The sequence below is a fragment of the Flavobacterium sp. K77 genome, from assembly GCF_021608205.1.
Classification (GTDB): domain Bacteria; phylum Bacteroidota; class Bacteroidia; order Flavobacteriales; family Flavobacteriaceae; genus Flavobacterium; species Flavobacterium turcicum.
This window is the reverse complement of record NZ_JAKIHO010000003.1, coordinates 1-115,343: the sequence shown is the minus strand read 5'-3', so window position 1 is coordinate 115,343 and position 115,343 is coordinate 1. Positions and strand designations below refer to the sequence as shown.

The window sequence follows — 115,343 nt, the reverse complement described above, 5'->3', positions numbered from 1 at the left end:
ATACTAGAAAATAACTTTTTGGCTGCTCGCACCTCTATAAAATCGATTAAAAGACATTTTTTATCGATTAAATGCGCTTTTTAATAGATTAAGTAAGAAATAAATGCTTTAAAATTTGGTTAGTAATAAAAGATAAATCATTTTTGTATTGTTTATATGCTACAATAAACAATTCGCTGAATTATAATTCATTAGCAACATTTAATACACTAAATTTACTATTAACAACATTAAACAACAAAAACTATGAAAATTAAAAAACTACTTTATTGTTACATATCGTTTTTGGGCGATAAGTCAATTACAAATCCCAAACGATTAACACCACGGCATTCACTAACCTGAAAAGAGGGTATTCCCTTACTTTCTGCAAAGGAACATTGTCAACCTCGCTTAAGATCCAATTAATAATCATTTATGTAAAAAACAACTAACATGAAATTTTTAAGATATTTATTAATTACTGTTGTACTCTGTAGTACCAATTTTGTGACTGGTCAAGGAATTAATTGGCAAAGTATCAATCAAGGTACTGATTTAAGTTACCAATCTGTAACATATGGTAACGGTCTTTACGTGGCTGTAGCTAATAATGGATTAGGTAAGCGCGTGGCTACTAGTCCTGATGGCGCTACCTGGACAATGCGCAATAGCGCAGCTGATAATGGTTGGACATCGGTAACCTTCGGAAATGGAGTTTTTGTGGCAGTGGCTAATTCTGGAACTGCAGGAAGCCGAGCAATGACCAGCCCTGATGGCATAAACTGGACCTTAAGAAACACAGCTGTCGATAACTCCTGGAATTCGGTTACCTATGGCAATGGACTATTTGTGGCAGTAGCAAGTTCAGGAACAGGTAATAGAGTCATGACCAGTCCTGATGGTATTACTTGGACTTCAAGTAACGCAGCAGTTGATAATAACTGGAGGTCTGTCACTTATGGTAACGGACTATTTGTGGCAGTTGCAACCTCTGGTATTAATAACCGAGTAATGACTAGCCCTGACGGTATTACTTGGACCAGCAGAACATCAGCAGCAGACAATTCATGGCAATCTGTTACCTATGGCAATGGGCTTTTTGTAGCTGTTGCAAATAGTGGTACAAATAACCTAGTAATGACGAGTACGGATGGAATCACTTGGACGTTACAGACACCTGCAACAAATACTGCATGGACTTCAGTTACTTACGGAAATGGTCTATTTGTGGCGGTAGCAAGAAATGGTACAAGCGATGGTGTGATGACCAGCCCTGACGGAATTACTTGGACCTCAAGAACGGCATTAACATTAAATTATTGGCGGTCTATTACTTACAGCAACGGTCGCTTTGTAGCATTTGGAGATATAGGTTTAGGTAATCGCATAATGAGTAGTACCGATGGGATTAACTGGATTGCAATAAACAATGCTTCAGATTTTTCGTGGCGTTCTGTAACTTATGGCAACGGACTGTTTGTAGCGGTGGCTTCAAATGGATCTAATAATCAAGTTATGACCAGCCCTGATGGCATTACTTGGACACCAAGGACAGCAGTAGCAAATAATCCATGGTATTCTGTAACCTATGGAAACGGGCTTTTTGTGGCAGTTGCAACTAGCGGTATAAACCAAGTTATGACAAGCCCCGATGGAATTAATTGGACTGCAAGAGTTGCAGCATCAACTAATTCATGGTTTTCTGTAACCTATGGGAATGGGATGTTTGTAGCAGTTTCAAGCAGTGGCATTAATAATCGCGTTATGACAAGTACCGATGGCATTACATGGACTAGTAGAACCGCTGCTGAAAATAATACATGGTATAATGTAACCTATGGCAATGGGCTTTTTGTAGCAGTGTCAGCTGATGGAACAAATAGGGTCATGACCAGCCCGGATGGTATCACATGGACCTCAAGAACTGCTGCGGTAAATAATCAATGGTTTTCGGTGACTCATGGTAATGGGCTTTTTGTAGCAGTGTCAGTTGATGGTACTAATAGAGTTATGACTAGTCCTGATAGTATTACCTGGACTTCAAGAACTGCAGCAGTAAACAATAACTGGTACGCAGTAACTTATGGTAATGGTCTATTTGTGGCCGTCAGTAATAATGGAACAGGCAATCGAGTTATGACCAGCCCTGATGGTATTACTTGGACCTCGAGAACTTCTGCCGCTGATAATAATTGGCAAGGTATAACCTTTGGTAATGGCAGGTTTGTTGCGGTTTCATCTAATGGTATCAATAACAGAGTCATGGTTTCTGGCTGTGCACAACCTGCTGTACCAACGGCAGCTACTCAATCCTTTTGTAGCAGTGCAAATCCTACTGTAACTAATTTGGTGGCCACGGGCCAAGATATTAAGTGGTACGCAACAGAGACTGGTACAACGGTGTTATCATCAAGCACTACTCTTAGCTCGGGTACTTATTATGCTACGCAAACGGTTGGCAATTGCGAAAGTCCTCGTACAGCAGTTGTAGTAACCGTCGCCAATTGCGCCGCCACTTGGACTGGTGCAGTAAATAACTCGTGGTCTACAGCAGGTAATTGGTCAAACAACCTTGTTCCAGACGGTAGTTTAGATATTGAAATTCCTTCAGGTAATCTTGTTTTAGATGTAGCGTATACCGTACCTGCAACAAAATCAGTAACAGTTTCGGGAACGGGAACTTTAACGATAGCCCCAACTGCAAGTATAACCGTTGAAGGTACATTAGCTTTAAACGATCGTCAAGTTACTTTAAAATCAGATGCGACAGGATCTGCTGTTATAGGTCAAGTAACTGGTTTAGTAACAGGGGCTACCAATGTTACAGTAGAACGCTATATTCCGCAAGGCAAAAGAGCTTTCCGTTTTTTAAGTCCTGGAGTAACAACTACCAACTTTATCAGCAACAACTGGCAATTGGGTACACACATTACAGGTTCTTCAACTGGAGCCAATGGTTTTGATGCCACTGCAACAGGAAGTACATCGCTGTTTACCTATAATAACAATCAAGCCACCGGAAGTGGTTGGAGCGCTGTAACCTCTACCAATGCGACTAATTTGCAAGCTGGACAAGGCTATCGCCTTTTGGTACGTGGAGACCGTAATGTAAACATCAACACCACCTCTGCTCCCACTATGAATGCAGCAGTAACATTGAGCGCAACAGGTACTTTAACTACAGGACCTGTAATTTTTGATAGTGTATCGGCCATTGCTTTAAATGCTACAAGTAATTTGGTAACAAACGGTTATAGCTTAATAGGTAACCCGTATGTAAATACCGTAGATTGGAATGCGTTGACTAAAGTAGGATTAACAGATTCTTATTACGTATGGGATCCTAATATGGGAACTGCTGCACAAAGAGGACGCTATGTGGTGTACAATAGTTTGAGTGGTTCTAGTAATAACGCCTCTAATGTTAACCAATACATCCAGCCTGGTCAAGCCTTTTTTGTACAAAACAGCATATTAGGAATTCCTGGAACACTTACTTTTCAAGAAATTAACAAAGTGGGTGCCGCTAACTTAACTCCTATTTTTAGAACGAAACAAAACCCAATAGCAAAACTGAACTTGAGCGTATACGAAACAAGTGAATTGACAGCAGGTGGATTCCCAATTGATGCAACTGTTGCAGTTTTTGATGCTTCTTTTAACAGTGCAATTGATAATGCTGATGTTACCAAACTAAGCACAGGAACTGAGAATATTTCAATTGCTAATAATAATAAAATGTGGGCTATAGACGCTCGTGGACCTGTTAGAGAGAAAGATGAAGTATTTTTGAATTTACAAGATTTTCAAGCGAATAAAAACTACAGTTTCCGCGCAAAGTTTTCAAATATTGAACCAACTGTAAGTCCGTTTTTGGTAGATACTTTTTTAGGAACTACAACTCCTCTAACAACGATTGCAACTACTGATATTAGTTTTGTTACTACTTCAAATGCAGCTTCATATAAGAGCGATCGTTTTAAAATCACATTCCAAAACAAAACATTGAGTAATGACGATTTTATTGCAGAGCAAGTTGTATTGTATCCAAACCCAGTTACAAATAATCAATTTAGCTTAACACTCCCTGCAATGATGCAAGGCGCGTTGCAAATCCAATTGATCAACGTAACAGGACAATTGGTATACCAACAAGAAACAGAAGCCAAACCTATGCTAAATGTATCGCTTAACAGAGAGCTTCCTCAAGGAGTTTATTTTGTAAAAATTAGCAATCAAGGAATGAACTTAACTAAAAAAATAACTATCAAATAAGGACTCTCTTATTTTAATTAAGACCCATCATGAAACTAAAAAGTCGTTTACATACATTAGCAACTGCGGCATTATTAATATGTCCTGCCTACACCCTACTTGCTCAAGAGGAATTTCCTGAGGATGTACAAGACGTGCCCGCTGCACCCATTGACAACTTGATTGTAATTGCACTAATTCTTGCAGTATGTTTTGCTTTTTATTATATCAAAAAAGCCAAGCAAATCAATCCTAAAATTAATTAATTTAGATTGCTAACATATTTATTTAAACGGCCCAAAATCAAATGATTTTGGGCCGTTTAAGTTTTATAAACTCACAACTAGTTGCGCATTTTAGTGATTTTATCAATATTGATAATTTTTAAAATACTTCCTTTTTTTTCAATTAAACCTTCGTTTTTAAACTCGGTTAAGGTACGACTTACTGTTTCGGTAGCGGTGGCGGTTAGTGCCGCTAGATCGTCTCTACTGATGCGAATGGTAGTATCGTGTTTAAACAAGTCTAAAATAGCTTCTGCAATTCGTTTTCTTACAGATTGATAGGCCAATTGTAGTAAAGAAGAATCTTTAGTAAGTATTTCATTGGATAAAATATTGAGAAACTTTTTGGACACGTCAGGATACAATCGTAGTAATTCATCAAACTGTTGCTTTGAAAAAAAACATAAATGACTCTCCTCTAAAGCCGTTGCAGTATCGTTATACAATTGATTGGACAGTACCGAATTGGCTCCTAAAAAATCATCTGGTCGATAAATAGCGGTTATTAACTCGCGTCCGTCTTCAGTCATTTTTGTGGTTTTTATTTTTCCTGACAGTACTAAATAAATTCCCAATGGACTATCCCCTTCATAATGAACTACTTGATTTTTTTTAAAAATTCTACTTTGACTTTTTGAAATCAATTTACTTAATTCAGCCAAACCACCATTTTTAGAGATACTAAAGGGAGCTTGTTCTAAGGATTGTAAATGCAAATGTTGCTCTTTATGTTTTTTATTCAATCTGATTTCAACAGCATTTAGCAATTCTAAGCGTCCAAAAGGTTTTACCAAATAATCATCGGCTCCCATTTCCATGCCTTTTCGTAAATCTGTTCTTTCAGACTTTGCAGTTATGAAAATAAAAGGAATTGACGAAGTTTTATCATTTTTTGCAAGTAAGTACAAAACTCCATATCCATCTAAATCAGGCATCATGATGTCGCACAAAATTAAATCGGGTATTTCAGCCATAACGATTTCTACGCCTTCGATTCCGTTTTTTGCCAAAATTACCTCATAGTTCGCCAATTCTAATATTTCAACTATACTGTCGCGTATGTCGTTATTGTCTTCTATTACTACTATTTTGCTCATAATTTTGAAAATGTTAGAGTGAATATTGCTCCTTTACCAGTAGCACTAGTGCAACTTACTTGCCCGCGCATTAAGGCGATGTATCGTGCTACAATGTTTAAGCCAAGACCAGTTCCGGGAATAGTTCCTGTATTATGGGCTCTAAAAAAAGGTTCAAACAAATGAGGTTGGTCCTCAATAGGAATTCCAATTCCGTTATCCTTTACTTTTATAATGCAATTTAGGGCGTTAATCTCAGTTGTAAATGCAATACAACTCGTGTCATTAGAATATTTTATCGCGTTTGAAATAAGGTTAATTAAACTGTTTTTTAGTAAGTTTTTATCTAAATTAATTTCTTGGTCTTCGCCAGAATGTGTATATATTATTTTTTGTTTTGACTTGGCTAATAATTGCATTTCTTCAGTTATTTCATTGGCCAATTGTACCAAATCGAAACAAGTTTCTCTGGGTACTACCTTCCCTATTTCCAACTGTTCTATGTAAAGAAAATCGTTTAACACTGTTGTTAAGTTAGTCACGGCATTGACTATTTTACCCACATGTTTCGTAATGTTGGCGTTACCGTAAGCTTCAGCATATTTTTCTATCAACGAGGCTGACAAATGCACGGTACTCAATGGAGTCCTAAATTCGTGCGAGGCCATCGATAAAAATCTGTTTTTTAAGTGACTAAGTGTTTTTTCTTTTTCTAAGGTTTGACGTACTTTTTCGCGCGATCTCTCCAATGCCTTGATTGTTTTATTGAGTGTTTTTGTGCGTTGCGCTACCAACTCTTCAAGATGCGAAGCGTATTCTTTTAAGCGTGCTTCATCTATTTTTTGCTGTGTTAGGTCGTGTATAAAGCCCACAAAAATTTTCTGATCGGCATAAATAACCTCGCTAACACCTAATTTAAATGGAAACAGTGTTCCGTTTTTAGTTTTTCCAATCAATTCTCTTCCAACTCCTATAATGTGAGCCTTACCAGTGTTTTTATATTGTTTCAAATAAAAATCATGTGATTCTTTTTCGGGTAAGGGCATTAGCATAGAAATGTTATTTCCTAGTACCTCAACCTCAGTGTAGCCAAATAACCTACAACCTGTTGGATTAATACATTCAACAATTCCATTTTCATCAATAGTGATGATTCCATCAATGGCGTTATGTATAAGAGCATGCATTAGCGAAGCTTTTTTCATAACTATTGGGTAACCAAAAAGTATCGATTATAAGTAAAGGTACGCCAATTAGTACGTTTATGGTTTAAAAAGTGATGCATGTCACATATAGTAGCGGTGTACATCATGTGTTGTCATTTTTTATTGATTGAATTTACATGTTCTTTATTAATGGATCACATAGCAATACCAAGGTTGATATAATAAACCTCAACATTTAATAATACTTTGAAACCTATACAAAACTAGCTACCTAAATAGATAATTCTACCGAGAGATTAGTACTCTGATTTTTTTATTTTAAAGTGTTTGGTATCACTTATAACAACGGGTCACATCATTTTATACTCACATAAAGAGCCTCAACTTTGCTTAAAGTAACAATCTAAAGTCTCTTAAGGTAAGCGACTTTTAGAAACGTAATTAAATATTTTTTCGATGAAAACAAATGAAGAATTACAAAAAGACGTTCAAGATGCCATTAAATTTCAACCCCTTTTGCAGGCAGCTGAAATAGGTGTCATTGTAAAAAACGGTATCGTAACGCTTACGGGTGTTGTTGATGGTTATTTTAAAAAGACCGAAGCTGAAAATGCTGCAAAAAATGTTGTAGGTGTTAAAGCTGTGGTCGAAAACATTACCATTAAGTACAATAATTATTCTAAAACTGACAGCGAAATTGCCGAAGAAGTCCTAAAGGCATTAAACGAAAGTTGGTCCGTTCCAAAGGATAAAGTACAGGTAAAGGTAGAAAATGGTTGGGTTACCCTTGAAGGAGAACTCCCTTGGAACTATCAAAGAGAAGCTGCAAAAAGTACGATCAATTACTTGCAAGGCGTAAAAGGTATTGCCAATCACATCAAAATCAAATCGGAGGTTCAAGATGCGATCGAGAAAAAAGATGTTGAAAAAGCCCTTGAACGTCACTGGTCTATCAATGCCGAAGACATTCATGTGAAAGCTGAAGGAAGTAAAATTATTTTAACTGGGAACGTTACTTCCTTATACCAAAAAGAGGAAGCAGGAAAAATTGCTTGGAACACACCAGGAGTTTGGACTGTTGATAACAAGCTTGAGGTAGAATACGACTATTCTTATATTGACTAAACCATAAATATCGGGGAGTTTAATGCTTCCCGATTTTTAACCAATAATTTAAATCATACTGCTATGAAAGTACTTTTTTATGCCATCATATTGACCTCAATGACAACCACAATTTTGATGAACACATTGGGGAAAAAAATTAAAAAACTAAAAGCTGCAAACAATCACTGTTCATGTCAAGACAAAAATTGTGAGTGCAATTAATAAATCATCATTGTTTAAAAAACTAGTAAACAAAAGTCTGTTAGTTCTCTAAAAATAAAATGTTTAGTTCCATTTTCATCGAAAAAAATCAATTATCAAAGGGAAGTGCCCTTTTTTACAAAGCAAATGATACAAGTCAAAAAAGAAGGGATCATATTAAATAAAACCTCATTGCCTTTTGAAAATGAAGGTGTGCTGAATCCCGCAGCAATTAGAGAAGGTAATTTTGTCCACCTATTTTATCGAGCCGTAAGAATTGGCAATCACTCCACTATTGGCTATTGTCAGCTTGAAGGTCCATTGTCAATGGTAAAAAGGAACAAAACTGCCTTGTTAATTCCCGAATTTGATTATGAAAGTCATGGATTAGAAGATCCTCGAATTGTAAAAATTGAAGATATTTATTATCTCACCTACACCGGTTTTGATGGTGTAAATGCATTAGGTTGTCTAGCGGTTTCTAAAGATCTAATTCATTTTGAAAAAAAAGGAGTCATTGTTCCGCAAATAACGTATGCCGAGTTCGATAAATTAGCAGAAAATACTAGTCCAATTAATACCAAATATTTTCGCTATAATGAGCATATCGGTATCTTAGAATCAGACAAGGAGAAATCACTAGTTTGGGACAAAAACGTTATTTTTTTTCCTAGAAAAATTGAGGGCAAGTTTTATTTCTTACACCGCATTAAACCTGATATACAAATTGTAGTTGGTGTTGATAATTTAGAACATTTAACAGCTACCTTTTATCAAGAATATTTAAAACATTTTAATGATTGTGTGGTGCTCAGTTCCAAATTTGACCACGAAGTTAGTTATGTAGGTGGTGGCTGTCCTCCTATTGAAACTCCTCAAGGCTGGCTGCTCATTTATCACGGAGTGAAAGATGGAATCAATGGATATATCTATTCGGCTTGTGCCGCATTACTTGATTTAGAGAATCCTAAAATCGAGCTTGCACGTTTGCCTTACCCTTTATTCTTCCCTCAGGTAGAATGGGAACTAAAAGGCGAAGTAAATAACGTTTGTTTCCCAACAGGAGCAGCAGTTTTTGATGACATTTTGTACATCTATTACGGAGCTGCTGATGAGCGTATTGCCTGCGCATCAGTATCATTATCAGGATTAATCAACGAACTATTACTTTATACCACTCAAGATGCTAAATAAAATTAAAACCAATCGTAACAATACCTATTCAGATAACAACAGAAAATCTTTTGGTTTAAAAGCAAAGCCAATTCTTGAAAAAAAGAAAATGCCAAAAGTTTTGTTTATCACCACTTATCCGCCACGCGAATGCGGTATAGCTACGTATTCCCAAGATTTAATTGGATCGATAAACAACAAATTCAAAAATACTTTCGATATTCAAATCGCAGCGCTTGAAACACAACATCACAAGCATGAATATCCTGCAGAGGTCAGCTATGTTTTAGATACCACTAATCCGATTTCTTACCAAAAACTAGCTCAAAATATAAACGAAAACAAAACTATAGAAGTAGTCATTGTGCAACATGAATTTGGCTTGTTTAAAAACAATGAAGCCGATTTCATCCAATTTTTGAAAACAATTCGCAAACCCATCATTTTAGTTTTTCATACCGTACTGCCCAATCCCGATGTGTTTTTGAAACAAAACATAGCCGAAATGGAGTCGCTAGTGCAATTTTTTATTGTAATGACAAATGCTTCGGCTGCATTGTTAGAAAACAATTACGGAATTGCGAAAAACAAAATTACGGTTATCCCGCACGGTACACACTTGGTAAAACATGCTGACAAAGAAATTTTGAAAGACAAATACAACTTGTCAGGCAGAAAAATAATTTCAACATTCGGCTTGTTGAGTTCCGGAAAATCAATTGAAACGACTTTAAATGCAATGCCATTTTTGGTAGAAAAAAATCCGACTCTACTTTTTCTTATTATAGGCAAAACACATCCAACAGTTGTAAAAGAAGAAGGTGAATCCTACCGCAAAAGTTTAGAACAAAAAATTGAAGATTTAGGAATACAAGCGCATGTAAAACTCATCAACAGCTACTTGCCTCTTGCCGAATTATTAGATTATTTGCAACTGACTGATATTTATTTATTTACTTCAAAAGATCCTAATCAAGCAGTGAGTGGCACGTTTTCGTATGCTATTAGTTGCGGCTGTCCTGTTATCTCCACACCAATTCCGCATGCGTTTGAACTGCTTCAAGATGGAGGGGGCATCATTATCGATTTTGAAAACTCAGCACAACTGCAAAAGCAGGCAGCTATTTTATTAGGTAATACGGCATTGCGAAGCGAAATTTCAAGCGCAGGCATTCACAAAATGGCACCAACTGCTTGGGAAAACGCTGCAATAGCGCATACTTTGTTGATTTCAAGATTGATTAATACCAAATCACGATTGCATTACAAAATTCCAGCCATCAATTTGGAACACCTGAAAAATATGACTACGCCTTTTGCAATGATTCAATTTTCAGTAATTAATAAACCTGATTTAAATAGCGGTTACACCTTAGATGACAATGCCAGAGCTTTAGTGGCTTTTTGCCAGCATTATCGATTAACAAAGGATGAAACCGACTTAAAGTACATCAGTCAATATTACCAATTCATAGATTTTTGTCAACAAAAAGACGGTACTTTTTTGAATTACGTAAATGAAAATAAAGAATTCACTACTCAAAACGATGAAAATTTAGAAGATTCAAACGGAAGAGCTATTTGGGCATTAGGATTTTTGATTTCAATGCAAGATTTGATACCAAATGCATTGCTTATTGAGGCCAAGAAAACCATGCAAAATGCTCTTAACGTTGCTACAAAAATACATTCTACTCGAGCAATGGCGTTCATCACTAAAGGCATTTATTACAGCACTAAAAATGAGATGAATTTTAAAAATACAGCAGTTTTAAAAGTGCTAGCTAACCGATTGGTTCAAATGTACAAACACGAATCAAAAGAAAATTGGTCTTGGTTCGAAAGCTACTTAACTTATGCCAACAGTATACTTCCTGAAGCATTACTTTGCGCTTACTTAGCAACTGGAGAACTAATTTATAAAGATATAGCCAAAAAATCTTTCGACTTTTTAGTATCAAAAACAATAACTAAAAATAGTATCAAAGTAATTTCTAATAAAGGTTGGCTACACAGCCACAAAGCAGAAAATACTGCTATTGGTGGTGAACAACCAATTGATGTGGCCTATACAATTTTAGCACTTGCTAAATTTTACGAAATATTTAAAAGTAACGACTATTTACAAAAAATGGAAACTGCTTTTAGTTGGTTTTTGGGGAACAATCATTTACACCAAATTATGTACAATCCTTGCACAGGCGGATGTTATGATGGTTTAGAAGAAGATTACATTAATTTGAATCAAGGTGCCGAATCAACTGTGAGTTACTTGATGGCACGACTCACCATAGCAACTTACAAAGAAGAAATCGAAAATAAAAAACACCTTGTAAACGTGACTAAAAGTAAAATTTTAAAAATTATTCATTAGCATCAAATTTTTAAAAAGTAATATCACTTAGGAAAAAAGCACACCAATAAATGAAAGATGAATTAATGCTATCGATGCGAACTCATAAAAATTAACTACAAAAAACAACAATCATGAAAACAAACTCAAAAAAAATGACAGCCGAAATCACATCGGCTTTGGCAGCAGCAACATTTGTAAATACTACTGCAAAAAAAATGATGAAAAAGATCGATGCTACTGCTAAAAAAATGGCTAAAACAATCACCAAAAAAATGGATGCTACTGCAAAAAAATCACAGAAGGACATTGTAAAAAAAGAGCAAAAGCAAACAACAACAGCTAAAAAAGCAGCACCTAAAAAACAAATAGCGTCTGCCGTTACTAGCAATTAACTAAAGATGGAACAACTTAGAAAAAAACAGTTCTGATTGAAAAATTAGAGGGTATAAAAATGTATTTCTCAAGAAATACTCATCTCTAATTGATTAGTAGCTGTGCTGACTTCCCGAAAATTTCTGGAATTTTTTCGGGGAGTTTTTTTTAATAAAAACATTAACTGAAACCAAACAATAAAACTGAGTCTATGTTTTTATACGCATTTGTGAGTTTCGGATTAAGCTTCATATTACTACTTTTTGGTGTTTTTTCTTTAAAAAAAGTAAAATATCAATCACAAGTATTATTTGCTACAATTCCCATAGTATTATGCATTCAGCAATTCTGCGAAGGAATTCTATGGTTGGCACTACCCTTTTCTAATTTACACTTGCTTCAAAAAAGCACTGTTTTTTTACATCTCAATTTTACTCAGCTTTTGTGGCCGTTGTACATTCCAATTGCTATTCTATTTTTAGAAAAACATAAGAGTCGAAAAATAATTCTAAGTATTCTTGTGGGAATTGGTTTGATAGTATCCTGCTTTTTAGCGTACTGTCTCTGTAATTACAGTGTTCATGCACAAATACACCAATCGACTATCCTTTATATTCAACCTTATCCTGAACAGTTCAGGCTTTTAGGATCAATTTTATACGGAATAGCTACAATTGCTCCTTGCTTTGTTTCACACATCAAACAAATGCGAATTTTGGGTGTATTGATCTTGTTTTCTTATGGAGTCGGTGCTGTTTTTTATCAAAGCTATCTTATCTCTGTTTGGTGTTATTTTACAATTCCCATAAGCTATTCGGTTTGGTTCGTAATGAAAAATACTGAATTGGTAAATGCAAAAGATGAAACCGTTTTACCTATTACAATTTAACATCTAATCAATTACAAAATGAAAATAGCGATCTACAGCACCAAATATTACGAACGTGAATATTTAGATTTATACAATAAAGCCGCCAAACACCAACTGACTTATTTTGAAATACCGCTCAATACAGAAACAGTTGCCACAGTGAAGGATTTTGATGCGGTGTGTATTCAATTAACAGATAAACTAGATACCAACGTAATTCATCAACTTGCTAAGGCGGGCGTAAAATATATTGCACTTCGTAGCGCAGGTTATGACAATGTAGATGTAGAAACGGCAGCAAAACACAAAATGAAAGTATTGCGCATACCTGCCTACTCTCCCGAAGCAATTGCAGAACATGCCGTTGCACTGATTTTAACATTAAATAGAAAAACGCACAAAGCTTACAACAGAGTGCGAGAAAACAACTTTTTGCTTCAAAATTTAATGGGTTTTAATCTATTTGGTAAAACAATTGGCGTCGTAGGAACAGGCAAAATAGGAACTGCGTTTTGTAACATAATGTTAGGCTTTGGCTGTAAAGTTATTGCCACTGACCTGATGGAATCTAAAGAGTTAAAAGACAAAGGTGTTCAGTATGTTTCGTTCGATACGCTTTTGGGACAATCGGATATTATTTCCGTTCATTGCCCTTTGAATAGTAAAACAAAGTATTTATTTAACTCGGCTGCTTTTTCAAAAGTAAAAAAAGGAGTAATGCTTATAAATACAAGTCGTGGCGCAATACTAAATACTGTCGATGTGATTCAAGCCTTAAAGAAAGCACAACTTGGATATTTAGGTATTGATGTGTACGAGGGCGAAGAGCAGCTTTTTTTTAAAGATTTATCGAATGTTGTGGTACCTGACGATCAAATAGAGCGATTAATGTCTTTTAATAATGTTTTAATTACGCCACATCAAGCATTTTTTACTAAAGAAGCCTTACATGCCATTGCGCGCATCACCATCGAAAATTTCAATTCATTTGAAGATTCGGAGGTTACCAAAAATCAGGTTGTAATTGTATTACCTAAATCTCTTTAAACAATAAAAAATGTAATGTAAATCATAGTTTTAGGTGTTTAAAGTCATTACCAGAATAATCCATTTACCCCACATTTGTTCTTTCATGAAATCATTAAAGTCGTTAACCAAAAATGGAAATAACTGAAGACAAAAAAGTCACGAATAGAGAAATTGTTGTTCATGAGTTAGCAACCATTTTAGAAGAAGAGAAAGCATTATACCATCAAAAGTCTAATGTACACAATTTAGATCCTTACAATATAGCACAGTGCAAATTATTTGAAGTGCAACTAGACGAACAAAACAGTATTGTTGATAGTATTGCAACTAGATTGCAAACCTACAGCCATTACAAGGACACCCGAACTATTTGGTAAAACACGCTGCCAGCGCATTAAAATATAAATTATGGAAAAAATAAACATGGACAGTTTGATTACCGTCTTGGCCGACATAGAAAAGTTAGGCTTTCGATCGCAATTTGAGGTAACTGGTAACAACTTAGTTTCATTAAAAACCAACACTCATTTTTTGCCTGAGGAAGTTACGATTAAACATTTTTATCGCTTTGAAGGCGAATCGAATCCTGATGATAGCTCCATTCTTTACGCTATCGAGGGCATTACTGGTGAAAAAGGGACTCTCGTTGATGGGTATGGTATATCGGCTGATGCAGATACTGCAAACTTTATGTTGCAGGTTTCGACTTCAAAAGCAAAAAATATTTAAATGAAAAACTCTCGTGTATCGTTGTATTTCGTTTTTGTTTTTTCAAGTACAATCGTATTGCTAAATCGGTATACAAATCTTCACATCACAGATTACCGGGTACACTACTTTTTTGATCTTATTTCAGCTTCATCATTCGTTTTTATCGTAGCTCATTTTTTTAACAAATTACAAACTAGCTGGTCTAAAATACTTACCTTTAAAGTAATAGCAATCGCAATTGCAACCAAAGCTTTTTTAACTTGGAGTGCCGACTGGAAAACACAAACCATATTGTTTCAAAATAAAAGTGATCAAAACAAAACTATCAATTTACAATTTCGTGCCGATCGTTTTTCGTTTAGTCACACAAAACGGGTTATACAAATACATTCTATTTTACCCTGCATAGAATGGACAACAGATATTGACACCCTAACCTTAGATCAATCAAAATGGCAGCAATTAAATAAAATCCATGATGATAATCTATAAAACAGCTATGGACTTCAATAATTGTGAAATCAAATTACAGTTGTACTAAAAAATAGTCCATCAATTCTGCGAATACAATAAATTTTACCTTATGCCAGCCAATAAATACAATAACATTGCAGGTTTATCTTCAGCACAAGTACACGCTGCAAGAGAAAAATATGGTCAGAACAAAACAACATTTAAAAAAGATAATCCTTTCTTAAAAGGCTTAATCCAAATTATTAAAGATCCGATGACGCTCTTGCTAATGGCAGCCTCGAGCATCTATTTTATTAGCGGAAAAATTTCAGATGGTATCTTTTTAGCTTCAGCTATTGTTTTAATTGCTGTTATCTCATCTTATCAAAAAGCGAGAAGTCACAACGCTTTAGAAAAATTGAAAGATTTTACAAAACCCAAATGCAAAGTCATTAGAAACAATAACGTCACCGAAATTAAAACAGAAGAACTAGTTATAGGTGACAGTTTGCTAATTGAAGAAGGAAACGCTATTGCAGCCGATGGAATAATCGAATATGCTGCTGATTTTTCTGTAAACGAATCGATCCTTACGGGGGAATCAATGGCGGTTAACAAAGATAATTCGACCAAAGACAAAACCGTTTATCAAGGAACAACAGTAGCAAGCGGGCTAGCAATAGCAACCATTACAGCCATTGGCGGTGAAACCAAATTAGGTAAAATAGGAAAAAGTTTAGAGCAAATTGAAGAAGAAAAAACACCCTTAGAAATTCAAATTGGCAATTTTGTAAAAAAAATGGCTATCGCAGGCGCTGCTATTTTTTTAATTGTCTGGATGATTAACTTTTACAATTCTAATAATATTTTAGATAGTTTACTCAAAGCATTAACGCTTGCAATGAGTGTTTTACCCGAAGAAATTCCCATTGCGTTTACCACATTTATGGCGCTAGGTGCATGGCGCATGATGGAACACGGAATTATCGTCAAACAAATGAAAACCGTTGAAACCTTAGGGAGTGCTACTGTAATTTGCATTGACAAAACAGGAACGATTACCGAAAATAAAATGAGTCTAGCAAAAATTTTTACGTTAAAATCTCAAAAGATTACTGATGTACTAAATGAATTATCCGATGATGAAAAAGAATTAATTTCGATCTCGATGTGGGCAAGTGAACCCGTTCCTTTTGACCCCATGGAAATTGCACTACACGAAAATTTTTCTAAAGTTGTTTCAAAAGATGAAAGACCTGATTTTAAATTGATTCATGAATATCCGTTGTCAGGCAAACCTCCTATGATGACTCATATATTTGAAAACAAAAGCGGAGAAAGAATTATTGCTGCCAAAGGCGCTTCGGAGGCAATCATGGCCATTTCAAAACTTTCAAAAGATGAAAAAGCGGTAATCTTAAATGCAATAAAGGAATTATCAATTGAAGGGTATCGGATTTTAGGCGTTGGAAAAGCAAATTTTAAAGGAAAAAATTATCCTAAAACCCAACAAGAATTTGAATTTGAGTTCGTGGGTTTAGTAGCTTTTTATGATCCGCCCAAGAAAAATAGCCATCTGGTTTTACAACATTTTTATAAAGCAGGAATTAAAGTAAAAATTATTACTGGTGACAACGCTGAAACTACCGCATCGATTGCCAAGCAAATTGGTTTTATCGGATATGAAAAAAGTATTTCGGGCGACGAGTTAATGCAATTGTCCACAAAAGAGCTCAAAAAACAAGTTTCCGAAATCAATTTGTTCACTCGAATGTTTCCCGAGGCCAAACTAAAAATCATCAACGCCCTTAAATTAAATAAAGAAATTGTAGCCATGACTGGTGACGGTGTCAACGACGGACCCGCCTTAAAAGCAGCTCATATCGGTATAGCAATGGGTAAAAAAGGTACCGAAATTGCCAAACAAGCCGCTTCACTTATTTTGATAAACGATGACTTAGGAAAAATGGTAGCTGCGATTGCAATGGGTAGAAAGATATTTGCCAACCTAAAAAAAGCAATACAGTTTATCATCTCCATTCATATTCCCATAATTCTAACTGTATTTATCCCTTTGGCATTCGGCTGGGTGTACCCTAATATTTTCTCTCCTATTCATATCATTTTTTTAGAATTAGTAATGGGACCAACTTGCTCTATCGTATATGAAAATGAACCCATGGAAAAGAATACGATGTCACAAAAACCGAGACCATTTACAACGACCTTCTTCAGCTGGAGAGAACTTTCTACCAGTATCGTACAGGGATTAATTATAACTGTAGGATCGTTATCAGTATATCAGTTTTCGGTATATCAATCTTTTAATGAAAACGTAACTCGAACAATGGTTTTCTTGGTTTTAATTACTTCAAATGTATTTTTAACTTTAATTAACCGCTCGTTTTATTATTCCATTTTTACGACCTTACGATATAAGAACAATTTGGTTTTCATCATTATCGGCGTTACCATTGCCATAACCTCTTTGATTCTTTATTTAAAACCACTTACCCAATTTTTTCAATTGGAACACCTTAATTTGAAACAACTATGCATTGCTTTTGGAGTTGGAGCTATTTCCGTTTTATGGTATGAATTGGTCAAAGTTTGGAAGCGACAATCAAATTGATATATGGAATTCCGAACAACTTAATTTTATTTAATGCTATCTTTGAAGTTACTAATTTTTACAAATAGCATTATATGGCAGCCGAATTGAAAGAAATGTTTAATCTAAAATTCTATCAACTTTTAGCAACCCAAATTAAAACGGTTCATCCACGATTTAATGAAAAGCAATTTTTAGCTGAAGTGACTGAGGGCATCGAAAGTAGATCTCTAAATCAACGCTTACGGCATACAACACGAGTCCTAAAAGGTCATCTCCCTTCTGAATTTAAAGAAGCCATAAGAATTTTAAATGAAGTAATCCCGAACATGCCTACTGGCTATACCACGCTAATTTTTCCAGATTATGTGGGACAATTTGGTCTGAATGATTTTGAAATTGCAATGGAAGCCTTGTCCTATTACACTCAGTTTGGATCGTCAGAATTTGCAATTCGTGAATTTTTAAATAATGATTTTGACAAAACTATCGCAATAATGCAGCAATGGTCTCAGTCATCAAACCACCATGTTAGGCGATTGGCTTCTGAGGGTTGTAGACCTCGACTACCTTGGGCAACTGCATTGCCAAAACTCAAGAAAAATCCTGAACCAATTCTACCAATTCTACATCAATTGAAAACAGATCCATCTGAATATGTCAGAAGAAGTGTTGCCAACAATCTAAATGATATTGCGAAAGATAATCCAGAAATTTGTATCGAAATTGCAAAAAACTGGAAAGGAATATCAAAAGAAACCGATGGAATAATTAAACATGGTTGCCGCACACTTTTAAAACAAGGAAATCAAGCCGTTTTAAAGCTTTTTGGTCTTGATGCATCACAAATATCAGTATCTGACTTTCGCATCCATAACCCAATTGTAGCCATAGGAAATTATTTAGAATTTTCATTTTCGGTTTGTAATCATAGTAATGATCCCCAAACAGTACGTTTAGAATACGCTATTTATTATTTGAGACAAAACCAGCAACTTTCAAAAAAGGTTTTTAAAATTACTGAACGAATCATTGAACCAAATCAAACAATGACAATTGTTCGCAAGCAAAGTTTTAAAATTATAACCACTCGAAAATTTTATCCGGGAACGCAAAAACTTTCAATGCAAATAAATGGCGAAGAAAAAATGACAAGTACATTTGAACTTATAACTGAGAAAAGAGCTCTTTTGAGCTCAATGTAATACTGTTTAATGGAACATAAACCGCTTAGCAAACAGTTACTATTGCTATTTAATTATTATTTTAAGGCCATAAAAGAACATTAAAAACAATAATTTCAATTCGATTCTAAGCTATACAAGGAAGATTAAGAATTTTTTAAATCACTAGTTTAAAAATGGTTATCGATTTCTAGTCATAAAATCTGATTTGTAAGAGTAACTTTAACAACATTTTATTTCTGACTACCGACTAAAATTCTATTTTTGCGACCTAATTTAATATAGTATTATTATGAAAGATTTAGTTGCAAAAATCAATGCTGAGTTCGAAACATTCAAAACAGAATCTGAATCACTAATTGAAAAAGGTATTAAAGCTGCGGGACCAAGAGCTCGTAAATCTACTTTAGAGCTAGAAAAACTTTTAAAAGAGTTTAGAAAAGTTTCTGTTGAAGAATCAAAAAAATAGTTTTTACGCCCTAAAAACAAACCTCGCTGTCTTTGATAAGCGAGGTTTTTTTATACCTAAAATTGTCGAAACTTATTTTTTATTAGAATAATTTTGAAGAGAAAATTTTCCCAAAAAAAAACCTCCAAAATCAATTGACTCTGAAGGTGTAATTTTTGTGGGCGATGAGGGGTTCGAACCCCCGACCCCCTCGGTGTAAACGAGGTGCTCTGAACCAGCTGAGCTAATCGCCCTATTTTACTAGGCTGCTATCATTACCTGATTGCGAGTGCAAATATACACCTAGATTCTGTATTTGCAAGTGTTTTTGTAAAATAAATTGATAAAAAATCACTCATTTACTCTACCTTATTCAATACGAACACTTTACAAACATAGGGATTTTGAACTATTTTTTTGAATTGCATTCTTATAGTCATACATTTGTAACATAAACAAAAAATAATGGCTCGATTCAAAGAAAACGATTTACCAAAATCAAAAATTACAGCTACTTCACTCCAAAAAGCAACCGTTATATTTCAATTTGCAGGCAATCATCGATGGAAATTTTACGTTGGCCTTGTATTCCTACTTTTCACAGGAGCTACTGCCCTAGCCTTTCCTAAGTTAATGGGAATGTTAATAGATTGCGTAAAAAATAAAGACAATTCGCAAGCTAACTATATTGCAGGTGGATTGGTTTTAATTCTTTTTTTACAATCGATCTGTTCTTTTTTCAGATTATACCTTTTCGTGAATTTTACAGAGAACACATTGGCTAATCTCCGACTTTCATTGTATTCTAACTTGGTAAAATTACCCATGTCGTTTTTCTCGCAAAAACGCGTTGGAGAGTTGAACAGTCGCATCAGCTCAGACATCACTCAAATTCAAGATACACTAACATCAACTATTGCAGAATTTTTAAGACAATTCATCTTAATTATTGGAGGTGTTTTACTTTTGGCAAACGAAAGTATCAAACTCACTTTATTAATGTTATCTGTTGTGCCTTTAGTAGCTGTCGCGGCTGTTATATTTGGTCGTTTTATTCGAAAATACTCGAAAAACGTGCAAGATAAAGTAGCCGAGAGCCAAGTAGTGGTTGAGGAAACCATGCAAGGAATTTCAATAGTTAAAGCTTTTGCAAACGAATGGTACGAAATAGCGCGTTACAATGGTAAAATTAAGGAAGTTGTAAGCATTGCCATCAAAGGCGGAAAATACCGCGGTTACTTTGCCTCATTTATCATTTTTTGTTTGTTTGGAGCAATCGTAGCAGTAGTTTGGTACGGCGTACAATTGAGTATTAGTGGCGAAATGAGCGTTGGTCAATTAATATCGTTTGTGTTGTATTCCACATTTGTAGGTGCTTCATTTGGCGGAATTGCTGAGTTGTATGCACAAATTCAAAAGGCAATTGGCGCTACAGAACGTGTTTTCGAATTACTTGATGAAACACCCGAGAAAATTAATGCTAATGGCACAACATTACCACTAGAAAAAATACAAGGCAATGTAAGCTTCAAAAATGTTGCTTTTAGTTACCCATCCCGAAAAGAGATTCAGGTTTTAAAAGATGTCAGTTTCACGGCTAATTTTGGTCAAAAAATTGCAATTGTTGGGCCAAGTGGTACCGGAAAATCAACAATTGCTTCGCTCCTACTTCGTTTTTACAATATTGATGCAGGAGAAATTCAAATTGATGGTAAAAACATTTACGACTTTGATTTAGAAAATCTTAGAGGAAATATGAGTATCGTTCCTCAAGATGTGATTCTTTTTGGCGGAACAATTAAAGAAAATATTGCCTACGGAAAACCAAATGCTACAGATGAAGAAATTCTACTCGCATCCAAGCAAGCTAATGCGTATCACTTTATCGAAAGTTTCCCTGAAAAATTCGAAACCGTGGTTGGAGAACGTGGTATTAAATTATCAGGCGGACAAAGACAACGTATTGCCATTGCACGTGCTTTGCTTAAAAATCCTAGTATTTTAATTTTAGACGAAGCCACATCTTCGTTAGATAGCGAAAGTGAAAAATTAGTACAAGAAGCACTAGAAATTTTAATGGAAGGCCGCACCAGCATAATCATTGCACACCGTTTGTCAACCATTCGAAGTGCTGATCAAATTTTGGTTTTAGACAATGGTAGAATTGCTGAACAGGGAACACACCAAGATTTAATTGAACTAGAAAATGGGATTTATAAAAACCTAAGTAATTTGCAGTTTAGCAATTCTTAGAGTCAATAAAAATATTAAAAATATCAACAAAAAAGCTCCAATAAAATTTTATTGGAGCTTTTTTATAGTTGTTAAACCTATTTGAAATAAAATCATTTCCCTTTTCTGCGATTTCTTTCCGCTTTTATCATAGAAAGCTCACGACTAGTTTGACCTGCTACTGAAGTGTTTTCTTCAGCACGACGAATCAAATACGGCATCACATCTTTCACTGGTCCAAATGGCAAATATTTAGACACATTGTACCCTTCATTTGCTAGATTGTAACTAATGTTGTCACTCATTCCGTACAATTGCCCGAACCAAATGCGATTATCAGTAGTAGCCATACCGTTTTGTTGCATTAAGTCCATCAAAGTATATGTACTTAATTCGTTGTGAGTTCCTGCAAAAATAGCCATTGTATCAATATGTTCAACCATATAAGAAACAGCTGCATCGTAATTAATATCGGTAGCTTCTTTTGATGCACAAATCGGGCTTGGATATCCTTTTTCTTCGGCACGTGTATTTTCTTTTTCCATATACGCACCACGAACAATTTTCATTCCGATATAAAATCCCTCTGCTTTGGCTTGCTCATGTAATTTTTTCAAGTAATCCAATCGATCCCAACGATACATTTGTAGCGTATTAAAAACGATAGCTTTCTCCTTATTATATTTTCGCATCATAGAAGCAACCAAATCATCGGCTGCATCTTGCATCCAACTCTCTTCACCATCAATAAGTAAGGCTACATTTTTTTGGTGCGCTTCTTTACAAACAATGTCAAAACGTTCCACTACTCGATCCCATTCTATTTGTTCAGCAGCAGTCAAGGTTTGTTTTTCTCCTAGTTTTTCATACAATTCAAAACGTCCAAAACCGGTTGGTTTAAAAACGGCAAAAGGAATTGCCATACGTTCTTTAGCAAATTCAATAGTTTTTAAAGTCATTTGCAAAGCAGCATCAAATTGATCTTCTTCTTCTTTTCCTTCCACAGAATAATCCAAAACCGAAGAAACTCCTTTAGTATACATTTTATCAACCACAGACAAGCAATCATCCTCATTGACACCACCACAAAAATGATCAAAAACAGTTGCTCGAATTAATCCTTCGACCGGTAAATTGGCTTTTAAAGCAAAATTTGTAACCGCAGTACCAATTCGCACTAAAGGCTGATTAGCTATCATTTTAAAAAGAAAATAAGCGCGATCAAGTTCGGTATCGCTTTTTAAAGCAAAAGCAACTTGTGTGTTGTCAAATATTTTTTTCATTATCTGTTTAAATTTTATACAAATATAGATAGACTTTGAATATTTAACTAAATACAATGGTTAAAAAACAGAAAAATGCAATGACTGTGAATTTTCTCGCTGTTTGACCACAAAAGATTTGATTAATTGATACATTTGACGTTGATTAAATCCAAGATCAACTTATCAAATACAAGTACAACAATGCAGACCATACAAGCTAACAATTACCCTATTCATTTCAACGAAGAAGCCTATCAAGCGCTAAACATTCACCTACAAAACAACAGTTATTCTTCTATTTTCATTATTGTTGATAACAATACAAACGAGTTTTGCTTGCCAAATTTTTTACCATTATTAGAAACAGAAGTAGCAATTGAAATTATAGAATTTGAGGCCGGCGAAGAAAATAAAAATATTGAAACCTGTGTACAAATTTGGAATGTACTAACTGAACTTGGAGCCGATAGAAAAAGTTTGGTTATCAATTTGGGCGGCGGTGTTGTGACTGATTTGGGCGGATTTGTAGCCAGTACCTTCAAAAGAGGAATCGATTTTATTCATATTCCTACAACCTTATTATCAATGGTTGACGCCTCTGTGGGTGGTAAAAATGGTGTTGATTTAGGTAATTTAAAAAACCAAATTGGAGTGATTAACGTTCCATTAATGGTTCTAATTGACACGCAATATCTTGAAACAGTGCCGCAAACTGAAATGCGATCTGGTTTGGCTGAAATGCTCAAGCACGGTTTAATTTATGATAGAACATACTGGAATCAATTTTTAGACCTTGCTGCAATAGATTACGCTGATTTTGACGCACTGATTTACAGATCGGTAGAAATAAAAAATAAAATTGTAAAACAAGATCCAACCGAAAAAAACATCCGAAAAGCTCTTAATTTTGGGCACACACTCGGGCATGCTATTGAAAGTTACTTTTTAGAAACCTCTGAAAAAACTACACTTTTACATGGTGAAGCTATAGCTGTTGGTATGATTTTAGAAAGTTTCATTGCTATGGAAAAGGGACTTTTAACCCAAGCAGATTATATCGAAATCAAAAACTGTATTCAATCTATTTATGAAACTATTGTTTTTGATGAAAAAGATATCGATCCAATCTTGGCTTTACTGATTCATGACAAAAAAAATGAATACGGAACCATTCAGTTTGCCTTAATTGAAGGCATTGGCGGAATAAAAATAAATCAAGCAGTTGAAAATGAATTAATTCTTAAAGCGTTTGAAGATTACAAATCTTAATATTTTTTTCTAAAAAAGCATTGCATTGCGTGGATAATATTTTTTACATTTGCACCGATGAAAAAAACACACAGTAAGTCACGCTCTGGTTCCAATAAAACCCGCAAAACCATGTCCTTTTTAAGGATATTGAAGCGCTTTTATTCTATTAAAGGCAACTTTACTTTCGATGTTTTTCAATACCTAAAAGCCGATAACGAAAAGCTACAGATTGTATATGCTAATATTCGGGTTTGAATGATAGATTCATCTATGTTTTAAAACACTATTTAATCTATTAAACCTGCTTCAATGAATACAAAATATTCGGACTTAATCAATCAAACATATTATTTTCCACAAGAAGAATTTACGCTAAACAAAGACCACTTACTTTTTCATAATATTGATTTAATGAAATTAGTTGAGCAATACGGTACGCCTTTAAAGTTTACTTATTTGCCGCAAATTTCAAATAACATCAACAGAGCAAAAAGTTGGTTTCGTAAATCGATGGAGAAAAACAAATACGAAGCCAAATACTACTATTGCTATTGCACTAAAAGCTCTCATTTTGAATACATTATGAACGAAGCTTTCAAGAATAACATTCATATCGAAACCTCTTCGGCTTTTGACATAAATATTGTTGAAAATCTTTTAGCAAATGGTAAAATAAACAAGAGCACATATGTTATTTGTAATGGTTTCAAACGCGATCAATACATTGAAAATATTGCTCGTTTAATCAATAACGGACACAAAAATACCATTCCGATTATTGATAATTATGAAGAATTAGATTTGCTACAAGGCCAAATCAAAAACAAATTCAAAATTGGAATTAGAATTGCAGCTGAAGAGGAGCCAAAATTTGAATTCTATACCTCAAGATTGGGAATTGGTTACAAGAATATTGTTTCATTTTACAAAAAACAAATTCAGGATAATGATAAATTAGAGCTTAAAATGCTTCACTTTTTTATCAATACTGGTATCAATGATACGGCGTATTATTGGAACGAGTTGGTAAAATGTATCAAAGTATACATAGCACTAAAAAAAGAATGTCCTACACTTGACGGCTTGAATATTGGTGGAGGTTTCCCTATCAAAAATTCATTGGCTTTTGAATATGATTACCAATACATGATTGATGAAATTATCAATCAAATTAAAATCGCTTGTGACGAGGCTGAAGTGGATGTACCAAACATTTTTACAGAGTTCGGATCGTATACTGTAGGCGAAAGTGGTGGTGCTATTTATCAAATTTTGTATCAAAAACAACAAAATGATAGAGAGAAATGGAACATGATTGACTCTTCTTTCATCACAACTTTACCAGATACTTGGGCTATCAACAAGCGTTTTATCATGTTGGCTGTAAACCGTTGGAACGATACTTATGAACGTGTTTTATTAGGAGGAATGACGTGCGACAGCGATGATTACTACAACTCAGAGCAAAACATGAACGCCATTTACTTACCTAAGTACAATAAAGAAAAACCTTTGTATATTGGTTTTTTTAACACAGGCGCATACCAAGAAACTATTGGAGGCTACGGAGGATTACACCACTGTTTGATTCCACAACCAAAACACATTTTGATCGATCGTGATGAAAATGGAATTTTGGCAACCGAAGTATTTTCAGAGCAACAAACCTCTGAAGACGTTTTGAAAATTTTAGGTTACGACCGCAAATAATAATCGCATTTATTTCTTTAAATTCAAAAAATCGTTACATTTGAAACAGTCGTGACGAAAATAATAGCAGTTAAAAATTAAAATAAAAATGAGTAAAGGACCAATCAGTCAGTTTATAGAAAAGCATTATTTGCATTTCAATTCTGCAGCTTTAGTTGACGCAGCTAAAGCATACGAAGAACAATTAGCAAAAGGCGCAAAAATGATGGTGAGTATGGCAGGTGCAATGAGTACTGCCGAGATTGGAAAAATATTTTCTGACATTATTCGTCAAGACAAAGTACATATTATTTCTTGTACGGGAGCCAACCTTGAAGAAGATATTATGAACTTAGTGGCTCACTCTCATTACGAAAGAGTGCCTAACTACCGTGATTTGACTCCTCAAGACGAATGGGATTTATTGGAGCGTGGTTTAAACCGTGTAACTGATACTTGTATTCCAGAGCACGAAGCTTTCCGTCGTTTACAAAAGCACATTTACAAAATTTGGAAAGATGCAGATGATAAAGGAGAACGTTATTTTCCGCATGAATTCATGTATAAAATGTTATTATCAGGTGTTCTTGAAGAATACTACGAAATTGATTTAAAAGACAGTTGGATGTACGCTGCAGCGGAGAAAAATTTACCAATTGTTGTTCCAGGTTGGGAAGACAGCACCATGGGTAATATTTTTGCTTCTTACGTAATCAAAGGAGAATTGAAAGCTTCTACCATGAAATCTGGAATTGAATACATGACTTTCCTTGCTGATTGGTACCCAAAAAATAGTAGCAACGGAATTGGATTTTTCCAAATTGGCGGTGGTATCGCAGGTGATTTCCCAATTTGTGTGGTACCTATGTTGTACCAAGATATGGAAATGCATGATGTTCCATTCTGGAGCTATTTCTGTCAAATATCTGATTCAACAACAAGTTATGGTTCGTATTCAGGAGCTGTTCCAAATGAAAAAATCACTTGGGGTAAACTAGATATGAATACACCTAAATTTATCATAGAATCTGATGCTACCATTGTAGCGCCATTAATTTTCGCTTATTTATTAGATTTATAGAATATTTATGAAAAGAGTAATAGTTGACTACGCAAAACTTACCAATGAAATTTTAAACCTTTTGGTTGATAAATTTCCAGATGGTTATGATGATTCAAACATTATTAGTTTTAGAAACGCTAAAAACGAATTGGTAGAAGCAGTAGAAGTACGTACTGAAGATACTATCTATTTAGTAAAAGTGAGTACAAAACTTGCAGACAGAATCGAAAATTACGACGAAGATGATGAAATAATGATTGATGATGTAGTAGAACCAATCAAAGGCTTAGATCTTGATGACGACATTGATGATGATGACGAAGACGAAGTCATTGACAAGCCTGATACTGACGGTGAGGATGATGACGATGATATCGACACAAAAGACTACGCTGACGAAGAAGATGATGAAGACGAAGACTAATTAGGTCTCGATTTTTATAAAATTGTATTAAAGGAACTCTTTTTCGGAGTTCCTTTTTTTATCTAAAGTGCGCTCACAAATTCATAAATGACCCATCCAATCTTACACACTACTTTAAAAGAAAATTTTGGTTTTGATAAATTCAGACCACAGCAAGCTGAAATCATTAGTGATGTGCTCGCAGGGCTTGATACGCTTGCAATAATGCCAACGGGTGGAGGAAAATCAATTTGCTTTCAATTACCAGCTCTTTTATTACCAGGGATCACAATTGTATTATCACCTTTGATTGCTTTGATGAAAGACCAAGTTGACAGCTTAAAGGCAAACGGTATTGCAGCTTGTTACCTAAATAGTAGTCAGACAGACGAAGAGCGAACCATTTTAATTGATAAAATTCAAGCTCAAACTATTAAATTAGTTTACGTTGCGCCAGAGAGTTTAACTATCCTAGATCCTTTATTCAGTTCCTTAAATGTAAGTCTTATTGCAATTGATGAAGCGCATTGCATTTCCTCATGGGGACATGATTTTAGGCCCGCCTACACAAATTTAGGCTACCTCAAAAATAGATTGCCAAGCGTTCCTATTCTTGCACTAACTGCAACTGCAGACAAAGCAACCCGCAGGGATATTGCCAAACAACTCAATCTCAAACAACCAAAAGTATACATTTCTTCTTTTGACCGTAAAAATTTAAGTCTTGAGGTAAGACCTGCTTTAGACCGGGTAAAACAAATTATTGAATTTATAAAAGACAAACCTGACGAGTCTGGAATTATTTATTGTTTAAGTCGCAAAACTACTGAAGAACTAGCCGAAAAATTACAACAACTTGGCATTGCTGCAAAAGCTTACCATGCAGGCTTAGATGCTGATTTGCGTTCTCAAACTCAAGATGAATTTATCAACGATGAATGCCAAATTGTGTGCGCCACGATAGCTTTTGGAATGGGAATTGACAAATCGAATGTGCGTTGGGTTATTCATTATAATTTGCCCAAAAATATTGAGGGCTATTACCAAGAGATAGGTCGTGCAGGTCGCGACGGACTTCCCTCTGAAACTATTTTGTTCGAAAGCTATGGCGATTTAATACAGCTGCAAAAATTTGCATCTCAAGGATTGAATGCCGAATTGCAGTTGGCTAAATTGGATCGGATGAAACAATATGCTGATGCTTTAAGTTGTCGAAGAAAGATTTTACTGTCCTACTTTGGTGAATTAGTTACATCCAATTGTGGCAACTGCGATATTTGTAAAAATCCACCCTCGTTTTTTGATGGAACTATAATTGCTCAAAAAGCACTCTCAGCCATAAAAAGATTGAAAGAAAGCGAGCCACTTCCGGTAATCATTGATTTTTTGCGAGGTTCTAAAAACGCTTATATTTTTGAAAAAGAATATCAAAATTTAAAGACTTATGGTGTGGGCAACTCCATTTCGTGGTACGATTGGAATCAATACCTAATTCAATTGATCAATTTGGGCTATTGTGAAATCGCTTTTCATCAACAAAACAAAATAAGACTCACTAGTTTAGCTACTAAAGTTTTATTTGAGAACGAAAAAGTTCAACTGACTGCTGTTCAAAGACCAAAAACCGAAACAGCTCCTACGGTTAGCACGAAAAATAAAGTAAGCAAAGGAAATGGACTTTTTGAAGCCTTGCGAAACCTACGTTATCAGATTGCAAAAGAGGAAGAAGTTCCCGCTTATGTCATTTTTAGTGATGCAGCTTTACGCCAAATGGAAACTGAAAGACCAATGAGCGAAAACGAATTACTATCTATTGATGGTGTGGGGCGAACGAAACTCGAAAAATATGGAACCGCCTTTATTGAAGTTATTATCGCGCATCACAAAGAAAAATCCGTTCGCAAAAAGAAAGAAGCTACAACTTATAAAGAAACACTTAAACTCTATCAAGAAGGATTAAGCGTAAGCGAAATAGCTACTAAACGAAAAATTGGTGAAAGTACCGTTTTTTCGCATTTGGCAAAATTATATACCGATGGCGAAGAAATTGATTTAGAATCGTTTGTATCAGAAAATGATATCCTTAAAGTAGCCGAAGCCAAAGAGCAATTAGAAGCTCCGCAAGCCTTGAAACCTTATTTTGATTATTTAGAAGAACAAATTGATTATGGTAAAATTCGGCTGGCCTTAGCCATTCTGGAAAAAGAAAATGCTGAAAGTTAAAATGATTCATTCTTTTTCACCGATAATAAACTCAAAAACAAAACTGTTGATTCTTGGATCGATGCCAGGGAATATTTCTTTGCAACAGCAGGAATATTATGGAAATACACGCAATCAGTTCTGGAAAATCATGCAAGAAATCCTTGCTCAAAGCGATATTCTACCCGATTATCAAAGTAAAATTCAATTACTGCAGAACCATCACATCGGACTTTGGGATGTTTTAGCTGCATGTGAGCGTGAAGGAAGTCTCGATTTGAATATTAAAAATCCTTTGGTAAATGACTTTGTTTCTTTTTTAAAACAATATCCAACCATTACAACCATATTATTTAATGGCAAAGCTAGTTATTTACTATTTTTTAAAAAATTCGGACAAATAAAAGGCATCACGTATCATGTGATGCCTTCTACAAGTCCTGCAAATACCATGTCGTTTGATAATAAACTTACAATTTGGTCGACAGGTTTTTAAAATGTTATAAATATCTTTCCTCAAAAACTTTTTGATGGTGCTTTTGATGACCAATCATAATAAAACCGATTGCTCTAACTGATATTGCTGCATTGGATGCTGTTCCAATTCTTTGAAATTGATCTGAACTTAAGCTTTTAAAAAACAATAAATTGGAATGGCGAACAGCAGATAATTCTGTTAGTAATTCTTGAATACTTCTTTTACTAGCCTCAGTATTGACAACAAAGGCGTTTTCATCAAAACCAGGTAAAGGCGTTTGATCGTTTCTAGAAATTCGTAAAGCTCGGTAAGCAAAAATGCGTTCCGTATCAATTACATGCTGAATAATTTCCTTGATATCCCATTTTCCTTCAGCATACCTGTAGTCAAACTTATCCATCGGAATGTTTTGCACAAATTTAATAAAGGCATGTAATGAAATTTCTAATTCTTCAATAAGATCTACCTCTCCTAAGGCTTGTATATATGGAGCATAAAAGGCTGCATATTCATTAACTGGTAACTGGATTGATTTCATATTTGTATTTATTTTTAAGCCGAGTTTCTACTTGCATTGGTATTGCCGAATAGTGAACGGGTCACAATTTTTTCATAGACCTTGATTAAAGCCTCGTCTGGGTTTTCTTCTTTATTCAATTCATTTATTCTTAACAACGCATATTGCTGTATTGTTAACAATGGCAATACAATTCGCTCTCTTATTTGAATAGAAGCTTTACCATCAGGGTAATTCTCCATTAGTTCAGTATGACCTGCAATTTTCAGCAACAAACGTTTGGTTTCTAAAAATTCGTCGTAAATAATTTGCCAGAAATCACCAAATTTAGGATCCTTACGCATGTAAGCTGTTAATGGGAAAAAGGATTTTGCTAACGACATCATACTGTTTTCCAACAAGGTTTTAAAGAACAAAGAATGATTGTACAAGTCTTGAACTTTATCCCATTGCCCACTAGTTTCAAAATGTTTTAAGGCCGTTCCTACACCAAAAAAACCAGGTACATTTTGTTTCAATTGACTCCATGAACCTACAAAAGGAATAGCTCTTAAATCAGCAAAATCCAATTGCTCCGACTTACTTCTTTTTGATGGTCGGCTACCAATATTGGTTTTTGCGTAATATTTCAGCGTACTCATTTGTTCAAGGTACGGTATAAATTGCGGATGATTTTTAAAACTCAAATATTTATCATATCCTAAGTTGGCTAACTGATCTAAAATTTCTTGCTCAGCTGCTGATAAAGCATTACTTCCTTTCCCAAAAACCTGATTGGTTACACCTGCACTTAATAAATTTTCCAAATTGTAACGACAGGAATCTAAAGTTCCAAAATTAGAGCTAATCGTTTGTCCTTGAACAGTTACTTGAATTTCATTATTTTCAATATTAGGCCCTAATGAGGCGTAAAATTTATGTGTTTTTCCGCCGCCACGCGCTGGAGGTCCTCCTCGACCATCGAAGAAAATAACTTTAATACCATATTTACGAGACATTTCAGTCAAGGCTTCTTTCGCTTTATAAATACTCCAATTCGCCATCAAATAACCACCGTCTTTTGTTCCGTCAGAGAAACCTAACATAATGGTTTGTTTATTGTTTCTGCTATGCAAATGCGCAGCGTAAGCCTCATTGGTATATAGTTTCTCCATGATTTCATGCGCACTTTGCAAATCGTCAACCGATTCAAACAAAGGCACAATATCTACAGTAGGATTTTGCCATCCGCTTAAGCGAAATAAAGCAAAAGTCTCCATTACATTTAGCGCACTTTCATTGTTACTGATAATGTATCTGTTGGCACCAAATTCGCCATTATTTTCTTGAATAGTTTTAATAGCTTGTATCGACTCAAGTGTAAGTCGCGTTATTTCGTTCTCGAATGCTGTAGGATCGATACTTCCTTTTACTTTTGAAAGTACTTCAAACTTTTCAGCTTCGGTTAATTCGAAATAATTTTTTGGAAAAACATTAGTATTTGAATTAGAAAATAAACTCACGACTTCTTTAAAAACGGCATCGTGAATTTTACTGTTCTGACGAATATCTAAAGTAGCAAAGTGAAATCCGAACAAATTAACTTTTATAAGCAAAGCTTCCAATTCATCTAGATATAATGATTGGTGCTGCTCAATCACAATTTGCTTAATTTTATTAAGTTGCGATTTGAATTCCTCCAAAGTGATAAAAATTTCTCCTTTTGAATAAAAAACAGAACGATATAATTTTTGCTCCAGCTCCGTAATCAATACGTCAACTCCTGAAAATGTAAGCTTGCGTTTTAAGTTTCGTATTTCAATGTAATAACATTTTAAGATCGAAGTACGCAAGCGATCGGCTACCTTTAAGGTGATTTCAGTAGTGACAAACGGGTTCCCATCACGATCACCACCTGGCCAAAATCCCAGTTTTATCAAAGGGTTTTTTATTGAATTTTCATTGAAAATATTTTTTTGAATGTACTGCACCATTTCGCCCGAAGTGTGGTAAAATACGTTTTCAAGGTACCAAATTAAACTTACTGCTTCGTCAAAGGGATTTGGTTTTTCTTGTTGAATAAAAGGTGTTTTACCCAACTGAGCTAATAATTGTTTAATTTCAAGTAAATTATTATTTCTGATCGCTGCGGTTAAGTCATTGATTATTCCTAAAACTGCACCAGGATAAAACTGTGTAGGGTGGGCTGTGAGAACGGTTCTAACATTAAAATTTTCTAAAAAATCAACAACCTCTTCTGCTTTTGCAGTAGCATCGGCTTTTTCTTTAATATCACGTAAAGATCCAATTCCTTCCATATTGTTTACTACAGGAAAAGCAGCATCTTCAATTGCATCAAAAAGTACAATTTGCCTTTCGATATATTGAATAAAACGAAACATAATATCAATTTTGTCCGTTTCAGAGGCATTGTGCAAATACCTTTCAGCGAAGAAATCAACAATTTCTTTAGGTGTTTCTTGTTTTTTGAATCCAGTATCGCAAACATCTGTAAACAAGGGTAATAATGCTCCCGTATTATCAATAGAGTGAAAAGGCAAAGTTATAAATACACTATTATAGATGTGGTATTTAGATAGAACGTCTTGATTGAAGCGTTCAATTTTAGGTAAAGTATACATAGTTAGTGTGTTGTGTGGTTGGTTTAGTAAATAGTTTTTATAAAAAAACCCCAAGAACGAACTTGAGGTTATATTTTATATAAGCATTCAAGATCAATTACATATTTTTGAAAATAGTATGCATTAAACGCTTTTTATCATTGATGCTTTCTTCAAGAGAAATCATAGTCTCGGTTCTGTAAACACCATCAATATCATCAATCATAAAAATAACATCTTTAGCATGTTTAGTATCTTTTGCTCTAATTTTGCAAAAAATATTAAACTTACCTGTAGTTACAGAGGCAACAGTTACAAAAGGAATTTCATTAATGCGCTCCAAAACAAATTTAGTTTGCGAAGTATTATTCAAAAACACACCAACGTAAGCAATAAAAGAGTAGCCTAATTTATCATAATCCAAAACCAATGATGATCCCATGATGATTCCAGCATCTTCCATTTTTTTAACCCGCACATGCACAGTTCCTGCAGAAATTAATAATTTTTTTGCAATATCCGTAAATGGAACTCTGGTATTGTCTATCAACATATCCAAAATTTGGTGATCTACTTCATCTAAACGAAATTTACTCATAACTTTTTAATTAACATTATTAATTGCTTTAACAAAGTATAAAATTATACATAAAAACAACAAAAAGACAAAAATATTAAATTTTTACCAATCCATTAACAATTTTTATGTTATTATCTAAATAAAAATCAGCTTTTTTATTCAATTTCGGAACTGAATCAAAATCATCTTGATACAGTGCGCCTTCCGCATCAAACTCGAAATGACCGAAATGATTTTCTAAATCACCTATTTGTGAAAAATAAGCGTTAAAACAAATCTGATTTTCAATTAATTCTTCTTTGTATTGTAATGCAAAATTGGTGATTATTTCGATACCATCATAATTTATTTTGATGTTTTTATACATAAAATCATAAAAAACGACTTTATTTTGAGAAATATTCAAATATTTCTCGATTCCATTGCTAACTATAACGTTTTCGCTAAGTGTTTTAAATCCTGAAATCAAGGCTATGAAAACATATTTTCGGGTTTCTTCTCGCTCATAATCACCTTGAAAATGCCCCGCTTCAAATAGTACAGTGGGCACGCCCATGGACTGAAATGTATCTCCAATACAATTGATATTGAATGAATCATCAAATCGACCAATTTGTCCGGGTATGTAGACTTGTAACTCCTCATTAATAGCCGCAATTAAATCAATCGCTTTTCTACGACAGTCATTTATGTCACGATTTTCATTATAGGACGGAGCCAAAAAAGACATTGTAGCAGATTTCCCTGAATCACCAACACCAAAAATGGTTCTCTGATCATGCAAATTAAAACAAAAGTCAGGCTGAAAACTTTCAAAAGTTGCACGAAGTAATTTGCTTTCTGGCTGCGTTAAATTTTGAGAGTCTCGATTTAAATCTACTTTATTAGCATTTTCTCGAGTATACAAATTAGCTCCATCAGGATTAAGCATTGGAATAGCATAAAATGTAAATGCTTCTAAAAATTGTTTCGCCAGAGAATTATCACTATTCAAAAAATTCATAAAATCTAAAAGCGCTTTAGTAGTTGTGCTTTCGTTTCCATGCATTTGCGACCATAAAAAGATTCTGGTTTTACCACTTCCAATTTGATAGGAATAAATGGGTCTTCCTTGCACAGACTCGCCAATAATCTGCAATTGATTATTAGAGTTTAATTGAGCTAAAATAGGCTCAATCATTGGTAAAGTAAGATACCTGCCAAATATACTTTCTTCTTTATATTTATAGAATAACTCTTGTAAATTCATAGTTTATTATTTAATTTACAAAAGTAAACATCTTATTATTTACAAATGTAAATCATTGCTTTTCATGAAATTTCAATTTTGTAAACAAATAAAACTACTCCTGAGGACAAAGGATTTATAAACATATGTAAAATTGTTACATATTAAATATAATAGACTTAAATTATACAATAACAGTACTTTAATAATAATTATATGAAGTGATAGTTCTAATAAAACTAGCGTTTATCGATATTTATGTCCTTGCAATTGGATTATCTAATTTAATTGATTACATTTGTAAATAGGGAAATTTATAATAAATTTACAATGGTAAACATAGAAGATTTTATAAAAAGACTAGAGTTACTACTGGATTATTACAGTTTAAATGCTTCTTCGTTTGCAGATAAAATAGGTGTGCAACGCTCTAGTTTGTCGCATTTGCTTTCAGGCAGAAACAAGCCTAGTTTAGACTTTATTTTAAAAATTTTAGAAGTATATCCTGAAGTAGATTTATATTGGATTTTAAATGGAAAAGGTACTTTTCCGGCTTCTGACCAAAAACAAATATCCTCTACTCTAAATGAAAGTGTTGCAAAAAACTCAGAAGAAACTACACTATTCACAACTGATTTATTCTCAAATAATAAAGAAGTGATCACTCCTAAGTCCGAAACAAAAGAAGAACCGTCAAATACAATTGTGGATAGCTTTCCAGAAGTTGAGATTGATAAAATAGTTGTTTTTTATACCGATGGTTCATTTAAAAGTTATCACCCTAAACTGTAGTCAATTAAAATTTGAGCAAGAAAAGTGTTTAACGGGTGGCAAAAATTGAGCTCACTCCCGCCTCTGACCTAACAAACAATGGCGCACTGTCTCCTGATTGACTTGGAAATCGAAAGTGCATTACTTGCCCTCCGTTTTTTAAATTTTCAGCAATAAATATTTGTTGAGATTGCTTGTCATAAGCCACGTCAACAGGGTTTCCTAACTGCGAATTAGGTCCATAAACACGTAGTTGTTTATCCATTTTAAGTGTACCTCCATTTGCGGTAAGAGCAAAAAGATTTGAAAAAGAAGGTAGGACAACAAAGCCTCCATCTGATGATGAAGTTGCACTTGCAATATCTGTTAGAATCATAACATCATCTGAGGCGGAATAAGTAATTCCGTGGATTCTATTGATGCCTTCAATGCTGATTCGTTTTGTTGGCGTTATTGCTCCGCTATTTGCATTGAGGATGTTTTCGAATTGAGCAACATCGCCCGTTAAATCAACCACAGCATATAAATCGGTACCGTCTAAATGAATTCCCCAAAGTTTAAATGTTGTACTAAAGGTTTTTAGTAAAGTAAATCCTGAACTCGACTTTTGATATACAAACAACTTATTCGCTAGGTTATTAAAAGCCGATTGATCTTGAGCAACTACAACAATATCATTGAAAACCGCCGTTTCTCTGGCATTTGTAAAATCAGTTCCCGAACTACTTGAAATTAGTGTAAGGTTATCGAGTCCTGCCTCACTTGTTGTGCGTAGCCTGGCATAAGCTTCGAGTCGGTTATTAGAGCGTGATGCTAAAACAACAGCATCAGAAATCGGATCATAAGAAATACCATCCGCATCTGCTGAAACAATACTAAATGACTCAACTTTAGAAGTGGCTGCTAATAGATTGGTATAACTTATTTTACCAGAAGTATTACTTGATGTTAATAAATACAAGTTCCTCTCTGTTATTGAATTATCATTAGTACAAGATAATAAAACAGTACAACTTAACCCAAGTGCGAGTAAACCTTTATAATTCTTCATTCTAGTAAGTTATTTAATTTTTAAAATCAAAATGATATCCATTTTCAGGTATTTTTCCTTCAACTCCTTTATAATGTTCTTTTAAAATTGACAAGTCATTTTCAAAATTTCCGGTTGGTTGTACTGCTGCTCCTAAGTGAACTTGTTTTCTACCAAAATCGAAAGAGACAGGAATAATAGGCACATTTGCTTGCAGAGCAATATAATAAAATCCTGTTTTGAGTTCTGCTACTTTGTGGCGTGTGCCCTCTGCTGCCACAGCCAAGCGAAAAGTTTCCTTTTTATCAAAAATAGCGGCAATTGATTCTACTTTATTTAATCCGCCAGAGCGATCCAGTGGCTCGCCTCCCATGTATCTGAAATAATACCCAAACGGAAAACGAAACAATTCCTTTTTGCCTACCCAATTCATTTCTAATTGCGTAATCCCTCTGGTAAAAATTCCTAAATAAAAATCGTGTGCGCTCGTATGAGGCAGGACCATCATGACACATTTTTTAACCGAAGCGTCAATGCCTCCTACAATTTTCCAACCCATAAGTTTGAAAAAGATAAACTCGTACAACCGTTTTTTCATTATTTCGAAATTTGATGTAAAATAAATAATTTAAATCTTATTTTTGGGTAAAACAGACCGTAATGATTAAAAAAATATTGAGCTACTTGACTCCTATTACCATTTTTCAAACTAAATCCGACTTAAGCAAGTCAATTGAAGTAACTTGGAATAATGGTGAATTGGTCCTCGATTCTAAAAACGCGAATTACTCGTACGGAAGTTTACAACGTATTTTACGTCACGGACTAAAAGAAATTGGTTTTAATCGCATTCAACCCATGCAAGATATATTGGTTCTTGGCGTAGCAGGCGGCAGCGTTATTAAAACCTTAGTTGATGAAATAGGATTTAAAGGAAACATCACGGGCGTTGAACTTGATGCTGAAATGGCTCGCATTGCCAACACCTACTTTCAATTGGATCAAATTAAAAATGTTACCATTATAGTTGATGATGCGTTTGAATTTGTTTTAAAAACCAAACAAAAATACGATCTCATCGTCATCGATGTGTTTCAAGATACAAACATGCCCAATTTTTTATTCGAATCCTTTTTTAGCAACAGAATTTGTCATTTATTGCGAAAAAATGGTTTTGCATTGTTCAATACCATGATTTTAAACGAGATGCAAAACCAGCGCAACAAGAATTTTATCGCTGAGTTTCATGCTACCTCTTGTAAAATTCGCTCACTCCCTCGCCTAGAAACCCACAACGAGTTAATTATCATCTCAAAATTGGAAAGTTAAACTTATTGATCGATCATTTTTCGTGCTTTTTCAAGATCTTCTGCAGTATCAATTCCAATTCCTACGTGTGTGGTCTCAACCATTTTGATTCGTTTGCCAAACTCCAAATAGCGCAGTTGTTCTAGTTTTTCGGATGCTTCCAAAGATTGCATTGGTAAGCTATAAAAATCCAATAAAGCTTGTTTCCTAAAAGCATAAATACCAATGTGTTGCATGTATCGAACACCTACGTTTTGCTCTCGTGGATACGGAATTACAGAACGTGAGAAGTACAAAGCAAATCCGTTTTGATCTATGACCACCTTCACATTATTAGGATTGTTAATATCTTCTTGATTAGTAATTTCGCGCATTAACGATGCTAAATCTACTTTTTTATCCAAATCGTTTTTAAAAACTTCAATGACTTTTGCCAAAGGTTCGGCATCAATAAAGGGTTCATCGCCTTGTACATTAATTACAATATCAACATCTAGATTTTCGACTGCTTCGGCAATTCGATCGCTACCCGATTCGTGTTCCTTGACACTCTTAATTGCTTTTCCACCGTTAGAAATAATTTCGTCATAAATCAAATCAGAATCCGTTACTACAAAAACATCATCAAACAATTGCGTGTTTATGGCTGCTTGATAGGTTCTTAAAATTACGGTTTTACCGCCAAGATCTTGCATTAATTTTGCTGGAAATCGTGTTGATGCGTATCGTGCTGGAATGACTGCTATTATTTTCATGTGGTTAAAAAAGTTTGAGTTCAAAAATACATCATTGCAACCAAGGATGAAATTATTTTCGTGCTATTTAAAAATTCGTTTGAAGTAGTTTGTTTTACCGATACTACATAATTTTTACCGAAGTCATGCTCAACGATCCTCCTAATAATTTATCATTGAAGAAACTGAGTTCTTCTTGCTTTCCTTTTAAACCCAAAGTATAAATTAAAGGTAAATAATGCTCTGGAGTTGGGATTGCTAATTGTAAAGCTTGGCTTTGTTTTTCAAAATCAATAAGCGGTTTGAAATTTCCGTTTAATAAATGTGCATTGATAGTTTCTCGAGCTTCAATGGCCCAATCATAGCCGTAATTATCTTTATTTAAATTAGGGAAATCGACTAATCTCAAATTATGAATAATATTTCCGCTTCCAACAATTAAAATTCCTTTGGTACGTAAAGCACTTAATTTTTGTGCCAAATCAAAATGGTATTCCGCGGGTTTTGTATAATCAATACTTAACTGAATTACAGGAACATTGGCATCTGGATATAAATGTTTAATTACACTCCAAGCACCGTGATCTAAACCCCAATGTTCATCGAGTTCAACCGCGATCGGCGTCAATAATTGCTTAGTTTCTACTGCTAATTCTGGACTACCGTTTACAAGATATTGCACGTCAAATAACGCTTGCGGAAAACCTCCAAAATCATGAATTGTTCGCGGCATTTCCATTGCTGTAACCTTGGTTCCGTTAGTAAACCAATGCGCCGAAATACACAAAATAGCGTTGGGTTGTGGCAGCGTTTTGGCCAAATTCCGAAATCCAGATACAAACTGATTTTCTTCAATGGCATTCATGGGACTGCCATGACCAAGAAACAAAACGGGCATTTTTTCGGTGTTTGAAAAAGTGCCTGAAATCTTATGTAAATCGTTTAAAGTATCCATTTTTTCCTCTTTTTTAGTTGGCAGTTCGTTCGATTAAATCCCAAAAATTACCAAATTCATCTGCAAAAACGGCTACTTTTCCGTAGCTTTCGGTTATGGGCTCTCTAACAATTGTAATGTGCTGCTGGAGTAAGTTGTGGTAATCTCTCTCAAAATCGTCTGTTTCTAAAAACAAAAATACGCGCCCACCCGATTGGTTGCCAATGCTATCTTTTTGATTTTGGTTGCTGGCTTTCGCTAAAAGCAAACTAAAGCCAGAGCTTCCTTTTGGCGCGACCAAAACCCAGCGTTTCTTTGGACTCAAAACGGTATCTTCGATTAAATCAAAGTTTAATTTTTGGGTAAAAAAAGCAATCGCGCGGTCGTAATCCGGAACTAGCAAGGCAATATGTGCAATTCGTTGTTTCATACTTTTTGAATTTACTCTACAAAACTATCATCTTTAAAACCAATTAAATACAATTTGTTCTTGGCACGCGTCATGGCGGTGTACAACCAACGAATATAATCCCTATCAACACCATCCGGCAGATACGGTTGCTCAATAAACACGGTGTTCCACTGCCCTCCTTGTGATTTGTGGCAGGTAATGGCGTACGAAAATTTTACCTGCAAGCCATTAAAATATTCATTAGCTTTTACTTTTTGGAATTGTTTGAATTTCGTTTCGCCTTCGTAATCTTTCAAAACTTCTTGGTAGAGTCGGTTTGATTCTTCATACGTAAGCGAAGGAGATTCGCTTTTAATGGTATCCAAAAGCAAAACGGTTTCAAAAGGTTTTTGATCGGGATAATCTACCATTCTGATTTTTACTTTGGCAAATTTGAAGCTGTACAACTCCTTGATGCTAAAAATTTCTAGCACTTCAATAATATCTCCATTGGCAATAAAACCTGCTTGATCAGAATCCTTTAACCAAAAATAATTATTCTTAACCACCATTAAAAAATCTCCTGTGGAAAGCTCGCTCTCTTTGTCTAGAATTTTGGTTCGAATTTGTTCATTGTATTGATTGGCTCTTTTATTGGAGCGAACTATAAATGCGGTGTCTTCAATACTGTAATTACTATAGGCAGAGTTGATAGCATCTTGAATATCGTAGCCGTCAGTTAAACGCACAATATCTTTGAATTTTTTAAGGTCGAATTTAAAATCAGTGATAAATGATTCTTTGAGTACTTCTCGCAATTCTGTGGCATTGAATAAAATACCCGAATTTTCCTCTTGACGCATGACTTCGTCTAGTTCGATATGTTCAACTTCCTTATCGTAATTCATACCAAGCGTGCGAATATCAAGTGCTGGACTGATATCTAAATTCACCGGAGGCAACTGTGCGGTATCTCCTAATAGAATCATTTTGCAATTCGCACCTGAATACACATAGGAAATCAAGTCATCTAACAAGGAACCGTTTTCATACAACTTAGAATCTGAATTCGTATCCGAGATCATCGAAGCCTCATCAACGATGAAAATGGTGTTTTTGTGTTTGTTGGGTTGTAAAGTAAAAGAAACTCCGCCACCAGAAGATTTTTTAGGAAAATATATTTTTTTATGAATCGTAAAAGCGGGCTTGTTAGAGTAATTGGCAATTACTTTGGCCGCTCGACCTGTTGGTGCCAGCAGCACATACTTTTTGTTTATGTCAAGTAAGCTGTTAACGATGGTCGAAATAACTGTTGTTTTCCCTGTACCTGCGTAGCCTTTGAGTACAAAAATGGTTCTGTTCTCTGCTTCAGTCAAAAAAATGGCTATTTTTTGAAAAAAAATATCTTGTTTGTAAGTGGGCTGAAAAGGAAATTGTTTTTGTAAAAAACTATAAAACAGGGAGGAATTCATAACAATAATTTTGGCAAAAATGAATTCCAAAGGTAGTCAATATACAGCATTGCAACTGCCGTATTTTGGTATAAATTAGAACTGCAAAACAAATAGAAATTCTCTTTTTTGTTAAAAGTGTTTCAGTTATCGCGTTACAAACGATTTGGATCTAAATTAGCGTTAATTTTAGGATAAACCAATTTTCACATTATGTTGAATACTCCAATAGCTTGTAGCGTTTTTTTGGGAGAGGTTTGTTTTTATTTATGATTAATTTAATCAGTTTTACTTTTTAAGTTTGTTCTATTCAAACTTCAATTTCCAAGTCTTAATTAAACTGTCATACTTTCTTTAGGTTGTTTATTTTAACATTGAATGGATAAGAAAGCTGAAAAATAATAAATAGATACAACTATTGGAATTATACTTAAAATTAACGCTAGGATTTTACTTTCAATTTCGCTTCTATAAAATGTGATTAGGATTAAGTTTGCAATTGCGCAACAAAATACAATGATTTGTACTAAAAGACATATTATTATAAGCCAATCAATATCAATATTTATTTTATCAATCGCAAATAAAGTAAGAATTGACAAAGCGAACGCTAATATAATTTTGATTGAATTATTTTTAAGTTTTTGCATTAAATTCAAAATATTCGATTGTTAAAAACTTCATTTCCTGTCAAATCTCTCCCAACTATTTGTTTTGCTAGTCACTGAATTTTTAAAAAAGTTTATGAATACGGTGAATTGGAATCATTACACCCTGTTTCAAGATAATATTTTTATCAGTTACAGCCCAAACGGTTGTATCTACAACTTTTTTAGACTCTACGTCTTCAAAAAATATTTTAATTTTTGAATGCTCAAGATTTCCAAGAGCTAAAGCGCGGTTGATTTCGCTCATTCTTTCTTTAATTTCTTGATCGTCTTCTAGTACCTCTACTGCTGGAAATTTTAATTCTGCAATTGCTTCTTTATCGATGGTGGTAAAATCGTGTGTCATGGTATTTGAATTTTAATTAATTGTATTTATGCTCCATTTTGAAGTCTCTTGACTCTCTTCCTTGCCACAAGTTAAGAAAGAATTTCATAAACTTAGTACAATAATACTGCCAAATTTTTATTAATTTTTTGATTCTCACTGAGTGACAATTGCAATTCACTGGAAAACAATGTATTTGGAACTTAGTCTCGAATTATAAAATAGTCTCGCGTGAAGGATGGAAGCGGCATCCTTTGCTTTTTTTTTGCAAAAAAAAGGAAAGATACAGCGTACAGCCTGACCCAAGCGGAGTTTACGCAGCGCGGGGCACGCCCTAAAAAAAGAATTAGGAGAATAAAACAAGAACATTTTGAGCTTTCAGGAAGTTGAATTTGTTTTAAAAATTATCAAAAATTTAGGAAAGCAACGCTGTAAAATGATGTAATTTGGCACTTTGATTACTTTTTTTTGAACTTTATTGACAATACATATGAATACTATAAAAATACTTTGGGTTGATGACGAAATTGATTTGTTAAAGCCACATATTTTATTTCTGGAGAAGAAAAATTACGAGGTAACTACTTGTAATAATGGGCTTGACGCTATTGCTTTATTTGAAGAAACCAATTTTGATATTGTTTTTTTAGATGAAAACATGCCCGGTATGAGTGGCTTGGAAACCCTCTCGGAAATGAAAGAAAAGAAATCGGCTGTACCTATGATTATGATTACCAAAAGCGAGGAAGAATATATCATGGAAGAGGCCATTGGCTCTAAAATTGCAGATTATTTAATCAAACCTGTTAATCCGAACCAAATTTTGCTGAGTTTAAAGAAAAACTTAGACCACTCGCGCTTGGTCTCGCAAAAAACAACTTTGGATTACCAAAAAGAATTCCGAAAAATAGCCATGGAAATGGGAATGGTCAACTCCTACGAAGATTGGATAGAATTGTATAAAAAATTGATTTTTTGGGAGCTGGAACTTGAAAATATTGACGATCAAGGTATGATTCAGATTTTAGAGTCGCAAAAAGTGGAGGCTAACTCGCAATTTGGTAAATTTATCGAACGCAATTACGAAGATTGGTTTGCACCGATGCCTAAAAAAGTCGCTAGCGTTACCGAGGCTGACCGACCAATACAATCGCATACTTTGTTTAAGGAGTTGGTTTTGCCAGAATTGAAGAAAAAAGACATGCCAATTTTGTTTGTTGTGATTGACAATTTGCGTTATGACCAATGGAAAACCTTTGAAACTGTTGTAGGCAACTACTATAAATTGGAAAAAGAAGTGCCTTACTACTCTATTTTGCCTACCGCAACGCAATACGCCCGCAACGCTATTTTTTCTGGATTAACACCTTTAGAAATGGAAAAACAATTTCCGCAATATTGGAAAAACGATCCCGAGGAAGGCGGTAAAAACTTGTTTGAGGCCGAATTTTTATCAGCACAAATCAAACGTTTGGGACTGAATATCAAAGAAGACTATTTTAAAATCACAAGTTTAGCCGGAGGAAAAAAATTAGCCGAAAGCTTCAAAGCACTAAAAGAAAACGACTTGGTTACCATAGTCTATAATTTTGTGGATATGTTATCGCACGCAAAAACAGAAATGGATGTGGTAAAGGAATTAGCATCAGATGACAAAGCCTACCGTTCTTTGACTTTGAGTTGGTTCAAAAATTCGCCTTTACTTGAAATTATTCAGCAGGCGCAAAAAATGGGTTTCAAACTTATTTTAACTACAGATCATGGTACTATTAACGTAAAAAATCCAACAAAAGTAGTAGGTGACAAAAACACGAGTTTGAACCTGCGTTACAAAACAGGTCGTAGCTTAACCTATGAATACAAAGATGTGTATGCCGTGAAAGAACCAAAAAATATTGGTTTACCTGCCATAAATATGAGTAGTTCTTTTATTTTTGCAAAGACAGATTTGTTTTTGGCTTACGTAAACAATTACAATCATTACGTGAGTTATTACAAAAATACGTACCAACACGGTGGTATTTCGTTAGAAGAAATGATCATTCCGTTTTTGGTATTTAATCCGAGATAAGTAAGCAGTATCAGTTTGCCATGCATCAATTACACTTTGAATGGCAAACTTTAAACCCTTTAATAAAAATGAATACCATTTTTTCAATTGACCAATTAGCAAGCGTTGCGCAAGCCATACTCAACGAAAACCCATCGAAAGTGATTCTTTTTCACGGCGAAATGGGCGCTGGTAAAACCACTTTAATCAAGGAACTTTGCCGCACATTGGGCGTACAAAGCGCAACGAGTAGTCCTACGTTCTCGTTGGTAAATGAGTACGAAGCAGCCAATAATCAGTTAGTTTATCATTTTGATTTTTACAGACTGAATAAGGAAGAAGAAGCCTTGGATATCGGTGTTGATGATTACTTATATTCTGGACATTTTTGTTTTATTGAATGGGCTGAAAAAATTGAGAATTTAATTCCACCCGTACATTCTGTAGTTACGATAACAGTTTTACCTGACGGAAATAGATCATTAACCCTAAGCTAATTACCATGTCAAGCACATCGACTGTAACCATCTTACCTTATACTCCCGCTTTAAAAGAACATATTAAAACACTTAATTTAGAGTGGCTTACCAAGTTTTTTAAAGTAGAACCCAAAGACGAAAAAGTGCTCTCAGATCCGCAGGGACAGATTATTGATCAAGGCGGTTTCATTTTTTATGCTCAATACCAAGACGAAATAGTAGGAACTGCGTCACTTCTCAAAATGGAAGAAGGTGTGTTTGAGCTAAGCAAAATGGCAGTTACTGATGCTGTACAAGGCTTAGGAATTGGCAAGGAATTGCTACAACATTGTTTTGATTTTGCCGAAAAGCAAGGTTTTAGCAAGCTTGTTTTGTATTCAAACCGAAAATTACATTCGGCAATACATTTGTATCGAAAATATGGCTTTGTCGAAATCGAATTGGAAGACGGCGTATACGAAAGAGCCGATATAAAAATGGAAAAACCTCTGACTCAAAACACAATTTAAAAAGCGTCTTTTTAATTTAATTTCAAGTCAAATCGTAGCCAACTTTTGCGTAAATTGTACCCTTAAAATTCAAAACCAACCATGTCCATTACTATAACGCCATTTTCCAAACAAGATCTTTTACCTCAAGAGGAAAAATTAGAAGTAGCACGCCAAAAGAGCGAACTTTTTATTGGAATCCCAAAAGAAACTAGTTTTCAGGAGCGCCGCATTTGCCTTACGCCAGATGCCGTAACCTCATTAACTTTTCAAGGGCACCGCGTAATGATTGAGGCTGGCGCTGGTTTAAGCTCTAGTTACACCGATAAAGAATACAGTCAAGCAGGCGCTGAAATTACCAACGACACTCAAAAAGTATTTAGTTGTCCCATGATTTTAAAAGTAGAACCGCCTACTCTAGCCGAAATCGACATGATGCAACCGCAGACAATCTTAATATCAGCCATACAACTCAAAACGCGCAAAAAAGAATACTTTGAGGCTTTGACCAAAAAGAAAATTACCGCACTCGCTTTTGAATATATTAAGGACGAAGGTGGAACTTATCCTGCAGTCAAATCCTTGAGCGAAATTGCCGGAACAGCCTCTATTTTAATCGCTGCGGAGCTTATGATTACCAATGATCTTGGAAAAGGATTATTATTTGGCAATATTACCGGCGTTCCTCCTACTGATGTGGTTATTTTAGGAGCTGGAACTGTGGGCGAATTTGCTGCCAAAACCGCAATTGGTTTGGGCGCTTCGGTAAAAGTTTTTGACAACTCTATTACCAAGTTACGCCGCTTGCAAAACAATTTAAACCAACGCATATTTACATCTACCATTCAGCCAAAAGCCTTGCTCAAAGCCTTGCGTCGCTGTGATGTTGCCATTGGCGCCATGCGTGGCAAAGACCGTTGTCCTGTTATTGTGACCGAAACTATGGTGGAACACATGAAAAACGGTGCTGTAATTGTTGATGTAAGTATTGACACCGGAGGTTGTTTTGAATCTTCCGAAGTTACCTCGCACGAGAAACCAACTTTCATCAAAAACAATGTGCTGCACTATTGCGTGCCTAATATTCCGTCGCGCTACTCCAAAACCGCTTCCCTTTCTATCAGCAATATTATCTCTCCTTATTTGATGCAAATTGCCGAAGATGGCGGTATCGAAAGCGCCATTCGTTGTGACAAAGGACTCAAAAACGGCGTGTACATGTACCACGGAATCCTAACAAACAATGCCATTGCTGATTGGTTCAATTTACCAAGTAGCGACATTAATTTAATTGTTTTTTAAGAGAACTTTCAGCTACCTTTGCACAAAAAATAAACACATGAAGTTAGTTCACCGTTTTGCTTATTACTTGGTTGGTATGGTTCTCGGCCTGTTTTTTGTGGGTCTCGTTTTTAGCGGCAAGGACACGCGCTGCAACTATTTCCCGAACGCCAGAGTACTCAACGACCTTCGCAACAAACCCTTCTATTATTCTGAAAAAGCTACCAAAGTAATGCAGGAAAAATGGATTGATACGGCTGATATCAAAAACACCTTGCAATTCGGCGATGTTGATTTTGACCAAAGCAACATTAAAAAAGAAAACGGAAAATTGTACGTAATTGAAGGAAAAACAGTAAAAAATCAAGCCGTTACTCTAAAAATAATCAACTACAGCAACAAAGCCGTTCTCGACGAAATTATCAAAAAATAGTCTGTTTTCGGTTTTTATTTGGGCTTGCCCCTACGCAAAAGCTTCGGGTCCTGCTGTACGTTCCCGCTTTTTTGGGTCGGCTAAAAAAAGCCGCCCCAAAAAGAGCTCCACTGCCATCAGTCACGCAAAACAGTGGTTGTTGGCTTTTTTTTCACCCTACATTTCCGTTCAAAACCCAATTGATAGGTTCTTTATCTTTAGATTTCAAATAAGCATTTACTTGACTAAAATGTTTGTTTCCAAACCACTTGCCTTGATTGGCACTCAGCGGCGAAGGATGTCCGCTTTCGAGAACTAAATGTTTGTTGCGGTCAATCAATTTACCTTTTTTTTGCGCAAAGCCGCCCCAAAGTAAAAAAACAACCCCTTGTTTTTCGACATTGATTCGCTCAATAATTGCCGTTGTAAATTCCTGCCAAGGCAAGTGTTTGTGGCTGTTAGCGCTGTCTTTTCGCACGGTTAAAGTCGCATTGAGTAGCAACACACCTTGTTTGGCCCAAGCCAATAAATTACCTGATGAAGGCAACAAAATTTCACCCAAATCATCATTTAATTCTCTAAAAATATTGCGTAACGAGGGCGGAATTGCCACACCATCAGATACGGAGAAGCAAAGTCCATTCGCCTCACCTGCTCCATGATACGGATCTTGACCAATAATGACCACTTTTATATCCTCAAACAAACACTGGTTCAAAGCTTCAAAAATCAATTCCTGCGGTGGGTAGCAAGTATATTGCGCATATTCTTGTGCTACCGTATCCAGCAAAGTAGCCACGTACTGTTTTTTCAATTCTTCTGCTAAAACAGCTTGCCACGAAGGGTGCAAATTGGGTATCATTTTCATTTGTAATTTAAAACCCAAAGATACATTCATTTTGGTTCAGGACAGCTTTGTTAATTACCCTAAACATTATTTAATTCTTTGCTAATTAAAGTCAAAAAACCTTAACAAATAACTACTTTTGCAACTCAAAGGCTAAACAAAATATGATTTCAATAACTGACAAAACACTACAAGATTTACAGTTTCCCGTAATTCTTGACACCATATCTACCATTTGTAACACCGAAATAGGAAAATTAAAGGCGCTAGAAATCACACCTTTTAGAGACAAAGACACTTTGATGCAAGCTTTGTTGCAAACTTCAGAGTATGTTTCTTCTTTTCAAAACAACAACGCCATTCCCAATCATGGGTTTGATGCCATTACACACGAAATTAAATTTCTTGCCATTGAAGACAGTTTTCTGGAAGTAAGCAGCTTTCGAAAAATTGCAAACTTATCGGCAACGGTCAATTTCATGTTGCAATTTTTACAAAAATTCGAGGAGTATTATCCTAATCTAAACCACCGCGCCAAACAAGTCACTTTGACCAAAGACATCATTCACATGATTGATGATGTGGTAGACAAGTATGGCGAAATCAAAGACAATGCCTCACCTGATTTGCTTAACATACGCAGGAGCATGAACGCAGTGCGCGGCAAAGTCAATCAAAGTTTTGGTACGGCCCTAACGCACTACAATTCATTGGGTTATTTAGATGATATTCGCGAAAGTTTTGTGCAAAACCGTCGTGTTTTAGCCGTTTTAGCCATGTACCGTCGTAAGGTTAAAGGTTCGATTATGGGAAGTTCAAAAACAGGCAGTATTGCTTACATTGAACCCGAAGCAACCTTACAATATTCGCGTGAGCTGAGCAATTTAGAATACGAAGAAAAAGAAGAAATCACTCGAATTTTAAAATTATTATCGAACCAAATTCGTCCTTTTTTACCCTTATTAGTGCAATACCAAGACTTTTTAAGTGACATTGACGTTATCGCCGCAAAGGCCAAATATGCCAATAAAATCAATGGAATTTTACCCAATATTACTGAAGAACGTCGTTTGTATTTTAGAGATGCCTACCATCCTATTTTGTATTTGAACAACAAACAAAAGGACGAAATTACGCATCCGCAAACCATTGAATTGGAGCAGGAAAATCGGATTATTGTGATTTCAGGACCAAATGCTGGAGGAAAAACAATCTCGTTAAAAACCGTTGGTTTGCTGCAATTGATGCTACAATCGGGTATGCTTATTCCGGTACACGAGCGCAGCGAAACCTTTTTATTCGATCGTATTTTAACTGATATTGGAGACAATCAATCGATAGAAAATCACCTGAGTACCTACAGTTACCGATTGAAAAACATGAACTATTTTTTAAAAAAATGCAACCGCAAAACCATGTTTTTAATTGATGAATTTGGTACAGGATCTGACCCGGAATTGGGTGGCGCTCTTGCTGAAATTTTCCTCGAAGAGTTTTACCACCGTGAAGCTTTTGGAATCATCACGACGCATTATTCTAATTTAAAAATCTTGGCTAACGAATTGCCTTTTGCAACCAACGCCAACATGTTATTTGACGAAAAAACACTCGAACCTATGTACAAATTGGTTTTGGGTCAAGCCGGAAGCTCTTTTACTTTTGAAGTGGCTTTAAAAAATGGGATTCCGTTTAGCTTAATCAACCGAGCCAAAAAGAAAATTGAAGTGGGTAAAGTACGTTTTGACAAAACCATTGCTACTCTGCAAAAAGAGCGTTCAAAACTCGAAAAAACATCGCAAACCCTCAAAGAAGAAGAGTCAAGAGCACGTGAAGAGGGCAAAAAAATGGAAACCATCAATGTCAAAATCAAACAAAAACTAGAGAGTTATCAAGAGTTGTACGACAGCAATCAAAAGACGATTTACATTGGTCAAAAAATCGAAGACATCTCGGAGAAATATTTCAACAACAAGAACAAAAAAGAACTCATAGGCGAATTTTTGAAAATTATTGAAATAGAAAATTCAAAACGCAAAAAAGCGACTGCCAAAGAAAGTAAAGCCCAACTAGAGAAAAAGAAAGAGATCATAGAGGAAGTAACCGTTCAGGTAGAAGAAATCCGAAAGGAAAAGAAAGAGAAAAAACAAAAAGTGGTGGTTGAAAAACCAAAACCGATTTTAAAAATTGGCGATCGCGTGCGAATGTTTGACGGCAAAGCTGTGGGAACTATTGACAGTATTGAGAAAAACAAGGCTACAGTAAATTATGGTGTTTTTACCTCAAAAGCGAGTCTCGAAGTTTTGGAATTGGTAGAAGCCGTGAAAAAATAAGTACTTTTTTGAATTTTATTGACAACAATAAAAATTCAAATAATTAGTTTTGACAAAAAAAATGCAAAATTTACCTAAAGACAAAAAAATAATCATTTTTGATGGCGTATGTAATTTGTGCGATGCTAGTGTGCAAAAAATAATAAAACACGACTCCAAAGATGTTTTCCGATTTGTAGCCTCGCAGTCAACCTTAGGACAAGAAATTATTAATTATTTGGGCATTGACACTACAAAAACCGATAGTATCATTTTATACCAGCCTGGTGTAGCTTATTATTACAAAGCTGAGGCTGCACTTGAAATCGCGAAAGATCTTGGTGGCATTTTTATTTTTGGAGCACTAATCAGTTGGTTGCCTAATACTATTTTAAATTCAGTTTACGATTATGTAGCTCGTAATCGTTATAAATGGTATGGTATGAAAGAGTCTTGCATGGTTCCTACAAAAGAAATCTTGAATAAATTTTTAGCATAAAGTCTTGCTCGAAGTACAAACAAAAAAAGGATAATCGAGTAGATTATCCTTTTGTGTTTAGTAAAATCAATTCTTAATTTCGAATCAATTTTCTGTATTTCAATCGTTTTGGAGTTAAATCACCACCCAAACGTTTCTTTTTGTTTTCTTCGTATTCAGAGAAACCACCTTCAAAGTAGTACACTTCTGAATCTCCTTCAAAAGCCAAGATGTGTGTACAAATACGGTCCAAAAACCATCTGTCGTGTGAAATCACCACTGCACAACCCGCAAATTTCTCCAAACCTTCCTCTAATGCACGAAGAGTATTTACATCCAAGTCGTTGGTAGGCTCATCCAATAATAGAACGTTACCTTCTTCTTTTAAAGTCATTGCTAAGTGTAAACGGTTACGTTCTCCACCAGAAAGCATCGAAACTTTTTTGTTTTGCTCTCCGCCACCAAAGTTAAAACGAGAAAGGTAAGCTCTTGAATTTACTTGCTTTCCTCCCATCATAATTAATTCCTGTCCGTCAGCAAAATTTTCCCAAATTGATTTATTTGGATCAATATTAGAGTGCGATTGGTCAACGTAAGCAATTTTTACGGTCTCTCCTACTGAGAATGATCCGCTATCTGTTTCTTGCTCGCCCATTATCATTTTGAAAATTGTTGATTTACCCGCACCATTTGGTCCGATAATTCCAACAATTCCTGCTTGTGGCAAAGTAAAATTCAAGTTATCATACAATAACTTTTCACCAAAAGCTTTCGCTACATTTTTAGCTTCAATAACATTTGTTCCTAAACGCGGCCCGTTCGGGATATAAATTTCTAGATTTTCATCTAGTTGTTTTTGATCCTCGTTGAGCAACTTGTCATAGTTTTGCAAACGCGCTTTTTGTTTAGTCTGACGACCTTTTGCACCTTGACGCACCCAGTCTAACTCACGCTCTAAGTTTTTTCTACGTTTAGAAGCTACTTTCTCTTCCAATGCCATTCTGCTTGACTTTTGATCCAACCATGAAGAATAATTTCCTTTCCAAGGAATACCTTCTCCACGATCTAACTCTAAAATCCAGCCCGCAACATTATCCAAGAAATAACGATCGTGCGTTACTGCAATTACAGTCCCTGCGTATTGTGCCAAATGCTGCTCTAACCATAAAACCGACTCCGCATCTAAGTGGTTGGTTGGCTCATCAAGTAACAAAACATCCGGTTGTTGCAACAACAAACGACAAAGTGCTACGCGACGACGCTCTCCACCAGAAAGGTTTTTAATTGGCGTATCGCCTTCAGGTGTGCGCAAGGCATCCATAGCGATTTCTAGTTTAGTATCGATTTCCCAAGCGCCTAGAGCATCAATTTTATCTTGCAATGCCGCTTGACGGTCCATCAATTTATCCATTTTATCTGGATCAGAATAGTTTTCTTCTAAACCAAACAAATCATTGATTTTGTTATATTCCTCAAGTACAGCCATCGTTTCAGCAGCACCTTCGCGTACAATTTCGATAACTGTTTTTGACTCATCCAAAATTGGTTCTTGCTCCAAATAGCCAACTGTATAGCCTGGTGCAAAAACTACATCTCCTTGGTAGTTTTTATCAACCCCTGCGATAATTTTTAATAAAGATGATTTTCCAGATCCGTTCAAACCTAAAATACCAATTTTTGCTCCGTAAAAGAAACTTAAATAAATATTCTTAAGTACTGGTTTATCAGCTCCTTGGTAGGTTTTACTCAATTTTGACATTGAGAATATAACTTTCTTATCGTCTGCCATGATTTATTTTTTTTTTATGTATTTTTTCTAATTTTTAATTCAATGTAGTTTACAAACGTCCTTTTAAAGAGCTGAATACCCATGCGTTAGCAAAAAAACCAACTCCTACAGCGGCAAAGCCCCAGCCAGCAACATCATCATAACGAAAAGCTCCCAGTGCAATCAGTAAAAGCCCCATTAGTATCATAATTAAGGTAGCCCAACCTAAAATTGTATTTTTATTCATTCCCATATTTGTGGTGTTACATTTTTGAAATCCTGTTATTCATAACGGGCTACAAATATCGTTCTTTTGAGTTTTAATTGAAAATTTTATAAAGCATTTCTCTTAGTAAATCAGATTGCGACATTTGATTAGCGCCTACTCCCTTGCTCTTAACATCAATTTCTCGTAAAGCGCCCACGATTTGGCTTACTTTTTTCATGGGGTAATTTTTTAATGCCAAATCGTATTCCTTCATAAAAAATGGATTTATACCAAGCACAGCAGCTACATTTTTCGGGTTTTTATCCTTTAAACCATGGTATTTTAAAAGCTGTATAAAAAATCCAAAGACTAAACTGGTTGTTACCACCATTGGATTGTCTTTTGGATTTTGGGCAAAATTCGCAGCAATTTTGTATGCCTTCAGTTGATTGCGTTCCCCCAAAGCTTTTCGCAATTCAAAAACATTATAATCTTTACTAAAACCAATATTCTCCTCAATATCTTTAGGCATTATAGTGCTTCCTGGCGGGAGAATGATTTGCAGTTTTTCTAGTTCATTATTTATTTTACTCAAGTCGGTTCCTAAAAATTCTACAAGCATCGCATTAGCCTTTGGGTCGATACCATATTTTTTACCTGAGAGAACACGTTTAATCCAATCGCCTACTTGGTTTTCGTACAGTTTTTTACTTTCAAAAACCAACCCGTTTTTGGCTAGCAGTTTGGTTACCTTTTTTCGTTTGTCTAAAGTTTTGTACTTGTAACACATCACTAAAACCGTGCTTGGCATGGGGTTTTCGGCATAGTTTTCCAATTTTTCAATGTTGCGAGACAAGTCTTGAGCTTCTTTAACAATGATCACTTGACGATCTGCCATCATAGGGTAACGCTTGGCTGCAGACACAATATCATCAATTGTTACGTCGCGACCATATAAAACCGTTTGATTAAATCCTTTCTCCTCTTCTGTTAAGACTTTTTGCTCAATATAATCTGAGAGTTTATCAATATAGTAAGGTTCTTCACCCATTAAAAAATAAATAGGTTTGATAACTCCATTTTTAATATCAGTGACAATTTTTACAACTTCGTCCATAAAATTTGGTGTTTTAGCAAAAGTATGGACCGAAATAAAAAGCATTCCTGCTATTTTACGCCATCACTTTAAACTAAATACTTATTTTTGCCGCATGCAGCAATTACAATTTTCTTCTTTTCAATTTCGTTTCAAAAATAGCGAAAATAAAACAGCAATTTTTGATGTTATTCGTAAAAAGTTCATCATTCTTACACCTGAAGAATGGGTCAGACAACATGTGATTCACTTTTTGATAGAAGAAAAAAAATATCCAAAATCACTCATCAATGTTGAAAAAGTACTTCAAGTGAATGGCTTGCGCAAAAGATATGATGTGGTCGTTTACTTGACAGACGGCAGTATTTATGTACTCATTGAATGTAAGGCACCAGAAGTAAAAATTTCTCAAGCCACTTTCGATCAAATTGCACAGTACAATATGACCTTGCAAGCACAATATTTAATGGTGACTAATGGTTTGAATCACTATTTTTGCCAAATGGATTTTCTAGAAGAAAAATACCAGTTTTTGAGAGACTTACCCGCTTACCCAAACGTTACGATTTAAAATCTAAAAATGAAAATAGCCGTTGTTATATTAAATTGGAATGGAGTTCAATTGCTCGAAAAGTTTTTGCCTTCAGTGCTTCAATATTCTCCTGAAGCCGATATTTATGTCGCCGATAATGCCTCGACTGATGCATCAATAGCTTTTGTTAAAGCACACTTCCCTACTGCTCAAATCATTCAAAATAATGGGAATTATGGTTATGCAAAAGGATATAATGAAGCTTTAAAAAATGTACAAGCAGATGTGTACGCTTTAGTAAACTCTGATATTGAGGTAACACCAAATTGGTTAACCCCAATTGTAAAAACATTTCAAGAAGAACGTTCAACAGCAATAATTCAGCCAAAAATTTTAGATTACAAACAAAAGGATTTGTTTGAATATGCTGGCGCAGCGGGCGGATTTATTGACAAATATGGGTATCCGTACTGTCGTGGCCGAATTTTTGACTCAATCGAAAAAGACAATGGACAGTACAACGACAACCGAACTATTTTTTGGGCATCGGGCGCTTGCTTTTTTATTCGCACCTCCGTGTACCATGAGTTAAAAGGTTTTGATGATGATTTTTTTGCACATCAAGAAGAAATTGATTTGTGTTGGCGTGCTAATAATAAAGGTTATCAAATAAAATATGTACACGAAAGTACCGTTTTTCATGTTGGCGGAGCAACATTGCAGCAAGGTAACCCCATGAAAACCTATTTGAATTTCAGAAACTCCTTGTTTATGTTGACTAAAAATTTGCCTAAAAAAAGTTTGATTCCAATTCTTTTTACGAGAATGGTTTTAGATGGACTAGCGGGAATACAATTTTTAACACAAGGAAAAGTAAAACATTTTTGGGCAATATTAAGAGCGCACTTTTCTTTCTATCAGGGATTTAGAAAGCATTATAAAAAACGGGATATGGTGCAAATGGCACAGTATTTCCACATAAAAAGTATAGTTTATCAATATTTCATTAAAGCTGGCAAGGTCTTTGAGCAATAAGTTTTAACAATTAATTGTACTTTTGTAGACTGTTTAATTAACACTTAAAACCTATTTTTGTAAAACAACAAAATAATTATTTATGAAAAAAATCGTATTAGCATTATCCGTAATGGCACTTTTGACCTCATGCGTTTCTAAAAAGAAATACACTGAGTTAGAAGCTAGAAACAAAGAAACTCAAGATTTATTAAACACTGCTACTGTAAAGTTAAATGCTTGTTTAGAAGAAAAAGCGGGACTTGCTGCTACAGCTGCCACTTTAAAAGAGCAAAATCAAGGTTTAATCAGCGTTTCGAAAGATATGACGGTTTTATCTACAAAAGGTGCACAAAATATTGAAAAAGCCCTTGAATCTATCAAGGAAAAAGATTTAAAGATAAGCAGAATGCAGGATGCTTTAACTAAAAAAGACAGTGTTACACTAGCTTTGGTTACAAGTTTAAAAAGTTCTGTTGGTATCTCTGACCCAGATATTGAAATCAATGTTGAAAAAGGAGTTGTGTTTATCTCAATTGCTGATAAATTGTTATTCAAAAGCGGTAGCTATGATGTAACTGACAAAGCTAAAACAGTTTTAGCAAAAGTTGCAAAAGTGGTAAATGACAAACCAGATTTTGAATGTATGGTCGAAGGTCATACTGATAATGTTCCTTACAACGGTTCAGGCGTATTATTAGACAACTGGGATTTAAGTGTAAAACGCTCTACTTCTATCATTCGCGTATTGACTAATCAATTGGGTGTAAAACCGGAGCAATTGATTGCTGCAGGAAGAAGTTCATACATTCCTTTAGTAGCTAATGATTCTGCTGAAAACAGATCTAGAAACAGAAGAACACGTATTGTAGTATTGCCAAAGATTGACCAATTTTACGATATGATCGAAAAAGAAATGAAAAAACAAAAACAATAATTAATTTTGTTTTTTAATGAAAAAATCACCTCTCGCGAGGTGATTTTTTTTTTGCATTCATTTAAAATAAAAAAGGCAGATCCTAAGACCTGCCCTTATGTATCCTCAATTTTTCTTTAACAACCAATTAAATATAATTAAGAATAGCATGCTATATATTAAGTTTTACTGATGCGATTTTTGTAAATATAGATATTAAAATCAAAATAGCCAAAATCAAGCCAAAATATTATTTGCCAGACGAAAAACTAAAAATATCGATAATAAACAGCCCGATGAATAAAATAATTACAAAAACTCCTCATTATCCACAAAACAGTTTAATGTTATAAAATATCTAAGCTACCTTTTCCTTCACGAACAACTACTGGCTCAAAATCAGATAGATCGATGATGGTAGAACCTACATTATCTCCGTAACCTCCATCAATAACAAGATCAACTAGATTTTGCCATTTTTCAAAAATCAGCTCCGGATCTGTTGTGTATTCAATCACATCATCTTCATCTCGAATTGAGGTTGATACAATTGGATTGCCTAATTGCTTAACTAACTCTAGAATGATGGAGTTATCTGGAACACGAATTCCGACTGTAGTCTTCTTTTTAAATTCTTTTGGCAAGTTATTATTTCCGGGTAAAATAAAGGTATACGGTCCTGGCAAAGCACGTTTTAGGATTTTAAAAGTAGGCGTATCAATTTGTTTTACGTAATCGGATAAATTGCTTAAATCATGACAGATAAAAGAAAAATTAGCTTTCTCTAGCTTAATTCCTTTGATTTTTGCAATGCGTTCCAGTGCTTTTGTATTGGTAATATCACAACCCAATCCGTAAACCGTATCGGTTGGATAAATCACCAATCCTCCTTCTTTTAAAACCTTCACTACTTTTGCAATAGCGGCTTCGTTGGGTTTGTCTTCGTATATTTTGATAAACTGTGCCATTTATTTTTAAGTTTAAAGTTTAAATTGTTTAAGGTTTGAAGTGCTTTTTAATGACATCTTTAAACCTTAAACTTCAAACAAATTTTTATCCAATAATATCCAATTTCGCAAAGCGCAGTAATAATTTTTTAATGCCGCCTACTTCAAACTTGATTTCTGCTTTTTTATCAGCACCAGCTCCTTCCAAATTGAGAACCTCGCCTTTGCCAAAGCGTTCGTGCATAACCACATTACCTATTGCCAATTGATTGTCGAATAAATTACTTGTTCCGGAACCTGCATTAGAACCAACTGGTTTTAATTTTCGAACATTAATTTCTGGTTTTGGTCCTGGAGCACTTGTTTTAGGTGGCGGAGTTCCGTTAGATGGTTTCGCTAATCGCAGTTTAGATTTATCAACATCGCCAAAAATATCGCTGTCAATCATTGGTTTGAATCGGTAATTACTCTCTGCTGGAGTTAAATACTCTAAATATTGAGGGTCAATTTCTTCAATAAATCGTGATGGTTCGCTATCGGTTAATTTGCCCCAGCGGTAACGCGATTGCGAATAAGTTAAATACGCTTGGTGTTCAGCACGTGTTAAAGCTACGTAAAACAACCTACGCTCCTCTTCAAGCTCACTTCTGGTGCTCATACTCATGGCACTAGGAAACAAATCTTCCTCCATACCCACTACAAAAACGTGCGGAAACTCTAGTCCTTTGGCCAAGTGAATGGTCATTAAAGCCACACGATCCTCATCGCTAGTATCTTTATCTAAATCAGTAGCCAAAGCTACATCTTCCATAAATTCAGCCAAAGATCCTCTTGCGCCATCAACTTCAATTTGCCCTTCGGTAAAATCTTTGATACCATTTAAAAGCTCTTCGATATTCTGAATTTTTGCCATTCCCTCAGGAGTCGCATCTTTTTTGAGTTCTTGAATTAAACCTGTCTTTTTAGCAACATGTTCAGCCAAATAAAAAGCATCTTGATTTTCATTAATTGCTTGAAAACTCTGAATCATAGTGACAAAATCCAATAACTTTTGCTTAGTCCCAGAGTTTAGTTTTAAATCAATTCGCTCTATATTTTGCATCACTTCAAACAACGAACGCTTGTAGTGATTAGCGGCAATCGTCAGTTTTTCGATGGTGGTATTCCCAATCCCTCGTGCAGGGTAATTGATCACTCGAATCAACGCTTCTTCGTCTTTTGGATTCAAAACCAAACGCAAATAGCACAAAACGTCTTTTACCTCCTTCCTTTGATAGAAAGAAAGTCCACCGTAAATGCGATACGGAATATCTCGTTTACGTAGCGCGTCTTCCATTGCTCTCGATTGCGCATTGGTACGATACAAAATAGCAAAAGCCCCATTGTGAAGTTGATTCTGCATTTTTTGTTCCCAAATTGTACTGGCAACAAAACGGCCTTCTTCATTATCGGTAAGGCTACGATGCACTTTTATTTTAGGTCCAAAATCATTGGCTGTCCAAACAATTTTATCCAGCTTGACTTTGTTTTTATCAATAATTGTATTGGCTGCCTCCACAATATTTTTGGTAGAACGATAATTTTGTTCCAAACGGAAAGTTTTAACACCTTCGTAATCCTTCTGAAAGTTTAAAATATTATTAATGTTCGCTCCTCTAAAAGCATAAATACTTTGAGCATCATCACCAACTACACAAATATTTTGAAATTTATCCGATAACGCACGTACAATTAAATACTGCGAATGATTGGTATCTTGGTACTCATCAACCAAAATATATCTAAAACGGTTTTGGTATTTGGCCAAAATTTCAGGAAAACGCGTTAAAAGCTCATTGGTTTTCAAGAGCAAATCATCAAAATCCATTGCACCTGCTTTGAAACAACGGTCTACGTAATTTTGATAAATTTCGCCCATTCTTGGTTTCTTCGACATAGCATCAGCCTCCTGAAGTTCAGGATTATTGAAATAAGCTTTTACCGTAATCAAACTGTTTTTAAAACTAGAAATGCGTCCTAAAACCTGCTTTGGTTTGTAAACATCACGATCAAGCTGCATCTCTTTGATAATTCCTGAAATGGCACGCAGTGAATCTTGAGAGTCGTAAATAGTAAAATTAGACGGATATCCTAAGTGTTCGGCTTCTGAACGCAAAATTCGAGCAAACACAGAGTGAAAAGTACCCATCCAAAGATTTTTAGCTTCGCCTGCACCTACGATATCTGAAATTCTTTTTTTCATTTCGCGCGCAGCCTTGTTCGTAAAGGTTAACGACAAAATACTAAAAGCATCGATGCCTTGGTGCATTAGGTAAGCAATACGAATGGTGAGCACCCTTGTTTTTCCGGAGCCGGCACCCGCAATGATGATCATAGGACCGTCCTTTTGCAAAACAGGTTCGCGCTGGGCTTCATTCAGTTGATCGATATATTTGTGCATGGAGAATATTATAGTTTAAGAGAACAAAAATAGGCATTTTGAGCGAGCTTTGGAACATCAAAAACAACATTTACGCTACCGCAAAAGCTAGAAAGCAACGTTACATTTAAGCTCATTTTTATTTAAAAAACACATCGTACGCAAACCTAGTCAAGGTGCCAATTACGACAATCAAGAAAAATATTCTGATAAATCCATTGCCCTTATTTATGGCCAATTTAGCTCCTAAAAAACCACCAAAAGCATTACTTGCAGCCATAGGCAAGGCAATACTCCAAATAATTTTTCCTTTGATAAAAAACAAACAAATAGAACCAAAATTAGTAGCTAGATTGACCATTTTGGCATTGGCACTGGCTTGTAAAAAGTCGAAACCCATAATAGCTATAAATGCGACTACTAAAAAACTTCCTGTGCCTGGTCCGATAAAACCGTCATACAACCCAATCACAAAACTGATGGAAACAGCATACCAAATTTGGGTTGTGGCAGAAGTATCCTTTGTTTTCTGTTGTCCGAAATTTTTATTTGCGTATGTATAAATTACCAAAAACGACAACACAACTAGCAACAAAGGTTTCATAAAATCATTACTCACATAAGTCAGTAAAGTTGATCCTAAAAAAGCGGAAGGAAACGCCAAGGCCATCATTATTGCCAATAATTTCCAATTCATGCTTACTTTTTTGAGGTATTGGTAGGCCGCAATTGAAGTACCACTAAAAGCGGGAATCTTGAGAGTTCCAATTACAGTTGCTACTGGAAGATTTGGTAATAAAACCAATCCCATTGGAGTTTGAATTAAGCCACCGCCGCCTACAATTGCATCAATAAATCCTGCAAAAAAAGCAGCCAAACACAATAAAGGTAAAATGTAGTTTTCCATCGTTAATTTTTCAAAGGCGAGACAAAAATAGTATTCCACTACCTTATTAGCTAAGAATCCTAAGTTGATTTGTACCTAAAAAAGTATATTTTTGCTTTTTGATTAATACTATAACAATCGCCATGGATACTTCTAAATTAATTGACATTCTAGCTTACACAATACCATCACTTGTAACAGGCGGTGTAGCCTATTATTTTTTTACCGCTTATTTTGCAGAAATGCAGGAAACAAGAAAATTTCAGTTACAAAATGAAGCCAACAAACAAGCTTTACCACTTCGTTTGCAAGCATGCGAGCGATTGACCTTATTTTTAGAACGCATTAATCCGAATAAACTATTGTTGCGCGTTTCTCCTATTAGTGACAATAAAAACGATTATGCTAATTACCTAATCAGTCAAATAGAGCAAGAATTAGAACATAATTTGACACAACAACTTTATATATCTGATGAAGCCTGGACAATTATTCTTACTGCAAAAAACAGTACAATTCAGATGATTCGCAAAGTAGCTAGTGAAGCCAACGTAAACAATGCCGATCAGTTACGGGAGCAATTGCTGCAACAATTTTTAGAAAAACAAACTCCGAGTCATGCTGCCTTGGCCTTTTTAAAAAATGAAGTGGCAGAAATGTGGTAAAATTGCAATTACAATTCTTTCAACAATCGGTTGAGCTGCGCTTTCTCAGTTGCCTCTAAATTAGGTTCTAAAGCAATGAAAGCGTTTCTCCATTGTGGATTTTTCAATAACAACCGAATGGAATCGCGACCAAATTTAGAAAACTGCCACATGTGGTGTGTAGTTGCCTGCACCAACTCACGTAAAACAACCTCATCAATTAACTCAAATGCAATTAGTTTTTCAAGCGCATTTTGACGGATGTTGGCCTCGTATTTTGCAGATGCGTACGATTTGAGTTCTTTAACTTTTGAATCCAAATCATTAAGATAATTTGGCGTGGTAATAGCAAGCGAAAGCCATAGTACCCTCAAATTATAATCGTTTAAACCCACCCAATTTCTTGATTGATCTAAATATTTAGATCGGTTTTCTGGAAATAAATCGCATAGTGTAAACAAGGCAATTTCTTGAGTTTGATAAGAGGCGTCTTGCAATAAAGTTTCGTATTGCTCCCTAAAACTAGTTGGAAACTGTGGTAACAATTGAGCAACAACTTGCCTTAATTGCAAATCATTTGATTGCAAAGCTTTGGTAAAAAAAATGGCTTGACGTTCCCACTTTTCATTTTTTAGTTGTTTGAGTACAGCTTCTTTTACGGGAAAGTACACTTGAGAATCCATAATTTTGAGCATGGAATCGAATTTTTGATCCCAACCTACTTTTTTTAGCTGCTCCACTTCCAATAAGCTTTGTATCATTTTGTTTCTCGAAAGTAATTCATTGCTTTTTGGAGTGTCAAATGCCGTACTTTCGAGCCAAATTTTGCAAAAGTTCTTCACATCATATGAAGCTACTTTTCTAACCTCTGCAAAAAAGTCATCTGTATTTACCGTTTGATATGCGTGTTTAGTGAGATAATTTCGAATGACTTTTTTAAACGCTTCGTCACCAATATCATGATGCAAAACAAATAGCGCCCAAGCTCCTTTTTGGTAAAAAGTAAGCGAACTCGCCTTCGCATTTAAAACAGGAATTGCATCCGTTCGCGAAGCATATTTTAACTGCTGCGCCGATTCGTATAATTTAAAATAAAAATAATCATCGCCATACAATTCCCTTTCTGCCAGCAAAGCAAAATAAGTAGCAAAACCCTCTTGTAACCAATGATGCGTGCTACTTTTTGCCGTGATCAAATTGCCAAACCACTGATGCGCGAGCTCATGTGCATTGACGTTGGTATAACTACGGTCATTGAAACCTACTTCATCTACAACATAGCGCGAATTAAAAATTGTTGCTGTTGTATTTTCCATTCCTGCGTACAAAAAGTCTCTCACAGGTACTTGCTGATACACTTCCCATGGATATGGCACGCCAATTAATTTTTCAAGTGCATCAAACAATTGCTTGTTGTAACGATAAGTCCAATCAAAATGTGCAGAATCTCTGGAATCTAAATAAGTATGCAATGGCACTTTCGATTTAGAAAATTCGATTCGTTTATCAAATTTACCGATAGCTAACATCAACAAATACGAACTCATTGGTTTAGTCATCTTGTAGTTCCATGCTGCTGTATTGTCCGCTACAATCTTTTCCTTTAGAATACCATTCGAAATAATGCTATATTCTTTATCAAATTGTATAGCTAGATTAAAAACTACTTTTTCGTTCACATCATCAAAACTCGGGAACCAATGACTTGTGTATTTCCCTTGCCCTTGTGTCCAAATTTGTAAATTATCCAAAGCAGTTGATCCAACAAAATAAAGCGCTTGCATAGGGCTACATTGGTAATTAAAACTTAGTGTATAGTTTCCTTTTTTAAAATTAGAAACTAAGAGTAACGCTTTTTTGGTGTATTGAAAGCGAACAGACTTTTTATTAAGAAGCACTTCATTGAATATCATATTTTGTGCGTCAATGGCTATTGTGTCGGTTTCTTTTAATACATCAAAAGTATAGGTTACAGTGCCCGCAACAGATTTGTTCTCTGCGTTAATCGTTAGCTCTGCATTTGCGGTAGTAAAATCAACAAAATTGGTTTGTTGTGCCAAAGCAAAAGAGCAAAACAGTAAAAAAATATATTTCATAAAAGTAGTTTCAGCAAGAGTTTCAAAGTTACAAAGGATTGCAGTACTACAGCATGAAATTTTGTAAGTTTACCGCACAAAACACAATTTACATTGAAAACAAAAGCCTTATTTAATTGGAGCAGTGGCAAAGATTCTGCACTGGCATTATATAAAATTTTACAACAACAAGAAATCGAAGTGACTTGCTTACTTACAAGTGTAAATGAAAAGTACGGCCGCATTTCAATGCATGGCGTGCGCGAAAGTTTACTGCTGCAGCAAGCTAAAAGTATCGGAATTCCACTAGAAATCATGTATTTGCCAGAAATGCCGAGCATGGAAGTTTACGAAAATGTAATGCATGAAAAACTATCGAAATTAAAAGATCAGGGCATCACCCAATCAATTTTTGGAGATATATTTTTAGAAGATTTACGCCGCTACCGCGAAGAAAAATTAGCTACTGTTGGTCTTCAAGGTGTTTTTCCGCTATGGCAAAAGTCAACTCCTGAACTCATTCAAGAATTTATTGATTTAGGATTTAAAACAATAGTAGTTTGTGTAAGCGAACGGTATTTGGATCAAAGTTTTGTTGGGCGAATTATTGATGCTTCCTTTTTAGAAGACTTGCCTGCAAATGTAGATCCTTGCGGAGAAAATGGAGAATTTCACACCTTTACTTTTGATGGTCCTTTGTTTAAACAACCAATCGATTTTGAACTAGGAGAAACTGTGTATCGAAAATATGAAAAACCAACAACTTCAACTGCTTCAAATACAGCCTGTGATACCGATTCTGACGCTCCATATGAATATGGATTTTGGTATTGTGATTTGATAGAAAAAACAATGTAAACGCGACCATGTACATTGTTTTCTTTATTTCAAACGAGGTAAACTAAATGTGAACAGCGAACCTTTTCCAATTTCTGATGAAACTTCAATATTGCCTTTATATGCTTCCACTAAGCGTTTTACAGTTGCTAAACCTATACCGCTACCTTTTTGGCCAAAACGATCTTGCTCTTCAACTACTTCAAATTCATCAAATATGATATCTTGATGTTCTGGTAAAATGCCTAAACCGTTATCCTGAACTGAAATGGTATAGCTCGCAGCTTCAGCATGAATAGAAATGGTTATTTGAATATCTTGTTTGTTATTGTACTTAATTGCATTTGAAATCAAATTGAGTAAAATTTGCTCAAGAATTGTTTTGTTGATGTATAACGCCACAACATTGGTTTGCAATGTTATTGTACAATTATCTTCAAAGGATAACAAGTTTTTTAACTCTGTCTCTAAAGTGGTCACTAAAACCTCGTCATTACTAATGTCCGAAACGCTTTCAGCTTTGCTAATTACAAGTAAGTTATCAATCATATCTTTTAGCTTCAAAGCTGAACTTCTTATAAGACCGATAACTTCAATGGCTTCACCATCAATTTTATCTTCATAACTTTCAATAAGTAGTGTCGATAGTCCTGAAATATTTGATAGTGGTGATTTTAAATCATGAGCTGCACTGTATGCAAAACGCTCCAAATCCTGATTTTTTTTCTCGAGCAAAGCAATATTTTTTTCTAACTTTAATTTATTGGCACGCAGCTCCAATAATTTCATCGTTTGTCTTGAAAGTGCTTGCAATGAATTAATCTGGCCTTCACTTAAATTTTTAGGTTCATGATCAAGAACACATATCGTACCTATAGGCAAGCCAGTATTATCATCTAAAAGAGAAACACCTGCGTAAAAAAGAATTTGTGATTCTCCTGTTACCAAAGGATTATCCTGAAAACGCGTATCTCTGCGAGTATCAGGCACAATAAAAACATTATTTGCACTATTAATTGCATGCCCGCAAAATGAAAAATCTCTTTCGTTATCATTGAATTCAGTTCCTACCCGCGATTTAAACCAATGCCTATTGGCATCAATAAAGCCAATTATAGCAATTGGTGTATCACATATTTGCGATGCTATAGCAGCTAGATTATCATAATCCTCCTCTGGTAAAGTATCCAAAATAGAATATGATTCTAAAACTTGTAGTCTTTTAACTTCTGATTGGTGTCTTTCTGGTGTAATCATTTTATTTTTTAATTTGCATCATCTCCCTTCCCCATTTTCTGAATGTTTGAAAGTAATGTTTTCAATACTTTAACAAACACATTATCAAACAAATAAGTATGCAAAAATACAATTTTATTATGTTTGCATATAAAAAAGAAAAACATTTATAACAATTTTAATACAAAGTCGAAATATTAATCCGACAAAATGCAAAATTTACCGTCAAAAAGTTTCTTTTTAGTCTGGAGACGCTATTAGACATTTATTTTAATCAATAAATATTAGTCTAATTTAGGAAGCAAAAATGAGTCCAAAATACTTTTTTCAAGCATTAATTTTTCAATTTCACTGCTACTTCTTGGGGCTTCTGCAGAGAGATTGATCGGACCTTTAGTGGTTGTTAAAATATCATCTTCGATGCGAACTGCTATTCCCCACCATTTTTTGTCGCAATCACTCCCAATTGGAATGTAAATACCTGGCTCAACCGTTACGATCATATTGGGTTTGAAGGCTTGGTAAGTTCCAGGATCATGTACATCTAAACCAATGTGATGACTTGTACCGTGTGGAAAAAATCGTCGGGCATCCATTGCTGATTTAGCAATTCCTAATCGAACTAAACCTTCTGTAATCACATTTCTTGCAGCGGCATCTGGAGCATTAAATGAATTTCCTAATTGTACTGCAGCAATACCAGCTTCTTGGGCTTGAAAAACCAAATCATATATCAATTTTTGTTCTGTAGAAAATTTTCCATTTGCAGGAATTGTTCTTGTCACATCGGCAGTATAACCGTGATATTCTGCTCCTAAATCCATTAGAACCAAATTATTTTCGACTTTTAGCTTTGTATTTTCAATATAATGCAGAACACAGCCGTTGTTTCCCGCACCTACAATTGAGGGATAACCTTCATATTCGCTTCCGTATTTCTTATACACATATTCGTGAACACCTTGTACTTCCATTTCAGACATGCCAGGATGCATCGCTTTCATGATTTCACGTTGTCCCATCGCAGAAATTCGAACGGCTTTTGTAATTAATTTAATTTCCTCATCCGTTTTTATCTCTCGCATTGCTGCCATAAAATTCAACATCGATTTCGTATCCAGCTTAGACTTTCTTGCTGGTGTTGGAGTTGTCGGATTAACGGTTTTTAATGCTGCTGGATCATTTTGAGCGTTACTTTCTTTATCAAAATCGATTTGAGTTTTAAAAGTTGAAATTAACTGGTACAAATTTGCTACTTCATTGTTTTCATCGCGAACATCGTTTTGAAACTCTTTATACAAAACAGTATCAAACTTACTGAAAGTGATTTCGGCTTTTAAAAAATCACTACCATTTTTGACTACTGCAAATCCAAGTTCTTTTTTTGCTCCCTCTATCCCTAAACGGATGCCAGTCCATTGCTCGCGTCTTGCATTTTTTTCTTGTACGTACAAAATTTCGTTAGCTGAAGTTCCGTCAGAAAGGATTTGTTTCTCAGAAAAAACAACAAGAACCGCATTGGGTTCGTTGTAACCCGTTAGGTAATAAAAATCAGGATCTTGGTGAAAAATAAAATCGACATCGTTCGCTCTATTGCGTAAAGGATTACTGAAGAAAACTGCAACCGAATTTTTTGGCATTTTTAAACGAAATGCGTCACGTTTCTCTTTGTGAAATTGTGGACTTAAATAGTCTGTTGCCTTGTTACTTTGAGCAAAAAGACTCGATACGCTGAAAATTACTGCAATTATAGAAAGTTTAAAAGTCATCTCTATGGTTTGATAAAAGTTATTTGGTAGTTGAGCGTTAATTAAAGTTTAAACATAAGATAAAATTCTGAAATTCATAGTTGAAAGTTCTTTATTATTTTTTTGCATAAAAAAAGAGCATCAAAAGATTTTCACCTTTTAAATGCTCTTTATAAAGTACTTCATTTTCTTAAAATTAACCAAACTAATCTTTATGAAAAATGTTAATGTAAGCACTCCTTTTTTTAAAAATTTTTCATTTTAAAGTATAACTAACCTATGTTTTCATTTGCAAAGGACAAACCTAAGATGTAGTTTTAAAAAAAGGTTGCGTGGAAAAAGTTTATTTTTCAAAAAAAATAATAAAACCTCCAATAATACATTTATTTACATTTGATGTTTACTTACAAAGTGATTTCCAACCAACTTAAAAGCAGGATATTACAATCGTTCTGTGTGTAACTGTAATAATTGAGTAACTGTATTCCAATTTCGAATTGTAGCTGTTACATTTAATTTTTTTTCGATGTATTTTTGATCAAAACGTGTTTTACCAGCACCAACAGCATATTTAATAAAAATTTTATTGCCGTCAATTCGGGCTTCATCTGGTTTAAATTGACTAACTTTTAAATCATTGATACTTGTATCTTTTAGCGTTGTAGAAATAAAGGCTACGTATAACTTTTTAGTATCAACTTCTTTCTCTTTCAAAAAGGGATTGTTGTTTAGGCACGCATCTAAATCAGATTTTGCAATGACAACAACAGGTACTTCATGACCAAAATTTTTAAACAATTCTTGCTTTATTTTGAATCCCACAGCCGCAGCATTGGTCTCAACTGTATCTACAAAAACATTGCCCGACTGAATATAGGTTTGTACATTTTGAAAGCCTGCTGTTTCGAGCACTGTTTTTAAAGCCTCCATCTTAATCATATTGTGGCCCGATACGTTGATACCGCGCAACAATGCCAAATGAGTTATCATGTTGTATTTTTTTTGGCAAATGTAAGCGCTATTTTAAAAGTAGGCGCTATGAATTTGATTTCGACTGCAAAAATTGTTCTTTGAAATAATCGAAACGCACTATTTAAACTCAATGGGAATATAAACTTCTTCTTCAGAATCAGGATTGCCACGCTGGTACTTTTCTCCTAAAAGTTCAAAATGCGGACGATCAGCTAATTGATAATCTGAGTTGGGCAGCCAATCTGTAAAAATTGACTCGAAAAAAGCAGGCGCATCGGTTCCGTCTCCTTTGTAAATAAACATAGCACATAAACCTGACGGAATTGTAATGATTTCCATTCCTTCAGGTAGCGATGAATAATCAGTAACTTCTGCTACCGCCCATTTCTGAAAAGAAGTATTAGGATTAAAATTACTCCAAAAATTGGCATCAGTCATTTGAACCGATAAAAAGTGTTGCCCCAACCTATTTTCTATTTCATTTCTGCGTGGCATAAAACGCTGCCAAACTTCATGCGCTTTGTAATGTGCAAAGGACATATCTTGGCGCATTCCAATGCATCTTTTTTCTGGTATAGTTATAATTATTGGATTCATATAGACGCTATTAAAAATTGAAAACAAAAATCGCAGGTGCAAGTGTACAAATTTGTTCCCGCACTACGAGATAACTTAAACAAAAAAAGTTCAAAGCAAATAATTTTCATTTGCTTTGAACTTAATTTAAAATCAGTTTTGGTAAAATCTGAATTATTTTAATTTATTTGAACTCCACTACAAATTCATCTGTTGGGATTCGTACTTTTTTCATAGGTGCAATCCAATCGTTTGGTGTATCAGCATGACCTACATACATTAAGGAAACACTTTTTAAACCTAATTCGTTTAGTTTTAAAATCTCGTCAACTACCTCATTTTTGAAACCTTCAACAGGCGTTGTATCCACTTTTAACTCTGCAGCTTGTGCCAAAGCCAAGCCAAGAGCGATATAGGTTTGTCTGGCAATGTGAGCAAAATTTTCTTCGGCAGGTTGCTCTAAATAAATTTTCTTAAGCATGTCAGTATAACTATTAAAACGACCTTGTGGCAAACCACGTTCAGCAGTTGTAAAATCATATACCTTATCAATACGCTCAGCAGTATATCTGTCCCAACCCGCAAAAATCAATACATGCGAGCAATCACGCATACATTCTGGATTTAGCGCGCCTTGCACCAATTTTTCTTTTAACTCTTGATTTTCGACTACCAAAACCTGGAACGGTTGCAAACCAGATGACGTTGGAGCCAAACGAGCTGCCTCGATTATTTTATCAATATTTTCTTTACTTACTTTTTTGGTAGGATCATATGCTTTTACAGCGTGTCTCCAATTTAAATCTTCTATTAAAGCCATTGTATTTATTTTAATTAGGAATTTAGTCGTTTGAAACTGAAAGCGCTACTTCAATATTTCCTCTCGTTGCGTTAGAGTACGGACATACTTGGTGTGCTTTTTCAATTAAATCTTGTGCTACCTCGATTGTAACTCCGGGAATATTGGCATGCAAAGCAGCCTCAAGGGTAAAACCTCCGGTAGCGTTTGGTCCGATACCAATGTTAGCAGTTACCGTAGTCTCTCCAGTTGTGATTTTTTCTTTTTTGATAACTAAGTTCAACGCGCTATCAAAACATGCGGCGTATCCTGCTGCGAATAACATTTCTGGATTGGCGTGATCATCGTTTGCACCGCCTAATGCTTTTGGATGTTGAACTTTTAGTTCTAAAACGCCATTCTCGCTTTTTACTTGACCGTTTCTGCCGCCTTGTGCAGTCGCTTTCGTGCTATATATTGCTTTCATAATTGCTAATTATATTATTTATTTTTATTTGAAATTTTTGTGATAATTCGTTTTAATTCTTCCAGATCTTCCAGCTCTAAATTCATGGCCTGCATTAATTGTTGCGGTATAGTAGCCGCTTGAGTTTGTAACTCTTTCCCTTTCATTGTTAAAGTGATGTTTACAATGCGCTCATCAATTGAGCTGCGCGTTCTGCTCACCAAAGATTTAGTCTCCAATCGTTTTAGCAAAGGCGTGAGCGTTCCGCTGTCTAAATGCAACTTACCTCCTAACTGATTGACGGTTTGCGAATCGTGCTCCCACAACACCATCATAACCAAGTATTGCGGATAGGTCAACTCAATAGCGTCTAGCAAAGGACGGTATTGATTGATAATTTCCTTTGCAAATGCATAAATAGGAAAACAAACTTGCTGACTTAAATTGAGTTGCTCATTCATAATTTGAAATAATTTATGGTACAAAGATATGATGAAATTGAATTGTGCACAATTTAATTTTATAAAATTAATATAGTTTTAACAATGAGGGAATTTAGTAAACGAAATACTTTACTGCTATTGACAACAATTTCGCAGCCTTGATAGTAATGAAAAGCCTTTGCAGACAGAAAACCATTTTTTTCTGGTTTTGACAGAGCGACCAAAGGAAGCTCCTGACAAAACCAGAAAAAAGGTTTTGTGACAAAAAGCTTGAAATGAATAGCAAGAATAGCTGCCACAACAAAAGAGAAAGATTTGTTTTTAAAGTAAAGAGCATTTTCTATTTTAGGAACAAAAAACTATCTTCGTGCGGTAGAAATAGGTCGCAATTGCGAATAAAAACAGATACGTAGCGAAACCTTAATTCCAACAGCAAAAGATGTCATTGAATCAAATTTTACTTACTCCGATTGAATATTTAAAAGGCGTGGGACCTAGTCGCGGTGCTTTGCTGCGCAAGGAATTGGGGATTCATACTTACGCTGATTTGGTGAATTTTTACCCAAACAGATATATTGACCGTACCCGTTATTACAAAATTAACGAGCTGCAAAATAATGTTGCTGAGGTGCAACTCATTGGTAAAATTATTCATGTAAAAACGGTAGAGTTTGGCAAAGGTAGAAAACGCCTCGTTGCTACTTTTGTGGACCAAACCGGGCAAATGGAATTGGTATGGTTTCAAGGGCATAAGTGGGTGCGTGAATCGCTAAAACTGAATGAAATGTGCGTTATTTTTGGTAAATGTACCTCGTTTAACGGGGCGTACAACATGGCACATCCTGAAATTGAATTGTTGAGTGAGCATGAAAAAAGCTTGCGCTCAGCCATGCAACCGGTTTATCCTTCGACAGAGACTTTGACTAACAGAGGAATTTCGAACCGCACAATCAATAAAATGATGCTGCAGTTGTTTACGGAAACGCACAGTTTGTATGTTGAAACGCTGCCAACGTATTTACTACAAGAATTGCTGCTCATTTCTAAAAAAGATGCGTTGCTGCACATTCATTTCCCAAAAAATCCCGATGCTTTAGCAAAGGCGCAATTCCGACTCAAATTTGAAGAATTGTTTTTTATACAGTTGCAATTGATCACCAAAAATTTAATTCAAAAACACAAAATAAAAGGCCATCCTTTTCGAATTGTGGGTGATAATTTTAATAGTTTTTACAAAGAACACTTGCCTTTTGATTTGACGAATGCTCAAAAAAGGGTGATTAAAGAAATTAGAACCGACATGGGCAGCAATGCACAAATGAACCGTTTGTTGCAAGGTGATGTGGGTTCGGGGAAAACAATTGTGGCTTTTTTGACTATGTTATTGGCTTTGGACAATGGTTTTCAAGCTTGTTTAATGGCTCCTACAGAAATTTTGGCCAATCAGCATTTTGTAGGTTTAGCCGAATTGGCAGAAAAACTGCATCTCAATATAAAAATACTAACTGGATCAAGTAAAATAGCTGCCCGCAGACAAATTCATGAAGAGTTAGAAAATGGAAGTCTGCAAATTTTGATTGGTACGCATGCTTTACTTGAAGATAAGGTTAAGTTTAAAAATTTAGGACTCGCCGTAATTGATGAGCAACATCGTTTTGGGGTGGAGCAACGCTCGAAGTTGTGGAAAAAAAATAGTATTCCGCCACACGTGCTCGTAATGACGGCTACTCCTATCCCTCGTACTTTGGCCATGAGTTTATATGGCGATTTGGACATTTCAGTGATCGACGAACTACCACCCGGGCGAAAACCCATACAAACCGTACATCGTTTTGACAGCAACCGCTTGAAAGTTTGGAAATTTATTAGAGACGAAATTGCCTTAGGTCGACAAATATATATTGTCTATCCACTGATTCAAGAATCGGAATCGATGGATTACAAAGATTTGATGGATGGCTACGAAAGTATTTCTCGTGATTTTCCGTTGCCACAATACGCCATTTCAATTGTTCATGGTAAAATGAAAGCTGCCGACAAAGAAGCCGAAATGAAACGCTTTGTTGATGGTAAAACCAATATCATGGTGGCTACTACTGTTATTGAAGTTGGTGTAAATGTTCCCAATGCTTCGGTTATGATTATTGAAAGTGCGGAACGTTTTGGATTGTCACAGCTGCACCAATTGCGTGGTCGTGTTGGTCGTGGTGCCGATCAAAGCTATTGCATTTTGATGAGTAGCCACAAACTAAGCGCTGATAGCAAAACTCGCTTAGAAACCATGGTGCGCACAAACGACGGATTTGAAATTGCTGAGGTCGATTTAAAATTACGCGGCCCTGGTAATTTAATGGGAACACAGCAAAGCGGTGTTTTAAATTTACAAATTGCTGATATTGTCAAAGATCGAGACATCCTTAGCTTGGCGCGGCATCATGCCATGAAAATTTTAAAAGCTGATGCTCCTTTAGAAAAACCAGAGCACGCTACTTTGCGTGCAGTCTACTTGGAATTAACAAAGAAGAAAAATATTTGGAACTACATTAGTTAATTGTTTTATACATTTGATAAACCCAGTTACTAAATCCATTTAGTTTTTCTATTTTTTTCGAAAATCAAATTAAACCATTTTAACAACTCAGTGTCTAAAAAAACAAAAAGGCAATTTTTGCTGTCTTACTCATACTTTTCTGTACAACATTTGTAGCAACAAACGTTAAATAAAAATTAAGAAAAGTATCGGTACAGTAATAAAAGCTAAATTTGCTTTTAACTAAATTTATACAATCATAATCTTACTTTATACTTGACTCTATGAAAATTAAATACTTATCCTATACCCTTTTAGCTGCCGGAATCATCGGTTTTATTGGTTACAGAATCATGGAAAACAAAAGTGAAAATGGTGATGGAAAAGATCCGAAAGGAAAAGGAAAAAAAATGAATGTGAGTGGAATTGTAATTAAAGCCCAAACATTTGATAACAATTTGTCACTTTCAGGTTCTATCGAAGCTAACGAGCAAGTAGAAATAAGAAGCGAAGTTTCAGGTATTGTTGAAGGTATTTATTTTCAAGAAGGAAGTAACGTAAGCAAAGGACAAGTTTTGTTCAAGGTAAATGATATTGAACTTAGAGCACAGCTTACGCAAATGCAAACTCGAGAAGGGCTAGCCTCCGAAAACGAACGCAGAGCGAAATTATTATTACAAAAAGAAGCTATAAGTCAAGAGGAATATGATTTGGCAAGAGCAGATCTAAAATCGGCTCAAGCTCAAAGTTCGTTAATTCGTGCACAAATTGCTAAAACATCTGTTAGAGCGCCATTCTCGGGGAAAATTGGTCTACGAAGTATATCACCAGGAACGTACATCACACCTGCCCTTTTAGTAGCAAAATTGGTGAACACCAGCCGATTGAAAATTACTTTTTCGATTCCAGAAAAATACGCCACGCAAGTTAAAAACAATACTGTACTTCATTTCAAGGTATCTGGCTCAGATGAAAAATATACCGCAACAGTCTACGCCATTGAACCTGAAGTAGCTGTAGCAACTCGTACATTGCAAGTTCGCGCTTTAGCCGACAACAAAAACGGAAAATTATTACCTGGAACCTTTGCTGATGTTGATTTGCCACTTGACATTAGTAAAGATGCCATCATTGTTCCTACCGAAGCGGTTATTCCGGTTCAAAATGGTAAAAAAGTTTTTATATCTAAAAATGGTCTTGCCCAAGAAGTGAATATCGAAACAACGACAAGAACAGCTACCTCCCTACTCGTTCTTTCAGGATTAAACGTGGGCGATACGCTGATCACATCAGGGGTAATGTCATTAAAAAATGAGGCCGAAGTTGCCGTAAAAGTTAAATAGATTCAAAAGGTAGATTTCTGAACAACACAAAAATCTAAAAACAGCAATCAAAAATTAAAAATCTAAATGAGTTTATCAACAACTAGTATTAGAAGACCCGTATTTACCATTGTAATTAATTTAGCCATTGTTTTATTTGGTTTAATTGGCTACACCTTTCTGGGCGTGAGGGAATTCCCTTCTATTGACCCCGCTCAAGTATCGATTCGAACGAATTACGCTGGTGCAAATGCTGATATCATCGAATCGCAAATTACAGAGCCTCTCGAAAAAGCAATTAACTCGATTGATGGAATCCGAAACGTTACTTCGTCAAGTGCACAAGGAAGCAGTAACATCACAATTGAGTTTAACTTGGATAAAAACCTTGAAGATGCTGCTAATGATGTGCGTGACAAAGTATCACAAGCCGTTAGAAACTTACCGCAAGACATTGATTCGCCACCCGTAGTTTCAAAAGCAGATGCCAATGGTGACGCCATTATTTCGATGACGGTACAAAGTGACACTCGAAACGCTTTAGAATTGAGCGATTATGCTGAAAATGTAATTTCGCAACGTTTAGAAACAATTCCAGGAGTATCTGGAGTTCAAATTTGGGGGCAAAAACGCTACGCGATGCGTTTGTGGATAGATCCGGTAAAATTAGCTTCCTACGGTTGTACGGTAGCCGAAGTTAGAACCGCTTTAAACAAACAAAATGTAGAATTACCATCTGGAAAATTAACTGGAAACAATACGGAATTAACGGTAAAAACCATTGGAAATCTTTCTACCGCAGAAGAATTTAACAATATAATCATTCGTTCAGAAGGTGAAAAAGTAGTACGCCTAAGTGATGTTGGAAACGCAGTTTTAGGTCCTGAAAATACCGAAACCAAAATGACCCAATCGGGTACGCCTCTTGTTGGAGTTGCTATTGTACCGCTTCCTGGAGCGAACTATTTGGATATTTCCGCAGCATTTTACAAAGAATTTGAGCAACTAAAAAAAGACCTTCCAAAAGACATTAAATTAAATATTGCCATTGACAATACTGTTTTTGTAAAAAAATCAGTAATCGAAGTAGCTGAAACTCTTGGTATCTCAATTGTATTGGTGGTTTTGATCATTTTCTTATTCTTTAGAGATTGGGCTATCGCTTTCCGTCCTTTAATTGATATTCCGGTATCACTTATTGCTACCTTTTTTATCATGTGGTTGTTCGGATTCTCCATTAATGTATTAACACTTTTAGCCATTGTTTTGGCAACCGGTTTGGTTGTTGATGATGGTATTGTAGTAACGGAGAACATTTTCAAAAAAGTCGAAGAAGGAATGACGCCAATTGAGGCGGCAATTAAAGGATCAAACGAAATCTTTTTTGCAGTAATTTCAATTTCGGTAACCTTAGCCGCAGTGTTCCTACCAGTAATTTTCTTAGAAGGATTCGTAGGCCGACTGTTTCGAGAATTTGGAGTGGTGATTGGAGCCGCAGTTTTAATTTCGGCCTTTGTCTCCTTGACTTTAACACCAATGTTAAATGCTTATTTAATGAAAGGTGGCGAGCAGAAAAAGTCTAATTTTTACATCAAAACAGAACCTTATTTTGAAAAATTAAATAGCAGTTACGCAAGCTCGTTAAGTTCTTTCATCAAAAACAAATGGTTGAGCTTCCCTATTTTAATTGGTTGTTTTGGCTTGATTTACTTGTTTTATAGTTTGATTCAAAAAGAAACTGCGCCGTACGATGATCGTTCTGGTTTTGTAATGCGAATGTCTACGCCTGAAGGCTCTTCATACGAATACACTGATCGATTCATGCAAGAAGTTTCGAAACTAGTAGATGATTCTATTCCGGGTAAAAAGGTAGCGCTCGTAATTACGTCACCAGGTTTTGGTTCATCATCTGTAAACAGTGGATTCATCAGAGTTTCATTGGTGCAACCAGATGAACGTAAAGATTCTCAGAAAGAAATTGCCGAAAAACTAACCAAGTGGACTAAGCAATATCCTGATGCAAAAACGTCTGTTATCGAACAGCCAACAATTGCTGTAAACCGTCGTGGTGGTTTGCCAATTCAGTACATCATTCAAGCACCTAACTTTGAAAAACTTCAAGAAAAGATTCCTGTTTTTATGGATGAGGTGGCTAAAAATCCAACCTTTGCTGTAAGTGATGTCAACTTGAAATTCAACAAACCTGAAGTCAATGTCACAATTGATAGAGAAAAAGCTGAAAGTTTGGGTATTTCAGTTATAGATATTGCCCAATCGCTACAACTTTCTTTAAGCGGTCAACGTTTTGGATATTTTATGCGAAATGGTAAACAGTACCAAGTTATTGGGCAGTTCGATCAAGATGACCGTTCAAAACCATTGGATTTAACCTCGATGTTTGTAAAAAACAGCGCAGGTGAATTAATTCAAATGGACAACGTAGTGACTATTGAGGAAAAAAGTAATCCGCCACAGTTGTACCACAACAACCGTTATATGGCTGCAACAGTTTCTGCTGGTTTGGCACCTGGAAAAAGTATCAGTGACGGAATTGACGCTATGAACGAAATCAAAGCTAAAGTTCTAGATGATAGTTTTACAACCGATTTAGGTGGCGAATCTCGCGATTTTGTTGAAAGTAGTTCGAATACTGCTTTCGCCTTCGGTTTAGCTTTACTTTTAATTTTCTTGATATTAGCAGCACAATTCGAAAGTTTTATCGATCCATTTATAATCATTTTAACCGTACCCATGGCTGTTGCTGGTGCATTGTTCTCATTGTGGCTATTTGATCAAACTTGGAACATTTTTAGTCAAATTGGAACCGTAATGCTAATTGGTTTGGTTACCAAAAATGGAATCCTGATCGTCGAATTTGCCAACCAACTCCGTGAACAAGGAAAGCCAAAATTAGAAGCAATTCTCGAAGCTTCTGAAGCACGTTTGCGACCAATTTTAATGACCAGTTTGGCAATATCATTAGGTGCATTACCAATTGCTTTGTCTTTAGGAGCGGCATCTACAAGTCGTATTGGTATGGGAGTTGTTATCGTAGGAGGAACTATTTTTTCTCTCGTATTAACATTGTTTGTTATTCCAGCCATGTATTTAATGTGGTCTAAAGCACGTAAACATTATCCTGAATTTGACCGTATTGAAGAGTACGAGAAAGAATTCAAATAAAATTAAGTAATTGTATTCAAGCCAAATAGCCATTTTTTTTGGCACGAAAAATTAGAAGAATGACAAATTTTAAAAAACATATCGCAACCGGACTGTTCCTATTTTTATGCTGTTCAAACGGTTTTGCGCAAGAAGTACTTTCTCTAGAAAACGCTGTAAAAACGGCATTGGAGAATAATTACGATATAAAAATTGGACGTAATAATCTTGATGTTCAAAAGATAAATAATGCTATTGGTAACGCTGGAATGCTACCTACGTTAACTGCAAATGTTTTGGATAATAATAGTGTACAAAACAGTTCGCAAATCCGACAAGATGGTACCCAAACAGAATTAGATAATGCCAAAAATAATAATTTAACCTATGGTGTGGGATTAGACTGGACTATTTTTGATGGTATGCGCATGTTTGCTCGCAGAGATCAATTAAAAGAATTACAAAAGCTTGGTGAAGCGCAATTGAAACTCACTATTCTGACTAGAATTAGTGATGTCAATGCAGCCTATTACGATTTGGTGCAGCAGCAGCAACAATTAGCAGCTCTTGATACGACTATTGTAATTTCTAACCAACGATTAGCATTGGCTCAAAACCGATTTACAATTGGTAAGGCATCAAAACTTGAAGTTTTAAATGCACAAGTGGACTTAAATACAGATCAAGTCGCACTTTTGCGTCAAAAAGAATTGTACGCTAATAGTAAAATTTTACTCAATCAACTTCTCGCACGTGATGTGACAACTGATTTTAAAGTAGTAGATGAACTAGCTGTGGATTCGTTTTTAACTTTACCAGAGTTGAAAGCCTTAGCTGAAAAACAAAACCCTCAATTAGAAGCTCAAATCATAAACAAAAGAGTTGCTGAATTAGAGCTAAAACAAGTAAAAGCTGCGCGCTACCCTACTTTGAGAGTGAATACTGCTTACAATTTTTCGGAGAGTGAAAGTAGTTTAGGGTTCGTTAGGGAATCTCAATCCAGAGGTTTTAATTACGGATTTACGGCTTCCGTTAATATTTTCGATGGTTTTGCACAAAACAGAAACGAGAAAATCGCAAAATTGCAAGTAGCTAATTCTAAGTTAACTATTGAACAGCAAAATCTGACTCTTAATGCGCAGTTGGCTTCCTCTTACCAAACGTATTTGACTAACTTAAAATTGATTCGTTTAGAAGAAAAAAATGAAGCAATAGCTAAACAAAACTTGTCAATTACTTTTGATAAATTCCGAATTGGAACTATTACCACTTTAGAATTTAGAACAGCGCAGTTAAATTATGTAAACGCCAAAGTTCGTTACAGCAATGCTCAATTTCAAGGTAAACTATCTGAAATTGCTTTGCGAGAATTGGCTGGAAATTTAGTTTTTTAATTACTTTTACAACAGTAAAAAAAACAAAATGGTCTCGTACAACACCAAAGATTGGTTTACATTTATATTCCGCTTTCACAAAGCAGATACTTTTAGAAAATTATTTCCAGTGATGATTGCCATTGGAATTTACTCCGGAATAGTTGGTTATGTTGAAGTAGAATATTGGAAACTAGCCGAAGACAGTTATGTCAGAAACATAACCATCATGCACGGAATGCTGGGATTTGTAATCTCCCTTTTGCTTGTTTTTCGAACCAATACTGCATATGATCGTTGGTGGGAAGGCCGAAAATTATGGGGCGCTTTGGTAAACAACAGTCGCAATCTTGCTTTGAAACTAGCTGCGATTCTCAAAGACGAAGAAGATGTAGCTTTTTTTAGAAATCTAATTCCAAATTACGCTTTTGTTTTAAACTTGCATTTGAAGGACGAAGCAACGAGCCAACAATTAAATGAAAACTTAGTTATTGATTTGGATCAAGAAAAACATAGGCCTAATCAAGTGGCTAAGCTGATGTTTGAAAGAATAAATTCATTATACAACGATAAAAAAATTACAGGTGACCAACTTATCATTTTGAACGAAGAATTGAAGTCGTTTACTGATATTTGCGGTGCTTGTGAAAGGATTAAAAACACTCCAATTCCCTACTCCTACAGTGCATTTATTAAAAAGTTTATCTTTTTTTATGTAATGACTTTACCTTTTGGATATTCTTTTAATTTGGGGTATTACGTTGTTCCAGTAGTTGTATTTATTTTTTATGTCTTGGCAAGTTTGGAATTAATTGCTGAAGAAATCGAAGAACCTTTTGGTACCGATGAAAACGATTTGCCAACGCAAAAAATTAGTCAAAACATCCAGAGACACGTCAACGAACTACTGTAAAAATGTTAAAGTAAATTACCGAATAAAGCTTTTTTAGTATATTTATACTTCCCTCATCGAAAAGTAATATACTATGAATAATAACCGCTATTTGATTCAGCCACCACTGTTATCTAACGAAAAATCACTTAAAACTTTAGTAGAAAACAGAACTGTTTACGGTTTGAACCATTGCGAGTTAAATTTATTCGAAACTTACGAATCCTCAATGGCTGTGCCTTTACAGTTCAATGATTTGGTGGTAACTAGTATGCTTCGAGGTAAAAAAGTAATGCACCTTTTTGATGACCCAAGTTTTGTTTATTTACCTGGCGAAACTGTTGTGATTCCGTCAAATGTAGCTATGAAAATTGACTTTCCAGAGGCTTCAAGTCACAACCCCACACAATGCTTAGCGCTTGCCATTGACCAAGTAAAAATTACAGATACACTCCAATTTTTGAACGAACGTTATCCAAAGGAAGGAAACAATCAGTTTTGGCAGCTTAATTACCAAAATTATTTTTTCTACAACAATATTGAATTAGCTACAACTATCAATAAACTAATTCAGGAATGCATGAGCACATCGATCACCAAGGATGTTCTCGCTGATTTGACATTACAAGAATTATTAATCCGCATTATACAATCGCAAGCTACTCAATCTTTAGAAGAAGGAACTTCAACGGATCCTAATAATCCTATGACCCAAATTGTAGCATTTATCAGGGAAAATATAAAAGAAAATTTCAACATGAAGCAGCTTAGCGACAAAGTATCTATGAGCACAAGCTCTTTTTATCGCTATTTCAAACGCGAACTAGGCATGAGTCCTGTAGAATTTATTCACGTAGAAAAAATGCGTTGTGCCAAACAATTACTTAAAAATCCAGCGATTCAAATTAATGAAGTTTGCTATTTATCTGGTTTTGAAGATTGTAATTATTTCATTCGATTGTTCAAAAAGCACGAAGGCATCACGCCAAAACAATACCAACAACTGTTTGTAAATTAGTCTATTCTATAAATCGCAGCGGTTCTATATCAAGAAGTTCTTCTTCTGAAAACAAACGATATTCAATTCGAAATGTCTTTTTAAGTGGAGTTTCCAATGAAAAGCCTCCTACGCCAAAGCCATCCAAAACATCAAGGGTAAAATGAGCATGTTTCCAATATTCAAATAAATCTTTATCCACCCAAAACTCTGTGTTTTCAATTGTACCAATACATACATCGCCATAGCGTTGGTAAAAACCTCCTTTTTCAAAACATTGCGGCTGCGTTCCCTCACAGCAACCTCCTGCTTGATAAAACATCAAATCACCATGTTTTTCTTGTAAAATGTGTATTAAATCAATCGCTTTTTGAGTAGCATGAATTCGTTTTTTCATTTTTTAGTCTTTAAAATAAAACCTGGCAAATTGAAGTACTTGCCAGGTTTTGAATTGAACAATCTATTGTAACCAATTAAAAGAATCCTAACTTATTTTTATCGTAAGAAATAAGCATATTTTTAGTCTTACGGTAATGACCCAACATCATTCTATGATTTTCACGACCAATCCCTGATTGTTTATAACCTCCAAATGGAGCTCCTGCAGGATATGAATGGTACTGATTAATCCAAACACGACCAGCTTGAATAGCTCTAGGCACTTGATAAATTTCGTGAGCGTCGCGCGTCCATAAACCAGCACCTAAACCATAAATTGTATCATTCGCAATTTCGATGGCCTCTTCGGTTGTTTTGAACGTAGTCACTGCTAAAACAGGTCCGAAAATTTCCTCTTGAAAGATTCTCATTTTGTTATGTCCTTTAAAAAGAGTTGGTTTAATGTAATAACCACCCTCTAATTCCCCATCGTGAGTGTTTTCGAAACCGCCAGTAAGCAACTCTGCTCCTTCTTCTTTTCCTAATTTAATGTAGGATAGAATTTTTTCCTTCTGAATCATCGAGGTTTGCGCACCCATCATGGTATTTTTATCCAAAGGATGTCCTGTTGCAATTGCTTCCGTACGTTCAATTACTTTTGCAATAAATTTTTCATAAATATCTTCGTGTACCAATAAACGCGATGGACAGGTACAAATTTCACCTTGGTTTAAGGCAAACATCACCGCTCCTTCGACTGCTTTATCAAAAAATTCATCATCAGCATCTGCCACTGATTTCATAAAAATATTTGGTGATTTCCCGCCAAGTTCTAAGGTTACTGGAATAATATTCTCTGTGGCATATTGCATAACCAAACGTCCTGTAGGAGTTGATCCTGTAAAGGCAGCTTTTGAAACTTTTTTGTTTGTTACCAAGGCTCTTCCTAACTCAGAACCAAATCCATTAACGATGTTTACAACTCCAGGAGGCAATACATCTCCTATCAATTCCATTAAGATTAAAATTGATATCGGAGTACTCTCAGCTGGTTTAAGCACTACTGTATTTCCTGCTGCAAGCGCTGGAGCCAGTTTCCACACTGCCATTAAAATAGGGAAATTCCATGGGATGATTTGCGCAACAACCCCAAGAGGTTCGCTTAATGCAATCGAAACTGTTTGCGAATCTAATTCGGTTATTGAGCTTTCTTCGGCACGAATTACACTTGCAAAATATCTAAAATGATCTATCGCTAGAGGCAAATCGGCCGCAAGAGTTTCGCGAACTGCTTTTCCGTTGTCTATGGTTTCTACAATTGCTAAATATTCTAAATTATCTTCGATTATTTGGGCAATTTTATTTAATAGAACACTTCTCTCGGTTACTGATGTTTTTCCCCAAGTTTTGAAAGCATCGTAAGCCGCATCGACAGCCAAATCAAGATCCGCTTTGTTTGAATGAGCTGCTTGCGTAAATACTTTTCCATCAATTGGTGAAACAACATCAAAATAAGTTCCACTTGTTGGCGCAACAAATTTACCGCCAATATAATTATCATATTTTGCCTTAAATTCAGGTCTTTTGAACACATTATCCATAGTAGTACGTTTTATGTTTTTTCAAATTTAGCAACCCAATTCCAAAAAATATAGCACGATAGTATCAATTAGTAGCATAAAATTTCCAAATACATTTTTTTAAGAACTATTTATTACACATTTCACATTTAATTAGGTTTTCATATCGAAAAAGAACAACTGAACAATGCTAATGAAACCGTTTAAAAAAGCAAAAAAATTGTTTCTTTCTACACGCTTCAATCCTTATATTTGCACACAGTTTCTAAAATGAAGCTCTTTGCACTTTTATTAAAATTATCACATGAAAATATCATACAACTGGTTAAAGCAATTTATTAAAACAGACTGGAATTCAGAGGAAACATCTGCTCTATTGACTGATTTAGGTCTTGAAGTAGAAGGCGTTGAAAAATACCAATCTGTAAAAGGAGGCTTAGAGGGGATTGTAGTGGGTCATGTGTTAACCTGCGTACAACATCCTGATGCTGATCGACTAAAAATAACTACCGTTGATTTAGGAACAGGAACTCCCGTACAAATTGTTTGTGGTGCAGCCAACGTAGCCGCCGGACAAAAAGTACCTGTTGCGACAATTGGAACCGTTTTATACGATGCCAATGGAGAAGCATTTACCATCAAAAAAGGAAAAATCAGAGGTCAAGAAAGCCACGGTATGATTTGTGCCGAAGACGAATTAGGATTAGGTGATAGTCATGACGGAATTATGGTTCTTGACGATGCTCTAGTTCCTGGCGCAACAGCTGCAACGGTGTTTAAAATAGAAAACGACGAAGTTTTTGAAATTGGATTAACACCCAATCGTGCTGACGCTATGAGTCACTGGGGAACAGCACGCGATTTGAGAGCTGGAATGCTACAAAAAGGAATTAGTGTAGAACTAATCACTCCATCTGTTAGTAATTTTAGAGTAGACAAACGTACTTTAAAAATAGATGTTGATGTTAAAGAGAGCAAATTAGCTCCAAGATACTGTGGTGTAACCATTTCGGGAATTGAGATTAAACCATCACCAGCTTGGTTGCAAAACCGATTAAAAGCTATTGGTTTAACACCAAAAAACAATGTAGTTGACGTTACCAATTATGTTTTACATGATCTTGGTCAGCCGCTACACGCTTTTGATGCAGCTAAAATCAATGGTAAAGTGATTGTACAAACACTTCCTGCGGGAACAAAATTTGTTACACTGGATGATGTTGAGCGCACACTACATGAAGAAGATTTGATGATTTGCGATGAAAAAGGTCCACTTTGCATTGCTGGGGTTTTTGGTGGAAAAAAATCTGGCGTATCAGAAAGTACGAACTCTATTTTCTTAGAAAGCGCTTATTTTAATCCGGTAAGCGTTCGTAAAACAGCTAAAAGACATCAATTGAATACTGATGCATCTTTCCGATTTGAAAGAGGTATTGATCCAACAATTACAGAATATGCTTTAAAACGCGCTGCTTTGTTAATTCAAGAAGTAGCCGGTGGAGAAATCACATCTGACGTGGTGAATTTTTATCCAAAAAAGATCGAGGATTTCACGGTTTTCCTGAACTTCAGCAAAGTAGCTAAAATTATTGGTCAAGAAATCCCAAAAGATACAATTAAGAAAATTTTAGTTTCACTTGACATTAAAGTTAATAGTGTTTCTGATGCTGGGCTTGGTCTAACTATTCCTTCTTACCGAGTAGATGTACAAAGAGAAATTGATGTTATCGAAGAAATTTTAAGAGTATACGGTTACAACAATGTTGCTTTTTCAAATAAGTTGAACGCAACCGTGTTTAATGCTCCTAGAAACGAAGATTACAAAATACAAAATACAATTGCTACACAATTGAACTCTCAAGGATTTCATGAAATGATGGCGAACTCGTTAACAACAGCGTCGTATGTTGATTTATCAGAGCAGTTGAATCCTAGCAATAATGTTACGATTTTAAATCCGTTGAGCGCTGATTTGTCGACCATGCGCCAATCTTTATTGTTTTCTGGTTTAGAGGCTGTATCGTATAATATTAATCGTAAAAATGCCGATTTAAAGTTATTTGAATTCGGAAAAACGTACCACAAATATTTGGCAGGTTACGAAGAAAAAAAGCATTTATCTATGTTTTTAACGGGTAATCGCAATAATGAAAGCTGGACGGCTACACAAAAACCATCTGACTTTTTCTTATTTAAAGGTTATGTAGAAGGAATTCTATCACGTTTGGGATTGTCTAAATTCCAAAACATCCCGACTACTCTAGATGTATTATCAGAAGGAATTTCATTATCGATAGGAAACGATGTTTTGGTATCGTTAGGAGTTGTTAAAAAGAGTATTTTGAAACAATTCGGAATCAAACAAGAAGTATTTTATGCTGATTTTGACTGGGATTTAATTTTGAAAAAACTCTCTACAAAAATTAAGTTTGTAGAAATTCCAAAATATCCGGAAGTTCGACGTGACTTGGCTTTATTGATTGATGAAAACGTAACTTACAGCAGTATTTACAACCTAGCGAGACAAACAGAAAAAGGATTGCTCAAAAATGTAGATCTTTTTGATGTGTACCAAGGTCAAAATCTTGCCGAAGGAAAAAAATCATACGCTATTAGTTTTACCATTCAGGATAGCGCTAAAACCTTGACAGATGTGCAAATTGACAAAATCATGAGCAAGTTGCAAAAAACATTTGAAACAGAGCTCGGCGCTGTTTTAAGATAAGAAGAACCAACAAGAATTAAAAAAACCGATACTCTCAAAAAAGTATCGGTTTTTTTATTGCACAAAAAAGCCTCAGAAATCTGAGGCTCTTAAGACTAACAAACATATTAACCTTAAACTAAATTGTTATTGTTTAGGCAAAACTACTGTGTCTACAACGTGAATTACACCATTTGATTGGTTTACATCAGCAATTGTAACTTTTGACATGTTTCCGTTTTCATCAGTGATGTACAAATCTTTGCCTTTCATCCAAGCTGTTAACGTACCACCACTTACGGTTTTCACGGTAGCTTTACCGTTTCCTGCTTTAATTGCTTTAGCAATATCAGCAGCATTCATTTTTCCTGCAACTACGTGGTAAGTCAAAATAGTTTGCAAAGTTTTCAAATTTTCTGGTTTTAGCAAAGTATCTACTGTACCTGCTGGCAATTTCGCAAACGCTGCATTTGTTGGGGCAAAAACGGTGAATGGTCCTTTACTTTGTAATGTTTCTACTAAACCTGCTGCAGTAACTGCCGCTACAAGAGTAGTATGGTCTTTCGAATTTACAGCATTTTCAACAATGTTTTTAGAAGGATACATTGCTGCTCCACCTACCATTACTGTTTTTTGAGCGAAAGAAGTTGCTCCAAATACTAAGGCCATAAATGCGATTGATAAGAATTTTTTAGTTTTCATAAAATTTATTTTTGTTAAGTTATATAAAGTCATTTACGCACATTAAATGGTTTTGGTTTTCATTTTTTACGAATTTGACAAAACAAATTCACCAAGCCTTAATCTATAAGGAGTTACAGACCAAAAATTTTAGTAAAATTATTCTGCAAGAATGATTTTTTTGTACCTTTAGTACAATTGAAAAACGATTTTGCTACTACTATCAATTTAAATCAAAACGATTATGGAAGATTTTAACCCGAATAGCGAAAAGAAACTTAAAAAAATTAGAACCAAAAAACTAGAATCAAGAGTTGACCTCACTGCAATGGTTAGCGTATCTTTTCTTTTGATCGTATTTTTTATGGTCACTATTGATTTGGCAAAGCCAAAAACTATGAGCATGGGCTTACCTGATAAGAATCCAGAATGGGATGGTAGAACAAATTGTGGATCAGGAACAGACATTCGCATGATTACCATTTTACTAGACAATAATAACAGGCTAGTAAGCTACCATGGACTTTTAAGCTACCCTAATGAAAAACCCAAAACATTATCCTACGATTCACATGGAATCCGAAAAGAATTACAAAATAAAAAACGTTTAATTCAAGAGATTTACGGTGATCCGTCAAGAGGACCAATTGTGATTATAAAACCGAGTAAAAAATGCAACTATAAAAATCTAGTTGACATTTTAGACGAAATGGCTATTGCCAAAATTGATACTTACGCGATCATTAACGAGTTCACTCTAGAAGAATCTAAATTACTGGCAGCTAACTAAAATACACCTCACTATAAATACATTACTAAATAATAAAACACGAATTACACAGATTCACACGAATGTAAATTGATACAATTCTGAGTAAATATTAAAGTTGAATGAATATAAAATAGGTGAAATTTATAAAGAATGCATGTACTGCAAACGAATTCCCTAGCCCTGATAGCAGCGTAAATCCTTTCATAAAGCTTTAGCCTTTTGGCTAAAAACTTTATAAAAGATTGCAGCGAATAGCAGGATTAGCTCCTAGAAAAATTTAAGCATAAAAAAAGTCCCACATTGCTGTGGGACTTTCTATTTATGAAAAAACGGAGAATTATTTTTTCTCTGATATTCTTAAACTTAATTTTTAATAAACTTCTTACTTGAAAATCCTTTATCTGATTTTACTTTTACAAAATAGTTACCGGATGAAAGTTTGGAAACATCGATTTTTGAGACTGATTTAGCATTAGGAACAGCAATAACTACTTGTCCTAAAATATCATATATTGTTAAAGACTGTATTTCTATATTTTGTTTAGCAATAATATTTAATTCTTCATTTGCTGGATTTGGATACAAACTGAAATAATTAGAAAAATCAAAGTCCTGAATATTTAAAGTTGTTTCAAATTTTGATATCGCTTTATTTGTAACTATTGGGAAATTATAATCAAAATAAATATTAGCCTCGTTGGTAAATGAATCTCCAACTTTTAAAGTTGGCTTTGTTTTGATTTTAAAAGAAACATAACCGTCATTATTTGCGTCATCAAAAGGAAGATTGATGTTTTCGAAAATGAATTCAACTTTATTTATATCAGAAATTTTAGTAACAAAAGAATGACTTGAACTAGTTGGAATTAAACTTGAAATATCAAATTTTGACAAATCAATCATATCTTTTATAACAATGTTTTGTGCTGCATAAGTTCCTGTATTTTCAAAACGAATCATGTAATGTACATATTGCCCAATTAATTCTGGTTTGATTTTATTGCCCTCCAAACAAGTTTTATCATTTGGGTCGTATGAACCAACAACAGTTTGATTTAAAGTAAATATGTTATCAATTGGGGTTTCATCAATAACTACCGAAGTTATGTTTACTGTAAAATCCAAAATATCCCCATTGTTTACTGCAGGGATTTCCATTGGGGAATTTACATTTAATGTAAAGATTATTTCCTTACTTTCAAACGGCTTAAGATTTGTAAAATTCCAAGAGAGACTATTTACTTTTTGATCAGTTGCAACTGGAATCGCTGAAATAAAATCTAATTTAGTATCATCAAAAGTTAGATTTACGGAACCAGATTGTGTTTGATTTCCTTTGTTTTTATATACTATTTTATATTCAACATCAAAACCTGGTCTAGAGTTTTGTAATGGCAATAATGTGATTTCTAAATCCGGATGTACACCAATTGGCGTAATACAAAAATCTCGGATATTAGGATTGGTTTCAGTTGGGAAATTGACATTTACTGTTGATGGAGAAATAGTGAAATAATTTGAGTTTTCTATTGCTGGAGTTATAGTGTACATTCCTGCTTGTAGTGGAATTGAATATTTTCCAGAAGCATCAGATATTAAACTTCCAGAAATTGAACCATTTATCAATTTTAATTTTACATATGGGATACCATTATCTAAAAAATCACACCCATTAGCATTACTGTCTAATTTATTATTTCCTTTAATTGTATAAAAATTTCCGCCTGGAGTAAACGAACAATATGAATTTACATTACAACCACTCATTTTATTGGTTAAAATTTGTGCTTCTACATTTGATATTTGTGTATCGTCTGCACATATATAAGTTAAACCAGGATTATTGCCAAATTCTAGATTTTTCTCATTGATACCGTTTTTTAAAAACAATGACTTTAATAGATTATTATTACAATATAATGAGCCAAGACTAAACAAATTACTAACATCCAAATTTGTAAGAAGATTATAATAACATGCTAAAGATTTAATTTTTGTTGAATTATTAAAATTCAAAGAAGTAAGTTTATTACTTTGACAACTCAAATCTAATAAATTTGTTAAACCACTCAAATCTATTGAACTTAGTAGATTCGAATAACATTCTAAAGTCTGTAAATTACCTAGCCCACTTAAATTTAATGATTTCAGTTGATTAGAACTACAATGTAAAGTTTTAAGATTAGCTAAACCGTTCAAGTTTAATTGTGACAATTTATTAGAATCAAGATACAAATTATTAAGGTTTATTAGACCTGTGACATTTACAGATGTAAGAGCATTATTAGATCCTTGAATAGTTTGAAGTTTAGTCAAACCAGTTAAATCTAACGACGTTAGTTGTAACTGGTTGCAATACAAATTTTGAAGATTCGTAAAATTTTTAATTCCAATTAAAGAAGTAATAGGTTGTGTTGAAGTAATAAATAAATAACTTACTTGTAATGCTTCATTGACTTGAATTTCACCATCAGCATTCTTATCAATCCGAATGATCTTGCCAGTTAAATCTTTAGCGGTAGCAGTAAAACAATTAGAATACACCAAATTATTTTTAAAATTTACATCCGGAACATTAACAATAACATCACTATATGGATTGGAAGAACAAGAGGAATCTATAACCAGACAATTATAACCGGCACCATTTTGGCCATACTTAGATGTTCTTTGTTGCAAATAAGGAATTAGACCAGAATTAGCACAAATATATTGCAACGCAAATTGAGTGTCAAAATTAAATAAATGAGTTGGATCATTACTATTAAACCCAATGTCCTTTATATAAAGTGATTTTAAGCTTGTGTTAAAATCAAGGTCAATAATATTTAGATTTGACAAACCATTTAAATCTAATGAACCAAATGGATTTGCTCTACAATTTAAATTTTGAAGTTTTTTTGAACTTTTAACATCTATAGATTTCAGCATATTACGAGAACAATTTAGAACTTGAAGATTTGTTAAACCACTAACATTCAGCGTTACGAGATTATTAGTAGAGCAATTTAAATTAGTTAGATTAATCAAATCTGTAAGTTCAAGTGTAATAAGGCTGTTATTTCTACAATTTAATTGTTGAAGACTTGTCAGTCCACTTGTAATTAATTTATTAAGGGTTATATTACTGCAATCTAAACGCGTTAGATTTGACAATCCACTTAAATCTAATGTCGAGATATAAGAACTATTATCATGACAATCTAAATCAATGAGATTTTTCAATCCCCCTAAATTCAAGGATGAAAAATTATTACTTGAACAATTCAAAATTTGAAGATTTGTTAAACCACTCAAATTAATTGAAGATAGGTAATTAATATCACAAAATAAAACTCGAAGGTTATTCAAGCCTGCAATATTTAATGAACTAATTTGATTATTTGAACAATATAAGTTTTGAAGATTTATCAAACCTCCTAAATCTAGAGAAGTAATTTTGTTGTTTGAACAATTTAAACTTTGCAGATTGGTAAAACTCAAAACACCTTGTAATGAAGAAAGTGTCGAATTACTCATATCTAAATAACTAACTTGCAATGCCTCAGCAAGTTCAATTTGATTATTATAATTAGAATCTATTCTAAAATAATTTCCTAGTAAATTTTTAGCTATTGTATTTCCCGAACTTGCCGAAAGCAACTTTGATTTAAAATTCGAATCAGGAAAATTAATAATCTGGGCACTCAAACCATTAAAAAAACAAAGAGCTAACAACAAAAAGTAGATTTTTTTCATCAGTAATTTTTAAAAAATCAAATATATACTTTTGGATTTAGTTAACACCTTTTCTTATTAAATAAATCTTACAAAGCACAAAAAAAAGTCCCACATTGCTGTGGGACTTTCTATATTCAAAAAATCAAAAAATTATTTTTTCTCTGATTTTTCCATTTTAGCTTTCAATGCAGCTAACATATCATTGTTATCTCCTAAAGTTGCAGCTGGTGCATTAGTAGATGAACCTGAATTGTTTTCTGAAGCTGATTTCACATTTTTCTCTTCTTCTTCACGGAAGATAGCAGTGTGAGATGCAACTACTCTTTTGAATTCTTTGTTGAATTCGATTACTTTGAAATCAGCAGTATCGCCTTTTTTCAATTTCTTTCCGTCTTCTTTTTCAAGGTGACGAGTTGGAATGAAAGCAACGATATCATCTCCGAATTCTACAGTAGCTCCTTTGTCAACGATTTCAGAAATTTCACCATTGTGGATAGTTCCTACAGCGAATGAATCTTCATACTGATCCCAAGGATTAGCAGTAGTTTGTTTGTGACCTAAAGATAATTTACGTCCATCAACATCCAACTCTAATACTACAACGTCAAGTTTTTCACCAACGTTTACGAATTCAGATGGGTGTTTGATTTTCTTAGTCCAAGATAAGTCAGAGATGTAGATTAATCCATCAATTCCTTCTTCAAGTTCTACGAAAATTCCAAAGTTTGTAAAGTTTCTAACGATACCTGTGTGCTTAGAACCTACTGGGTATTTAGCAGTGATATCAGTCCAAGGATCTTGAGACAATTGTTTGATACCTAATGACATTTTACGGTCATCTCTATCTAAAGTTAAGATAACAGCTTCAACAACATCACCAACTTTTACGAAATCTTGAGCTGAACGCAAGTGCGTAGACCAAGACATTTCAGAAACGTGGATTAAACCTTCAACACCTTCAGCAACTTCGATAAATGCACCGTAATCAGCGATTACAACTACTTTACCGTTTACTTTATCACCAATTTTTAAATCAGCATTTAAAGCATCCCATGGGTGAGCGTTTAATTGTTTCAATCCTAATTGAATTCTTGTTTTCTCATCATCGAAATCAAGGATTACAACGTTCAATTTTTGATCTAATTCAAGAACTTCAGATGGGTGGTTGATTCTAGACCAAGAAAGGTCAGTAATGTGAATCAATCCATCAACTCCACCTAAGTCAATAAACACACCATAAGAAGTAATGTTTTTAACAACACCTTCTAAAACTTGTCCTTTTTGTAATTGACCAATGATTTCTTTTTTCTGGATTTCAATATCCGCTTCAATAAGCGCTTTGTGCGATACAACTACGTTTTTAAATTCGTGGTTAATTTTCACAACTTTGAACTCCATCATTTTGTTTACGTATACATCGTAATCTCTAATTGGCTTAACATCAATTTGAGATCCAGGTAAGAACGCTTCAATTCCGAAAACGTCAACGATCATACCACCTTTAGTTCTGCATTTAACAAAACCATTAACGATTTCACCTGTTTCGTTAGCCGAAATAACTCTATCCCAAGATTTGATAGTACGTGCTTTACGGTGAGATAATACTAACTGACCTGTTTTATCCTCACGGATGTCAATTAATACCTCAACAGTATCACCTACTTTTAATGCTGGGTTGTAACGGAATTCATTCAATGAAATTACACCTTCAGATTTAGCGTTGATATCAACGATAACGTCTCTATCTGTAATTCTTACAACTGTTCCTTCTACAACTTCCTCTTGATCAGTTGCAATAAAAGTTTTAGAAACTAATTCCTCAAACTCTAATAAGTTTTTTTCATCAACAGCATCAATACCTTCTTCGAAATTGTGCCAGTTAAAATTTGCTAAAAACTCTTCTTGTGATTTTACTTGTTCAGACATGCTGATTAAAAATTTGTATTCTGTATTTTCTTGAGTTTCTTAATGTGATAGAAAACAGCAGAAGTTGTTTGTATAAATGATTGAACCCCAAAGGAAACTCTTATTCACCTTAAGGACTGCAAAAGTAATACATTAATTTTGATTACCAAAATTTTAAACTCTAGATAATCAATTGATAATTAGGAGCAGAAGATACAGTCTTTTTCAAGAAGCCCGTTCCCGCTTTTCGCTGTATCTTTTATATGGCTTCTAGTTCGCTGCGGCGAACTAGAAGCCATATAAAAGGATGCCGCTTCACTCGGGGCTACGAAGGGAATTAGGGCATTTTTGGAATAAAAAAACCCGATACAAAATGGTATCGGGTAATTCTTTAATTGAGAAATTATAAATTAATGACTAACATTTTCAAAATCATTCGGATTATGCTTATACTTAAACATAATTGCAAAAGCTATAGCAATAACAAAGGCGTAAGCAGCAAAAGAAAACCAAACTTGAGGCCACTCAACTTTATTACTTACAGTGAAATAACTCACAGTTCTACCTGCTAACTCACCGCCCAAAATTGCTCCAATACCGTTTGTCATCAACATAAACAAGCCTTGAGCACTAGATCTTATCTTACTATCTGTTTCTTTCTCTACAAATAAAGACCCTGAAATATTGAAGAAATCAAAAGCCATTCCGTAAACAATCATTGACAAAATTAAGAATACAACTCCCGAACCAGGATTACCTATGCCAAAAAAGGCAAATCTTAAAACCCAAGCTATCATACTAAAAATCATAACTTGCTTTATTCCAAACCTCTTTAAAAAAAATGGTATTGTTAGAATAAATAAAGTTTCTGAAATTTGAGACAGTGAAATAATTAAGACCGAATGATCAACACCGAAAGTCCCTTTGTATTGAGGATCGGAACCAAAATCTCGAATAAATGTATCTCCAAACATATTTGTAATCTGCAAAGCAGCGCCTAGAAGCATTGCAAAAACAAAAAATATTGCCATTTTCTTTTGTTTAAAAAGAACAAAACTGTCTAAACCAAATTTACTTGTTAACGATTGATTACTATTTTTATTTTCCGCAGGTACATTTGGTAAAGTAAAACAGAATAAACCTGTAATAATCATTGCAACAGATGCAAATACAAATTGATTTGTATCCGACTTCCAATCCGTCAAATCTGTAATCCACATTGCAAGTATAAAACCAACAGTTCCCCAAACACGTATTGGTGTAAATGTTTTCTGCACATCAAAATTATATTTATTAAGCACAGCATAACTAACCGAATTATTTAACGCAATTGTAGGCATATAGAAGCAACTAGTTGCAAAAATAACCCAATACATTTCTGTCGAATTTGATGCTTTAGTTGCGAAAAATATAGCAATCCCTGCTATAATATGAGCAATTCCCAAAACTTTTTGCGCACTAAAATATTTGTCTGCAATAATACCTAGTAATGGCGGCATAAATAAACTAGCCCATCCCATTGAGCCATATGTTCTGCCGATTGACAAACCAATACTTCCTCCTTCAATTGGTCCAAAAACTTGTCCCATGTAACCTCCTAAAGATATCAACCAAATTCCCCAAACGAAAAATTGAAAGAAATTCATTATGGTTAGTCGTAATTTTATATTCATGATATAAATTGTATTTAAAAAATTTACAAGGCGTAAATCTACCATTAAAAATGATATCTGCAAATAATTATATCGTTTTAGTGATTTCGTTTACCATTTCTAAAACTTGAGCAAATTGTTCCTCACGACTCAAATGTGAATTGTCAATTTCAATTGCATCTTCTGCCATCACTAAAGGCGAATCTTCTCGATGGGTATCTATGTAATCTCGTTCTTCTACATTTTTGAGTACTTCATCATATGTTACCGCATCACCTTTGGCTACTAACTCATCATATCGCCTTTGTGCTCTAGTACTAGCGCTTGCCGTCATGAATATTTTAAGCTCGGCATCAGGAAATACCACAGTGCCAATGTCTCGTCCATCCATAACAATTGCCTTGTTCTTGCCCATTTCTTTTTGTTGTTCCACTAATTTAGCTCGAACTTGAGAAACCTCAGCAACTTTGCTCACAAAACGCGATACTTCAATGGTTCGAATTTCGGTTTCAACATTGACATCGTTCAAAAAAACCTCTGCAAATCCTAACTCCGCATTAAATTCAAAATGCAGTCTAATTGCAGGCAAACTTGCAATTAAAGTGGTACTATCAAAAGCATCTGCATTGATATACCCTTGCTTCATAGCAAAAAAAGTTACGGCACGATACATTGCTCCTGTGTCTACATAAATATATCCTAAATGTTTTGCTAATTGTTTTGCTAGCGTACTTTTTCCCGTTGATGAAAATCCATCTATGGCAATGGTAATTTTTTTTGTCAAAATATAAAATTTAAAGTATTTGAAATGAATAAACTATTCTTGAAAATTTATGGTTAGCCCAAAGAGACTCGTGTTTCCAGCAAGCGTATATCTGGAATAGGAATAATTGAACTTAAGTTTGTTTAATTTGAGTCCAAAACCGAATGAAAGTCCAGAAAAATTACGTTGTTCTTGAATACGTAATTCCTCGGCTCGTCTAAAATTGTATCCCAAACGCAAATTGAATCCTCTTTTTGGGAACAACTCTACTCCTGCAATTACATGCCTCAAAGCATTATTTACAAAAGATACTTTTTCAGGAGTTGCTGTTCCATTAAAAGATTGTTCTGATCGTGCTGGATTAGCAAAAGCAATATTCCATTGTTGTAAATTCTCTAATGTTAAATGCCATCGAATAGGTACATTTTCTAACTCTTGCGAAACTCCTACTAAAACCTCCAAGGGTAACTTTTCTCGAACACCATTGTAAGTTGAAAATTGAGTCCCTAGATTTCGTATGACCAACGCCCAATTGACATCGTTCCGTTCATCAATATATAAAGCCCCAATGTCTAATGCTCCTCCAAAAGAATGATAGGTTTCTAGACTAGACGAAATCAACTTGGCACTAGCACCAATATGCAAATCTGTATAAGGAATATTGTACGCATACCCCATAGACAAGGCTACTTCGCTTCCTGAAAAGGCAGCTGTGGCTTGACCATTTTCGTCATAGCCCTCAAAACTACCATAATTGATATAATTTACACCCGCTTGAAACGTTTGCAGGTGTCTGTCATAGGTGTACGCATAAGAAGCGGTCCCGTACGTAAGCGCTCCATAGTAATTTCCGTAATTCAGTGCTAAATGATTGTCCATCTCTGCATTGATTGTGGCCGGATTAAAATGAGCTTGATTCACATCATCGTCATATATAGTCAACACTTTTCCTCCTAAAGCCGCTTGTCTTGGAGAGGCAACGAGATTTAAAAATTGATATATTGTTTTACCGCCTATCTGACCGTTTGATGCGGTACCGTAGAGTAACAAACTGAATATCAATATTTTTTTAAACATGTTGCAAAAGCGCCAAAAGTATAAAATGATAACGCCAGTGCGAAGATATTATTTTTTAGAAAAAGAAAAGTTTAAAAAGGGACAATTCAGTCCTTAAAATCAACAGTTCAGTATAAAACCTTTTTGAAACGTTTGGTTTACTCCTAGTTTTGACAAAGAATTAAAACCTAAAACTAAAAACCATGAAAAATTTACTTTTTACAACGCTACTATTTTTATGTATGTATAATGTTCAAGCTCAAATGGACGATAAATTTTATTATCCAAAAAAAGCAAAAACCATCACAATAGATTCTTTACAATTCAAAGAGCACAATTATTACATTGAAAAAGATACTATCAATAGTGTGGTATTATCACCAAAACAAAAACAACCCAAGGCAACTATACTTTATTTTCATGGTGCCGCTGGTAATTGTATGAGTTATGTACCTTTTGTAAAGCCTTTGGTTAAAAATGGCTACGAAGTAATTATGTTTGACATGAGAGGCTACGGAAAATCAACCGGCAAACCCACTCACCTCAACATTGCAGCAGATGCTCAAATTATTTTTAATGAAATTCTTAAAAATACCGACTTTAAAAACAAAAAAATTATCATTTACGGCGCATCAATGGGAACACAAGTTGCGGTTAATTTAACCAAAAACAATCAAGATAAAATAAGTGGATTAATTGTAGACGGCGTTATAAGCTCCTTTACAGAAATAGCGGTAAGTAAAACTCCCGAAGCGCAACATCAAATGATTCGTACCTATTTAACTTCGCCTTATTCTGCTGCAGAAGATATCAAAAGCATACAATCAGTGCCTGTTTTGTTTATTCATTCTAAAACCGACAAAGATGTTCCTTTCAGCCAATGTGAAACGGTTTACAACAACAGCAAATCAAAAAAACAACTTTGGATTTACGAAGGCGATCACCTACAAGCGCCAAAACTTTATCCTTCTATTTTGGTACAAAAAACAAATGCGCTCTTGAAGTTGTAGAATAAAATATGTATCGATGAAAAAATCCAAATTCAACAAGCTTTTTACTAGCTGTCGAATTTGGATTTTAAACTTTTAAATGAAAACGTTTTTACAACGTCTTGGCATTTTTAACTTTCTGATCGGTCAAAGCAAACTCAAGAACTTCGCTCATTTCCTTCACGTAATGAAATGTCAATCCTTGCAAATATTCTGGCTTAATCTCGTCAATATCGTTTTTGTTTTCGTGACACAAAATGATTTCTTTGATATTAGCTCTTTTGCCAGCCAAAATCTTTTCTTTGATTCCGCCTACAGGCAATACTTTTCCACGTAGTGTAATTTCGCCTGTCATTGCTAAATTTTTCTTCACTCTTTTTTGAGTAAATAAAGATACTAACGAGGTTAACATTGCGATACCCGCACTTGGTCCGTCCTTAGGTGTTGCGCCTTCTGGTACGTGCAAGTGAATGTTGTATTTGGACAAAATTTCCGACTCTAACCCTAATAATTTCGTATTGGCTTTGATGTATTCTAACGCTATTGTAGCCGATTCTTTCATCACCGTACCTAAGTTCCCTGTGATGGTCATGCTCCCTTTTCCAGGAGAAAGTAACGATTCAATAAACAAAATATCACCACCAACCGAAGTCCAAGCTAGCCCTGTCACAACACCCGCCACTTCATTGTTTTCGTATTTATCTCTCTCTAAACGTGCCACGCCAAGAGTTTTTACCAAATCTTCATCGGTAACTTTTTTATTGTACTCCTCTTCCATTGCCACTGATTTCGCAGCATTACGAATCACCTGCGCAATTTTACCTTCGAGACCACGAACACCTGATTCTCTGGTATAGCCTTCCACAATTTTTTCTAATTGCTTTTTGCCTATCGTCAAGTCTTTCGATGTTAATCCGTGTTCTTTTAACTGTCTTGGGAATAAATGCTGGCGCGCAATTTCTACCTTTTCTTCAATGGTATATCCTGACATTTTTATGATTTCCATACGGTCGCGCAATGCGGGCTGAATTGCTGCCATATTATTTGAAGTGGCAATAAACATGACTTTTGAAAGATCATAACCCATTTCTAGGAAATTATCATAAAAAGAATTGTTTTGCTCTGGGTCTAATACCTCCAGCAAAGCCGAAGATGGATCACCTTGATGACTGTTTGACAATTTATCAATTTCATCTAAAACAAAAACTGGATTTGATGTACCTGCTTTTTTCAAACTTTGAATGATTCGACCTGGCATAGCGCCAATATAGGTTTTTCGGTGTCCACGAATTTCAGATTCATCACGCAAACCACCCAATGAAATACGCACGTATTCTCTACCCAACGCTTCTGCAATGGAACGACCAATTGAGGTTTTACCCACACCCGGAGGTCCTGTTAAGCAAATAATTGGAGACTTCATATCATTTCGCAATTTTAAAACTGCCAAATGTTCAATCATCCTTTTCTTAACGTCTTCCAATCCAAAATGATCGCGATCTAATATTTTTTGTGCTCTTTTTAAATCGAAATTATCCTTTGAAAATTCATTCCAAGGCAAATCTAAAAACAACTCCAAATAATTACGCTGAATACCAAAATCAGGTGCTTGCGGATTCATACGACGCATTTTTGAAAGTTCTTTTTCAAAATGCTTTTTGGTTTTATCATCCCATTTTTTCTTGAGTGACTTTTGAAGCATTTCGTCCATTTCTTCTTCTTGCGAAACGCCACCCAATTCCTCTTGAATAGTTTTTATTTGCTGGTGCAAAAAGTACTCACGTTGCTGCTGATCTAAATCAAAACGTACTTTAGATTGAATATCGTTTTTCAACTCGAGTTTTTGCAACTCAATATTCATATAACGAAGTGTTTCTAAAGCCCTGCCTTTTAACTCATTGATAGCCAACAAATCTTGTTTTTCTTGAACTAACAAGTTCATGTTCGATGTCACAAAATTGATTAAAAACGACTGACTTTCAATGTTTTTAATTGCAAATGTAGCTTCGCTAGGAATACTCGGGCTTTCTTTAATAATTTGAATGGCCAACTCTTTCATTGAGTCTAAAATGGCTACAAATTCTGTATCATTTTTAGCCGGACGTTCTTCGGGAACTTCTTTGATTTGAGCAGTCATGTAGGGCAACTCTTCAACGATATCTTCAATTTCGAATCGCTTTTTACCTTGCAAAATCACGGTTACATTGCCATCAGGCATTTTTAAAACACGTAAAATTCGGGCAACAGTACCTATTTTATGAATGTCATTTTTAGTAGGATCTTCATCTTCTTCATTGATTTGAGCCACAACACCAATCGTTTTTCCAGCAGCATTAGCATCGTTGATCAGTTTGATAGATTTGTCACGACCCGCAGTAATTGGAATAACAACACCAGGAAACAAAACCATGTTGCGCAATGGCAAAATGGCTAACAATTCCGGTAAAGCTTCGTTATTCATTTCCTCTTCGTCTTCGGGAGTTAAAAGTGGAATTAAATCTGCATCAGAATCAAATTCTTGAAGTGACAGATTGTCAATAGTAAGTATTTTATGATTTGACATATTATTATTTAAGTCTTTTTGTCATTAATTTTTATAAAAGCGACACCAATTTGAGTTCTACACTTTTAAATATTGCTTGAAATCAAAGCAAAGACCTTCAAATTAGAATGTCTCTTTACGGTTCAATCACTATGCCAAAAGAACGTATCTTTCGGTTACAAAAAAAGCATCAATGCTATTTTAATCCATTTTAAAATACAAAGTAAAGTCAATTACAATATTTTTTTTACAAAAGTGTAACAATACCAAATTTTCAAAGTCTCTTTAAATAACTAGCTTAAATTATTTGAATTCAAAAGAAAACCATATCGACGACTTGATTGCAAGTTGCAAACAAAACAATCAAAAAGCACAATTCGAAATTTACAATCGATATGCTAAGGCTATGTATAATGTAGCGCACCGCATTGTAAAGGACAGTCATTATGCCGAAGATGTGATGCAAGAAAGTTTCTTGAAAGCTTTTACTAAAATTGACGATTACAAACAAGAAGTGGCTTTTGGTGCTTGGCTTAAAAGAATAGTTGTCAATCGAAGTATTGATTTTTTAAAGAAAAACAATGTTTTCAAAACAGAAGATTTTGAGAATACCATTTTCAAACTGGAAGATCAAACTGAAAATTGTGTCGACATAGCCGAATTTAAAGAGCTAAAAGTAAAACAAATTATAGACTGTATTGGAACACTCAAATACAATTACCAAGTGGTATTGAGCTTACATTTTATTGAAGGTTATGACCAAGAAGAAATTAGCGAAATCCTAAATATCAGCTATGCCAATGTAAGAACCACATTGAGTAGAGCAAAAGAAAATTTACGAAAAAAACTGGAGGAATTATGAAAAAGGAAAATGAAAATTGGAATGAATTATTTGAAACTTGGCAAGACGAATGGGATGTAAAATCATTGCCAGAAGGTCACGAAAACAGATTTAAAAATAAATTAAAACAAAAAAAATCGTTTAAAAAGTACTTGATTCCGTTAAGTATTGCTGCTTCACTAGTGCTACTCATGACAATCACACTTTTTAATAAAGCAGCACCGCCAGCGCCAAACTTGCATTTTGCATCTCAAGAAACCAAGCAAACCGATTCGATTTTTACAGTAATCATCAAAAAAGAATTGGATAAACTAAATGAAAAAGAATCGCCAGAAAACAAAAAAATAATTGCCGATGCTTTACAGCAAATGAAAGTTCTTGATGCGGATTATGAAAAAATAATTTTAGAACTCGAGAAAAATGGCGAAAGCAAACCGATTTTACAGGCTATGATTGCCAATTTACAAACCCGAATTTCATTTTTGCAAACGGTGCTACAGCACATTGAAGAAAACGAACGAAAAATAAACATACCCGATGAAAAAACAATGTAAACTACTTCTCCTACTGCTTTTTCTTCCATTTTTAGCGCAAGCGAATTCAGATGATTTTGCACATAGCAAGCAAAAAAATATTAAAAAAGCGTACTACGTAAACGCTGATGCCACGGTAGCAATTGACAATTCCTACGGAAATATAAGCGTAACAACTTGGAACCAAGATATCATCGAAATTGATGTTTTAATAAAAGTAAGTGGAGATAATGAAAAATATGTAAACCAGCGAATTGACAATATTTCAGTTGCTATCACAGCCTTAAAAAATCTGGTAAGCGCCAAAACTATTCTTGAAAACACTTCCTACAGTGGAAAAAGTAAAAACAACAACTTTGAAATCAATTACACCATTAAAATTCCAAATAAAGGAGGCGTTAAATTAGTAAACAAATATGGCTCTATACTGGTTGCAGATATCAATGCTGATGCCAATATCACCTGCAAATACGGAAAAGTGACTATGGGAAAAGTGGCAGGAAATAGTGAATATAATTTAGAGTATTGTTCTAATTCTAGCATGAGTTCATTGCGCACTGGAACAATACAGGCCAAATATTCGAGTATAAAAATCGCCGAAGTTGGCAAACTCGATTTAAACGCTGATTATACTGATTTAGAAATCACCAACGCTGACATGATCAGATACGATTGCACGTACGGCAAAATCAAATTTGATGCGGTTCAAATTCTTGAAGCCACAGGAAATTATTTAACCATCCGTCTTGGCGAAGTGTCCAACGCCTTAAAACTAGCTACACAATATAGTTCATTAACCGTTCAAAACCTTTCTGCCAAAGCCAAAAATGTAAGTATTAAAGGCGATTACACTGGAATTAATTTAGGATATCACCCTAATTACGCGTTTGACTTTGATGTCAATTTAAAATATGCTAATTTTAAATATTCATCTGATTTAGAAATAGATAACAAAGAAGAAGTTTCAAATAATAAACGCTACGAAGGGTTTCATAAAAAGCGAGGACAAAACACAATGACAATTACATCCGGATACGGAAATGTTTCTTTAACACAAAACCAATAAACAACAATAACTATGAAAAAGACAAAACTATTAGCACTTACTTTTGCCATTTTAGCCACTTCTTTTGTGCAAGCGCAATGGTCTAGCAAAGGAAAAATAACAGGAAATGGCAACGTAATTACCCAACAAAAAACTACTGCAAGTTATGATGGAATTGCTGTAACAGGCTTTTTTGATGTGGTTTTAGTCGAAGGAAAAGAGGGCAACATCACCATAAAAGGCGAAGAAAATTTACTAGAATACATCAATATTTCAGTTGAAAATAATCAATTGAAGATTGCATCTGAAAAAAACAAATACATCAGCCCTAGTAAAGGAAAAGAAATTATAATCACAGTTCCTTTTGAGTCTATTTCAAAGGTGGCAATGACTGGATCAGGAGATGTTACTACAAAAAATCCTATAGAATCAAAATCTTTTCAGGTTCAATTAACGGGTTCTGGTGATATGAATTTAGATGTGCGTGCTACCAATGTTGATGTAACTTTAACTGGGTCTGGAGATATTAATTTAAGCGGTTCTTCTGCTGAAATCACCACCGTATTAAGTGGTTCAGGTGATATAGATACCAGTAAGCTGAAAGCACAAACTGCCGATGCAACCGTGTCGGGCTCTGGAGATACTACCGTTTATTGCTCCGAAATGATTCGCGCGCGCGTTTCAGGATCGGGTGATATTCAATACAAAGGCGACCCAAAGAAAAAAGACACTAAAGTAAATGGCTCTGGCTCAATTTCTAAAGCCTAAAAAAGCATTATTTAAAATTATAGAAAGGTGCTTTAGTTATCTAAAGCACCTTTTTTTGGCACTTTATTTAACAAAACAATCGCCGTTAGAAAAAACAACGCCAATATTACAATAGCTGTTCTAGGACTTCCGGTCACTTGATCTACAACACCATAAACAATCATTCCAATTACAATTCCTATTTTCTCAGCTACGTCATAAAAACTAAAAAATGAAGCTGTGTCTTCTGTCTCCGGCAACAATTTAGAGTACGTGCTGCGTGATAAAGACTGAATTCCACCCATTACCAATCCAATACAACCTGCCATGATATAAAATTCTTTAGGTTGTGTAATGAAATAAGCCAATGCACATAAAACCAACCAAATGCTATTGATTGCAATTAGAGTTGGAATATTACCAAAACGACTTGAAGCTTTTGAGGTTAAGAAAGCTCCCAAAACAGCAACTAATTGAATCAATAAAATACATATTATTAGCCCAATGGTTCCCTCCTCTTTTGTTCTCCATTCTATTTCTTGTGCACCAAAATAGGTGGCTACCAACATCACCGTTTGAACAGCCATACTTGACACGAAAAAACTACGCAAGTAGCGCAACAGCGGAATATTTTGTTTCAGTAACTGCCAAACTTTTTTTAATTCTTTGAAGCCGTTAAAAACAACTGCTTTACTGATTTTTTGATTTTTAACAGCATTCCCTTTCGGTAAAAAGTAATACGAATACTGACTGAATAAAACCCACCAAACACCCACCATCACAAAGGAGTAACGCATGGCTTTCATGGCTGCCTCGCCATCGGTTCCAGTAATGCCAAACAATTTTGGCTTCATGATCATTCCAAGATTGATGACTAATAAAATAACACTTCCTACATAGCCCATAGAATATCCTTTGGCACTAATGCTATCCTGCTGCTCCAGAAAAGCAATATCTGGTAAATACGAATTGTAAAACACCAAACTGCCCCAATAACCAATCAAACCCAAGAAATAAAATAATAAACCAGTGTAAATAGAGTCCAACTCAAACCAATACAATCCCACACACGAGAGTGCACCCATGTAACAGAAGAATTTCATAAACGACTTTTTATCGCCTAAATAATCGGCTATTCCTGAAAGTAAAGGAGATAAAAACGACACAACCAAAAAAGCAAATGCAGTAACGAAACTAATTAATGCCGAGTTTTTTAAATGTAAACCAAATACATCTATATAATGATCACGCTCTGCAAAAAGTGCTTCATAAAAAATTGGAAATACCGCCGAAGCAATCGTTAGGGTATACACAGAGTTTGCCCAGTCGTAAAATGCCCATGCATTTAATAATTTCTTACTTCCTTTTTCAAGCTGTACCATAGAATTTTATTTACTGCACGAATTTATTTCTTTTTCACGTAACTCAAGCTTATTGCTGTAAAAATTTATCTAAAGATAACTTATGTATTTTAGCAAAGTACTTCAGGATACAAACGAAAAAAGGCTAACTGCACTTAGTTAGCCTTTCATATTTCCTAAAAAAAATGATTATTTCAAGATTCCAACTTTTGCTGCAATAGCTTTAGCCTCTGGAATAAAAGCTTGCAAATTAGCTATACGAGTTGCATCAGATGGGTGCGTACTCATAAATTCTGGCGGTGCTTGGCCACCAGATTTTGCTGACATACGTTGCCAAAATGCTATTGATTGCTCTGGGTTGTATCCTGCAATAGCCATCAATGTCAAGCCAATTTTATCCGCTTCCGTTTCGTGGTTACGGCTAAATGGTAACATGACTCCAAATTGTGAACCTAATCCATAAGCCTGACCTATGATCTGCTGCGTTTTTTCACTTTTACCAGATACTCCTACAGCTATTACTTGACCAATAACCTCTTGAGCTTGTGCCGTACTCATACGTTGCGCACCATGATCAGCCAAAGCATGAGATACTTCATGTCCCATTACGGTTGCTAATCCTGCATCATCTTTTGTAATTGGTAAAATACCTGAATATACCACAATTTTACCACCAGGCATACACCAAGCATTAACCTCTTTGCTATCTACTAGTTTATATTCCCACTGATAATCTTTTAAATACTGTCCTTGCCCCAAATAGGTTAAGTATTTTTCTGCTGCTGCTTTGATTCGGAAACCAATCGCTTCCACTTTTCTTGATTCAGCCGTACCCGTAATTACTTTATTTTCTTTCAAAAAAGTCCCGTATTGTTGAAATGAAGATGGGAACAATTGGCTATTCGGAACAAAATTAAAATTCTTTTTTCCTGTTATCGGATTGGTTGAGCAAGCTACTACAAGTGCAACAACTGCTATTCCTGCTATTAGATTTTTTTTCATGATATTTGGTTTTGATTGATTACAAAAATACAATTATTATCCACGCTCAATTTATACAATTAACAAAAAAAGTAACATCATTTTGGGCTTTAACCTTTGATATGTAAAACTGAAAAACCTTTTTCTACAAACAAAAATCCATTTTGAATGTAGATATCTGTCTCTAATGAAACAGCCACTGTATCAATTTCGATAGAACGAATTACAAAAGGCAAACCAATTAAATTTATTTTATAGTTCTTGTACAAAGTTTCAAATTTCCCCTCTTTATGTTGCTGAATCATAAGTTCATTTTCTTTACCTGTTAATTGAAAAGAAAGTAAACTGAACCTGCCTTTTTTGTAATCGTAGCCGTCTTGTGCATCTTCGTAAACTACTGATTTTTCTTTTCCATTTTTGAAATAAACATCTAAAGTCAGTTCTTCAAAAGTCAGTTCGCCAACATATTGTTGTACTGGATATTTTGGAATAATAGCACCTGCTTTCACAAAAAGTGGAATCTGATCAAAATCAGTATCAATCCAAAGTTCTTTTCCGCCCGTCATTGGTAAATTATTCCAGTAATTATACCACTGCCCACGCGGAATGTACAATCTTCGACCCAAAGCATTAGGTTCAAGTATAGGGCAAACCATTATTTGATTACCAAAAATAAATTCGTCGTTACGGTAATGAGTTTGAATATCTTCTTGGTCAAAATAAACCAACGGTTTTAACATCGGAATTCCTTCTTTGATGTACTGCCAAAACATGGTATACAAATAGGGAAGCAATTGGTAGCGAAGATTGACAAATTTTCGAGTAATATTGAGAACTTCTTCATCAAATGCCCAAGGTTCTTGATGCCCATGATCACCCGAAGAATGCGTTCTACAAAATGGATGAAAGACGCCCAACTGAATCCAACGCGCATACAACTCTCCCGAAGGTTGTTCTGCAAAACCACCAATATCAGAGCCGGTGAAGCCCATTCCCGAAAGTGATAAACGTTGCACTTGAATATTAGCTAACCACAAATGCTCCCATGTGGCCACATTGTCACCTGTCCAAGATGAAGTGTAGCGTTGCGCTCCTGCAAAAGCTGATCTAGTAATTACAAAAGGTCTTTTAGGATAGGCGTATCTTTTGACACCATGGTAAGTAGCACGCGCCATCTGCGTTCCGTAAATATTATGCGCTTTTCGATGGCTGCAAGGGTTTCCGTCATAATCGTGACGCACATCCATAGGAAATGTTTTGTTTGGCACTTCCATAACAGCAGGTTCATTCATGTCATTCCAAACTCCTTTTACCCCAATATCTGAAACTAGCTCTTTGAATAAAGTTGCCCACCATTCGCGCACCACAGGATTGGTGAAATCAGGAAAATTACATTCGCCAGGCCATACTTTTCCTTTCATATAAGGACCATCGGCTCTTTTGCAAAAATAATCTTTGGCTAAAGCTTCTTGGTAAATGGCATATTCTTTATCGATTTTTATGCCGGGATCAATAATTACGATTGTTTTAAAACCATCTTCGGCCAACTCTGCAACCATACGTTTTGGATCCGGAAAATGCGACTTGTTCCAGGTAAAACACCTGAAACCATCCATATAATCAATATCTAAATAAATCGCATCACACGGAATTTTTAGCTCTCTAAAAGTCGCCGCAATCTCCTTAACATTGATCTCTGGAAAATAACTCCACTTACACTGATGATAACCCAAAGCCCACAAAGGCGGTAGTTCAGGCTTGCCAGTTAAATCGGTGTAAGTAGTGACCACATCCTGCATTTGAGGACCATAGATAAAGTAATAATTCATTTCGCCACCTTCGGCCCAAAAACTAGTTACGTTGCGACGCTCATGGCAAAAATCAAAAAAAGTACGGAATGTATTGTCAAAGAAAATTCCGTACGATTGCTTGTTGTGTAAGCCAATATAAAAAGGAACTACTTTATACAAAGGCTCTTGATCTTTTTGGTAAGCGTACTGATCGGTGGCAAAATTTTCGAGTCGTTTTCCCTTCAAATTCATCTGAGTAGCTTTGTCACCTAAGCCATAAAAACATTCTCCATCTCTAGAAGTTTTACTCATTTTGACAATATTTCCGCCATATTCGTAACTCTCTTCCCAATGAAAACCGAGCTCATCTTCAAGAATTACGTGATTGTTTTTGTCTAAAATAGAAACTCGCAAATCAGCTTTTTGAATAATACAATTCACTTTGCTCGTAGTAATACAATAAGCTTGCTCTAGTTCATTAAATTCTAAAAAATTATATCCATGGGTATGACTTTTATCAATTGCATACGAAAAATCAGTACTAAAATATCCTTTTGTGGTATATCGAAATCGAATTAAACTATCACGGAGCACCGTAATTTTTAAGATAACATTATTCTCAGAATGAAAATAAAAAGAATCAACGTTTTGCTCTACTAAAACAATTCTTGAGGGATAGGTATCTCCTTTGTACTCTAACGAAGTATTTGTAATCATGATTTGTGGTATTTTGACTGAACCTAGTAAATCGAAAAGCCACTTAAGGTAAATTAAATGGCTTTGGATTTTATTTAAACAATTTTAAAAATAACTACACTTAAAGGCGGAAGTGTAATTGCAACCGAGTAATCTCTGCCATCATATGGAATGGCTTCAATAATTAATTTTGAGGTATTCGAAACGCCACTGCCCGCGTATTGCGTGGCATCACTATTAAATATTTCTTGAAGTTTACCTGTAAGTGGCATACCTATTTTATAATCCTGACGAACAACTTGGGTAAAATTGCAAACTACAATTACATCCTTATTGGAATTTTTTCCTTTTCTAATAAAGGATAAAACTGCATTTTGATGATCAGAATAATTGATCCACTCAAAACCACCACCCGCAAATTGTTTTTCATGAAGGGCTGTTTCCTTTTTGTACAAAGCATTCAAATCGGTAATGAGTTTTTTAATTCCCAAATGATTAGGTTGCTCGAGCAAATGCCAATCTAAGCTAGCTTCAAAATTCCACTCTTTTTCTTGCGCAAATTCGTTACCCATAAAAAGCAATTTGGCTCCCGGATGCGCAAACATGTAACCGTATAACAATCTGAGGTTTGCAAATCGTTGCCAATCATCGCCGGGCATTCTGCCTAAAATAGATTTTTTTCCGTAAACTACTTCGTCGTGAGACAAGGGCAACATAAAATTCTCAGAAAAAGCATAAGTCATCGAAAAAGTCAAATCATTTTGATGGTATTTTCGATAAACAGTTTCTTTTTTGAAATAATCTAAAGTGTCGTGCATCCAGCCCATCATCCATTTCATTCCAAAACCCAAACCACCAATCGATGTTGGTCGAGATACCATTGGAAAAGAAGTGCTTTCTTCGGCTATCGTTTGCACGCCTTCATAATTAGCATAAACAGCTTCATTAAATTCTTTTAAAAAACTGATCGTTTCTAGATTTTCTCTTCCGCCATAAATATTCGGCTCCCATTCACCATCATTTCTTGAATAATCTAAATATAACATTGAAGCTACAGCATCAACTCGCAACGCATCAACGTGATAGTGATCTAACCAAAACAAGGCATTACTTATCAAAAAGGAACGTACTTCGTTTCGTCCGTAATTAAAGACTAAACTTTTCCAATCAGGGTGATAACCTTTTCTTCTGTCAGGATGTTCAAAAAGATTTGATCCATCAAAAAAACCGAGACCATGCGCATCATCCGGAAAATGTGATGGAACCCAATCTAGAATTACTCCAATTTCGGCTTTATGCAATTCATTGACCAATTGCATGAATTCTTGTGGATTACCAAAGCGCGAAGTTGGTGCAAAATACCCAACCAATTGATACCCCCATGAAGGATCGTACGGATACTCCATAATGGGCATAAATTCAACATGAGTAAAACCCGTTTCCTTTACATACTGAACCAAATCCTGAGCTAATTCTCCGTAGGATAAAAAGCGATTGCCATCTATATGACGTTTCCAAGAGCCTAGATGTACCTCATAAACTGAGTAAGGTTTATCTAAATTATTGTGTTTTGGTCTGTTTTTTATCCAATTACTATCGTTCCATTTGTGTTCTAAATCCCAAACAATAGATGCCGTTCTAGGTGGATGTTCACAATAAAAAGCAAAAGGATCAGCTTTTTCTGCCACAACGTTTCCATTATTTGATTCTATAAAATATTTGTACGCAGTTCCCTTTTGCACTCCAGGTATAAAGCCTTCCCAAATACCTGATGAGTCCCAGCGTACGGATAGAGCGTGTTCTCGTTTATTCCAGAAATTAAAATCTCCTATCACTGAAACTTGGCGTGCTGATGGTGCCCACACGGCAAAATAAACACCGTCCACACCATCGATTGTTGTGAGGTGTGCTCCTAATTTTTCATAAAGCCGAAAATGTTTGCCTGCTTTAAATAAATCAATATCAAAATCGGTAAAAAGAGAATGTGTGATAACTGTACTCATAAGAGGTGGATGTGCTGCTAACTAATTGTAAGTAAAAACTTTTTTTTTGCGTTAAAGATTTATCTAATCTCATAATTATCTGGGATTGTAACTCCTTTTTTAACTACAACAATTCCATCTTTAATGGCGTACAATTCATTTGAAAAATCAGCTAAGTGAGCGCCGCCACTGATATGAACATCATTCCCTATGCGGCAATTTTTGTCAATTAAAGCATTTTTCAAGAAACATCTTTCTCCAATTCCAACCAATTGGCGTCCGTTATTAACATCGGCGGTCATTTCATCAATATTTTGATAAAAATCATTACCCATAACATAACAATTCTCAATTACTGTTCCTTCCCCAACACGAGAACGAATCCCTATAACAGAATTCATAATTTCCTTGGCATTTAAAATGCAACCTTCAGAAATCAGCGAACGATCAACCATGGTTTTTTGAAATTTTGAAGGCGGTAACAAACGAGGTCTGGTAAAAATTTTATTATCGTTGTCGAATAAATTGAACTTAGGTAAATCTTCGGTTAAACCGATGTTTGCCTCAAAAAACGAATCAATATTTCCAATGTCAGTCCAATATCCTTCATACTGATAGCTTAATATTTTTTTGTTACCAACGGCTTGCGGAATTATTTCTTTACCAAAATCCTTGGTTTCTTTATTAGCCATGATATCAATAAGCAATTGACGATTGAAAATATAAATTCCCATCGATGCTAGGTAGTTTTTACCTTCTGATTTCATTTGGTCACTTACATCAGATTCCCAATCTGGTAATAATTCTTTCGCTGGTTTTTCAATAAACGATTCAATTTCACTAGCGCTATTAGTTTTTAAAATCCCAAATTCTGGGGCATCTTTGGCATTTACTGGCAAGGTTGCAATAGAAATGTCTGCCTCGTTTTTGATATGTTCTTCAACCATATCATTAAAATCCATTTGATACAATTGATCTCCTGAAAGTATCAATGCATAATCAAAATCATGATTTAAAAAATGAGGCATACACTGTCTTACCGCATCAGCAGTACCTTGAAACCAAGTGGGGTTATCTGGAGTTTGCTCGGCGGCCAAAATATCAACAAAAGCATGACTAAAAATACTGAAATTATAGGTGTTTTTTATGTGCGCATTAAGCGAAGCTGAGTTGAACTGAGTTAAAACGAACATTCTATAAATATCTGAATTCATACAATTAGAAATCGGAATATCTACTAAACGATACTTTCCACCGATGGGAACAGCAGGTTTAGAACGTGTTTCAGTAAGGGGGAACAATCGGGAACCTTGTCCTCCACCCAAAATAATGGCAATTACATTTTTCTTTTTAGCTTTCATTATGTGATATAATTAGGTTGTACATTTCTATATATTCTTGACAAACTCGCTCCCAAGAATGATCGGTTTGCATGGCTTTCTTTATTAATTGATTCAAATGCTTTTTGCCCTGAAATAAGTCTACCGCACGACCAATTGAGTAAACTACATCATCTACCGATGCTTGGTCATGACAAATACCATTACCATCATCTCCAAAATCAATTACAGTGTCCCGCAAACCACCTGTTCGACGAACAATTGGAATGGTTCCGTATCTTAAGGCATACATTTGGTTTAAACCGCATGGCTCCACTCTCGATGGCATCAAAATAAAGTCAGAACCAGCATAAATCAAATGTGCTAATTCCTCATTATAACCGATAAAAGTGTTATAGTTACCCTCAAATTCAGTTAAAAGTCCATTTAATTGTTGTTCAATAACTGCATTGCCTGAACCTAAAATTAAGATATTAATAGATTTGTAATGTGCATTCAACGATCGTAATGCAGCTTCAGGTAGTAAGTCTCCGCCTTTTTCGTCAAAAAGTCTGCCTATAAAACTGAATAATGGCTTTTCGGGATCGAGATTAAAAAGGGAACATAATTTATTTTTATTTTCTTGCTTTCCTTTCTGAACAGTAGTCAAAGAATAATTTTTTGCCAGCATTACATCCTTAGCAGGATCCCAAACCTCAATATCTATTCCGTTCAAAATACCACGAGATTTATATCTGACAGAGTTAAAAAGCGACTCCAAACCGTTAGCAAAATAATTTATTTCATTTAGGTAACTCGGAGAAACAGTCGTTACACCGCCTGCGCATTTGACTGCCACAGCTAATGAATTGATACAATTGTCCCACTCTAAAAGTTTTACATGTTCTAAATCAAAAGGAGGTAAATAATACAATTTATCAAATCCAAATTGCCCCTGATATAGCCCATTATGGATGGTAATTAGGGTAGATATTGACCGTAATTTGGCATATTTATGACAATACAAGGTCATAAAAGGAATTAATCCTGTATGATGATCGTGACAGTTGAGTACATCTGGAATTTCTGCTCGACCTAAAACCCAATCGAGAGTAGCTATTTGAAAAGACAAAAAACGCTCTATATCATCTTGATAACCATAAACCTGTTTTCGATCAAATAATTCAGGAATCTCAATTAGGTAAAGTTCAAAACCTAATTTATCATCTATTTGTTTGAGGACACTAAACGGAAAATTAAAATGTCCTAAAGTGACATTGCCCCAATGCACACATTCAAACTGATTTTCAATTCTAAATTTAGTATCATAACACGGCATTACAACCCTAACTTGATGACCCGCATTACATTGATATTTCGGTAAGGCACCCACGACGTCCGCTAAACCACCTACTTTTGCAACGGGATAACATTCGGCACTGATATGAAAAATTTCCATCGTGATAAAATCGATTTGAATTATTAAATAATTTCATTTTGAAAGTATCAATTTTTAAAAGATGGTTAAACAAAACAACTTTATAATTTTGTCTTTTCAACTACAACTTAAAAATACTACTTTTATGTTTTTCTAAATTTAGTAAAAAAATACCAAAAACTCGACCGACTTGAAAATTTAATAAAATGACAAAAAAAAGTTCTCCTGCTACTGAATCATTGAAAATTCCTAAAATTATAGTGGTCCCAACTAAATTAATCTCTTTATTATCTGAGAGATTGACAGTACTTTTAATTGCGAAAATTTTTACTACACCAGTAAAACACAAAATTCCTAAAAGAGAATTTCAAATGCTTCAGAAAAGCACTAAAAAAAAGCTTTACATTCCTGCTTTAAATCAAGATATTCAACTTTATGAAAACGGTACATTCAATAAAAAAATCTTAATAGTTCATGGTTGGTCAGGTAGAGGGACACAATTGTTTAAAATATCAGATACTCTTCTTGCCGAAGGCTATTCGACTATTAGTTTTGACGCCCCAGCTCACGGCGCTTCCGCAGGAAACTCAAGTTTAATGGGAGATTTCATTGAATCTATACTTGAAATTGATAACACTATGGGACCTTTTGATGCCATTATTGGGCACTCATTAGGAGGTATGGCTGTACTTAATGCTATGAAACAAGGATTAAAAGTAAAATGTGCTGTCGCTATTGGCAGCGGTGACATCATCGAAGAAGTGATAGAAAACTTTGTCAAAAAACTAGGTTTAAATTCAAAATATGTGCCTTTACTAATAGGTCATTTTGAAAAAAAACTAGGTACAAAAATGAGTGAGCATGCCGCTTTCAGAGCCGCAAGCACAATTACAGTTCCTGTTTTGGTTCTGCACGATAAACATGATCCAGAAGTTCCTGTAACAACTGCACACCATATTTATAAGCATTTAAACAAGGGCGAAATAGAACTTACAGAAAATTTAGGACATCGAAAAATACTGGGAAATGCTGCAGTAATCTCTAAAATTGTTACATTTATAAAAAGTCAAGAGCTCAACTAAAAAGACAGTTATGAAATATCCAATAATAAAATCCGATCAAGAATGGAAAGAACAGCTTGGTGAAGATCGTTTTCGCATTCTACGTTTAAAAGGCACTGAATATCCTCATACAGGGACTTATAACTTACACTTCGAAAAAGGAACTTACACCTGTGGAGCTTGTCATGAGCCTTTATTTGAAAGTGATTCGAAATTTGATGCACATTGTGGTTGGCCTTCATTTGATGAATCGATTCCCGGAAAAGTACAATACATAGAAGATTCTTCACACGGCATGAAACGCATAGAGATTCTGTGTGCTAATTGTGGAAGCCATTTAGGACATGTTTTTAATGACGGCCCTACAAAAACAGGTCAAAGATATTGCGTCAATTCTTTATCCATAGATTTTAAAGAATAAAAAAATCGTTGGAATTGCAGTTCTAATAAAAAAGGGTACCTCAATACCCTTTTTTTTATTTGTGAGTTATTCTAAAAATGACTTTTTAAAAGATGGCTTAACGCGTTTCTTGGTAGCTTGCTCAAATGCAAATCCTAACCCAATTAATTTACCCTCTTGATATGGTGTACTAAAAAAAGACAAACCAACAGGTAAATCGTAAACTTGTCCACAAGGAACCGTAATATGCGGAAAACCAGTAACAGCGGCTGGCGATGTTAACGAATAACTTCCCCATTTATCTCCATAAATAGTATCAATACTACATGAAGGTCCCATCGTTATACCACAAATTGCATCTAGTTTATTACTTTCAAAAACAGATTTTAAAAAAGATTTATTTTGAGTATTGCTGATTGATAAAGCTTCTGTATATTTCTCATCGGACAGAGATCCTTTTTCTTCGGAACTTTCTAATGTTTCTTGTTTGAAATATGGCATTGCATCTTTTTCATTGGTTTTATTAAACGCTATGACATCTTCTAAATTTTTAACTTTTCCATTAGCAGAGGCTAAGTATTTATTGACTCCATCTTTAAATTCATACTGCAGTACTTCAAATTCTGATTGCCCTGTAGCATTAATTTTATCTATATAATCTATCTCTACAACTGTAGCACCCTGTTTTTTCAAGATCTTAATGGCATCATTCAACAAAGTATTAATAGCAGTATTCGTACCTTGAGGCTTCTTCTCAATACCTATTCTTTTACCCTTAAGTGCATTAATATCTAAAAACTGAGTATAATCTTTTTCTATTTTTCCTTTGCTTTCACTTGTAATGGTATCCAAAGGATCACTACCTGTAATTGCAGAAAGCAGTATAGCGGCATCTTCAACAGTTCTTGCCATCGGACCTGCGGTATCTTGAGTTGCAGAAATTGGAATGATACCACTTCTACTCACAAGCCCAACAGTAGGTTTAATCCCAACAATACCGTTTACAGATGAAGGACATACAATAGAGCCATCTGTTTCAGTACCAATAGCTACAACACATAAATTTGCTGAAACTGCCGAACCAGAGCCAGCACTTGAACCACAAGGATTACGATCTAAAAAATAAGGATTTTTAGTTTGACCACCTCTACTGCTCCATCCACTACTAGATTGAGTGGAACGGAAATTTGCCCATTCACTTAAATTAGTTTTACCAATTATAACAGCGCCAGCTTCTCGTAATTTACTTACTATAAAAGCATCTTTTTGGGAAATATTCCCGGCAAGCGCTAAAGCTCCTGCTGTGGTTTGCATTTTATCAGCAGTATCTATATTATCTTTTATCAATACTGGTATTCCATGCAATGCCCCTCGCTTTTTTCCATTTTTCAATTCAGCATCCATTGCTTTAGCAATTTCTAAAGCATCAGGATTGACCTCAATAACAGAATTTAATTTTGCACCATTTTTATCAATTGCTTCAATTCTTTTTAAATAAAGAGCAACTAATTTTTCTGAACTATAAGTACCATCTTCGATTTTCTTTTGCAAACTAGAAATAGTTTCTTCATCCAATTCAAAATCAATCTCAAAGTCGGAACCGTCGTTATCTTTTGTAACATTTTTTGCACCATCAGAGCAACTTGAAAGCAGAAGTGTACTTAGTCCGGCTGAAGCTAAGGTAGCAGTTGTTAAGAAGGATCTTCTTTTCATTGTGGTTAGTTATTTTATGTTAGTTTTAATTTTTTACTAATATACTGCTAATTGTAAATAAATTTTAGACATTTTTATATATTCCTAAAGAATCATCCTCTAACACTATCTAAAC

General features: G+C 34.9%; 95 protein-coding genes and 1 tRNA gene. 50 read left to right on the top strand and 46 right to left on the bottom strand.

Features of this window, described 5'->3' with window-relative positions; genetic code table 11:
* Positions 1-435 precede the first annotated feature (435 nt).
* Positions 436-4,257 carry a T9SS type A sorting domain-containing protein gene (locus tag L1S34_RS07760; RefSeq protein ID WP_236363533.1) on the top strand — a complete coding sequence of 1,274 codons (3,822 nt, stop codon included), beginning with the start codon at positions 436-438 and terminating at the stop codon, positions 4,255-4,257.
* Positions 4,258-4,286: 29 nt separating this feature from the next.
* Positions 4,287-4,502 (top strand): hypothetical protein, encoded by a 216-nt coding sequence (locus L1S34_RS07755; protein ID WP_236363532.1) that lies wholly within the window; start codon positions 4,287-4,289, stop codon positions 4,500-4,502.
* Positions 4,503-4,579: 77 nt separating this feature from the next.
* On the opposite strand, the gene L1S34_RS07750 is transcribed toward L1S34_RS07755, so the two are convergent.
* On the bottom strand, positions 4,580-5,617 hold the full coding sequence (locus L1S34_RS07750; protein WP_236363531.1) for a response regulator: 1,038 nt from the start codon (positions 5,615-5,617) through the stop codon (positions 4,580-4,582).
* On the bottom strand, positions 5,614-6,783 hold the full coding sequence (locus L1S34_RS07745; protein WP_236363530.1) for a PAS domain-containing sensor histidine kinase: 1,170 nt from the start codon (positions 6,781-6,783) through the stop codon (positions 5,614-5,616). Before L1S34_RS07745 ends, L1S34_RS07750 begins: the two co-directional genes overlap by 4 nt.
* A 435-nt stretch (positions 6,784-7,218) precedes the next feature.
* Here L1S34_RS07745 and L1S34_RS07740 point away from each other — a divergent pair, with 435 nt between their 5' ends.
* The 12 genes from L1S34_RS07740 to L1S34_RS07685 all read left to right on the top strand — a co-directional run bounded on the left by L1S34_RS07740 (position 7,219) and on the right by L1S34_RS07685 (position 19,299).
* Entirely contained in the window at positions 7,219-7,887 is a 669-nt protein-coding gene (locus L1S34_RS07740; protein ID WP_236363529.1) for a BON domain-containing protein, read from the top strand.
* 330 nt (positions 7,888-8,217) lie between these two features.
* The gene (locus L1S34_RS07735; RefSeq protein WP_236363528.1) at positions 8,218-9,264 is read left to right on the top strand and encodes a pesticidal protein Cry7Aa; all 1,047 of its coding nucleotides are present in this window, start codon (positions 8,218-8,220) and stop codon (positions 9,262-9,264) included.
* On the top strand, positions 9,254-11,617 hold the full coding sequence (locus L1S34_RS07730) for a glycosyltransferase (protein ID WP_236363527.1): 2,364 nt from the start codon (positions 9,254-9,256) through the stop codon (positions 11,615-11,617). The genes L1S34_RS07735 and L1S34_RS07730 overlap by 11 nt, the downstream gene beginning before the upstream one ends.
* Before the next feature lie 113 nt (positions 11,618-11,730).
* The gene (locus tag L1S34_RS07725) at positions 11,731-11,991 is read left to right on the top strand and encodes a hypothetical protein (protein ID WP_236363526.1); all 261 of its coding nucleotides are present in this window, start codon (positions 11,731-11,733) and stop codon (positions 11,989-11,991) included.
* A gap of 191 nt (positions 11,992-12,182) precedes the next feature.
* Entirely contained in the window at positions 12,183-12,860 is a 678-nt protein-coding gene (locus L1S34_RS07720) for a DUF6629 family protein (RefSeq protein WP_236363525.1), read from the top strand.
* Between the two features lie 18 nt (positions 12,861-12,878).
* Positions 12,879-13,889, top strand: a complete 1,011-nt coding sequence (locus L1S34_RS07715; RefSeq protein ID WP_236363524.1) for a 2-hydroxyacid dehydrogenase — start codon at positions 12,879-12,881, stop codon at positions 13,887-13,889.
* Positions 13,890-14,002: 113 nt separating this feature from the next.
* Positions 14,003-14,248 carry a hypothetical protein gene (locus L1S34_RS07710; RefSeq protein ID WP_236363523.1) on the top strand — a complete coding sequence of 82 codons (246 nt, stop codon included), beginning with the start codon at positions 14,003-14,005 and terminating at the stop codon, positions 14,246-14,248.
* A 31-nt stretch (positions 14,249-14,279) separates the two neighbouring features.
* On the top strand, positions 14,280-14,600 hold the full coding sequence (locus L1S34_RS07705; RefSeq protein ID WP_236363522.1) for a phosphoribosylpyrophosphate synthetase: 321 nt from the start codon (positions 14,280-14,282) through the stop codon (positions 14,598-14,600).
* On the top strand, positions 14,601-15,074 hold the full coding sequence (locus L1S34_RS07700) for a hypothetical protein (protein ID WP_236363521.1): 474 nt from the start codon (positions 14,601-14,603) through the stop codon (positions 15,072-15,074). It abuts the gene before it with no gap.
* 91 nt (positions 15,075-15,165) lie between these two features.
* Positions 15,166-17,667 (top strand): cation-translocating P-type ATPase, encoded by a 2,502-nt coding sequence (locus L1S34_RS07695; RefSeq protein ID WP_236363520.1) that lies wholly within the window; start codon positions 15,166-15,168, stop codon positions 17,665-17,667.
* 74 nt (positions 17,668-17,741) lie between these two features.
* Positions 17,742-18,851, top strand: a complete 1,110-nt coding sequence (locus L1S34_RS07690; protein ID WP_236363519.1) for a DNA alkylation repair protein — start codon at positions 17,742-17,744, stop codon at positions 18,849-18,851.
* Between the two features lie 271 nt (positions 18,852-19,122).
* Positions 19,123-19,299 (top strand): histone H1, encoded by a 177-nt coding sequence (locus L1S34_RS07685; protein WP_166134531.1) that lies wholly within the window; start codon positions 19,123-19,125, stop codon positions 19,297-19,299.
* A 158-nt stretch (positions 19,300-19,457) separates the two neighbouring features.
* Here the strand turns inward: L1S34_RS07685 and L1S34_RS07680 are convergent.
* Positions 19,458-19,532, bottom strand: a tRNA-Val gene (locus L1S34_RS07680).
* A gap of 211 nt (positions 19,533-19,743) precedes the next feature.
* Here L1S34_RS07680 and L1S34_RS07675 point away from each other — a divergent pair.
* On the top strand, positions 19,744-21,531 hold the full coding sequence (locus L1S34_RS07675; RefSeq protein ID WP_236363518.1) for an ABC transporter ATP-binding protein: 1,788 nt from the start codon (positions 19,744-19,746) through the stop codon (positions 21,529-21,531).
* Between the two features lie 92 nt (positions 21,532-21,623).
* Here L1S34_RS07675 and L1S34_RS07670 read toward each other — a convergent pair whose 3' ends face one another.
* Positions 21,624-22,793 (bottom strand): proline dehydrogenase family protein, encoded by a 1,170-nt coding sequence (locus tag L1S34_RS07670; RefSeq protein WP_236363517.1) that lies wholly within the window; start codon positions 22,791-22,793, stop codon positions 21,624-21,626.
* 183 nt (positions 22,794-22,976) lie between these two features.
* On the opposite strand from L1S34_RS07670, the gene aroB reads away from it, so the two are divergent.
* The 6 genes from aroB to L1S34_RS07640 all read left to right on the top strand — a co-directional run bounded on the left by aroB (position 22,977) and on the right by L1S34_RS07640 (position 29,879).
* Complete coding sequence (aroB, locus tag L1S34_RS07665; protein WP_236363516.1) at positions 22,977-24,044, top strand: 3-dehydroquinate synthase; 1,068 nt, start codon at positions 22,977-22,979, stop codon at positions 24,042-24,044.
* Between the two features lie 291 nt (positions 24,045-24,335).
* Positions 24,336-25,736, top strand: coding sequence for an arginine decarboxylase (locus L1S34_RS07660; RefSeq protein WP_166134540.1), 1,401 nt, complete (start codon positions 24,336-24,338; stop codon positions 25,734-25,736).
* Positions 25,737-25,824: 88 nt separating this feature from the next.
* Complete coding sequence (locus L1S34_RS07655) at positions 25,825-26,796, top strand: deoxyhypusine synthase family protein (RefSeq protein ID WP_236363515.1); 972 nt, start codon at positions 25,825-25,827, stop codon at positions 26,794-26,796.
* Positions 26,797-26,803: 7 nt separating this feature from the next.
* Positions 26,804-27,202 (top strand): DNA primase, encoded by a 399-nt coding sequence (locus tag L1S34_RS07650; protein ID WP_166134544.1) that lies wholly within the window; start codon positions 26,804-26,806, stop codon positions 27,200-27,202.
* An 87-nt stretch (positions 27,203-27,289) separates the two neighbouring features.
* The gene (gene recQ / locus L1S34_RS07645) at positions 27,290-29,404 is read left to right on the top strand and encodes a DNA helicase RecQ (RefSeq protein WP_236363514.1); all 2,115 of its coding nucleotides are present in this window, start codon (positions 27,290-27,292) and stop codon (positions 29,402-29,404) included.
* Positions 29,391-29,879: a DNA-deoxyinosine glycosylase gene (locus L1S34_RS07640; RefSeq protein ID WP_236363513.1), complete on the top strand. Its 489-nt coding sequence runs from the start codon at positions 29,391-29,393 to the stop codon at positions 29,877-29,879. The genes recQ and L1S34_RS07640 overlap by 14 nt, the downstream gene beginning before the upstream one ends.
* A gap of 4 nt (positions 29,880-29,883) precedes the next feature.
* On the opposite strand, the gene L1S34_RS07635 is transcribed toward L1S34_RS07640, so the two are convergent.
* The 4 genes from L1S34_RS07635 to L1S34_RS07620 all read right to left on the bottom strand — a co-directional run bounded on the left by L1S34_RS07635 (position 29,884) and on the right by L1S34_RS07620 (position 34,807).
* Entirely contained in the window at positions 29,884-30,399 is a 516-nt protein-coding gene (locus L1S34_RS07635; protein ID WP_236363512.1) for a DinB family protein, read from the bottom strand.
* Positions 30,400-30,413: 14 nt separating this feature from the next.
* Positions 30,414-32,999: a phosphoenolpyruvate carboxylase gene (locus L1S34_RS07630; RefSeq protein WP_236363511.1), complete on the bottom strand. Its 2,586-nt coding sequence runs from the start codon at positions 32,997-32,999 to the stop codon at positions 30,414-30,416.
* Positions 33,000-33,096: 97 nt separating this feature from the next.
* Complete coding sequence (locus tag L1S34_RS07625; protein ID WP_072943262.1) at positions 33,097-33,576, bottom strand: Lrp/AsnC family transcriptional regulator; 480 nt, start codon at positions 33,574-33,576, stop codon at positions 33,097-33,099.
* 76 nt (positions 33,577-33,652) lie between these two features.
* Positions 33,653-34,807 (bottom strand): M14 family metallopeptidase, encoded by a 1,155-nt coding sequence (locus tag L1S34_RS07620; protein WP_236363510.1) that lies wholly within the window; start codon positions 34,805-34,807, stop codon positions 33,653-33,655.
* A gap of 309 nt (positions 34,808-35,116) precedes the next feature.
* Here L1S34_RS07620 and L1S34_RS07615 point away from each other — a divergent pair, with 309 nt between their 5' ends.
* Positions 35,117-35,578 carry a helix-turn-helix domain-containing protein gene (locus tag L1S34_RS07615; protein WP_236363509.1) on the top strand — a complete coding sequence of 154 codons (462 nt, stop codon included), beginning with the start codon at positions 35,117-35,119 and terminating at the stop codon, positions 35,576-35,578.
* Positions 35,579-35,606: 28 nt separating this feature from the next.
* Here L1S34_RS07615 and L1S34_RS07610 read toward each other — a convergent pair whose 3' ends face one another.
* Both L1S34_RS07610 and L1S34_RS07605 read right to left on the bottom strand, forming a co-directional pair.
* On the bottom strand, positions 35,607-36,608 hold the full coding sequence (locus L1S34_RS07610; protein ID WP_236363508.1) for a hypothetical protein: 1,002 nt from the start codon (positions 36,606-36,608) through the stop codon (positions 35,607-35,609).
* 13 nt (positions 36,609-36,621) lie between these two features.
* Positions 36,622-37,185, bottom strand: coding sequence for a 1-acyl-sn-glycerol-3-phosphate acyltransferase (locus L1S34_RS07605; RefSeq protein ID WP_236363507.1), 564 nt, complete (start codon positions 37,183-37,185; stop codon positions 36,622-36,624).
* A gap of 62 nt (positions 37,186-37,247) precedes the next feature.
* Here L1S34_RS07605 and L1S34_RS07600 point away from each other — a divergent pair, with 62 nt between their 5' ends.
* Entirely contained in the window at positions 37,248-37,916 is a 669-nt protein-coding gene (locus L1S34_RS07600) for a spermidine synthase (RefSeq protein ID WP_236363506.1), read from the top strand.
* A gap of 2 nt (positions 37,917-37,918) precedes the next feature.
* On the opposite strand, the gene kdsB is transcribed toward L1S34_RS07600, so the two are convergent.
* The 5 genes from kdsB to L1S34_RS07575 all read right to left on the bottom strand — a co-directional run bounded on the left by kdsB (position 37,919) and on the right by L1S34_RS07575 (position 42,419).
* Positions 37,919-38,650: a 3-deoxy-manno-octulosonate cytidylyltransferase gene (gene kdsB, locus L1S34_RS07595; protein WP_236363505.1), complete on the bottom strand. Its 732-nt coding sequence runs from the start codon at positions 38,648-38,650 to the stop codon at positions 37,919-37,921.
* Between the two features lie 103 nt (positions 38,651-38,753).
* Entirely contained in the window at positions 38,754-39,584 is an 831-nt protein-coding gene (gene ygiD / locus L1S34_RS07590; RefSeq protein ID WP_236363504.1) for a 4,5-DOPA dioxygenase extradiol, read from the bottom strand.
* Between the two features lie 13 nt (positions 39,585-39,597).
* Complete coding sequence (locus L1S34_RS07585) at positions 39,598-39,993, bottom strand: VOC family protein (RefSeq protein WP_236363503.1); 396 nt, start codon at positions 39,991-39,993, stop codon at positions 39,598-39,600.
* Positions 39,994-40,004: 11 nt separating this feature from the next.
* Complete coding sequence (locus L1S34_RS07580; protein ID WP_236363502.1) at positions 40,005-41,426, bottom strand: ATP-dependent DNA helicase; 1,422 nt, start codon at positions 41,424-41,426, stop codon at positions 40,005-40,007.
* Between the two features lie 711 nt (positions 41,427-42,137).
* Positions 42,138-42,419 carry a hypothetical protein gene (locus L1S34_RS07575; RefSeq protein WP_236363501.1) on the bottom strand — a complete coding sequence of 94 codons (282 nt, stop codon included), beginning with the start codon at positions 42,417-42,419 and terminating at the stop codon, positions 42,138-42,140.
* Positions 42,420-42,888: 469 nt separating this feature from the next.
* Between L1S34_RS07575 and L1S34_RS07570 the strand changes: the two genes are divergently transcribed.
* The 5 genes from L1S34_RS07570 (at position 42,889) to L1S34_RS07550 (ending at position 47,129) form a co-directional block, all read left to right on the top strand.
* Positions 42,889-44,469, top strand: a complete 1,581-nt coding sequence (locus L1S34_RS07570; protein WP_166134574.1) for a bifunctional response regulator/alkaline phosphatase family protein — start codon at positions 42,889-42,891, stop codon at positions 44,467-44,469.
* Positions 44,470-44,537: 68 nt separating this feature from the next.
* Positions 44,538-44,945, top strand: a complete 408-nt coding sequence (gene tsaE / locus L1S34_RS07565) for a tRNA (adenosine(37)-N6)-threonylcarbamoyltransferase complex ATPase subunit type 1 TsaE (RefSeq protein ID WP_236363500.1) — start codon at positions 44,538-44,540, stop codon at positions 44,943-44,945.
* A gap of 5 nt (positions 44,946-44,950) precedes the next feature.
* The gene (locus tag L1S34_RS07560; protein ID WP_236363499.1) at positions 44,951-45,436 is read left to right on the top strand and encodes a GNAT family N-acetyltransferase; all 486 of its coding nucleotides are present in this window, start codon (positions 44,951-44,953) and stop codon (positions 45,434-45,436) included.
* Between the two features lie 81 nt (positions 45,437-45,517).
* On the top strand, positions 45,518-46,717 hold the full coding sequence (locus L1S34_RS07555) for an alanine dehydrogenase (RefSeq protein ID WP_236363498.1): 1,200 nt from the start codon (positions 45,518-45,520) through the stop codon (positions 46,715-46,717).
* A 37-nt stretch (positions 46,718-46,754) separates the two neighbouring features.
* Positions 46,755-47,129: a DUF4258 domain-containing protein gene (locus L1S34_RS07550; RefSeq protein WP_236363497.1), complete on the top strand. Its 375-nt coding sequence runs from the start codon at positions 46,755-46,757 to the stop codon at positions 47,127-47,129.
* 151 nt (positions 47,130-47,280) lie between these two features.
* Here L1S34_RS07550 and ung read toward each other — a convergent pair whose 3' ends face one another.
* Positions 47,281-47,970 carry a uracil-DNA glycosylase gene (gene ung / locus L1S34_RS07545; RefSeq protein WP_236363496.1) on the bottom strand — a complete coding sequence of 230 codons (690 nt, stop codon included), beginning with the start codon at positions 47,968-47,970 and terminating at the stop codon, positions 47,281-47,283.
* Positions 47,971-48,119: 149 nt separating this feature from the next.
* Here ung and L1S34_RS07540 point away from each other — a divergent pair, with 149 nt between their 5' ends.
* Both L1S34_RS07540 and L1S34_RS07535 read left to right on the top strand, forming a co-directional pair.
* On the top strand, positions 48,120-50,285 hold the full coding sequence (locus L1S34_RS07540; RefSeq protein ID WP_236363495.1) for an endonuclease MutS2: 2,166 nt from the start codon (positions 48,120-48,122) through the stop codon (positions 50,283-50,285).
* Positions 50,286-50,346: 61 nt separating this feature from the next.
* Positions 50,347-50,763, top strand: coding sequence for a thiol-disulfide oxidoreductase DCC family protein (locus L1S34_RS07535; protein ID WP_236363494.1), 417 nt, complete (start codon positions 50,347-50,349; stop codon positions 50,761-50,763).
* Positions 50,764-50,836: 73 nt separating this feature from the next.
* Here L1S34_RS07535 and ettA read toward each other — a convergent pair whose 3' ends face one another.
* The 3 genes from ettA to holA form a co-directional block, all read right to left on the bottom strand.
* Positions 50,837-52,531, bottom strand: coding sequence for an energy-dependent translational throttle protein EttA (ettA, locus tag L1S34_RS07530; protein WP_166134590.1), 1,695 nt, complete (start codon positions 52,529-52,531; stop codon positions 50,837-50,839).
* 49 nt (positions 52,532-52,580) lie between these two features.
* Positions 52,581-52,763, bottom strand: coding sequence for a CAL67264 family membrane protein (locus tag L1S34_RS07525; protein WP_166134592.1), 183 nt, complete (start codon positions 52,761-52,763; stop codon positions 52,581-52,583).
* 67 nt (positions 52,764-52,830) lie between these two features.
* Positions 52,831-53,835, bottom strand: a complete 1,005-nt coding sequence (gene holA, locus L1S34_RS07520; RefSeq protein WP_236363493.1) for a DNA polymerase III subunit delta — start codon at positions 53,833-53,835, stop codon at positions 52,831-52,833.
* A gap of 94 nt (positions 53,836-53,929) precedes the next feature.
* Here holA and L1S34_RS07515 point away from each other — a divergent pair, with 94 nt between their 5' ends.
* The 3 genes from L1S34_RS07515 to L1S34_RS07505 all read left to right on the top strand — a co-directional run bounded on the left by L1S34_RS07515 (position 53,930) and on the right by L1S34_RS07505 (position 56,297).
* Entirely contained in the window at positions 53,930-54,385 is a 456-nt protein-coding gene (locus L1S34_RS07515; protein WP_236363699.1) for a type I restriction enzyme HsdR N-terminal domain-containing protein, read from the top strand.
* 9 nt (positions 54,386-54,394) lie between these two features.
* The gene (locus tag L1S34_RS07510) at positions 54,395-55,381 is read left to right on the top strand and encodes a glycosyltransferase family 2 protein (RefSeq protein WP_236363492.1); all 987 of its coding nucleotides are present in this window, start codon (positions 54,395-54,397) and stop codon (positions 55,379-55,381) included.
* Positions 55,382-55,463: 82 nt separating this feature from the next.
* Positions 55,464-56,297, top strand: coding sequence for an OmpA/MotB family protein (locus L1S34_RS07505; RefSeq protein ID WP_210790222.1), 834 nt, complete (start codon positions 55,464-55,466; stop codon positions 56,295-56,297).
* A gap of 326 nt (positions 56,298-56,623) precedes the next feature.
* Here the strand turns inward: L1S34_RS07505 and L1S34_RS07500 are convergent, their stop codons facing one another.
* The 3 genes from L1S34_RS07500 to L1S34_RS07490 all read right to left on the bottom strand — a co-directional run bounded on the left by L1S34_RS07500 (position 56,624) and on the right by L1S34_RS07490 (position 60,549).
* Positions 56,624-57,244 (bottom strand): L-threonylcarbamoyladenylate synthase, encoded by a 621-nt coding sequence (locus tag L1S34_RS07500; RefSeq protein WP_210790224.1) that lies wholly within the window; start codon positions 57,242-57,244, stop codon positions 56,624-56,626.
* Positions 57,245-57,329: 85 nt separating this feature from the next.
* Positions 57,330-59,663, bottom strand: coding sequence for an ATP-dependent helicase (locus L1S34_RS07495; RefSeq protein ID WP_210790227.1), 2,334 nt, complete (start codon positions 59,661-59,663; stop codon positions 57,330-57,332).
* A gap of 118 nt (positions 59,664-59,781) precedes the next feature.
* Complete coding sequence (locus L1S34_RS07490; protein WP_236363491.1) at positions 59,782-60,549, bottom strand: sulfite exporter TauE/SafE family protein; 768 nt, start codon at positions 60,547-60,549, stop codon at positions 59,782-59,784.
* 122 nt (positions 60,550-60,671) lie between these two features.
* Here L1S34_RS07490 and L1S34_RS07485 point away from each other — a divergent pair, with 122 nt between their 5' ends.
* On the top strand, positions 60,672-61,193 hold the full coding sequence (locus L1S34_RS07485) for a DUF7935 family protein (protein ID WP_236363490.1): 522 nt from the start codon (positions 60,672-60,674) through the stop codon (positions 61,191-61,193).
* A gap of 8 nt (positions 61,194-61,201) precedes the next feature.
* Here the strand turns inward: L1S34_RS07485 and L1S34_RS07480 are convergent, their stop codons facing one another.
* Positions 61,202-63,268, bottom strand: a complete 2,067-nt coding sequence (locus tag L1S34_RS07480; RefSeq protein ID WP_236363489.1) for a M1 family metallopeptidase — start codon at positions 63,266-63,268, stop codon at positions 61,202-61,204.
* Between the two features lie 93 nt (positions 63,269-63,361).
* On the opposite strand from L1S34_RS07480, the gene L1S34_RS07475 reads away from it, so the two are divergent.
* A complete protein-coding gene (locus tag L1S34_RS07475) occupies positions 63,362-64,105 on the top strand; it encodes a diphthine--ammonia ligase (protein WP_236363488.1) in 744 nt (247 codons plus the stop codon).
* A 24-nt stretch (positions 64,106-64,129) separates the two neighbouring features.
* Here L1S34_RS07475 and L1S34_RS07470 read toward each other — a convergent pair whose 3' ends face one another.
* The 7 genes from L1S34_RS07470 to L1S34_RS07440 all read right to left on the bottom strand — a co-directional run bounded on the left by L1S34_RS07470 (position 64,130) and on the right by L1S34_RS07440 (position 70,321).
* Positions 64,130-65,341: a sensor histidine kinase gene (locus L1S34_RS07470; RefSeq protein WP_236363487.1), complete on the bottom strand. Its 1,212-nt coding sequence runs from the start codon at positions 65,339-65,341 to the stop codon at positions 64,130-64,132.
* A gap of 263 nt (positions 65,342-65,604) precedes the next feature.
* On the bottom strand, positions 65,605-67,089 hold the full coding sequence (locus tag L1S34_RS07465; protein ID WP_236363486.1) for an aminopeptidase P family protein: 1,485 nt from the start codon (positions 67,087-67,089) through the stop codon (positions 65,605-65,607).
* A 420-nt stretch (positions 67,090-67,509) separates the two neighbouring features.
* Complete coding sequence (locus L1S34_RS07460) at positions 67,510-68,058, bottom strand: DUF1697 domain-containing protein (protein ID WP_166138869.1); 549 nt, start codon at positions 68,056-68,058, stop codon at positions 67,510-67,512.
* A 99-nt stretch (positions 68,059-68,157) separates the two neighbouring features.
* Positions 68,158-68,637 carry a GyrI-like domain-containing protein gene (locus L1S34_RS07455; RefSeq protein ID WP_236363485.1) on the bottom strand — a complete coding sequence of 160 codons (480 nt, stop codon included), beginning with the start codon at positions 68,635-68,637 and terminating at the stop codon, positions 68,158-68,160.
* Positions 68,638-68,800: 163 nt separating this feature from the next.
* On the bottom strand, positions 68,801-69,436 hold the full coding sequence (locus L1S34_RS07450; protein WP_236363484.1) for a nitroreductase family protein: 636 nt from the start codon (positions 69,434-69,436) through the stop codon (positions 68,801-68,803).
* Positions 69,437-69,458: 22 nt separating this feature from the next.
* Positions 69,459-69,881 carry an organic hydroperoxide resistance protein gene (locus tag L1S34_RS07445; RefSeq protein WP_236363483.1) on the bottom strand — a complete coding sequence of 141 codons (423 nt, stop codon included), beginning with the start codon at positions 69,879-69,881 and terminating at the stop codon, positions 69,459-69,461.
* A 14-nt stretch (positions 69,882-69,895) separates the two neighbouring features.
* Positions 69,896-70,321: a MarR family winged helix-turn-helix transcriptional regulator gene (locus L1S34_RS07440; RefSeq protein WP_236363482.1), complete on the bottom strand. Its 426-nt coding sequence runs from the start codon at positions 70,319-70,321 to the stop codon at positions 69,896-69,898.
* A 421-nt stretch (positions 70,322-70,742) separates the two neighbouring features.
* Here L1S34_RS07440 and recG point away from each other — a divergent pair, with 421 nt between their 5' ends.
* The 6 genes from recG (at position 70,743) to L1S34_RS07410 (ending at position 80,600) form a co-directional block, all read left to right on the top strand.
* Positions 70,743-72,854 carry an ATP-dependent DNA helicase RecG gene (recG, locus tag L1S34_RS07435; RefSeq protein WP_236363481.1) on the top strand — a complete coding sequence of 704 codons (2,112 nt, stop codon included), beginning with the start codon at positions 70,743-70,745 and terminating at the stop codon, positions 72,852-72,854.
* Between the two features lie 263 nt (positions 72,855-73,117).
* Entirely contained in the window at positions 73,118-74,176 is a 1,059-nt protein-coding gene (locus L1S34_RS07430; protein WP_236363480.1) for an efflux RND transporter periplasmic adaptor subunit, read from the top strand.
* A 66-nt stretch (positions 74,177-74,242) separates the two neighbouring features.
* Complete coding sequence (locus L1S34_RS07425) at positions 74,243-77,338, top strand: efflux RND transporter permease subunit (RefSeq protein ID WP_236363479.1); 3,096 nt, start codon at positions 74,243-74,245, stop codon at positions 77,336-77,338.
* 59 nt (positions 77,339-77,397) lie between these two features.
* The gene (locus tag L1S34_RS07420) at positions 77,398-78,711 is read left to right on the top strand and encodes a TolC family protein (protein WP_236363478.1); all 1,314 of its coding nucleotides are present in this window, start codon (positions 77,398-77,400) and stop codon (positions 78,709-78,711) included.
* Between the two features lie 28 nt (positions 78,712-78,739).
* Entirely contained in the window at positions 78,740-79,603 is an 864-nt protein-coding gene (locus L1S34_RS07415) for a bestrophin family protein (RefSeq protein ID WP_236363477.1), read from the top strand.
* 73 nt (positions 79,604-79,676) lie between these two features.
* On the top strand, positions 79,677-80,600 hold the full coding sequence (locus L1S34_RS07410) for an AraC family transcriptional regulator (RefSeq protein WP_236363476.1): 924 nt from the start codon (positions 79,677-79,679) through the stop codon (positions 80,598-80,600).
* 1 nt (position 80,601) lies between these two features.
* Here L1S34_RS07410 and L1S34_RS07405 read toward each other — a convergent pair whose 3' ends face one another.
* Complete coding sequence (locus tag L1S34_RS07405) at positions 80,602-80,976, bottom strand: DUF779 domain-containing protein (RefSeq protein ID WP_236363475.1); 375 nt, start codon at positions 80,974-80,976, stop codon at positions 80,602-80,604.
* A 76-nt stretch (positions 80,977-81,052) separates the two neighbouring features.
* Positions 81,053-82,558 carry an aldehyde dehydrogenase family protein gene (locus L1S34_RS07400; protein WP_236363474.1) on the bottom strand — a complete coding sequence of 502 codons (1,506 nt, stop codon included), beginning with the start codon at positions 82,556-82,558 and terminating at the stop codon, positions 81,053-81,055.
* 283 nt (positions 82,559-82,841) lie between these two features.
* Between L1S34_RS07400 and pheT the strand changes: the two genes are divergently transcribed.
* Positions 82,842-85,262, top strand: a complete 2,421-nt coding sequence (gene pheT, locus L1S34_RS07395) for a phenylalanine--tRNA ligase subunit beta (RefSeq protein ID WP_236363473.1) — start codon at positions 82,842-82,844, stop codon at positions 85,260-85,262.
* Positions 85,263-85,388: 126 nt separating this feature from the next.
* Here the strand turns inward: pheT and L1S34_RS07390 are convergent, their stop codons facing one another.
* Entirely contained in the window at positions 85,389-85,943 is a 555-nt protein-coding gene (locus L1S34_RS07390) for a fasciclin domain-containing protein (protein ID WP_210790284.1), read from the bottom strand.
* A 223-nt stretch (positions 85,944-86,166) separates the two neighbouring features.
* Here L1S34_RS07390 and L1S34_RS07385 point away from each other — a divergent pair, with 223 nt between their 5' ends.
* Positions 86,167-86,712: an ExbD/TolR family protein gene (locus L1S34_RS07385; protein ID WP_236363472.1), complete on the top strand. Its 546-nt coding sequence runs from the start codon at positions 86,167-86,169 to the stop codon at positions 86,710-86,712.
* 345 nt (positions 86,713-87,057) lie between these two features.
* Here the strand turns inward: L1S34_RS07385 and L1S34_RS07380 are convergent, their stop codons facing one another.
* From L1S34_RS07380 to porQ, 5 genes are all read right to left on the bottom strand, one after another.
* Positions 87,058-90,432 (bottom strand): DUF7619 domain-containing protein, encoded by a 3,375-nt coding sequence (locus L1S34_RS07380; RefSeq protein WP_236363471.1) that lies wholly within the window; start codon positions 90,430-90,432, stop codon positions 87,058-87,060.
* A 132-nt stretch (positions 90,433-90,564) separates the two neighbouring features.
* Positions 90,565-92,340, bottom strand: coding sequence for a 30S ribosomal protein S1 (gene rpsA / locus L1S34_RS07375; RefSeq protein WP_210790290.1), 1,776 nt, complete (start codon positions 92,338-92,340; stop codon positions 90,565-90,567).
* 389 nt (positions 92,341-92,729) lie between these two features.
* Positions 92,730-93,992, bottom strand: a complete 1,263-nt coding sequence (locus tag L1S34_RS07370) for a nucleoside permease (RefSeq protein ID WP_236363470.1) — start codon at positions 93,990-93,992, stop codon at positions 92,730-92,732.
* Between the two features lie 67 nt (positions 93,993-94,059).
* The gene (gene cmk / locus L1S34_RS07365) at positions 94,060-94,755 is read right to left on the bottom strand and encodes a (d)CMP kinase (protein ID WP_236363469.1); all 696 of its coding nucleotides are present in this window, start codon (positions 94,753-94,755) and stop codon (positions 94,060-94,062) included.
* A 33-nt stretch (positions 94,756-94,788) separates the two neighbouring features.
* On the bottom strand, positions 94,789-95,811 hold the full coding sequence (gene porQ, locus L1S34_RS07360; protein ID WP_236363468.1) for a type IX secretion system protein PorQ: 1,023 nt from the start codon (positions 95,809-95,811) through the stop codon (positions 94,789-94,791).
* Between the two features lie 182 nt (positions 95,812-95,993).
* Here porQ and L1S34_RS07355 point away from each other — a divergent pair, with 182 nt between their 5' ends.
* Positions 95,994-96,800 (top strand): alpha/beta hydrolase, encoded by an 807-nt coding sequence (locus L1S34_RS07355; protein ID WP_236363467.1) that lies wholly within the window; start codon positions 95,994-95,996, stop codon positions 96,798-96,800.
* A 91-nt stretch (positions 96,801-96,891) separates the two neighbouring features.
* Here the strand turns inward: L1S34_RS07355 and lon are convergent, their stop codons facing one another.
* The gene (gene lon / locus L1S34_RS07350; protein ID WP_236363466.1) at positions 96,892-99,342 is read right to left on the bottom strand and encodes an endopeptidase La; all 2,451 of its coding nucleotides are present in this window, start codon (positions 99,340-99,342) and stop codon (positions 96,892-96,894) included.
* 286 nt (positions 99,343-99,628) lie between these two features.
* Between lon and L1S34_RS07345 the strand changes: the two genes are divergently transcribed.
* The 4 genes from L1S34_RS07345 to L1S34_RS07330 are packed head-to-tail and all read left to right on the top strand — an operon-like array spanning position 99,629 to position 102,508.
* Positions 99,629-100,183: an RNA polymerase sigma factor gene (locus L1S34_RS07345; protein WP_166138940.1), complete on the top strand. Its 555-nt coding sequence runs from the start codon at positions 99,629-99,631 to the stop codon at positions 100,181-100,183.
* Positions 100,180-100,716 (top strand): anti-sigma factor, encoded by a 537-nt coding sequence (locus L1S34_RS07340; protein WP_236363465.1) that lies wholly within the window; start codon positions 100,180-100,182, stop codon positions 100,714-100,716. The genes L1S34_RS07345 and L1S34_RS07340 overlap by 4 nt, the downstream gene beginning before the upstream one ends.
* On the top strand, positions 100,700-101,761 hold the full coding sequence (locus L1S34_RS07335) for a hypothetical protein (protein WP_236363464.1): 1,062 nt from the start codon (positions 100,700-100,702) through the stop codon (positions 101,759-101,761). Before L1S34_RS07340 ends, L1S34_RS07335 begins: the two co-directional genes overlap by 17 nt.
* Positions 101,762-101,773: 12 nt before the next feature.
* On the top strand, positions 101,774-102,508 hold the full coding sequence (locus L1S34_RS07330; protein WP_236363463.1) for a head GIN domain-containing protein: 735 nt from the start codon (positions 101,774-101,776) through the stop codon (positions 102,506-102,508).
* 32 nt (positions 102,509-102,540) lie between these two features.
* Here the strand turns inward: L1S34_RS07330 and L1S34_RS07325 are convergent, their stop codons facing one another.
* The 6 genes from L1S34_RS07325 to L1S34_RS07300 form a co-directional block, all read right to left on the bottom strand.
* Entirely contained in the window at positions 102,541-103,869 is a 1,329-nt protein-coding gene (locus L1S34_RS07325) for an MFS transporter (protein WP_236363462.1), read from the bottom strand.
* Positions 103,870-104,037: 168 nt separating this feature from the next.
* The gene (locus L1S34_RS07320; protein ID WP_236363461.1) at positions 104,038-104,850 is read right to left on the bottom strand and encodes a M48 family metallopeptidase; all 813 of its coding nucleotides are present in this window, start codon (positions 104,848-104,850) and stop codon (positions 104,038-104,040) included.
* 89 nt (positions 104,851-104,939) lie between these two features.
* Positions 104,940-107,336: a glycoside hydrolase family 31 protein gene (locus tag L1S34_RS07315; RefSeq protein ID WP_236363460.1), complete on the bottom strand. Its 2,397-nt coding sequence runs from the start codon at positions 107,334-107,336 to the stop codon at positions 104,940-104,942.
* A 74-nt stretch (positions 107,337-107,410) separates the two neighbouring features.
* Positions 107,411-109,318 carry a 1,4-alpha-glucan branching protein GlgB gene (gene glgB, locus L1S34_RS07310; RefSeq protein WP_236363459.1) on the bottom strand — a complete coding sequence of 636 codons (1,908 nt, stop codon included), beginning with the start codon at positions 109,316-109,318 and terminating at the stop codon, positions 107,411-107,413.
* A 59-nt stretch (positions 109,319-109,377) separates the two neighbouring features.
* Positions 109,378-110,658, bottom strand: a complete 1,281-nt coding sequence (locus tag L1S34_RS07305) for a glucose-1-phosphate adenylyltransferase (RefSeq protein WP_236363458.1) — start codon at positions 110,656-110,658, stop codon at positions 109,378-109,380.
* The gene (locus L1S34_RS07300) at positions 110,648-112,075 is read right to left on the bottom strand and encodes a glycogen synthase (RefSeq protein ID WP_236363457.1); all 1,428 of its coding nucleotides are present in this window, start codon (positions 112,073-112,075) and stop codon (positions 110,648-110,650) included. The genes L1S34_RS07305 and L1S34_RS07300 overlap by 11 nt, the downstream gene beginning before the upstream one ends.
* Before the next feature lie 185 nt (positions 112,076-112,260).
* Between L1S34_RS07300 and L1S34_RS07295 the strand changes: the two genes are divergently transcribed.
* Together L1S34_RS07295 and msrB are read left to right on the top strand one after the other, a co-directional pair.
* Positions 112,261-113,136 carry an alpha/beta fold hydrolase gene (locus L1S34_RS07295; protein ID WP_236363456.1) on the top strand — a complete coding sequence of 292 codons (876 nt, stop codon included), beginning with the start codon at positions 112,261-112,263 and terminating at the stop codon, positions 113,134-113,136.
* Positions 113,137-113,146: 10 nt separating this feature from the next.
* Positions 113,147-113,536 carry a peptide-methionine (R)-S-oxide reductase MsrB gene (gene msrB / locus L1S34_RS07290; protein WP_236363455.1) on the top strand — a complete coding sequence of 130 codons (390 nt, stop codon included), beginning with the start codon at positions 113,147-113,149 and terminating at the stop codon, positions 113,534-113,536.
* A gap of 66 nt (positions 113,537-113,602) precedes the next feature.
* Here msrB and L1S34_RS07285 read toward each other — a convergent pair whose 3' ends face one another.
* Positions 113,603-115,228 carry an amidase gene (locus L1S34_RS07285; RefSeq protein ID WP_236363454.1) on the bottom strand — a complete coding sequence of 542 codons (1,626 nt, stop codon included), beginning with the start codon at positions 115,226-115,228 and terminating at the stop codon, positions 113,603-113,605.
* Positions 115,229-115,343 lie beyond the last annotated feature (115 nt).

What these genes read in the sequence shown, in the direction of transcription:
- L1S34_RS07685 (WP_166134531.1), top strand. Translation starts at nt 19,123, where the DNA reads ATGAAAGATTTAGTTGCAAAAATCAATGCTGAGTTCGAAACATTCAAA.
- L1S34_RS07410 (WP_236363476.1), top strand. Translation starts at nt 79,677, where the DNA reads ATGAATAATAACCGCTATTTGATTCAGCCACCACTGTTATCTAACGAA.
- L1S34_RS07480 (WP_236363489.1), bottom strand. Translation starts at nt 63,268, where the DNA reads ATGAAATATATTTTTTTACTGTTTTGCTCTTTTGCTTTGGCACAACAA.
- L1S34_RS07425 (WP_236363479.1), top strand. Translation starts at nt 74,243, where the DNA reads ATGAGTTTATCAACAACTAGTATTAGAAGACCCGTATTTACCATTGTA.
- L1S34_RS07305 (WP_236363458.1), bottom strand. Translation starts at nt 110,658, where the DNA reads ATGAAAGCTAAAAAGAAAAATGTAATTGCCATTATTTTGGGTGGAGGA.
- L1S34_RS07620 (WP_236363510.1), bottom strand. Translation starts at nt 34,807, where the DNA reads ATGAATTTACAAGAGTTATTCTATAAATATAAAGAAGAAAGTATATTT.
- L1S34_RS07755 (WP_236363532.1), top strand. Translation starts at nt 4,287, where the DNA reads ATGAAACTAAAAAGTCGTTTACATACATTAGCAACTGCGGCATTATTA.
- L1S34_RS07750 (WP_236363531.1), bottom strand. Translation starts at nt 5,617, where the DNA reads ATGAGCAAAATAGTAGTAATAGAAGACAATAACGACATACGCGACAGT.
- ung (WP_236363496.1), bottom strand. Translation starts at nt 47,970, where the DNA reads ATGATACCCAATTTGCACCCTTCGTGGCAAGCTGTTTTAGCAGAAGAA.
- lon (WP_236363466.1), bottom strand. Translation starts at nt 99,342, where the DNA reads ATGTCAAATCATAAAATACTTACTATTGACAATCTGTCACTTCAAGAA.
- L1S34_RS07525 (WP_166134592.1), bottom strand. Translation starts at nt 52,763, where the DNA reads ATGGGAATGAATAAAAATACAATTTTAGGTTGGGCTACCTTAATTATG.
- L1S34_RS07465 (WP_236363486.1), bottom strand. Translation starts at nt 67,089, where the DNA reads ATGACTTTTAAACTTTCTATAATTGCAGTAATTTTCAGCGTATCGAGT.
- L1S34_RS07515 (WP_236363699.1), top strand. Translation starts at nt 53,930, where the DNA reads ATGCAGCAATTACAATTTTCTTCTTTTCAATTTCGTTTCAAAAATAGC.
- L1S34_RS07600 (WP_236363506.1), top strand. Translation starts at nt 37,248, where the DNA reads ATGATTAAAAAAATATTGAGCTACTTGACTCCTATTACCATTTTTCAA.
- holA (WP_236363493.1), bottom strand. Translation starts at nt 53,835, where the DNA reads ATGGACGAAGTTGTAAAAATTGTCACTGATATTAAAAATGGAGTTATC.
- L1S34_RS07675 (WP_236363518.1), top strand. Translation starts at nt 19,744, where the DNA reads ATGGCTCGATTCAAAGAAAACGATTTACCAAAATCAAAAATTACAGCT.
- L1S34_RS07430 (WP_236363480.1), top strand. Translation starts at nt 73,118, where the DNA reads ATGAAAATTAAATACTTATCCTATACCCTTTTAGCTGCCGGAATCATC.
- L1S34_RS07340 (WP_236363465.1), top strand. Translation starts at nt 100,180, where the DNA reads ATGAAAAAGGAAAATGAAAATTGGAATGAATTATTTGAAACTTGGCAA.
- L1S34_RS07485 (WP_236363490.1), top strand. Translation starts at nt 60,672, where the DNA reads ATGGATACTTCTAAATTAATTGACATTCTAGCTTACACAATACCATCA.
- msrB (WP_236363455.1), top strand. Translation starts at nt 113,147, where the DNA reads ATGAAATATCCAATAATAAAATCCGATCAAGAATGGAAAGAACAGCTT.
- L1S34_RS07370 (WP_236363470.1), bottom strand. Translation starts at nt 93,992, where the DNA reads ATGAATATAAAATTACGACTAACCATAATGAATTTCTTTCAATTTTTC.
- L1S34_RS07615 (WP_236363509.1), top strand. Translation starts at nt 35,117, where the DNA reads ATGGTAAACATAGAAGATTTTATAAAAAGACTAGAGTTACTACTGGAT.
- L1S34_RS07650 (WP_166134544.1), top strand. Translation starts at nt 26,804, where the DNA reads ATGAAAAGAGTAATAGTTGACTACGCAAAACTTACCAATGAAATTTTA.
- L1S34_RS07655 (WP_236363515.1), top strand. Translation starts at nt 25,825, where the DNA reads ATGAGTAAAGGACCAATCAGTCAGTTTATAGAAAAGCATTATTTGCAT.
- L1S34_RS07635 (WP_236363512.1), bottom strand. Translation starts at nt 30,399, where the DNA reads ATGAAATCAATCCAGTTACCAGTTAATGAATATGCAGCCTTTTATGCT.
- L1S34_RS07320 (WP_236363461.1), bottom strand. Translation starts at nt 104,850, where the DNA reads ATGAAAAAAAATCTAATAGCAGGAATAGCAGTTGTTGCACTTGTAGTA.
- L1S34_RS07385 (WP_236363472.1), top strand. Translation starts at nt 86,167, where the DNA reads ATGGAAGATTTTAACCCGAATAGCGAAAAGAAACTTAAAAAAATTAGA.
- L1S34_RS07295 (WP_236363456.1), top strand. Translation starts at nt 112,261, where the DNA reads ATGACAAAAAAAAGTTCTCCTGCTACTGAATCATTGAAAATTCCTAAA.
- L1S34_RS07610 (WP_236363508.1), bottom strand. Translation starts at nt 36,608, where the DNA reads ATGAAGAATTATAAAGGTTTACTCGCACTTGGGTTAAGTTGTACTGTT.
- L1S34_RS07745 (WP_236363530.1), bottom strand. Translation starts at nt 6,783, where the DNA reads ATGCATGCTCTTATACATAACGCCATTGATGGAATCATCACTATTGAT.
- L1S34_RS07335 (WP_236363464.1), top strand. Translation starts at nt 100,700, where the DNA reads ATGAAAAAACAATGTAAACTACTTCTCCTACTGCTTTTTCTTCCATTT.
- recG (WP_236363481.1), top strand. Translation starts at nt 70,743, where the DNA reads ATGTCATTGAATCAAATTTTACTTACTCCGATTGAATATTTAAAAGGC.
- L1S34_RS07325 (WP_236363462.1), bottom strand. Translation starts at nt 103,869, where the DNA reads ATGGTACAGCTTGAAAAAGGAAGTAAGAAATTATTAAATGCATGGGCA.
- L1S34_RS07510 (WP_236363492.1), top strand. Translation starts at nt 54,395, where the DNA reads ATGAAAATAGCCGTTGTTATATTAAATTGGAATGGAGTTCAATTGCTC.
- L1S34_RS07505 (WP_210790222.1), top strand. Translation starts at nt 55,464, where the DNA reads ATGAAAAAAATCGTATTAGCATTATCCGTAATGGCACTTTTGACCTCA.
- L1S34_RS07720 (WP_236363525.1), top strand. Translation starts at nt 12,183, where the DNA reads ATGTTTTTATACGCATTTGTGAGTTTCGGATTAAGCTTCATATTACTA.
- L1S34_RS07575 (WP_236363501.1), bottom strand. Translation starts at nt 42,419, where the DNA reads ATGACACACGATTTTACCACCATCGATAAAGAAGCAATTGCAGAATTA.
- L1S34_RS07490 (WP_236363491.1), bottom strand. Translation starts at nt 60,549, where the DNA reads ATGGAAAACTACATTTTACCTTTATTGTGTTTGGCTGCTTTTTTTGCA.
- L1S34_RS07420 (WP_236363478.1), top strand. Translation starts at nt 77,398, where the DNA reads ATGACAAATTTTAAAAAACATATCGCAACCGGACTGTTCCTATTTTTA.
- L1S34_RS07670 (WP_236363517.1), bottom strand. Translation starts at nt 22,793, where the DNA reads ATGAAAAAAATATTTGACAACACACAAGTTGCTTTTGCTTTAAAAAGC.
- L1S34_RS07690 (WP_236363519.1), top strand. Translation starts at nt 17,742, where the DNA reads ATGGCAGCCGAATTGAAAGAAATGTTTAATCTAAAATTCTATCAACTT.
- L1S34_RS07555 (WP_236363498.1), top strand. Translation starts at nt 45,518, where the DNA reads ATGTCCATTACTATAACGCCATTTTCCAAACAAGATCTTTTACCTCAA.
- L1S34_RS07540 (WP_236363495.1), top strand. Translation starts at nt 48,120, where the DNA reads ATGATTTCAATAACTGACAAAACACTACAAGATTTACAGTTTCCCGTA.
- ettA (WP_166134590.1), bottom strand. Translation starts at nt 52,531, where the DNA reads ATGGCAGACGATAAGAAAGTTATATTCTCAATGTCAAAATTGAGTAAA.
- L1S34_RS07380 (WP_236363471.1), bottom strand. Translation starts at nt 90,432, where the DNA reads ATGAAAAAAATCTACTTTTTGTTGTTAGCTCTTTGTTTTTTTAATGGT.
- L1S34_RS07450 (WP_236363484.1), bottom strand. Translation starts at nt 69,436, where the DNA reads ATGGCTTTAATAGAAGATTTAAATTGGAGACACGCTGTAAAAGCATAT.
- L1S34_RS07300 (WP_236363457.1), bottom strand. Translation starts at nt 112,075, where the DNA reads ATGGAAATTTTTCATATCAGTGCCGAATGTTATCCCGTTGCAAAAGTA.
- L1S34_RS07735 (WP_236363528.1), top strand. Translation starts at nt 8,218, where the DNA reads ATGATACAAGTCAAAAAAGAAGGGATCATATTAAATAAAACCTCATTG.
- glgB (WP_236363459.1), bottom strand. Translation starts at nt 109,318, where the DNA reads ATGAGTACAGTTATCACACATTCTCTTTTTACCGATTTTGATATTGAT.
- L1S34_RS07715 (WP_236363524.1), top strand. Translation starts at nt 12,879, where the DNA reads ATGAAAATAGCGATCTACAGCACCAAATATTACGAACGTGAATATTTA.
- L1S34_RS07405 (WP_236363475.1), bottom strand. Translation starts at nt 80,976, where the DNA reads ATGAAAAAACGAATTCATGCTACTCAAAAAGCGATTGATTTAATACAC.
- L1S34_RS07400 (WP_236363474.1), bottom strand. Translation starts at nt 82,558, where the DNA reads ATGGATAATGTGTTCAAAAGACCTGAATTTAAGGCAAAATATGATAAT.
- L1S34_RS07585 (WP_236363503.1), bottom strand. Translation starts at nt 39,993, where the DNA reads ATGAAACAACGAATTGCACATATTGCCTTGCTAGTTCCGGATTACGAC.
- kdsB (WP_236363505.1), bottom strand. Translation starts at nt 38,650, where the DNA reads ATGAAAATAATAGCAGTCATTCCAGCACGATACGCATCAACACGATTT.
- L1S34_RS07580 (WP_236363502.1), bottom strand. Translation starts at nt 41,426, where the DNA reads ATGAATTCCTCCCTGTTTTATAGTTTTTTACAAAAACAATTTCCTTTT.
- L1S34_RS07440 (WP_236363482.1), bottom strand. Translation starts at nt 70,321, where the DNA reads ATGAATGAGCAACTCAATTTAAGTCAGCAAGTTTGTTTTCCTATTTAT.
- L1S34_RS07695 (WP_236363520.1), top strand. Translation starts at nt 15,166, where the DNA reads ATGCCAGCCAATAAATACAATAACATTGCAGGTTTATCTTCAGCACAA.
- L1S34_RS07455 (WP_236363485.1), bottom strand. Translation starts at nt 68,637, where the DNA reads ATGAATCCAATAATTATAACTATACCAGAAAAAAGATGCATTGGAATG.
- rpsA (WP_210790290.1), bottom strand. Translation starts at nt 92,340, where the DNA reads ATGTCTGAACAAGTAAAATCACAAGAAGAGTTTTTAGCAAATTTTAAC.
- L1S34_RS07605 (WP_236363507.1), bottom strand. Translation starts at nt 37,185, where the DNA reads ATGAAAAAACGGTTGTACGAGTTTATCTTTTTCAAACTTATGGGTTGG.
- L1S34_RS07355 (WP_236363467.1), top strand. Translation starts at nt 95,994, where the DNA reads ATGAAAAATTTACTTTTTACAACGCTACTATTTTTATGTATGTATAAT.
- recQ (WP_236363514.1), top strand. Translation starts at nt 27,290, where the DNA reads ATGACCCATCCAATCTTACACACTACTTTAAAAGAAAATTTTGGTTTT.
- porQ (WP_236363468.1), bottom strand. Translation starts at nt 95,811, where the DNA reads ATGTTTAAAAAAATATTGATATTCAGTTTGTTACTCTACGGTACCGCA.
- L1S34_RS07390 (WP_210790284.1), bottom strand. Translation starts at nt 85,943, where the DNA reads ATGAAAACTAAAAAATTCTTATCAATCGCATTTATGGCCTTAGTATTT.
- aroB (WP_236363516.1), top strand. Translation starts at nt 22,977, where the DNA reads ATGCAGACCATACAAGCTAACAATTACCCTATTCATTTCAACGAAGAA.
- L1S34_RS07570 (WP_166134574.1), top strand. Translation starts at nt 42,889, where the DNA reads ATGAATACTATAAAAATACTTTGGGTTGATGACGAAATTGATTTGTTA.
- L1S34_RS07630 (WP_236363511.1), bottom strand. Translation starts at nt 32,999, where the DNA reads ATGTATACTTTACCTAAAATTGAACGCTTCAATCAAGACGTTCTATCT.
- L1S34_RS07560 (WP_236363499.1), top strand. Translation starts at nt 44,951, where the DNA reads ATGTCAAGCACATCGACTGTAACCATCTTACCTTATACTCCCGCTTTA.
- L1S34_RS07700 (WP_236363521.1), top strand. Translation starts at nt 14,601, where the DNA reads ATGAAAAACTCTCGTGTATCGTTGTATTTCGTTTTTGTTTTTTCAAGT.
- L1S34_RS07740 (WP_236363529.1), top strand. Translation starts at nt 7,219, where the DNA reads ATGAAAACAAATGAAGAATTACAAAAAGACGTTCAAGATGCCATTAAA.
- L1S34_RS07760 (WP_236363533.1), top strand. Translation starts at nt 436, where the DNA reads ATGAAATTTTTAAGATATTTATTAATTACTGTTGTACTCTGTAGTACC.
- L1S34_RS07660 (WP_166134540.1), top strand. Translation starts at nt 24,336, where the DNA reads ATGAATACAAAATATTCGGACTTAATCAATCAAACATATTATTTTCCA.
- L1S34_RS07330 (WP_236363463.1), top strand. Translation starts at nt 101,774, where the DNA reads ATGAAAAAGACAAAACTATTAGCACTTACTTTTGCCATTTTAGCCACT.
- L1S34_RS07470 (WP_236363487.1), bottom strand. Translation starts at nt 65,341, where the DNA reads ATGATTACACCAGAAAGACACCAATCAGAAGTTAAAAGACTACAAGTT.
- L1S34_RS07705 (WP_236363522.1), top strand. Translation starts at nt 14,280, where the DNA reads ATGGAAAAAATAAACATGGACAGTTTGATTACCGTCTTGGCCGACATA.
- L1S34_RS07315 (WP_236363460.1), bottom strand. Translation starts at nt 107,336, where the DNA reads ATGATTACAAATACTTCGTTAGAGTACAAAGGAGATACCTATCCCTCA.
- L1S34_RS07710 (WP_236363523.1), top strand. Translation starts at nt 14,003, where the DNA reads ATGGAAATAACTGAAGACAAAAAAGTCACGAATAGAGAAATTGTTGTT.
- L1S34_RS07730 (WP_236363527.1), top strand. Translation starts at nt 9,254, where the DNA reads ATGCTAAATAAAATTAAAACCAATCGTAACAATACCTATTCAGATAAC.
- L1S34_RS07415 (WP_236363477.1), top strand. Translation starts at nt 78,740, where the DNA reads ATGGTCTCGTACAACACCAAAGATTGGTTTACATTTATATTCCGCTTT.
- L1S34_RS07460 (WP_166138869.1), bottom strand. Translation starts at nt 68,058, where the DNA reads ATGATAACTCATTTGGCATTGTTGCGCGGTATCAACGTATCGGGCCAC.
- L1S34_RS07495 (WP_210790227.1), bottom strand. Translation starts at nt 59,663, where the DNA reads ATGCACAAATATATCGATCAACTGAATGAAGCCCAGCGCGAACCTGTT.
- pheT (WP_236363473.1), top strand. Translation starts at nt 82,842, where the DNA reads ATGAAAATATCATACAACTGGTTAAAGCAATTTATTAAAACAGACTGG.
- L1S34_RS07640 (WP_236363513.1), top strand. Translation starts at nt 29,391, where the DNA reads ATGCTGAAAGTTAAAATGATTCATTCTTTTTCACCGATAATAAACTCA.
- L1S34_RS07285 (WP_236363454.1), bottom strand. Translation starts at nt 115,228, where the DNA reads ATGAAAAGAAGATCCTTCTTAACAACTGCTACCTTAGCTTCAGCCGGA.
- tsaE (WP_236363500.1), top strand. Translation starts at nt 44,538, where the DNA reads ATGAATACCATTTTTTCAATTGACCAATTAGCAAGCGTTGCGCAAGCC.
- L1S34_RS07535 (WP_236363494.1), top strand. Translation starts at nt 50,347, where the DNA reads ATGCAAAATTTACCTAAAGACAAAAAAATAATCATTTTTGATGGCGTA.
- L1S34_RS07625 (WP_072943262.1), bottom strand. Translation starts at nt 33,576, where the DNA reads ATGAGTAAATTTCGTTTAGATGAAGTAGATCACCAAATTTTGGATATG.
- L1S34_RS07725 (WP_236363526.1), top strand. Translation starts at nt 11,731, where the DNA reads ATGAAAACAAACTCAAAAAAAATGACAGCCGAAATCACATCGGCTTTG.
- L1S34_RS07445 (WP_236363483.1), bottom strand. Translation starts at nt 69,881, where the DNA reads ATGAAAGCAATATATAGCACGAAAGCGACTGCACAAGGCGGCAGAAAC.
- ygiD (WP_236363504.1), bottom strand. Translation starts at nt 39,584, where the DNA reads ATGGATACTTTAAACGATTTACATAAGATTTCAGGCACTTTTTCAAAC.
- L1S34_RS07550 (WP_236363497.1), top strand. Translation starts at nt 46,755, where the DNA reads ATGAAGTTAGTTCACCGTTTTGCTTATTACTTGGTTGGTATGGTTCTC.
- L1S34_RS07500 (WP_210790224.1), bottom strand. Translation starts at nt 57,244, where the DNA reads ATGGCACAGTTTATCAAAATATACGAAGACAAACCCAACGAAGCCGCT.